Raw genomic sequence first — 112,022 nt, 5'->3', positions numbered from 1 at the left:
GCAGTCCGCCGTCCCGCCCCGTATCCGGCGCCACCGCGACCGAACTGTTTCTGCCCCTGCCCCGCAGCGGGCGGCCCCACGGTTCTCACAGCCGCAGCGTCGCCATCGCCCGGGGACACGCGACACAAAGGAGTCCGCGGTGACACCTGAATTGACGAAGACCGAGACGCGCCCGGCCGAAGCGACCGGAGAGCGGGCCCGCCGGCCCGAAAAGCTCCGGAACATCGAGGTCTGGGCCAGGTCGGCCCCCATCAGGCTGGCCGGCTACGAGGACGACCTCGCCGAGCCGCACATCCTGCCGGGCATCGACTGACGGCCGCGTCCCTCGGCTCCGGCCCCTGTCCACGGACAGGGGCCGGAGCCCTGCTCGGCGCCCGCGGCCCGGCCCCGCGGTCCGTGATCGTGAGCCGGCCCGATGTGCGCGAAGTATTGACATGGCGTCGACAATCGGGCCTCATGTGTGGCGATGGCGCGCGGCCCCGCCGGGGTGGTCAGGCACAGAGATGTGTACCCGGCGTAGGCGAGGGCGCCGTCATCACATGTGTCCTGACAACGTTGTCTTCCGTGAAGTGGCGTTGTCACCGTCTCGAAGGAGAGCGATGCGAAAGCGCTGGACCAGGAAGAGGAGTGGAGTCGTCGCCGTGGCCCTGGCCGCCATGGCGGGACTCCTGCTGTCCCTGACGGCCATGGTGGGGCCCGCTCATGCGGCGACCGGCCTGCACGTCAGCAACGGCCGCCTCGTGGAGGGCAACGGCAGTGACTTCGTGATGCGGGGTGTCAACCACGCCCACGCCTGGTACCCGAGCCGAACCGGTGCCCTCGGGGACATCAAGGCGAAGGGGGCGAACACCGTCCGGGTGGTACTCAGCAGCGGTGACCGCTGGACGAGGACCAGTGCGTCCGAGGTCGCCGACATCGTCGGCCGGTGCAAGCAGAACAGGCTGATCTGCGTCCTGGAGGTGCACGACACCACGGGATACGGCGAGGACGGGGCCGCCACGACCCTTTCGAGGGCCGTCACCTACTGGACCGGCATTCGGAGCGCGCTGGACGGCCAGGAGAACCACGTCGTCATCAACCTCGGCAACGAGCCGTACGGCAACACGGGTTACGAGCGGTGGACCGCCGACACCAAGGCCGCCATCGTGCGGATGCGTGACGCCGGATTCGGCCATGCTCTCATGGTGGACGCGCCCAACTGGGGCCAGGACTGGTCCGGGACGATGAGGAACAACGCCGCCTCGGTGTTCGCCGCCGACCCCCACCGCAACACCGTCTTCTCGATCCACATGTACGGGGTGTACGACACCGCCGCCGAGGTCCGCGACTACCTCGGCGCCTTCGTGAACGCCCGTCTGCCCATCGTCGTGGGCGAGTTCGGGGACAACCACAGTGACGGGAACCCGGACGAGGACGCGATCATGGCCACCGCGCAGTCGCTGCGGCTGGGGTACCTCGGCTGGTCCTGGAGCGGGAACGGCAGCGGTGTCGAGTATCTCGACATGGTCACCGGATTCGACCCGGGCGCCCTGACCGGCTGGGGCCGCCGGCTGTTCGAAGGCAGTAACGGCATCGCGGCGACGGCCCGGGAGGCGACCGTGTACGGAGGCGGGTCGTCCGGCACTGCGCCCAACGGCTATCCCTACTGCACCCAGGGAGGCTCGACCGACCCGGACGGTGACGGCTGGGGCTGGGAGAACGCCCGTTCCTGCGTCGTGCCGGGCGGCCCGGCCTACTGAGTGACGAGCGGCGCCGTGCCGGCAGCCGAGCAGGCCGGCTGACGGGCTGAGGGGCGACGCCGTCCCGCCGCCGGACGGGACGGCGTCCCCGGTCCACGGTCATCGTGCCGCCGACGGACGGCTCCCGCGTGCTCAGCCACGCCCCTCACCCTGCGCCGGACGGGCCACCGCCGCCCTTCGCCGACGGGCGCCCGTCCGGCCGTAGTGGCACCGGGCGGGCCACCGGCCGCATGAAGTCGCGTACGTACGTCCGCTCCCACCAGCGCCCCGTGGCCCGGAGCTCCCGCCAGTCCGTGAACCGGTAATGGAAGACCCTGGCCCGGACATGGGCGGGCGGGCCGTCGGGGAACGGGTTGTGGCGCAGTAGCCGCAGGGTGTCCCGGTCGCCCCGCAGCAGCCGCTCGACGAAGGGCCCGAACCAGGAGCGGGCGTAGGCGGGGGAGAGCGCCGCGAACCACATCAGCCAGTCGAGCCGCAGGTGGTAGGGCGCGAACTGGCGTGGCAGCCTCCGCGGATCGCCCGGCTTGCCCCGGAAGCCGTACTCGAGCCAGCGGGTCCCCTCGTGGATCACAGGCTCGTCGGTGCCCTCGACGACCACCTCCAGCCGCATCCTGCTGATGCTCCCGAAGGCGCCGTACGTGTTGACCAGGTGCAGCGGGTCGAAGGACCGGTTCATCACCTGGCGGCGCGAGAGGAGGTTGCGCGCGGGGCGGTAGCTGAGCACCAGCACGAGCGCGGTGACCGCGATGACCACCACCTCGTACCAGAGCGGAGGTGCCGACTGCGTGGGGGGCCGGCCGGCGATCAGCGACCAGTCGACGACGGAGAGGGCGAGGACGATGGTCAGCCAGTTCAGCCATGCGAAGTTCCCCGACAGCACGAGCCACAGCTGGGTGACCACCATCAGCCCGGCCGCCACGCTCGCCACGGGCTGCGGGGTGAACAGCAGGAACGGCACCACGAGCTGGGTGAAGTGGTTGGCGGCGACCTCCGCCCGGTGGACGGGCTTCGGCAGCCGGTGGAAGAACCAGCTCAGCGGTCCGGGCATCGGCTGGGTCTCGTGGTGGAACTCCAGGCAGGTCAGTCTGCGCCAGCACTCGTCCCCCCGGATCTTGATCAGTCCGGCGCCGAACTCCACCCGGAAGAGCAGCCAGCGCACCAGCCACAGCACCAGGACCGGCGCCGCCGTGCCGGAGTTGCCGAGGAAGACGGCGAGGAACCCCGTCTCCAGCAGGAGCGATTCCCAGCCGAAGCCGTACCAGACCTGGCCGACCTGGACGATCGACAGGTACAGCACCCAGGGCACCGCCCACAGCGCCATCGCCGCACCCAGCGGAAGGTGGGCGTCCAGGCCTGCGAGGAGGGCGAGTGACACGGCGGCGCCCGTCCAGGCGACCAGCGCGAAGAAGCGGTCCGAGTAGTGCAGCCGGAACAGCCCGGGCGCCGCCCGCCACGGTGTGTACCGCAGCAGTTCGGGGACGGGGAGCATCCCCCGGGAGCCGATGAGTGCCCGGAACTGGAGCGCCGCCGAGACGAACGCGGCCAGGTAGACGACGGCGAGCGCCCGTTGGAAGATCAGTCTGCTCAGCCAGTAGCCGTCTGCGGTGAACCACTCCATCTCTCCCAGTATCCGGCGTATCGCCCTGTCAGGCGGCCGACACGACCCGTCGCAGTACGGCCGCGAGCCGCCGGGCGTACCACCGCTGGGCCATGGGGACGAGAGGTCCGGCCAGCCGGGTGTACCAGGAGGCGGGCCGGGAGAACGCAGTGACGCTGAACCACACCGTCCCGTCGTCCGCCAGTTCCACCACGAAACTCTCCTCGCCGCACTCCGGATGCCGCGCCCTCGTGCCGTAGGCGAAACCGATGCGGTCCTTCTCGTACGCGGTCCATACGATCTCGCACCGGGCGGTGAGACGCAGCCGCCCGACGCCGGCCGAGATGTCGACGGTGCCTCCCACGGCTGCCCGCGCGGCGGAGGCCTTCACCCCCGCTCCCGTGGCGCGGTGCATGCGCCACTCGGTGACGGCGGCGCCGGCGGCCTCGAAACCTGCCCGGCCGCTGCCGATCGCCGCACGGTGGCGCAGATGGTTGTAGCCGTCCGGGAGCGGCCCCAGCCGGGTGGCGCCGACCTCGGGGTACGTCAGGTGGCTCATGCGGTCCGTCCTTCTGGAGAGGTGGTGAGCTTCTGGAGCCGGAGCCTGGCGAGCAGCGCGCAGAGCGCGAAGCCCAGGGCGTTGCCGACCCCGTGTGTGGCAGCCATCCAGGTCAGGCTGGGGTGGGGCAGTCCGGTCGCCTCGCCGAGCGCCCAGCTGAGGGCGAGCACCATGGTGGCGACGAGTACGGCGGCCGACGAGGCGAGCAGGACCCGGGTGGCGCGGTCGTGACCGGGGACATGGACGGACCGCCAGGTCAGGAGGGCGACCGTCCACATGCCCGCGGTGAGGACGACCGCTCCGGCGAGCTCGGCCCAGTCCCCGACGAAGTAGCCGACGAGGACGAGAAGGGTGCCGAGCGGAACGCTGAGGGCGGCGAACCGGCCTGCCGGGCTGTCATCGGCCTTGCAGACGAGTCCGGCGACGAGCGCGGCGGCGAATCCGGCGAAGTGGAAGTGCGGCACGGTCAGCGCCAGGATGCCGAGCCCGAATCCGAAGAGCTCCTGGCCCGAGCGCTCCGCCACCAGCGCGAGGGCGGCGACCGAGGGGGTGACCAGAGCCGTGAGCAGGGCGGCCTCCGCAGGGCGCACACTGCGCGTGCGCGCCAGGCGCCGGGGCGCGTGGGCGGCGAGGAGAAGCGCCCCCAGGGCGTAGCAGAGGGCCGCGGCCGTCGCGGCGCCTCCCCGCGGGAGCCACAGGGACAGGGCCCCGGGCACCGCGAACAGGGGCCAGAGGCGGCGTATCCGGTCGAGGGCGGGATCGCCGAAGAGCCCGAGACCCAGCGGGACGATCACCAGCATGCCCAGCATCACGATCAGTCCGACCAGTACGGCCATCGTCCCCACCCCCGTTCCGAGACGCGCGGCAGCGACTCGAATTGAACATGTTCAACTCTTCTGGCGCTGAGCATAGAGTCATTCTTGAACGCGTTCAAGGCTTGCTTTTCAGTCGAGGAATCGGACAAATAATGGCAGAGTGGCGCACATGGATGATCGGGTAGCGGGTGCCCTGTCACTCCCGGACGATTGGCCCGCCCACCCGGACCTCAGCCTCGCCCTGAACCGAATGGGCAGCTTCGACTGGGATCTGGACAGCGGCCTCATGTACATGGACGAGCCCGCGCTCGAAGTGTTCGACCTGCGTCGCGACGAGTACGACGGCAGCCCCGGAGCCCTCGCCCCGCGCGTGCCCGCCGACGAGGCCCTCCGGCTCGACACCATGGTCAAACGGGCGCTCGAGAGCGGGCACGCCAACTACGGCGCGTACTTCCGCAGGAGGCAGCGGGACGGCAGCCTGTGCTGGACCCACACCCAGGGGTTCATCCGACGCGACGACAACGGCCGGCCCCGCCGCATCATCGGGATCGTCCGCGACGCCACCCAGGAGCTGGCCGAATCCACCGCCCGGCGGACCGTCGACGAGGAGCGGCGGCGCCGCACCAGCCTGGTCGAGGGCACCACGGCCGCGCTCGCCCACGCGCGGACGGTGAAGGACGTCACCGACGTACTGAAGAGTTCACGCGGTCTGGCCCACCTCGGCGCCACCAGCCTCGTCATGGGCCTGCTGGAATCGGGACGCATCCATCTGGTGGCCGACGGGCCCGAAGGGGCGTTCGTGCAGGGCACCCGGTACACCCGGATCGACGAGCCCTATCCGATGAGCGAGGTCATCCGCACCCTCGCCCCCCGCTTCATCGAGAGCTCCGAGGACTTCGCGCGTTCGTACCCGATCCTGTGGCCGCACATCAGCCACCTCGGCATCACCGCCGCCGCCTACATGCCCCTCATCGCCCAGGCCCGCCCGATCGGTGCGCTCGGGCTCCTGTACGGCAACAAGGCGGGTTTCACCAGCGACGAACGCAACCTGCTCGTCGCCCTCGGGAGCTCGATCGCGCAGAGTCTCCAGAGGGCCATGCTCTACGAGCAGGAACACGATCTCGCCGAGGGGCTCCAGCAGGCGATGCTGCCCCGCCGGATTCCCGAGGTGCCCGGGGCGCGGGTGGCCGTGCGCTACCGCTCGGCCCGGCTCGGACGTGACATCGGTGGTGACTGGTACGACATCATCGCGCTCCCGGGCGGGAGGGTCGGGGCCGTCATCGGTGACGTGCAGGGCCACGACACGCACGCTGCGGCCGTCATGGGGCAGCTCAGGATCGTGCTGCGCGCCTACGCGGCCGAGGGGCACAGCCCGGCCACGGTCATGGCGCGGGCCTCCGTCTTCCTGCACGAACTCGACACGGACCGCTTCGCGACCTGCACCTACGCCGAGGCCGACCTGACCACCGGAGTGGTCCAGCTGGTCCGGGCGGGCCATGTCGATCCGGCCCTGCGTGACGTCGACGGCAGCTGCCGCAAACTGCCCGTCGACGGCGGCCTGCCCCTGGGTCTCTCGGCGGAGTTCGGGCAGCTCGAATACCCGGTCAGCACCGTCGACCTGGATCCGGGCCAGACGCTGATCCTCTACACCGACGGAATGGTGGAGCTGCCGGGCACCGACCTCGACGACGGTATGCGGCTGCTGGCCGCGACCGTGCGGGAGGGGCCCGAGGACCTCCAGAAGCTCGCCGACCGGCTGTGCGAAGTCGTCGACGAGCGCGGCGGGGAGGACGACATGGCGTTGCTGCTCCTGCGCCGCAACGCCGCCCATGCCCCCCACCCGGGCGGCCGGCTCCAGCAGCACGTCGCGCAGAACGATCCGGAGGCGCTGACCTCCGCCCGGCACATGATCCGGGCGGCCGTACGCGCCTGGGGAGCCAAGGAGCGGGCGGACGAGGTGGAGCTCGCGGCCGGCGAACTGATCACCAACGCGCTGATGCACACCGACGGCGGAGCCATCGTCACGATCCGCGTGCTCACCGGCCCGGAGCGCCGCCTGCGGGTCGACGTCGAGGACCGCTCCAGCGCGCTGCCGCGCCGCAGGGAGGCGGGGGAGTCAGGGGTTTCGGGCCGGGGCCTCATGCTCGTCGACCGGCTGGCCGACGTATGGGGTGTGGAGTCCCGGGGGAACGGCAAGTGCGTGTGGTGCGAGTTCCTCATCCCGGACCACCGGTAGCGACACTTCCGGAACGCCGCGAGACTGTAACAGTACGTAACATGTCCATGCTTGACCGTAACTGACGTCGCGGGATTGACTGCGATCCCCGCCGTTCCGCTGTCGATGACGCGAGGCCCCGTTGAGTACCGAGCTTCTGGCACCTCTTGATCTGGCTTTCTGGCACCTCGAATCCGAGGCCCATCCGATGCACCTGGGCGCGCTCGCCGTCTTCGAACCGGTGGCCGGCGTGACCTCGCGGGACCTGCTCGATCTGCTGGGCGCCCGAGCCGCCGCCATTCCCCGGCTGCGCATGCGGGTGCGCGACGTCCTGCTGCCCGTGGGCGGCGCGGCGTGGTTCACCGACAAGGACTTCGACGTGCACCGGCACGTCAGGAGGGTGGTGCTCGCCGAGGGTGACTTCATGGCGGAGGCGAGCAGGCTCGCCGGTGAACTCATGGAGCGGCCTCTCGGGCGTGGCCTGCCGCCCTGGCAGATGTACCTCCTCGACAGCACGGCGGGCGGCCCGTTCGCCGTACTCGTGAAGCTGCACCACGCTCTCGCGGACGGGATGCGGGCCGTCGCCATCGGCGCCGGCATCTTCGACCAGATCGCCTCCGCCGGTGCCGGCCGGGGCGCGGTGCGCCGGCGCACGCCCGTGCCGCCGCGCTCCTGGCTCCCCGGGCCGTACGAAGCGGCGGGCATGGCACTCGACCGGCTCGGCGACGTCGGCCGGGCGTTGGGGGTCGGCGCTTCCGTCGTACGCGCGAGCCGCCTCGACCTGCGCGCCTCCACCCCCCTGACCGCCCGCTCCAGCGGGACGCGCCGGCTGGCCACCGCCGAACTCGACGCCGAGACGGTGCAGCGCGTCCGGCGGGCGGAGGGCGGCACGTCCAACGACGTCCTGCTCGGGGTGGTCGCCGGTGCGCTGCGCCGCTGGATGCTCGAACGCGGCGAGCGGCTTCCCGGCTCCGACCCGCGCGCCCTGGTGCCCGTCTCGCGGCGCAGGCCCGGCGGTGCGGCCACCGGCAACAAGCTCTCCGCCTACCTCCTCGGGCTGCCCGTCGGCGAACCCGACGCCCGGGAACGACTGCGCCTGGTGCGTACGGGCATGGACCGTAACAAGGCGGCCGGCCCGATGCGCGGCGCCGGAGCCGTCGCCGTGCTCGCGGACCAGCTGCCCGCGCTCGCGCACCGGTTCGGGGCGCCGCTGGCCGGGAACGCGGCGCGGATGCTCTTCGACATCCTGGTCACCAGCGTGCCCCTGCCCCGCTCGGCGCTCTCGCTCGCCGGCTGCCCCCTGCGCGCCGTCTACCCCATGGCGCCGCTGGCCCGTGGGCAGTCCCTGGCCGTGGCCCTCTCCACCTACGGCGGGCGGGTACAGGTCGGACTGGTCGCCGACGGCAAGGCGCTGCCCGATCTCGACCGGCTGGCCTCCGCGATGTGCGAAGAACTCCGCGACCTGCACGCTCTCGTACCCACCGTGCCTGCCCCCGCATGACAGGCAATCCCGCGGTGAGTGTTGACGCATCCGATTGATCCGATGAATAGTCCCTGTACGGACCACAACGGGTCGTCAGGGACCATCGGCGGGGGCGGCAGGGCATGAGGCGCAGCAGGCTCGGACACAGCGCGGTCGAGATAAGTGAGCTCTCCTTCGGGGCCGCGGCCATCGGCAATCTCTTCAGCGAGGTCGATCCCGCACAGGCCGCCGCCGCTGTCGACGCGGCGTGGGACGAGGGCGTCCGCTACTTCGACACCGCACCCCACTACGGCCTGGGCCTCTCCGAGCGCCGCCTCGGCGAGGCGCTGCGCCATCGCCCCAGGGACTCGTACGCGGTGTCCACGAAGGCCGGACGCCTGCTCGACCCGCTGACCGCCGACGAGAGCGCGGGCCTGCACGGACTCTCCGACGGATTCGCCGTGCCGCACACCCACCGCCGACGCTGGGACTTCAGCGCCGACGGCATCCGGCGCAGCATCGAGGAGAGCCTCGTACGCCTCGGCCTCGACCGCGTCGACGTCGTCTACCTCCACGATCCCGACGAGCACGGCGAAGCCGCATTCCGCGAGGGCTACCCCGCGCTGGAGCAACTGCGCGCGGAAGGCATGGTCGGAGCCATCGGCGCGGGCATGAACCAGACCGCCATGCTCACCCGCTTCCTGCGCGAGACCGATGTCGACGCCGTCCTCTGCGCCGGCCGCTACACCCTCCTGGACCACAGCGCCCTGGACACACTGCTGCCGGAGGCCGCTGCCCGGGGCCGCAGCGTGGTGGTCGGGGGAGTCTTCAACTCCGGGCTGCTCGCGGACCCCCGCCCCGGCGCGACCTACGACTACGCGGCGGCTCCCGCGTCCCTCCTCGACCGCGCCCTGCGCATGCGTACCGTCGCCGAAGCGCACGGCGTCCCGCTGCGTGCCGCCGCTCTGCACTACCCGCTGCGCCACCCCGCGGTCGCCGGGGTCCTCGTCGGAACCCGCTCCCCGGACGAGATGCGGGACGCCGCGGCCCGGCTGCGCGCCCCCGTACCCGAGGCGCTCTGGGACGATCTGCGGACCGAAGGGCTCCTGTGACATGCATCCGCAGCCGCTCGTCATCGATGCCCACCACCATGTGTGGGACCTCGACGTACGCGACCAGGAGTGGATCAGCGGCGAGGAACTCGCCCCCATCCGCCGCACCTTCACCCTTGACGACCTCGCACCCGAGGCCCGCGCGGCGGGGGTCGGCGCCACCGTCCTGGTCCAGACCGTCACCGTCGCCGAGGAGACGCCCGAATTCCTCGCACTGGCCCACGGCAGCGACCTCGTCGCCGGAGTCGTCGGCTGGACCGACCTCACGGCACCGGACGTCGCGGACACCCTCGCCGCGCTCCGTTCCCTGCCCGGCGGCGACCGGCTCGTCGGCATCCGTCATCAGGTCCAGGGCGAAACCGATCCGGAGTGGCTCCTGCGTCCGGACGTGCTGCGCGGGCTCCGGGCCGTCGCCGCCGCCGGCCTCGTCTACGACCTGATCGTCCGGCCGCACCAGCTGCCCGCGGCCACTCGTGCCGCCGAACTGCTGCCGGGGCTCACCTTCGTACTCGATCACGCGGGAAAGCCGCCGGTCGCCCTCGGGACCACCCGGCCCTGGGCCGACGGGCTGCGGGCGCTTTCCGCGCTGCCCAACACCGTGTGCAAGCTCTCCGGACTGGTCACGGAGGCCGACCCGCGCTCCTGGACGGTCGAGGACCTGCGCCCGTACGCGGACACCGTGATCGAGGCCTTCGGCCCTGGCCGGCTGATGTTCGGCTCCGACTGGCCGGTGTGCCGGCTCGCGGCCGGGTACGCAGAGGTCCTCGACGTCGCACGCGAGCTGACCGGCCGGCTCGGGGAGGACGAACAGCGGTCCGTCTTCGCCGGCACGGCGCGACGGGTCTACGGACTGAGGCCTCCCTCCCTCCGGCCGGGGTGCGCCCCGCAGGCATGAGCCGAGCCGGTGCGGCAGGCTGGAGTCATGCCCGAACTGCCGGAAGTCGAAGCCCTGCGGGACTTCCTCGACGACCACCTGGTCGGCAAGGAGATCGCCCGGGTCCTCCCGCTCGCCATCAGCGTCCTGAAGACGTACGACCCGCCGCTCACGGATCTGGCGGGAACCACCGTCTCCGCCGTGGGCCGGCACGGGAAGTTCCTCGACATCACGGCCGGGGAACTCCACCTCCTCATCCACCTCGCGAGGGCGGGCTGGTTGCAGTGGAAGGACAGCTTTCCCGCGACCCCGCCACGGCCGGGCAAAGGACCGCTCGCCCTGCGTACGGTCCTCACCGGCGGCGACGGCTTCGACCTGACCGAGATGGGCACCACCAAACGCCTCGCCGTGCACCTGGTGCACGACCCCGCGGACGTGCCCGGGGTGGCCCGCCTCGGGCCCGATCCGCTCGCCGATTCCTTCGACCGGGACGCGTTCGCGACACTGCTCGGCGAGGTACGCCGGCAGGTCAAGGGAGCGCTGCGCGACCAGTCGCTGATCGCGGGCATCGGCAACGCCTACAGCGACGAGATCCTGCACGTCGCGAAGATGTCCCCGTTCAAGCTGACCACCAGCCTCGGCGACGACGACATCACCCGTCTGTACAACGCGATGCGCACCACGCTCAAGGACGCGGTCGAACGTTCCCGGGGCGTCGCCGCCGGCCGGCTCAAGGCCGAGAAGAAGACCAGCATGCGCGTCCACGGCCGCACCGGGCAGCCCTGTCCCGTGTGCGGGGACACCGTCCTGGAGGTGTCGTTCAGCGATTCCTCGCTCCAGTACTGCCCCACCTGCCAGACGGGCGGCAAGCCGCTCGCCGACCGCCGGCTCTCCCGGCTGCTGAAGTAGCGGCGCAGGTCACCTCCGCCGTCGCACGGACGGCGGAGGCGGCCCGGGCCGCAGCTGGCGCGCGTACGCCGCCAGATGACGCACCACCACGCCGAACTCGCCCACCTGGACCACGCACGCGGAGCACTCCACGAGATGCTCCTCGAAACGGCAGGCGTCGGCGACGCAGAGCACTCCGAGCGCGTAGGCTCCGGCGTCGCGGTGCGGTTCGGTGGCGGGCATGTCCTCAGATACGTCACGGAGCCGTGAGGTACTCACCCGGGGCGGCGAGCGCGGACTCGCGGACCAGGACGAAGCCGGGTGTTCTGCGAGCGGCACCCATCGGCCCGACCGGGAGGGCGAGGTTAAACTCCGGCCTCATGCTGCGCGTACTCGCCGTCGACGACGAAGAACCCGCCCTGGAGGAGCTCCTCTACCTGCTGCGCGCCGATCCCCGCATCGGGAGCGCCGAGGGTGCCACGGGAGCCACCGAGGCGCTGCGCCGCATCGGGAGCGCGGTCGACGCCGGGCCCGACGACCCCTCCGCGATCGACGTCGTGTTCCTGGACATCCACATGGCGGGCCTGACCGGACTCGACGTCGCCCAGCTCCTGGCCGGCTTCGCCGCACCCCCGCTCATCGTCTTCGTCACCGCCCACGAGGGCTTCGCCGTCCACGCCTTCGACCTGAAGGCCGTCGACTACGTCCTCAAGCCGGTCCGCCGCGAGCGCCTGGCGGAAGCCGTACGCCGCGTCGCGGAGCAGGTCGGCGAACGCTCCGCCTCCGTGACCGACGCCGCCGCCGACCAGATCGCGGTCGAGCTGGGCGGCGTGATCCGCTTCGTGCCCGTCGAGGACATCGCCTACGCCGAGGCCCAGGGCGACTACGCCCGGCTGCACACGGCGAGCGGCAGCCACCTCGTCCGGATCCCGCTGACCACCCTGGAGGAGCGCTGGCGCTCCCGGGGGTTCGTACGCATCCACCGCCGCCATCTCGTCGCGCTCACCCGGATCGACGAACTCCGGCTCGACGCCGGCAGCATGAGCGTCCGCATCGGAGAGGCCGAGCTGGCCGTCAGCCGTCGCCACACGCGGGCCCTGCGCGATCTCCTGATGAGGCAGACCGGCCGCTGACCTGGCCCTACCGTCGGCCACCCCTTCCCAGCCGCCCCCGAGCCGCCTAAACTCCGGCCCCATGTCCGCAGAGAGCACGCCCCGGCGCGAAGTGGTCATGGGCGAGCCCCGGCGCGTACGTCCGCTGCCCCGCTACCGCGCCCAGTCGGAGATCGACGAGCAGACCGCGCTCGGCGGCGCCTACGTGCGCTCCCTGATGCGCAGCCAGCTCCGTGCCGGGCTCACGACCTTCGCCGTGCTCGCGCTCGTCGCCGGAACCCTGCCTCTCGTCTTCGAGGCCCTGCACAGCGACGCCGTCGTCTGGTCCGTGCTCGGCTTCGCCACCTACCCACCGCTCACGCTCGCCGCATGGTGGTACGTGCGCCGTGCGGAGCGGAACGAACGTGACTTCGCCCGGCTCGTGGAAGGCCGTCCCGCACCGTGAGCCTCTCCGGCCACCCGGCAGCGGTGGCGGCGGTCGCCCTCGTCGTCCTCGCCACCGTGCTCGTCGGAGGGTTCGGCCTGCGGATATCCCGTACCACCTCCGACTTCTACGTCGCCTCCCGGACCGTACGGCCGCGGCTCAACGCCGCGGCGATCAGCGGCGAGTACCTCTCCGCGGCCTCCTTCCTCGGCATCGCGGGGCTCGTCCTGGTGCACGGCCCCGACATGCTCTGGTATCCGGTCGGCTACACCGCCGGCTATCTGGTGCTGCTGGTCTTCGTGGCGGCCCCGCTGCGCCGCTCGGGTGCCTACACCCTTCCGGACTTCGCCGAAGGGCGCCTCGAATCACGTCAGGTGCGCCGTCTGGTCAGCGTGTTCGTCGTCGGGGCCGGCTGGGTGTACCTCGTGCCGCAGCTCCAGGGGGCCGGCCTCACGCTCAAGATCCTCACCGGTGCGCCGGCCTGGCTCGGTGACGTGCTCGTCGCCTCCGTCGTGGTGGTGGCCGTCGCGGCGGGCGGCATGCGCTCGATCACCTTCGTGCAGGTGTTCCAGTACTGGCTGAAACTCACCGCGCTGCTGGTGCCGGCGATCTTCCTGGTGCTGGCCTGGCAGGGTGACGGCAGCCCGCGCGTCAGCTTCGACGAGCAGGTCTCCGTGTTCCGCGCCGACCATCCGCTCTACGCGACGTACGGACTCATCGTGGCGACCTTCCTCGGGACGATGGGCCTGCCGCACGTCGTGGTCCGCTTCTACACCAGCCCCAACGGCCGCGACGCCCGCCGGACCACGGTGGCCGTTCTCGCCCTGATCGGCCTGTTCTACCTCCTGCCCCCTGTGTACGGGGCCCTCGGCCGGCTGTACGCACCCGAGCTCATCCACGGCGGCGATGCCGACGCCGCCGTACTGCTGCTGCCGGCCCGGGTGATCGGCGGCCTCGGCGGCGACCTGCTGGGCGCGCTGCTGGCGGGCGGCGCGTTCGCGGCGTTCCTCTCGACGGCGTCCGGGCTCACCATGGCCGTGGCCGGGGTGATCACCCAGGACGTCCTGCCCTCGCGAGGCGTACGCCATTTCCGGCTGGCCACGCTCCTTGCCATCGCGGTGCCGCTGGCCGGCTCGCTGGTGGTCAGCCGGGTGCCCGTCGCCGACGCGGTGGGGATGGCCTTCGCCGTGTCCGCGTCGTCCTTCTGCCCCCTGCTCGTCCTCGGCATCTGGTGGCGGCGGCTCACACCCCCGGGCGCGATCGCCGGGCTGCTGCTCGGGGGCGGCTCCGCGCTGCTCTCCGTCGCCATCACCGTCAGCGGCGCGGTGCGCCCGCCGGGCTGGCCGCACGCCTTGCTGGCCTGGCCCGCCGTCTGGTCCGTGCCTGTCGGCTTCCTCGCGATGATCCTCGTCTCCCTGGCCACACCGGGACGGATCCCGCAGGGCACCAACGCGGCCATGACCCGCTTCCATCTCCCGGAAGCGCTGACCTCGGGGCGAGGACGATGACCGGGGCCGGTGTCGCCGCCATCGCCGTACTCGCCCTGCTGCTGTTCGGCACGGGCTTCCTCCTGGGGCGCACCGCCCGTCCCGTGCGCACCAGCGATGTCGGCACACCCGTCGAGCACGCCACGTTCGAGACCCTGCACACGGCCTCGCTCGCCGCGCCCCCGCTGCGCGCCGGACTCACCGAGGAGAGCGCGCGCAGAGCGGCACGCGGCCTGCGCTCGCTGCTCGGCACCGACGCCCTGTGCCTCACCGACCGCGACCGGGTGCTGGTCTGGGACGGTGAGGGAGAGCACCACGGCAAGGACGTGATGCACCATGTCCAGGGGCTCCTGGGCAGCGGAAGGGACACCGCCTTCCACAGCGACTGCGGCGACCTCGACTGTCCGCTGCGCTGGGCCGTGGCCGTACCGCTGACGGTCGACCACCGGGTGCTCGGGACGCTCGTCGCCTACGCGCCCCGCGAGTCGGCGGTGCTGGCGAGGGCGGCGGGGGAGGTGGCCCGCTGGGTCTGCGTACAGCTCGAACTCGCCGAGCTCGACCGCTCCCGGACGCAGCTGATCGAGGCCGAGATCAAGGCCCTGCGGGCGCAGATCTCCCCGCACTTCATCTTCAACTCCCTGGCCGCCATCGCGTCGTTCGTCCGGACGGACCCCGAGCGCGCACGGGAACTGCTGCTGGAGTTCGCCGACTTCATCCGCTACTCGTTCCGCCGGCACGGCGAGTTCACCACCCTCGCCGACGAGCTGCACTCCATCGACCAGTACCTGGCGCTGGTGCGGGCCCGTTTCGGGGAGCGGCTCTCCGTGAGACTCCAGGTGGCCCCGGAGGTGCTGCCCGTGGCCCTGCCGTTCCTCTGTCTCCAGCCCCTGGTCGAGAACGCCGTCAAGCACGGTCTGGAGGGTGCCGTCACGCTGCCCAGGCCGCTCGGCGGTGAACGCCCGGGGGACGCCCCGATCCGCATCACGATCAGCGCCCTCGACGCCGGCGCCGAGGCCGAGGTGGTCATCGAGGACGACGGGACGGGGATGGAGCCCGAGCGCCTTCGGCAGGTCCTGCGCGGTGAGGGCGGCGCCTCATCCGGCATCGGCCTGCTCAACGTGGACGAGCGGCTGCGCCAGGTGTACGGCGACGAGTACGGGCTGGTCATCGAGACGGGCGTGGGAGCGGGCATGAAGATCACCCTGAGGCTGCCCAAGTACCGCGCGGGCGTGCACGGTTCATGACCCGCGGCCGGTTCGCGCCGTCCGGAAGGGCAGGCCCTTGGGGGCTTGCCCGCTTGCCTGCCGGCCCTCCCGGCTCGGCGCGGTAGGCCCTGCGCTGCCCGCCGGATCAGTACAGGTGGACCGCCAGATGCCCCAGCGGCAGCCCCAGCTGCCAAGCGGGTGTCCACACCTGCGCCTCGCCCTCCTCCTCGTCGCCCACCGGCTCCCACGGCTGCGGGCCGATCGCGTCGAGATCCGCGGCCAGCAGCTCGGTCTCCTCCAGCCACCGCCAGGCCGCCCGCGCCAGTGCGAGGTCGGGATCGTGCTGCCCCGGCGGGACGGTCGGCCGCTCCAGCGCGGCCAGCCGCGCGCAGACCCACCGTCTCCACGCGGCCCCGTATGCCGTGAGCAGCCGCAACTCGTCCATCCGGGCGGCCGGCAGTTCCTCGGCCACGGCCCCGTCGGACAGGAAGATCGTCAACGCGAGCGCGTCACGCCCCGCGCGGTACTCCAGGGTCGTCGGCTCCATCAGGTCACCGGTCGCCAGCATCTCGTCGGCGATGTACTCGGAGTACATCCAGGCCATCGGGACCAGCAGGCCGCCCCCGCCGGTTCCTTCATGATGTTCGGGACGCATCCCGTCTCGCCTCTTTCGTTCGACTCGGCACCCGGCTCCACGCAGCATTGAACCGGGGGCGCGCGGCCCGCGTGGCCAGAAGAGCAGGATCCGTCGGGAGATTCGAGGTGCGATGAGTGTCGAGCGCGGGGGTGACGTGCATGTACGGCAGCTGCTGGGCGCCTACGTCCTGGACGCCCTGGCCGCCGACGAGAGCGTTCTCGTCGCCGGGCACCTCCAGCGATGCGAGCCCTGCGCCGCGGCCTACGTGGAGGTCGCGGACGCGGTCTCCCTGCTGGCGCTGCTCAGCGTGGAAGACCTGCTGGAATAGCCGGGGAGGCTGCGCGAGAGCAGCCGCAGCGCGTAGTAGGAACGGGACTTGACGGTACCCGGGGGTATGCCGAGCACCTGCGCGGTCTCGCCGACGCTGAGCCCGCGGAAGTAGATCTGCACGAGCACCGCCCGGTGCTCGGGGCTGAGCGTCCTGACGGCCTCGCGCACGTCGAGGGCGTGGACCGCCGAGTCCGCCGTGTCCTCCTGCGCCGGGGAGCTCTCCAGGACCATGTCGCTGACCTCCGCCGGACGCGCCTGGCGGGACCTGCGGGCGTCGATGGCGAGTCGCCGGGCGACGGTGAAGAGCCAGGGCCGCATCGACTCGTACGGCGCGTCGAACGCCTCCGGGTGCAGCCAGGCGCGCACCAGCGTCTCTTGCAGAAGATCCTCCGCGCGCTGCCGGTCGCCGAACGTCAGCCCCAGCAGGAAGTGGAACAGCGCGGGTCCGTGTTCCCGCTGGAGCTCCGCGAGGGCCCGCTCATCGGTCGTCGTGGTGGTCATCGTGAACGTCCTTTCCCGAAGGGGCCCCTGACGCCTCGCTCCGCCTGGCGTATACGAACGCATCTGGGCTCGGGGGAACAGGCGGTGCACCGAGATGTGCGCCGAGCGGTCGCACGGAGCGGCGAGTGGTGCGGTGAACGGTCAGCCGACACCGATACGGCCGTTTCAGGTACTTGATGGCCTTTGTCCTTGACTCACCAGTATGAATATATGTGTATTCGGGTGGCCGGAATCATCCGAACTGGGAGTCGTGCCGATGACGAAGCGCATCCGACAGGGCGCGGCGATCGCCGTCGCCGGTCTGCTCGCCACCGCAACCGCCTGCACCGGGCAGCAGTCCACACCCGGGTTCGCCGGGAGGCATCTCTCCGCCGAGCGGGGAGCGAACGGGGCGGGAGCGGCGGCCCACGACGGGCGCACCTTCACCCTGCTGGCGTCGGGCGACATCCTGCCGCACTCGACGATCATCGACCGCGCTGCGGCGGACGCGGGCGGCAGGGGTTACGACTTCCGCCCGATGCTCAAGGGCGCGGCACCGGCGGTCTCCGGCGCGGATCTGGCCATCTGCCACATGGAGACGGTGTACGGGCAGCGGGGCGGCCCGTACACGGGCTACCCGGCCTTCAAGTCGCCTCCCGAGGTCGCTACAGCCCTGCGCGCCACCGGCTTCGACTCCTGCTCCACGGCCTCCAACCACACCCTGGACGACGGCGCACAGGGCATCGGACGGACGCTCGACGCACTGGACCGGGCAGGCGTCGCGCACGCCGGGTCCGCCCGCTCCGCCGAGGAGGCGGCTCGGCCGACCCTGCTCAGGGCGGGCGAGGGCAAGGACGCGGCCAAGGTCGCCCACCTCGCGTACACCTACGGCACGAACGACCTGCCGCTGCCCGCCGGGCAGCCCTGGGCGGTCAATCTGATCGACAAGGACCGGATCGTCGCGGACGCGAGGGCCGCGCGCAAGGCAGGTGCCGACGTGGTCGTCGTCTCCTTGCACTGGGGCACCGAATGGCAGGACGCCCCCGACGACGTGCAGCTCGGGCTCGGCCGGGAGCTCACCGCGTCCGGCACGGGCGAACGCCCCGACATCGATTTGATCATCGGAACGCACGCCCACGTCCCCCAGGCATACGAGAAGGTCGGCGGCACCTGGATCGTCTACGGCATGGGCAACCAGATCGCCGGATCCATGGTCAACCACGACGGGGTCCACGACCCACGCGCGGGCGAGAGTTCGATGGGCCGCTTCACCTTCGCGCCGCCCGCGAAACCCGGGCAGCGCTGGACGGTGAAGAAGGCCGAGTTCCTCCCGCAGTGGTTCGACGCGGAAGCGGGGCGCATCGTCGGCCTCGGCTCCACGGCCTCCGGCGGCGACGCCCGGCTGAGCGAGATCCGGGACCGCGTCAGCGGGGTCGTGCTCAGCCGCGGCGCCGCCCAGGACGGACTGGTGTCCGGCAGGTGACGGAAGCGGCGCGCCCTGGCCTACAGGACCAGGGTGACGGGCCGTCGCCCTGACCTACGGGACCACGGTGACGGGCCAGCGCCCCGCCTTGACCAGGCGCACCGCCACCGACCCGACGAAGCGGTGCCCGGCCGACTCCGACGCCCCCACCACCACGGCATCCGCCTTCAACTCGTCGGCCGCCGTCACGAGCCCGTTGTACGGATCACCGTGGAAGGTGTGGAACTCCCAGCGGACGTTCCATATGTCCTTGAGCCGCTCGGTCGACTCCCTGATCTCGCTCACGAGCCCCTCGGCGACCTCCCCGGTCGTGTCGGCGACCGGGGCTCCCAGGGCGACGCCGGCCGACATCACGGGCTGGACGTAGACGAGTGCGAGCATTGCCCCCTGCCGGCGGGCGAGTCCCGCCGCGTACGCCGCGGCCCGCATCGAGGACTCCGAGCCGTCGATGCCGGCGACGATCACCTTGGGGCCGTCGGTGCCGCGCTCGAACCGATGGCGTTGCTGGTCAGTCACGGCCCTGAGGTTAGCCGCTCCCGCCGGGCGCGACCCCGGCAGCCTCCCCTGCCACTGGCCTCGGCCCCGCAGGCCACCCCCGGGACTCGTTCCATCGGGTGCAAATCGGTGCATCCCAGGTGTCGGGAGACGACGCGGACGGAAGTTTGTGCGAGCAGTTGGTCATGAAGCATGATCAGATTTCTTCGGACCGCCGTAGCCTGCTGCGTCTCGCCCTGGCCATGGGGGCCGCCACCACGGTGCACATGGTCGCCGCGGACCCGGCCGGCACGCCGGTGCGGCCCGGGGGCGAGCCACCGGCGCCGGCCTCGGGGCCGCCGGCGAGAGCCCAGGCCGGCCCCGGGACCTACCGGCTGCGCCCGATGACGTCGGCCACCCCGCCCCGCTTCCGGCCCGCCACGCCGCCCGTCCGCACCCGACCCTTCGAGGAACTGCCGGAGCTGGGCCGTGACGCGGTGGTGCTCAGCTTCGACGACGGCCCCGACCCGCGGTACACACCCGAGATCCTGGCCACACTGCGGACGTACGACGTCCGCGCGATGTTCTTCGTCTGCGGCGAGATGGCGGCGGACAACGCCGACCTGCTCCGCGAGATGGCGGACGACGGGCACGTGGTCGGCAACCACTCCTGGTCGCATCCGCTGGTCCCCAAGCTCTCCCGGGCCGGGATCCGCGACGAACTGGGCAGCACCAGTGAGGTGATCGAGAAAACGCTGGGCGCTCCGCCGCTCTGGTACAGGGCGCCCTACGGCGCCTGGAACCGCAACTCCTTCGAGATCGGTGCCGCGATGGGGATGGAGCCGCTGGCCTGGACCGTCGACACCCTGGACTGGACCATGCCGGGTACCGACACCATCGTCCGCCGGGTGAAGAAGGGCGCGGCGCCAGGCGTCGTGGTGCTGTCGCACGACGCGGGCGGTGACCGGTCCCAGAGTGTGGCAGCGCTGCGTCGGTATCTGCCCGCGCTCATCGAGAGGGGCTACCGCCCGACCGTCCCGCACCGCAGCTGACGGCGGTGCGGGACCCCGGCACGGTTCAGCGGGTCTCGACCAGCCGGGCGAAGACCACGACGTTCCCGTCGTATCCGCCGGCCTTCGTGTACCCCCCGCCGCAGGTGATGACCCGCAGTTCGGCGTGGCCGGTGTCGCCGTACACGAGGGGGCCGGGGAAGTCGTTCTTGGAGAAGACCTCGACGCCGTAGATCTCGAACACGGCCGTCCGGCCGTCGAACCGGGACACCTCGATCTGCTGGCCCTTCGTCAGGGATCCCAGCCCGTAGAAGACCGCCGGACCCGACAGGTTGTCCACGTGGCCGACGACCACCGCGGTGCCGCGCTGTCCGGGGGCGATGCCGTTCTGGTACCAGCCGGCGAGATTCGGGTCCTGGGCCGGGGGCGCCTCGATCCAGCCGGCCGGATCCAGGTTCACATCGACGATGGGCGCGTCGACCTGGATCGACGGGATCTGCACGCGGGAGGCGGGGGCGTAGGCGAGCGGCTGCACCGGCTCGCTGTCGGCCGGTGCGGACACCGCCGAGTCCCGAGGGCCCGCCACCGAGGCCGCGGCTGCGGGCTGCGGGGGGCCGGGGGACGTCTCCACGCCGTTCCGCATCAGAGCGAGCCCGGTGAGCATCACCAGAGCGATCGCGCCCCACGGTGTGTGCCTTCTCCGCTCCGCGCCCCACTGGTCCCGGCCCATGGTTCTCCCTTCGTCGCGACATCGCACACGCTAGGCGGGCGCCCGCGCGGCGGCGATCAGGGAGGAGCGAACGGGTGGCCGCCGACCGGGCACCGGTCACAGCGACTTCATTTCGGAGTAATGAGCGGATAAAAGTTCTGACGGTCCGTGACCTGCGGCTCCGTCAGATACGTCCGGCGTCGTACGGCGTGTCGGCTCACCGGGGTGGAGCAGTGCCGAAGTGCGACGAATGGCATATCTGGTGAGGGTTTGTCATGGGACGCGTTCTCGTCGAATGATTCCGGAGGACAGGACTCCGGGGCGCTTCCCGCTGGAGGTTCAACGATGCGTGCTTCACGCACTCTCGCGGTGACCGCGACCGCGTTCGCGGCCGTCGGGCTCGCCGCACCGCTGGCCGCCGCAGGCGGCGGCCCGGGCAGCAACCCGACGAACGTACCGACCAATGTCACCGTCAACCCTTCCGCGGTCCACCAGGGCGCCACGATGCAGGTCAGTGCGGAGGGTTGCGGCCGTTCCGGCGGCAAGGTGTGGTCGAACGCCTTCCCGACGGTGAACCTCTCGCCGGGCCGGGTCGGCTACGCGACGGCGCACATCAGGGATGACGCGACGCCCGGTCAGTACAGCCTGTCCGTGCGCTGCAACGACAGCGGCAACAACTTCGGTGGCGGCAACGGAGGTGACGGCGGCCAGGGTGGCAACGGCGGCGACCGCGGCCAGGGTGGCGACCGCGGTCAGGGCAACCAGGGTGGCAACGGCGGCCAGGGCGGCAACGGCGGCAATGGCGGCCAGGGTGGCAACGGCGGTCAGGGTGGCAACGGCGGTCAGGGCGGCAACGGAGGGAACGGGGACCCGGTCGCGACGGCCCGCTTCACCGTGCTTCCCTCCCGGGGCGCCCAGGGTGGCCTCGGTGGCTCGATGGGGCCCAGCTCCGTCGAGATGCAGGTCGGCGGAGGCCTCGTCGCAGCCGCTGCCGTCGGCGGTGCCGTGTTCGTCGTCCGTCGCCGGATGAGCAATGCGGCGATCTGACGCGTCCAACTTCCCGTCCGGCCCGATACGCCCGTCGCCCCGAGTCCTGGATCAGGACCCGGGGCGACTGCCGTGCCGGCAGGGGGTGGCCGGCTCTCAGTGCTGACGGCTGGTACGCCGTTTGCGCAGGAAGTAGACCGAGCCGGCCGCGGCGGCCGCCACGAGCGCGGAGCCGGCCGCGATCTCCGCGGGGTCCATCGTGTCGACGCTGCCGCCGAGACCACCCAGCACCCCGCTCGGGGAGGCCGTGGAACTGGTCGTGGGGGCGGTGGTCGGGGAGGCAGAGGGGGAACTGGTGGCAGCACTCGTGATGGTCAGATTGGCCGACCGGGTGGTGGTGCCGCAGCGGAAGGTCACCTCGTAGACCGCGCCCCGACGGGCGTCCCAGTCGACCGTTGCCGTGGCCGAACGGCCGCTCGGGATGGTGGTGGTGTCGAACACGCCCGAGAACGCGGTCGCGTCACTGGTGCACCCCATGGCGCCGAGGGTCACCTGACCTCCCGGCGCGACCGTCGACGGAGTGATGGTCGGCGTGAACGAGGTGGACGTGCCGCCGGTGGGGGCAAGAGCCGATGCGGTGGGAGCAGTCAGAAGGAAGGCGGCGGCGCCCAGCAGGGCGGCGGGTGCGACACGTATCGCGCGCATGGTGAATCCTCCGGGTCCCGGGGGGCAGCCGCGGAACGGATTTCCGCGAGCGATGAGAAATGCCCCTCGATGCCCGAAACGGTAGAAGTGCTACATACCACCCGCGATCGGGGTCAGGCCAATGGGGCTATCTTGTCCCCCGGCCGGCTCACCGGCCGGGGGACAAGGCAGCGGTTCGCTAACCCTTCGCGGCGTGCGGGAAGAGGTCGACGAACGGGGCCGTGGTCGCCGAGATGCCGCGGCCGAACGGCGCGTCGAAGTCCCAGATCAGGAAGAGCAGGAAGGCGATCAGCACGCTGAAGAGGCCGGCCAGCAGCAGTTCGCGGAAGGTTCTGCGGATCTGAAGCGTGAAGATCAGCCCTACCGTCACCACCGCCCCCGTGATCAGGCCGAACCAGACCACCCCCGGCATGGTCGCGCCCGCGTTCTGTCCCCGCGCCCCCCGTGCGTCGTCGACCGCGGCCACCTGGTCCACCAGCGGCTGGTACGCCTGCCCTTCGTGGTCCGTGCGTGGTACGTACTCCGTGACGTCGGCGCGTACACGGTCCAGGAGCTTCGTGCCCTCCTCGGTGAGGCTCCCGTGGTCCGTCATCCACCTCCACTCGTCGCCCACCACATGAGCCACGTACGCGTCGACGTCGGCGCGGATGCGGTCGCGTACCTCGGCCGGGTAGACGGCCGACCGAGCGCTCACCTCGTGCAGTGCCTGGGCCTCCAGACGTACGGATTCCTGGGCGGCGCCGCGCGCCTCCCAGACGCCTGCGATGGCCAGGCCGAGCACGATCGCGTACACCACGCCGATCATCATCGTCATGTACTCGATGACGTCGGGGGTCTCGGACGGATCGTCGTCCTCGGCGAGGCGGCGGTTGCTGAGGACCGCGATCGTCAGGACGACGGCGCAGGCCGACGCCATCGCGATCGTGAGTACAAGCCATTCGGACATGGGTTCCCTTTGTCGGTCAGCGGGAGGAGCGGGGCCGCAGCACGGCCACGGCGAAGACGGCGGGCGCGGTGATCAGAAGAGTGAGCGAGACCAGTGACGGTCCGCTCCGGGGCGTCTTGCGGGGTGGCTTCCGGTAGGACGGGAGCGCCACGGGCGACGGGGCGGGTGGGGTGGGGCGCGCGGTGGTCCGCGTCGGCGACGGTTCCGGCTCGGGTTCCGGCCGGGGCGGCTCGGGGGCGGGCGGTGGCGGAGGCGGAGGCGGAGCAGGAGCCGGCGCCGGGGGCGGAGGTGGAGGAGGGGGTGGTGGCGGAGGGGGTGGTGGAGGCGGGGGCGGCGAAGGCGGAGGGGGTGGCTCGGGCGGGGGTTCGGGCTCGGCGATGACCGCCCCGCACCGCCCCTCGCCCGCCACGGCGATGGACGAGCTGCCGTCGCCCTGGCCGATGGAGGCGACAGCGCAGTCGTCACCGGCCGCGGCGGGCAAGGGGACGGTGAGCAGCAGGAGCAGGGTGGCGGCCGTCATCCGCCATATGCGTGATCCGTACACGCCGGGGAGCATGTTCCCCTCAGCGGCCGCACACGCGGAGGTATGCGCCGATTCCCCTGATGGTGGGGACATTGGGCGATTCACGTTTGCGCCCGCCGAAACTTCTTGTCACCCGGTTGAACGTCCCGGTACCCGTCGCCCGTACCTAGGGCCGACAGAGACGTGGGCCCGCGTCGCGAACGGCAGCAGGACAACAGGAGTCGACATGAATACCTGGCGGAACGCCTCGCTCGTGGTGACGGCGCTGGCCCTGGTGGCACTGACGACGGCGTGCGGTCAGGAGAAGGGCACCTCCACCGACGGTCAAGCCGTGGGCAACGCCCTGCCCGCGCAGCAGCAGGCGGAGAGCGGATACGGCTCGGACGGAGGGTACGGATCGAATGCCGGTGCGAGTGCCGCCCCGAAGGAGGCCGGACAGCTCGCGGTGTGGGACAGCAAGGAGCTGGGCAAGGTGCTGACCGACGGCGAGGGCTTCACGCTCTACCGCTTCGACAAGGACACCGCGGACCCGCCGGCCTCGAATTGCGAGGGCGACTGTGCGAAGACCTGGCCTGTGGTGCCGGCGCGCAACGCCACGGCCGCGGCGGGGACCGACGCCTCACTGATCGGGAAGGTCGCCCGGGACGACGGCACCGAACAGTTGACGGTCGGCGGCTGGCCGGTCTACCGCTATGCCGCGGACACCGAACCCGGGGACGCCAACGGGCAGGGGGTCGGAGGGACGTGGTTCGCCGCCGCTCCGGACGGAAAGAAAGCGGCACCGAGCGCCGACGCTCCAGCCGGTGGAGGGCGGGCCGACGCCGCCGGACTTTCGGTCCGTAAGGATCCGGAACTCGGGGACATCGTCGTCGACAAGCGCGGCATGACGGTTTACCGCTTCAAGAAGGACTCGGCCTGGCCGATGAAGTCCGCGTGCACGGGCGACTGTCTCAAAAAGTGGCCCGTGGTCAGCCCCGTGGCGAAGAATGATGTCGCGGGTGTCACCACGAAGGGATTCGTCACGTTCAACCGGCCCGACGGTATCGATCAGCAGTCGCTCGACTGCTGGCCCCTCTACACCTTCTCGGGTGACGCCAGGCCGGGGGACACCAACGGCCAAGGTGTCGGGGGGACATGGTACGCAGTCACCCCCGACGCGAAGCTGGCCGGAGTGTCCAAGTAGGAGCAGGAGACCCCGTGGTACCGGTCCGTCGCTGAATGTGTACACGCAGCGACGGATCTGCCGCACTTGCCTCCGGCGTGTGACCAATAACGGATCTCGAATTTCCGTTTCCGCTCGCTCTCCTGGCGGCCGATCAGTAGCCTCTGGTCCACACTGACCATGAACATGGCCGGATCGCCGTGGCGACTTGTTGGAGACATCGATGGAGCGTCCCGCCTGGGCACCGCAGGGCATAGACATCTCGATGCCGAGCGTGTCTCGCATGTATGACTTCTATCTGGGCGGATCGCACAATTTCGAGGTGGACAGGGAAGCGGCCCGCAAGGCCATGGAGTTCATGCCTGGCCTGCCCAAGATCATGCAGGCCAATCGGGCATTCATGCGGCGGGCGGTGCAGTACGCCGTCTCTTCGGGCGTCAATCAGTTCCTGGACATAGGGTCCGGTATACCGACGTTCGGAAATGTCCATGAAGTCGCCCAGGCGGCCGACCCGGAAGCCAGGATCGCCTACGTGGACCATGACCCGGTCGCGGTCGCACACAGCCAGGTGGTTCTCGAGGGCAACGAGCGAGCGGTCATCGCCGCCGCCGATCTGCGCAAGCCGCAGGAGATCCTGGAACACCCGGAGGTCAGGGGCCTCCTCGATCTGGACAAGCCCGTGGCGCTCCTCCTGGTGGCGGTGCTCCACTTCATCGAGGACGCCGACGATCCGTACGCCGCGGTGGCCGAGCTGCGCGAGGCGCTGGCCCCCGGCAGCCTGATCGTCCTGACGCACGCCTCGTACGAGGGGATTCCGCTCACCCAGGAGGTGGCGGGCGGGACGGTCGGCGTCTACCGCACCATCCGCAATCCGCTGATCATGCGTTCGCGCAAGGAGATCAGCCGTTTCTTCGAGGGGTTCGAGATGGTGGAGCCCGGGCTCGTGGCCATGCCCGAGTGGCGTCCGGAGTCCGCGGAGGCGCTCGCGCAGGAAGACCCCTTCACCTACTCGGGCTTCGCCGGGGTTGGGCGCACGGCGTGAGCATTCCCGCCCAGTCGTCCGGCGCGCCGGACGCGGAGCCCGACGGCCCCGAAGGCCGGCTCCGGAGATTCGCCACCATCTGGAGCCGGGCGATCTTCCCCTCCACGGCCACCTCCATGACCCGCCCCGAGTTCGAGGAACACCTGCTGCCGCTCGCCCGCGAGCTCAGCGCGATCCTCCACGCCCGGGTCTTCGACGCGGCGCCCGCGCACCGCGTCGGCGCCGCCCTGGTGGCAGCGCACTGCACCGACCCCGACGCCCTGAGCTCCACCCTCGGCGTCGTCGACTCGTACCTGGTGCTCTACTGCGGCGGCAACGGCCCCGTGGAGCTGTCCACCGAGGACAGCAGAGCGCGGTGCGCGCGGATCCAGCACCTGCTCGCCGGAGGCTTCACCCAGGCACTGCGCGAGCGGACGCTCGCCGAGCAGGAGGCCATCGCCCGCTCTGCCCTCATCGCCCGCTCGAACGCCGAACAGGCCCTGCACGCCACCGAGGCGCGCTTTCGCGCCGTCTTCAAGGACGCCGCCATCGGGATCGGGATCGCCGACCTCGAAGGCAACATCCTGGAGATCAACGACACGCTCACCCGGATGTTCGGCGGTCTGGAGAACCACGTCCGCAGCCACAAGGTGAACGAATGGGTTCATCCCGAGGACTCGCCCCACGTGTGGAAGTACTACGACGAACTGGTGCGCGGGGAGCGCGAGCACTACAGCGTCGAGAAGCCGTACTACCGCAACGACGGCACCGTGCTCTGGACCAACCTCACCGTGTCCCTGCTGCGGGACGCGGAGGGGCGGCCCGAGTACCAGCTCGCCCTGATGGAGGACACCACCGAACGGCGGTTGCTCAACCTGCGACTGCGCTACGAGGCCACCCACGACGCACTCACGGGCCTGCCCAACCGGACGCTGTTCTTCGAGCGCCTGGAGAAGGCCCTCGCGCCCCGGGAAGGCATGCGCTTCGGGCTCTGCTACCTCGACCTGGACGGCTTCAAGGCGATCAACGACAGCCTCGGGCACGCGGCGGGGGACCGGCTCCTGGTGGAGATCGCCGACCGGCTCCAGAGCTGCGCCACGGCCCCCGGCGAGATGGTCGCGCGGCTCGGCGGCGACGAGTTCGTGGCCCTCACGACGGGCCCGGACACCGAGGAGGACGTCCACGAGCTGGCCGGACGCATCCTCTCCGCGCTCGGCACACCGGTGCGTCTGGACGGCCGGGAGCTGACCGTACGCGGATCCGTCGGCATCGTCGAAGGCCCGTCGGGCGAACGCACCGCCGCCGAGGTGCTGCGCAGCGCGGACATCACGATGTACCGGGCCAAGGCGGCCGGTGGCAACCGCTTCGCGCTCGCGGACGCCGAGGCGGACGCCCGGGCCATCACGCGGCACGGACTGACCACGGCGCTGCCCACGGCCCTGGACCGCGGCGAGTTCTTCATCGAGTACCAGCCGCTGGTCCACCTGGGGGACGGCAGTGTGCACGGTGCCGAGGCACTGGTGCGCTGGTGCCACCCGCAGCACGGGGTGCTCGGGCCGGACCGCTTCATACCGCTCGCGGAACACACGGGGCTGATCGTGCCTCTCGGCCGCTGGGTGCTCGAGGAGTCCGTGCGGCAGGCGAACTTCTGGCAGGAACGCCACACCGACGGCGGCCCGCTGCGGATCAACGTCAATCTCTCCCCGGCCCAGCTGCACCACCCGAGCCTGGTCGCCGAGACCGTCGACGTACTGGAGCGTTCCGGACTCGAACCCGGCGCACTCTGTCTGGAGGTCACCGAGTCCGCCCTGATCGGCGCTGACGACGATCTGCTCAAGCCACTGCGCCAACTGGCCGAGATGGGCGTCGACATCGCGCTCGACGACTTCGGCACCGGCTACTCGAATCTGGCGAACCTGCGCCGTCTGCCGGTGAGCGTACTCAAGCTGGATCGTTCCTTCACGCAGGGCATGCAGCACCACCCGGCCGACCCGGTGGACCTGAAGATCGTCGAGGGCATCGTCTCGCTGGCCCACAGTCTCGACCTCGCGGTCACGGTCGAGGGCGTGGAGACCGGCGCCCAGGCCGAACAGCTGAGGCAGCTCGGCTGCGACACCGCGCAGGGGTGGTACTACGCGCGTCCGGGCGCCCCGGACCGCATCCACGCGCTGGTGCTGGCGGACGCGGTCTGACGGAGCCGAGCTCAGCCGCCGGACGGGCCCGGCCCGCCGGCGGCCGGAGGCATCACGTGCGGCCCCGCCCCCAGGAGCATCCGCTGCAGCTCGCGCGCCGCGCGCGGCGGCTCCACGTCGCTGCGGTGCGCGAGCGCGATCGTGCGCCGCAGACCCGGTGAGGCCAGTGCTGTGGTCCGCAGGTCCTGTCACGCCCGGACGGCGACCATGCGGGGCACCACGGCGACGCCCAGGCCCGCCCGTACGAATCCGAGTACGGCGTCCATCTCGCCGCCCTCCACCGTGAACGACGGCTCGAACCCCTCCGCCCGGCACGCGGCCACGGTCAGCTCCCGGAGGTCGTAGCCGTGCCGGAACATCACCAGCGGCTCGTTCTCCAGATCGGCGACGCGCACGGAGCCCTTCCGGCCGGGTGCGGGCCGGGTCGCCGAGGACACCACCACCAGGTCCTCGTGCAGCAGCTCCACCGTGGTCAGCGCCGGTGACGCGGCCGGCAGGGGCAGCACGAGCAGCGCCAGATCCAGGGCGCCCCTGGCCAGCTGCCGTACGAGGTCGTGGGAGCCGCCCTCCTCGATCAGGAGCTGGATCCCCGGATGCGCGCCGTGGAAGGCCCGCAGCACGTCGGGCAGCAGGCCGGTGCAGACGCTCGGGGTGGCGCCGAGCCTGACCCTGCCCCGGCGCAGCTGCACCAGCTCCTGCACCTCGTGGCGAGCCGTGTCCGCGTCCGCCAGGATCCTGCGCGCCAGCGGCAGCAGTGCCTCGCCGGCGTCGGTCAGCGCGATGTTCCCCCGTGCCCTGCTGAAGAGCTCGGCGCCCAGCTCGTTCTCCAGGGCCTTGATCTGCTGGGAGAGGGAGGGCTGCGACACGTGCACCTCCTCGGCGGCGCGGGTGAAGTGCCTGGCCTCGGCCACGGCCACGAAATAGGCGAGCTGCTGGAAGTGCATGCGGCCGACGATAGCGGAGTCCATAGCTGTTGCCTATGGAGATCAGTCGTTTCATGTCTTGGACTGATGATGCCTTCCGCCTCTAGCGTCGTGTCCATGGCATTGGCAACGCGGGCGGACCGACGGCCGTCCATGACGCGTACGCTCTGGGACTCGTCCGTCGGCAAGAAGACGATCATGGCTGTGAGCGGCCTGATCATGCTCGGCTATCTGGTCGTCCACATGCTGGGCAACCTGAAGATCTTCTTCGGATCCGACGAGTTCAACCACTACGCGCACTGGCTCCGGACGTTGGGCGAGCCGTTCCTGCACCACGAGTGGGCGCTGTGGATCGTCCGTGTGGTGCTCGTCGCGGCCGTCGTCCTGCACGCCGTCTCCGCGTACCAGCTGAGCCGCCGCGACCTCAGGGCACGTCCGACGGCGTACGTCCACAAGAAGGCCCGGTCGAGCTATGCCACGCGCACCATGCGCTACGGCGGCATCATCCTCGCGCTGTTCATCGTGTGGCACATCCTGGACCTCACGACGGGCACCGTGCACACCGGCGGCTTCCAGGCGGGGCACCCGTACCAGAACGTGCTCGACACCTTCTCCACCTGGTACGGCAACGTCATCTACATCGTCGCCGTACTCGCCCTCGGCCTCCACGTCCAGCACGGGTTCTGGAGTGCGGCGCAGACCCTCGGAGTGGGCAGCGCCGCCCGGGACCGCGTGCTGAAGACGCTGGCCAATGTCCTCGCAGTCGTACTGACGGCCGGCTTCGTCTCCGTGCCCGTCGCCGTCATGACCGGAGTGGTGAGCTGAACATGAGCGACTACACGAACTACCGGACCGGCGAGCCCGTCGTCGACACCAAGGCGCCCACGGGACCCGTCGCCGACCGCTGGGACACCCGCCGCTTCGAGGCGAAGCTGGTCAACCCCGCCAACCGCCGCAAGCACACCGTCATCGTCGTCGGCACCGGTCTGGCCGGCGGATCCGCGGGCGCGACCCTCGCCGAACAGGGCTACCACGTCGTCCAGTTCTGCTTCCAGGACTCGCCCCGGCGCGCCCACTCCGTCGCCGCGCAGGGTGGCATCAACGCCGCCAAGAACTACCGCAACGACGGGGACTCGGTGCACCGCCTGTTCTACGACACGGTCAAGGGCGGCGACTTCCGCGCCCGTGAGTCCAACGTCCACCGTCTGGCCGAGATCTCCGTGGAGATCATCGACCAGTGCGTCGCCCAGGGCGTGCCCTTCGCCCGTGAGTACGGCGGCCTCCTCGACAACCGTTCCTTCGGTGGCGTCCAGGTCTCCCGCACCTTCTACGCCCGGGGCCAGACGGGGCAGCAACTCCTCCTCGGCGCCTATCAGGCGCTCTCCCGCCAGATCGCCGCGGGCAACGTCGAACTGCACTCGCGCACCGAGATGCTCGACCTGGTCGTCGTCGACGGCAAGGCACGCGGCATCGTGGCCCGTGACCTGGTCACCGGGAAGATCGACACCTACTTCGCGGACGCGGTCGTCCTGGCCAGCGGGGGATACGGCAACGTCTTCTACCTGTCGACGAACGCCATGAACTCCAACGCCACCGCCATCTGGCGCGCCCACCGCCGCGGCGCCTGGTTCGCCAACCCCTGCTTCACACAGATCCACCCCACCTGCATCCCGCGTACCGGCGACCACCAGTCGAAGCTGACGCTGATGAGTGAGTCGCTGCGCAACGACGGACGCATCTGGGTCCCGAAGGCCAAGGGCGACGAACGCCCCGCCAACGAGATCCCGGAGGAGGAGCGGGACTACTACCTGGAGCGCATCTACCCCGCCTTCGGAAACCTCGTACCCCGTGACATCGCCTCCCGCGCCGCCAAGAACGTGTGCGACGAGGGACGCGGCGTGGGGCCGGGCGGCCAGGGCGTCTACCTCGACTTCGCCGAGGCGATCGCGCGCATGGGCAGGAAGAAGGTCGAGGAGAAGTACGGCAACCTCTTCGACATGTACGCCCGCATCACCGCGGAGAACCCCTACGAGACCCCGATGCGGATCTATCCGGCCGTCCACTACACGATGGGCGGGCTGTGGGTCGACTACGACCTCCAGACCACGATCCCCGGCCTCTTCGCCATCGGCGAGGCCAACTTCTCGGACCACGGCGCCAACCGCCTCGGCGCGTCCGCGCTGATGCAGGGCCTCGCCGACGGTTACTTCGTCCTGCCCTCGACCATCAACGACTACCTGGCCCGCAATCCGCACACGGAGGAGATCGACGCCACCCACCCCGTGGTCGCCGAGGCCGTCGCCGAGACGGAGGACCGGCTCAACCTGCTCCTCGCCGTGGACGGGGACCGCACCCCAGACTCCTTCCACCGCGAGATCGGTGAGCTCATGTGGGAGTTCTGCGGGATGGCCCGCACCGAGGAGGGCCTGCGCAAGGCCCTCGACCGGATCCCGCAGATCCGCGAGGAGTTCTGGCGCCGCATCAAGGTGCCCGGCACCGGCGAGCAGTTCAACCAGTCGCTGGAGAAGGCCAACCGGGTCGTCGACTACCTGGAGCTCGCCGAGCTCATGTGCCTCGACGCCCTGCACCGCGCGGAGTCCTGCGGTGGCCACTTCCGCGAGGAATCGCAGACCCCGGACGGCGAAGCCGCCCGCAGGGACGAGGAGTTCTCCTACGCCGCCGCCTGGGAGTTCAGCGCGACCGGCGACGCCCCCGTCCTGCACAAGGAAGACCTCGTCTTCGAGTACGTCCACCCCACCCAGCGGAGCTACGCATGAAGCTCACCCTGCGCGTCTGGCGCCAGCAGAACGCCGAGGCGCCCGGCGCCATGGCCACCTACGAAGTCGACGGTATCTCGAAGGACATGTCGTTCCTGGAGATGCTCGACACCCTGAACGAGGAGCTCATCCTCAGCGGGGAGGAGCCCGTCGCCTTCGACCACGACTGCCGCGAGGGCATCTGCGGCGCGTGCAGCCTCGTCATCAACGGCGACGCCCACGGCCCCGAGCGCACCACCACCTGCCAGCTCCACATGCGCTCCTTCGACGACGGCGACACCATCGACATCGAACCGTGGCGCGCCTCGGCCTTCCCGGTCGTCAAGGACCTCGTCGTCGACCGCTCCTCCTTCGACCGGATCATCCAGTCCGGCGGATACATCTCCGCGCCCACCGGCACGGCACCCGACGCGCACGCCACGCCGATACCCAAGCCGGACGCCGATTCCGCCTTCGAGCACGCCGAGTGCATCGGCTGCGGTGCCTGCGTGGCCGCCTGCCCGAACGGTTCGGCGATGCTGTTCACCTCGGCGAAGATCAACCACCTCAACGTGCTCCCGCAGGGGGCACCCGAGCGCGAGACCCGGGTCCTCGACATGGTCGCCACCATGGACGAGGAGGGCTTCGGCGGATGCACCCTCACCGGCGAGTGCGCCACGGCCTGTCCCAAGGGCATCCCGCTGCCGTCGATCACCGCGATGAACAAGGAGTGGCTCCGGGCCAACCGCAAGGTGCGCCGCTGACCCGCCTCCGAGCGGGGAGTCAGCCGTTCCGCAGTGCCTTCGCCAGGTACGCGGCCGTACGGCTCCCCGCCGCCCGGGCCACCTCCGCCGGGGTGCCGGTGGCCATGATCCGGCCGCCCCGGTCACCGCCGCCCGGCCCCAGATCGATCACCCGGTCCGCACCGGCCACCACGGCCATGTCGTGCTCCACGACGACGACGGTGCCGCCCGCGTCGACCAGGCCGTGCAACTGCCGCATCAGCAGCTCCACATCGGCCGGATGCAGCCCCGTCGTCGGTTCGTCCAGCAGATAGAGGGTGTGGCCGCGCCGTGCGCGCTGGAGCTCCGTGGCGAGCTTGATCCGCTGGGCCTCACCGCCCGACAGCTCCGTCGCCGGCTGGCCCAGGCGCAGATAGCCGAGCCCCACGTCCAGCAGTGCCCGCAGGCTGCGTTCGGCCGCCGGGGTTCCGGAGAGGAACCCGGCAGCGGCCTCCACCGTCAGGTCCAGCACCTCGGCGATGGTGAGCCCGCGCAGGGTCACCTCCAGCGTGCGCGGGTTGTAACGCGCGCCGTGACAGTCCGGGCAGGGGGCGTACGTACTGGGCAGGAAGAGCAGCTCGACCGAGACGAACCCCTCGCCCTGGCAGGTCTCGCACCGCCCGCCCGCCACGTTGAACGAGAACCGGCCCGCCCGGTACCCCCGGGCGCGTGCCGTCTCCGTCCCCGCGAACAGCTTGCGGACGACGTCGAACAGCCCCGTGTACGTGGCCAGGTTGGACCGGGGTGTACGCCCGATGGGCCGCTGGTCGACCTGCACGAGCCGGTCCACGGCCTCCAGCCCCTCCGCGGACGCGCAGCCGGGCGTTGCCGGCGCGGGGAGCTCCTCCGCGCTCTCGGCCGGCCGCCGGTCGGCGAGCACACCGGCCAGCACCTGCCCGACGAGGGTCGACTTCCCCGACCCCGACACACCGGTCACCGCCGTGAGCACGCCGAGCGGGAACGCGGCGTCGACGCCCCGCACGTTGTGCAGGTCCACCCCGCGCAGAGTGATCCACCCCGAGGGGGTGCGCGGTTCCCGTGCCGGCGCAGGGTCCTCGCCGAAGAGGAAGCGCCGTGTCGCGGAGCCGGTGACCGAGGCGAGCTCCGCCGGAGGGCCGCTGTGCAGCACCCTGCCGCCGTGCTCCCCGGCCAGCGGTCCCACGTCCACCAGCCAGTCGGCCCGCCGCACCACGTCCATCTGGTGCTCCACCACGAACACCGAGTTCCCCGCGTCCTTGAGCCGTCCGAGCACACGGAGCAGCGACTGGGTGTCCGCGGGGTGCAGGCCGGCCGAAGGCTCGTCCAGCACATAGACCACCCCGAACAGTCCCGAGCGCAGCTGCGTGGCGAGCCGCAGTCGCTGGAGCTCACCGGACGACAGGGTCGGCGCCGTACGGTCGAGGCTGAGATAGCCGAGGCCCAGCTCGGTCACCGGCTCGATCCTGGTCAGCAGGTCGGCCGTCAGCACCCGTGCCGTGTCACTGCCACCCCCCGACTCCAGCAGCACCTCGGTCAGGGCGGTGAGCGGGATCGCGACGAGGTCGGCGATCGTACGCCCGGCGAAGGTGACCGCCATGGCCTCCGGACGCAGCCTGCTGCCACGGCACACCGGACACGGCGAACTGGTCAGGAAGCGCTCGGCCTTCGCCCTCAGCGTGCGGCTCCTGGAATCCGCGAACGTGTGCATCACATAGCGGCGCGCGCTCATGTACGTGCCCTGGTACGGGCGCTGGATACGGCCCGCGTCACGCACCGGGTGGACCGTCACCACCGGCTGCTCCTCCGTGAACAGGATCCACTCCCGCTCCTCCTGCCCGAGCTCCCGCCACGGCCGCGCGACGTCGTAGCCGAGGGCGTCGAGCACATCGCGCAGGTTCTTGCCCTGCCAGGCACCGGGCCAGGCGGCGATCGCCCCGTCCCGGATCGACAACGACGGGTCGGGCACGAGCAGGTCCTCGGTCGTGCCGTGCACACGGCCCAGCCCGTGGCACTCGGGGCAGGCCCCGGCCGCCGTGTTCGGCGAGAACGCGTCGGAGTCGAGCCGCTCCGCGCCCGGCGGATAGGTGCCCGCGCGTGAGAACAGCATCCGCAGCGAGTTGGACAGCGTGGTGACCGTGCCCACGGAGGAGCGCGAACCGGGTGCCGAGCGGCGCTGTTCCAGGGAGACGGCGGGCGGCAGGCCGGTGATCTCACCGACGACCGGAGCCCCGACCTGATGGATCAGCCGGCGGGCGTACGGCGCGACGGACTCGAAGTACCGGCGCTGGGCCTCCGCGTAGATCGTCCCGAAGGCGAGGGAGGACTTCCCCGAGCCCGAGACGCCCGTGAAGACGACGAGGGTGTCGCGCGGGATGTCGACGTCCACATCGCGGAGGTTGTGCTCGCGCGCGCCGCGCACCCGGACGTACGGATCGTGAGGGGTCGACATCGCTTGTACGGCTCCGTGGGTCGGTGGTCATGGTCCTGCCGGTGATCCTCGCGCACGTGAGCGCGCACGAGGACCACCGGCAGTGCGGGGCCCGCGGTGCTACACCATCGGGTCCATGCCGCGGTCGCGCATGGCGCTCTCCTGCTCGCTCTGCTCCCGCAGACGGCGGGCCTTGTCCTGGAGGCGCTGCCGCTGCTCCGGGTCGGTGGCGCGCTCGGCCGCCTCGTTCAGTTCCTGCGCCTTGGCACGCAGCTGCTGGGCTCGGCCACCGGACTCACCTGCAACGCTCATGATCACTCCTGGATCTGGGGGGAGCGGACAGGATCAGCGAATCAGCGCGCAGGTCCGGCTGCATCTCGAGCGTCACGCCCGGCGGCCGTCCGCGGTGCCCCGTTCGGACCGTCCGCCCGGCAGGCGTAGGTGCGAGGGTGTGGGGTAGTGGGTGCGGCGGTGCAGCACCGCCGTCCGACAGTGAGGAGAGGCGCCATGCCCGCAGGATCCAGCGCCAAGCGAGAACGCCAGTACGAGCACATCAAGGACAGTGCCGAGCAGCGCGGCACCTCCACGAAGCGTGCCAAGGAGATCGCGGCGCGCACGGTCAACAAGGAGCGTGCGCGCTCCGGGGAGTCACGCACCGCGAGCCGGACGTCCCTGAAGGACCCCAAGTCGGCATCCGAGCGCGGTGGGCAGCGTTCCCACAGCGGAGCCCAGGGGCCGACGAGGGACCAGCTCTACGAGGAGGCCAAGAAGAAGAACGTCGAGGGCCGCTCGTCCATGAACAAGGAGGAGCTGCGCAAGGCCCTCGGGCGCTGACGCCCCGAGCCGTGCCGCCGGCTGCTGTCTTCTAGGCTGGCGCCGTGAGCGATGACACCCGGCCGCTGGCCGTATTCGATCTCGACGGCACTCTGGCCGACAGCGGTCACCGGCAGCACTTCCTCGAAGGCCGGCGCCGTGACTGGGCAGGGTTCTTCGCCGCGGCACCCGACGATCCTCCGCTGGAGGAAGGGGTGAGTCTGGCCCTGGCGAGCGCCGAGGAGTGCGAGGTCGTGTATCTGACCGGCAGGCCCGAGCGGTGCCGCCGGGACACCGTGGCCTGGCTGGAGGAGCAGGGGCTGCCCAGGGGCAGCGTTCATATGCGCCGTAACGACGACCGGCGTCCGGCCCGCCGCACCAAGCTGGAGATCCTGGAGCGGCTGGGCCGGACGCGCGAGGTGCGGGTGCTCGTCGACGACGACGAGCTGGTGTGCGACGCGGCGGAACTCGCCGGATTCACCGTCGTACGGGCCCGGTGGGCCGTCACCGCGCAGGCGATGAGGGACGCGCAGGAGCGCGAGGGGCGTACGTGACCGGGAGAGCGCGGGCGTACGGGACCGGGAGCGCCGGCTGTGTACGTGACCGGAGCCGGCCGGTGCGGCTGCTCGGGCGGGCCGTGAGCACGAGGCCCGGCATGTGCCGTGGGGAGGCATTTCGCGGGGACGCCGCCCGGGCCGCCTGCGGCGCTGCGGTCAGGCCTTCTCGTCGAGCCGGAAGCCGACCTTGAGTCCTACCTGGTAGTGCGCGACGCGGCCGTCCTCGATGTGACCGCGGACTTCGGTCATTTCGAACCAGTCGAGATTGTGCAACGTTTCGGCCGCTCTCGCGACGCCGTTGCGGATCGCCGCGTCCAGACCCTCTTCGGAGGTTCCTACGATCTCGGTGACCCTGTAGGTGTGATTCGACATCTAATGTCTCCTTTCGTGATTCCACGGTGCCCTACTCCGTGGAGGAGCGCGAGGTGTCCGGCGGGAACCCGGCCGCGAGAGCGGGCTTGACCTGCCCATTGGTCCATACCAAACTCCGACTCATACACCCGTGCGAGCGCCGCCCGCAGTCCCCCCACCCGGGTCCTGACATGTCGTCGTGCCGTTTCGCAGAAGGTGACCCCGTGAAGATCCGCATACTGGCCGGAGCCGTCGCGCTCGTTTCCTCCGTCACGCTGAGCGGCTGCGGCTATCTCCCCGGCTCGGACGCCGACAGCAGCAAGGTCACGGTGTGGCTCATGAAGGGCAGCGCCTCCGAGAGCTTCCTCGACCGCTTCGAGGAGTCGTACGAGGCCGAGCACCCCTCCGTCGAACTGGAGATCGTCCTCCAGGAATGGGGCGGCATCGGACCCAAGGTGCTGAAGGCACTTGAGGGCTCGGACGCCCCGGACGTCATCGAGGTCGGCAACACCCAGGTCGCCCAGTACGCCGAAAGCGGCGAACTGCGCGACCTCACCCTGGAGTCGATCCGCGACCTGGGCGGCGAGGACTGGCTTCCCGGTCTTGCCGAGCCGGGCAAGGTCAACGGCGCGCAGTACGGGATTCCCTGGTACGCGGCCAACCGCGTCGTCATCTACAACAAGGACCTCTTCGCGCAGGCGGGGATCACCGAACTCCCCGAGACGCGCGAGGAATGGGTGGAGATCACCGAACGGCTGAACACCACCGGCCAGCAGGGCATCTACCTCGCGGGACAGAACTGGTACGTACTCGCCGGCTTCATCTGGGACGAGGGCGGGGAACTGGCCGAGGAGGGCGGCGGCGAGTGGGAGGGCACCCTGGACTCGCCCGCCGCGCTGCGGGGCATGGACTTCTACAAGACGCTCCAGGCCCTGGGCGACGGCCCGAAGGACGCCGACGAGCAGACGCCCCCGGAGACCGACGTCTTCGCCGAGGGAGACGTCGCCCAGATCATCTCGGTCCCCGGCAGCGCCGCGCTCATCGAGCAGCAGAACCCCGAACTCAAGGGGAAGCTCGGTTACTTCCCCATCCCCGGCAAGACCGCGAAGACGCCAGGAGCCGTCTTCACCGGAGGCTCCGACCTGATCGTGCCCGAAGGCGCCGAACAGCGCGGCGAAGGCATCGAGGTCGTCAAGGCGCTCGCGGGCGAGAAGTGGCAGACGGAGCTCGCCCGGGCCATGAGCTACGTGCCCAACAAGCCCGCCCTCGCGAGCGTGGTGGACGGCCAGGAGGGAACCTCCGCGATGGCGGAGGGCGCCACAGAAGGAAGGGCCACCCCCAATTCGCCCTTCTGGCCCGCCGTAGAGGCCGACAACCCGATCAAGGTGTACATGACGGCGGTCCTGGAGGGCGGCGACCCCGCCGAGGAGGCGCGCAAGGCCTCGGACCGGATCACCTCCAAGCTGATCACCGGCTGACGGCGGAGGCGGCGCCGGGAGCCGGGGATTCAGCCGTCGCACATCCCCGCGCTCCACAGCGGTCACGTCGAATCCAGCCGGTCACGGAAGAAGTAGGGGGCCGGGCTTCGCACTCCGCGACAGCCCGGCAGCCGCCCTCGCTGATCCGTCCCCGGAGACTGCCATGACCGCGCTGCCCCTCGCCTCTCCCACGCCCTCAGCCGTCCCGGTGCCCGCCACGCGTAAACCCGCCGCGCCCGCGTCGGGCTACCGGGTCTCGCTGGCCACCTGCCAGGACGACGTACGCGCCGCGCAGCGGCTGCGGCACCTCGTGTTCGCCGGAGAGCTCGGCGCCCGGCTGGAGACCACCGAACCCGGCCTGGACAGCGACGCCTTCGACGCCTTCTGCGACCACCTCCTGGTGCGCGAGGAAGCCACCGGCGACGTGGTCGCGACCTACCGGCTCCTGCCGCCCGAAGGAGCCAGGCTCGCCGGCGGGCTCTACGCGGAGAGCGAGTTCGACCTCGGCCGGCTGGGGCCGATCCGACACGACCTGGTCGAGGTCGGCCGGTCGTGCGTCCACCCCGCCCACCGCGACGGGGCCGTCATCGCCCTCATCTGGGCCGGACTGGCCCGCTACATGGAGCGCACCGGCCACAACTGGCTGGCGGGCTGCTGCTCCGTGCCCCTCGCCGACGGCGGCGCGCTGGCTGCCAGGACCTGGGACACCGTACGCACCCACCATCTGGCGCCCGAGGAGTACTGGGTCACCCCGCACCGGCTCTGGGACACCACGGGTCAGCCCGAACCTGCCCAGCCCGGCGCGGGCGGCCGGGCAGGGCTGCCGCCGCTGCTGCGCGGCTACCTGCGACTCGGCGCCTGGGTGTGCGGGGCGCCCGCCCACGACCCCGGCTTCGGCGTCGCCGACCTCTACGTCCTGCTCTCGATGCGGCGCACCGACCCGCGCTACCTGCGCCATTTCCTCTCCCTGGCCCCGCTGCGATGAGTGCCTGGCTGCCCACCGCACCCTGCACGCCGCGAGACTGCGCGGGACACGAAGGCCCCGGCCGCCTGCCGCCTGTCGCAGTCGTCCTGCTGCTCGCCGGGTGCGCGCTCACCCTTCTCGGGGTGCTGTGCGTGCCCGCCGTGCGACTCCTGGAGCCCGCGCGGCGCGACCAACTGATCCGCGTCTGGGCGTTCGCCGTGGTGCGGGCCTTCGGCGTACGAATACGGGTCACCGGGTGCCCCGTGGAGCCCGGTGCCGCGCCGAGGGGCGAGCTCGTCGTCGCCAACCACGTCTCGTGGCTGGACATCCCTCTCCTGGCGGTCGTCCGTCCGGCCCGGATGGTCGCCAAGAGCGAGATACGCGGCTGGCCGGTGTTCGGACGGATCGCCGCGCTCGGTGGAACGCTGTTCATCGAGCGGGACCGGCTCCGCGCCCTGCCGGGCGCGGTCCGGGCTCTCTCGGGGGCGCTGGCCGCCGGATCGAGCGTGGCGGTCTTCCCGCAGGGCAGCACCTGGTGCGGCCGGAGCAGCGGCGGGCGCTTCCGGCCCGCCGCCTTCCAGGCGGCGATCGACGCCGGCGCAGCCGTGCGTCCGGTCCGCATCGGATACCGGACGGCACGGACGGACGCGGCGGGGGCCGCCGCCTTCGTGGGGGACGACCCGCTCGCCGCCTCGCTGTGGCGCGTGGTGTCCGCAGCCGGGCTCACCGCCGAGATCCGCGTCCTGCCGCTGATCCCCGCCGGCAGTGAGCCCGACCGGCGTGCTCTGGCGAGAGCCGCTCAGTGCGCCGTCGCCAGCGACAGCGCGAACCGGCCCGCCGTGTCCGTCCACCACTGATCCAGGCGCAGGCCCGCCGCGGCCAGTTCCTCGCGCACCTTGTCCTCGCGGAACTTCGCCGAGATCTCCGTACGCAGTTCCTCGCCCTCCTCGAACTGGACCACGAGATCCAGCTCCCGGATCTTCACCGTCAGCGCCCGGCGGGCACGCAGCCGCATCTCGATCCACTCGTTGTGCGGGTCCCACAGGGCCACGTGCTCGAAGTCGTCCGGCGGGAAGTCCGCGCCCAGTTCACGGTTCACCACCGTCAGGACGTTCTTGTCGAACGCGGCCGTCACACCGGCCGCGTCGTCGTACGCCGCGACGAGGGTGGCCTCGTCCTTGACCAGGTCCGTGCCGAGCAACAGCGCGTCCCCGGGGGAGAGCCGGCCCCGTACGGAAGCCAGGAACTCCGCGCGCTCCTCCGGCAGCAGATTCCCCAGCGTGCCGCCGAGGAACGCCACGAGCCGTGGACCCGGACTGTCGGGCAGCTCCAGCGCATGAGTGAAATCGGCGACGAGCGCGTGCACCGAGAGCCCGGGCCGCTCGGCCAGCAAGGCTTCGGCGGCCCCCGCGAGGGCGCTCTCACTCACATCGACCGGGACATAGGTGTGCAGCTCCGGCAGCGCGTCCAGCAGGTGCCTGGTCTTCTCCGAGGAGCCCGACCCCAGCTCGACCAGGGTCTTCGCCCCGGAGGCCGCCGCGATGTCATCTGCGCGGGCGATCAGGATCTCCCGTTCGGCACGCGTCGGGTAGTACTCGGCCAGCCGGGTGATCTCCTCGAACAGCTCGCTGCCGTGCGCGTCGTAGAACCACTTGGGCGGCAGGGTCTTCGGTTGCGCGGTCAGACCGCTCAGTACATCGGCGCGCAGCGCCGCGTCCGTCGCGTCCGCCGGCAGGGTGCGGGTCAGCAGGAAGGGACTCACGCTGTGGGCTCCTTGAGCGGGGTCAGCAGAAGATCGGTGCGCGTCGCGGCCAGCAGGGTGCGGTCCGGGACCTCGCGCCAGTACGGATCGTCGTCGTACGGCTCCGAGGCCACCACCGTGCGGCGGCCCGGTTCGTGCAGATACCAGAGCGAGTCGCCCCAGGTGGTCGCCACCACGGTGGAACCGTCGGTGAGCAGCAGATTGAGGCGTGAACCAGGGGCGGCGGTGCCGACGTCGACCACTGTGTCGGCGACCGCCCGCGCTATCTCGTCGCCCTGGGCCAGCCGATGCAGCACCAGCGCCCAGATCAGCGCGGAATCGCTGCGCGCCGCCAGGGTGAGCATCCGTTCGGACGGCAGGGAGCCGGCCAGTGCCGCCAGGGAGCCGGGCCAGCCCCGCACCGCCCCGTTGTGGCTGAACAACACGGTGCCCTCGGCGAAAGGAGCGGCGGCGGCCTCCCCGTCCGCACCGGCGAAGGTCGCGTCACGGACCGCGGCGAGCAGCGCCGTGCTGCGCACCACGCGGGTGAGATCGGCGAAGGTCTCGTCGCCCCACACGGGCCCGCTGCGGCGGTAGCGGCCCGGCACCGGGTCACCCTCCGCGTACCAGCCGACCCCGAAACCGTCGGCGTTCACCGTGCCGTACCGCTGACGCCGTGGCTCCCAGGACTGGCGGACGAGCCCGTGAGGGGGAGTGACGAGCAGCTCGCCCAGAGGCACCGAGGGCCCCAGGTACGCGATGTGACGGCACATCAGGCATCCCTCGCCGTACGGAACCCGGAGAAGATCTGGCGCCGCACCGGGAGGTCCCAGTTGCGGAACGTACCCCGGCAGGCCACCGGATCCACGGCGAACGAACCACCGCGCAGCACCTTGTGCGCCGGCCCGAAGAACACCTCCGAGTACTCGCGGTACGGGAACGGGGCGAAACCGGGGTAGGGCGCGAAGTCGCTCGACGTCCACTCCCACACGTCACCGATCAGCTGGCCCACGCCGGCCGGGGACCGGCCCGCCGCGTACGCCCCCGCGGGGGCGGGCCGCAGATGGCGCTGGCCGAGGTTGGCGTGCTCGGGCGCCGGGTCCTCGTCGCCCCAGGGGTAGCGCAGCGAACGCCCGGAGGCGGGGTCGTGCCGGGCGGCCTTCTCCCATTCCGGCTCGGTCGGCAGGCGCCGCCCCGACCAGCGGGCGTAGGCGTCCGCCTCGTACCAGCTGACGTGGAGCACCGGCTCGTCCGCCCGCACGGGCTCGGTCACGCCGAAGCGACGCGTGAGCCACTGTCCTGCGTCCCGGTGCCAGAACAGCGGAGCACTCAGGCCGTGTTCGCGGACCATCGCCCAGCCCTCGGGCGCCCACCAGCGTTCGTCGGTGTAGCCGCCGTCCTCGATGAAGCGGGCGTAGGCGCCGCAGGTGACCGGGGCGGTGTCGATGTGGAACGGGTCCACGTCGCGCCGGTGCGCGGGCCGTTCGTTGTCGAGGGCCCACGGCTCGGTGGAGGTCCCCATCGTGAAGGGGCCTCCTGGGACGAGGACTTCGACGGGCATCTGTACGGCGCCGACGGGCTCCGGGGGCTCCGGCGCGCTGAGCACGGCGGGCCCCGAACGCAGCTGATGGGTGATCAGCATCGTCTCGTCGTGCTGCTGCTCGTGCTGGGCGACCATGCCGAAGGCGAAGCCGGCGCGTTCGAGCGGCCGTCCGTCGCCGTGCAGCGGAGCGCCGCCGAGGACGTCCAAGGCTCGGCCGCGCACGTCGGAGGCGTACGCCCGTGCCTCGGCGGGGGCCAGCAGGGGCAGCGAAGGCCGGCTGGCCCGGGAGTGCTCGAAGGCGTCGTACAGCCCGTCGATCTCCGGACGCAGCGCCTCGTGGCCGCCGACCGCCCTGAGCAGCCAGAGCTCCTCCTGGTTGCCGATGTGCGCGAGGTCCCAGACCAGGGGTGACATCAGAGGGGAGTGCTGTGCGGTCAGGTCGCGGTCGTCCACGCTGTCGGTGAGCAGCGCGGTACGTTCGCGAGCGGCGAGGAGGGCGGCGAGGGCGCGTTCGCGCAGCGCCTCGGCGTCGTGTTCCCCGACGGTGTGCGCAGTGGGGTTCTCGGTCATCGGACCAGGCCCTTTCCGTGCAGCGGCGCCGTTTCCGGGCCGGGCAGATCATCGGCGGGACATCGGCCACGGGCCACGTAACGGTCGTGGAAGGCGGCGACCGTGTCGAGGACATGGCCACTCGCCCCGATCCTGGGCAGTGCCTCCAGCGCGAGGGTGAAGCAGACCGCTGCCGCGGCCGCCAGCTCCGGATCCCTCAGCCCGTCCCGGGCGGCGGCCGTCCAGAGCGGGTTGCGGGGCGCGGGCGGCAGGCCGGCGGTCTCGGCCAGCGGTTTGACGGTGCGGTACACGGTCTCTGCCGCCTCCGGGTCGTCGAACAGAGCGGTGGTGACGGCCAGCGGCACCAGCCAGCCGTCTGTGCCGGACTGGGCGTCGATCATGCGCAGCTCCAGATGCCCGCGCGGGCGCACGGGCGGGAACAGGGTGGTGACGTGGTAGTCGAGATCGGCTCGCACCGGCGGCCTCGGCCCGCCCCCGCGGAGCCAGTCCCGGAAGGTCAGCCCCACCGGTGCCGCCCAGGGGGCGTCCCCGTTCCGGATGCACATGACCGAGGTGTCGAGGGCATGCGTGGCCCACGCGTCGCGAGGCGACAGACGGCTCTGCGGAGCGAGCGCCCTGGCCGGATCGAGATTCGCCCACAGGGCCTGCCGGGTCGACCGCCAGCCCGTGCGCCGCCCCTCCCGGTACGGCGAGTTCGCGAACGACGCCACCAGCACCGCTCCCAGCAGGTGCCCGAGCTGCCAGCGCCGCCCGTAGCCCAGCGGGCCCGGCTCCTCCTCGCCTGCGTCCAGGCACACCTGGACGGAGGCGGAGGTGCACATCATGGCGCGGCCCGCCGGGCCCGAGCGGTCCAGCGCGGCTTCCATGGCGGCGTAACGGGGCTCCTGGAGCAGACGGCGCGGGGACTGCCACGGGTCGACACCGAGGCCGACCGGGGCGAGCCCGGCCCTGCCGAGGGTCTCGCGTACGGCGGCGAGATCGGTGGCCATGCTGTCGACACACGCCATCAGGGAGCTCGCGGGCTGGGAGCTGAGCTCCAGCTGGCCTCCTGGCTCGAAGGTCAGGGCAGCGTCCAGCGGGGTGGCGCGCACGGCATCGGCCGCGGCGCGGAGGCGGTCGTGCGAGACGGCGGCCTCGGGATGTTCACGGTCGTGAATGAGCCATTCGAGCTCCACACCGACCGTCCGGGGCGGTCCCGTCTTGAAACATATGCCGCGCAGTAGATCCTCCGCCTCCTCCTCACCGAGGGGCGCCGCCTCTGCGTGCGGGCCGTGCTGGCCGAGAGTGTCCGGGGGCATGCTGGGCCTCCTCTTCGGGTGCTTCCCTACCACCCAAACCCGTACCGCGATTTCGCACAAGGGTGCCTTTGCGCTACGGAAAACCAGTTGCGTCCATGCCGCCTAGGCGTCCAGCATGCCCCGTATGCACCACACGGGGGCGCGCCCATGAGCGCACGACTGCGCGGCATCGCGCGTGAGACGGAGGCCATCGTCCTGGCCGGGCGGTACCGCACGTCCGAGGGGCGGGAGGTGAGTATCGAGCGCGCCCTGACCGCCGCTCTTTCCGGAACCCGGCTGTACGGGCCCGAGCCGGTGCCCGTCGCCGCCCTGGACACCGGCCGCAGCCTGACCGTCGAGGTGACGGACGAGACGAGCCTGCGGGCCGCACACCGGCTGGCGGGCGGCCCTGCGGCCAGGACGGCCGTGCTGAACTACGCCTCGGCCCGCAATCCCGGCGGTGGCTATCTGAACGGCGCGCAGGCCCAGGAGGAGTCGCTCTGCCGCGGTTCGGCGCTCCACGCCACGCTGCTGCGCGCCCCTGAGTACTACGCGCACCACCGTGCCGAGCGCAGCGCCTTCTACAGCGACCGGGTGATCCACTCACCGGGCGTGCCGGTCTTCCGGGACGACCGCGGACGGCTCCTGGACACCCCGTACACCGTCGGATTCCTCACCTCGCCCGCGCCCAATGCCGGGGTCATCCGCAGCCGGGAACCGGAGCTCGTCCCTCGCATACCGGCCGCACTCGCGAGCCGGGCCGAACGGGTGCTCGAAGTCGCCGCTGTCCGCGGATACCGCCGACTGGTGCTCGGGGCGTGGGGCTGCGGCGTCTTCATGAACGACCCGGCCGAGGTGGCGGGGGCCTTCCGCGCCCTGCTCACCGACGGCGGGCGCTTCGCGGGCCACTTCGAGCAGGTCGTGTTCGGCGTCCCGGACCGTGACCCCCGGTCCGCCACCCGCGCGGCGTTCACCGCCGCGTTCGCGGGTCAGCTCCAGTCGTAGCGCTCCCGCAACCGCCCCACGACCAGGTCGAACCTGTCCCGGTCCAGCGCGCATGCCTCACGCCGCATGCCGTCCTCGTGCACCCGCAGCACCCGGTCCAGATCCACCCACGACGGCCGTCCTGAGCTGTCCCACGGGCCCGCGCCCAGGGCGACCCACTCATGGTCCATGTCGTGTTGCTTGCTGGACAACTGCACGGCGAGGAGCGTGCCCGTCTCCTCCCGGGCCACGACGAGGACGGGCCGGTCCTTGCCGCGCCCGTCGTTCTCCTCGAACGGCACCCAGGTCCACACGATCTCGCCGGGGTCGGGATCGCCGTCACGGTCAGGGGCGTACGAGGTGTGCACGCGCCCCACCCGGCGGGGTTCGGCCTGCGCGGTCGCGGTCGGACCGCTGCGGCCGGGGAAGTCGGTCGAACTGTCACTGCTGTGATTGATGTGCTGGAACGTCATCGCATCACCGTAGAACCTGTACGGCCCAGTCCGTGGAGCGGGTCGACAGTACGGCACTCAGGCTCTACCTCAGGATCACCTCACGCGCCGTCACCCGGCTCTCCCGTGCCCCGAGTCCATCGCCGCCACCGGCGACTCCGCCTACGCGGCGGTACGCGACGGGTTCACCGCCCTGGCCACCGACCTCGGCAGGCGCCTGCACACCCTCGGAAAGCAGTGCGTCGCCACGGTCTTCGCGAAAACCGCGACGACGGGGAGGATCGGGGACTACGCGGCGCTCGGGCGTGTCGCCGACCGGATCCGCATCAAGGGCTACACCCTGCGCGGCGCGACCGGCAACCCGGGACCGGGACCCCGTACCTCACCCATGCCGGCGGCACGAAGACCCGCGAGGTCCGGTACCAGGACGCACGAGGGGTCGCCACCCATCTGCCCGTCCCGCGCAAGCACGGTGTGACCCGCACCGTCCTCTGGGCACTCGGATTCGAGGACCCACGGATCCGGCCGGTACTCGCCGATCGCTGACACGGCCCGCAACGGCCCCCCGGACAGCCGCCGTCGCCGAGGGGTCTGGAAGACTGCCGGACGCCATGAGCCAGTTACCCGAGCAGCCCGCGGGCACCTCCGTACCGACCAGCGCCGACGTGGCGCGGCTCGCCGGAGTCTCCCGGGCCACCGTGTCCTACGTACTGAACAACAACACGACCGTACGCATCAGTGAATCCACCCGGCTCCGGGTCAGGGAAGCCGCGGCCGATCTCGGCTACGTCCCGCACGCGGCGGCCCGGAGCCTGCGCGCCGGACACACCCGCATGGTGCTGCTGCCCGCCGCGCACGCCCCGGCCGGCCGGCCGCACCAGCGGTTCTTCGGCGGTCTGGAGGCGGACCTGCGCCGTCTCGACTACACCGTCGTGCAGTACGGCAGCGTCGGCCTCGAAGCCGATGAGGCGGCCAGGGCGTGGGCGGAACTCCGCCCCGTGGCCGTCGTCTCGCCCAGCGGCATCACCCTCACCCCGCACGGCATAGGCGTCCTCACCCGCTCCGGCGCCAAGGCGGTGATCACACTGGGCCCGCAGCCCGTCGACGGCGCGCACGCCCTCGTCATGGACCAGGGGGAGATCGGCGGATGCGCGGTCCGGCACCTGCTCTCCCGCGGACGGCGCCGGATCGGTGTGGTCGTGCCCCAGGAGCCCGGGCTCGCCCCGTACGCCGAGCCACGCCTGGCCGGGGCGGTGCGGGCCGCGGAGGATTCGGGCTCCGGCGCCCGTGTCCAGCCGCTGCCGCTGCGCTTCGACGAGGCATCGGCCCAGGACCTCGCGGGCCGCTGGCGCACGCTCGGCCTGGACGCGGTGTTCGCGTACGACGACGAGTACGCCATGCTCCTGATGAGAGCCCTTCAGGACGCTCATGTCGCGGTCCCGGCCGAGACGGCGGTGATCGGCGCCGGCGACCTGATGCTCGGCAGGCTCCTGCGGCCCAGGCTCAGCAGCGTCAGCACGGAGCTGGCGACGGCCCAGCCACTGGCCGAGATGATCGACCGGATGGTGCAGAACCCCGGCGGGACGCCCGAGCGCCACTACCTGCTGCGGGCGGCAGCCGTGGGGCGCGAATCCACCTGAGCGGTCGAGGCGGACGTCACGACATGCGCCACCGGCGGCGGCTGTCTAGCGTCGTCGGCATGAGCCATCCGCAGAGCTACGAGATCCTGCTGTTCCCGGAGCCCGAGGACCCGGACGCCGGAGCCCCCGAGCCGCGTACCGCCATCCGCTCCGCGGTCGTGGCGGCCACCGGCCGCACCGGAAGGTCGGGCTACCCGCGCTACACCGGGGAGGGCCTGGAGGCGGACATCGATCCCGCTTCGCACACGGTGGAGGCCCTGCTCGTGGACGGGCGCGAGCTGGACTACAGCCTCACGGTCAGGATCGCCGAGCGCATCGGCGGTACGGAGGAGCCGCAGCAGGAGAGCGGAGGCGGGGAGACGGCACAGAGCGGTGACGGCGGTGAGCCGGAAGAGGCACAGGCCGGGGGAACCCGGGAGCCGGAGGCGGCGCGGGGAGAGGGCGCGGCCCCCGACCGGCCCGGCAGTGGTTGACTCCGAGCCCTGCATTGTCAGCCGCGCCGGTTCGCAGCCCGCGAGACCCGCGCGAGGCGGGCACACGCGAAGGACCCGGCCGCACGGCCGGGCCCTTCGCGTGTGCCGCAGGTGCGCAGGGACTACTGCTGCTCCTGCTGCTGTGCTTGCTGCGCCTGCTTCTGCTCCTCGACCGACTTGCGCACCTCGTCCATGTCGAGGTTGCGCGCCTGCCCGATGACGTCCTCGAGTGCGGCCTCGGGGAGCGCTCCGGGCTGCGAGAAGACCGCCACGTTGTCCCGGACGATCATCAGCGTGGGGATCGACCGGATCTCGAAGGCCGCCGCCAGTTCCTGCTGCGCCTCCGTGTCGACCTTGGCGAAGACCAGGTCGGGGTGGCGCTCGGACGCCGAGTCGTAGACAGGGGCGAACTGCCGGCACGGACCACACCAGGAAGCCCAGAAGTCGATCAGGAGGAATTCGTTGTCGCTCACGACCTGATCGAAGTTTTCCTTGGTGAGCTCTACGGTGCTCATACTCTGATACCTCTTCCTGGGACCGTTCGGACCTGTCCGGCACAACGGTGACGTCTCTTGCGCTATTCCGCCTGCCCATGTGGCCGGGGGGCACACTCATGACCACACTGTTCCCATGACTGATGCTGATCGTGCACAGAACGACGAATACGACGTGGTGGTCATCGGGGCGGGCCCGGTGGGCGAGAACGTGGCGGACCGGGCTCGGGCCGCCGGACTGAGTACGGCCGTGATCGAGTCCGAGCTCATCGGCGGTGAATGTTCCTACTGGGCCTGCATGCCCAGCAAGGCGCTGCTGCGTCCGGTCGTGGCACGCGCCGACGCGCGCCGGGTACCGGGGCTGAGCGACGCGGTGCGGGGACCACTGGACGCGGACGCCGTCCTCGCCCACCGCGACGAGCAGACCTCCCACTGGAAGGACGACGGCCAGGTCGGCTGGCTGGACAGCATCGGCGCGGACATCTGTCGCGGCAAGGGCCGGCTGACCGGAGCCCGCCAGGTGTCGGTGACGGCCGAGGACGGGTCGGAGCGCCACCTCACCGCGCGGCACGCCGTGGCCGTCTGCACCGGGAGCCGGGCCGTGGTGCCCACGCTGCCGGGCATCGCGGACGTACGCCCGTGGACCAGCCGCGAGGCGACCAGCGCCAAGGAGGTGCCCGGCCGCCTCGTCGTCGTGGGCGGCGGAGTGGTCGGCGTGGAGATGGCCACCGTGTGGCAAGGGCTCGGCGCCGAGGTGACGATGCTGGTCCGGGGCAAGCGGCTGCTCCCCAAGATGGAGCCCTTCGCGGGCGAACTGGTCGCCGAGGCGCTGACCGAGGCGGGCGCACGGATCCTCACGGGAGTCTCGGCCAGGAGCGTGCGCCGGGCGGGCGGCGACGGCCCGGTCACCGTCGAACTGGACAACGGGGAACGCCTGGAGACCGACGAGATCCTCTTCGCGACCGGCCGGGCCCCGCGCACGGACGACCTCGGCCTCGAGACCGTGGGTCTCACCCCCGGCTCCTGGCTCGCCGTCGACGACAGCTGCCTCGTGGAGGGCAGCGACTGGCTGTACGCGGTCGGCGACGTCAACCACCGCGCGCTCCTGACCCACCAGGGCAAGTACCAGGCCCGCATCGCGGGCGCCGCCATCGCGGCCCGCGCACAGGAGACCCCTCTGCTGGAGACGGACCGCTGGGGCGCGCACGCGGCCACCGCCGACCACGCGGCCGTCCCGCAGGTCGTGTTCACGGACCCGGAGGTCGCTTCCGTCGGTCTGACGCTCGCGGAGGCGGAAGCGGCGGGCCACAGGGTCCGCGCCGTCGACTACGACCTGGCGTCCGTCGCGGGCTCCGGCCTGTACGCGCAGGGATACAAGGGGCGTGCCAGGATGGTCGTCGACCTGGACCGCGAGATCCTGCTGGGCGTCACCTTCGTCGGCCCGGGCATCGGCGAACTGCTGCATTCCGCGACGGTCGCCGTCGCGGGTGAGGTACCGATCGAACGCCTCTGGCATGCCGTGCCCGCCTATCCGACGATCAGCGAGGTGTGGCTCAGGCTGCTGGAGACGTTCAGGGGGTAGCGGCCGTCCTCGAGGACACGTGGGGTAGGGAAAGGGCGATCGAGCCTGCCCGCGCGGGGCGCGGACGCCGTTCCGGTCCGTACGACAAGAACCTGAACGGGAGCGGAGCGAAGCCGCCGAGAACCGGCCCTGTGACAGGAATGATGAAGCGATGACATTGCGTTCGGATGTGGCCGAGTTGCTGGCGGCGGCCGGCATCGTCGACGTGGACGTCGACGATGCCGTCGAGGACGAGCACATCCGATCGTTCGCCTACCGACGCGTCATCTCGGCGACGGCATCCTTGCCGAGGCGCGATCGAGACCGCGCGATCGTGACCACGATCCTGCGGGACCCCAACGAGCTGGGGTCCAAGACGGCTGTCGTCGCACTGGTGGACGGGGTCGCGACGAAGGTGACGGGCCCTGCTGAGTTCCGGCAGTGGTCGGCCGAACTACTCCCGGAGATCGACCGGCTCCAGACGGAAAGGTACCGCGAGTTCATTCGCCGCCGGATCCACGACTGGCTGTTCTACCTGTCCATCAGGGCCGGTCACGAGTCGACGCCGGCCGAGTTGGCGGGAGTCACGGACTGGATGCAGCGCGTCCTCGCCGAGGAGTCGACGTCGCCGGCGGTACTCGCCCTGCTCGCGGGGTCGGGCAGCAGCAGGAAGATACGGAACATCGCGAAGAGCCGAGCCGGAAAGCGCGAGCTGAGAACGGAATAGTCCGTGGGTATGGACCGCGCCGTCCACGGTACATACATCGGGTCTCATGCTCCGCCGTGGAGAGAGTCCTCGTCCAGCGAAGCGAGTCTGCTGAGGATGTCGACGGCTATGGCCCGTTCACCCTCGGGAAGTGACCGCAGTAGTAGTTCGTTGATCCGTTCTGCCGGAGCGATCAGGGAGTCGAGCAGCGCGGCCCCCTCATCGGTGAGACTCAGCAGCGTTCGCCTGCGGTCCTCCTCGTCGCGCACCTGGCTCACGAGGGCCTGGTCGACCAGGCGCCGGATCATCAGGTTGACCGTGGAGCGGTCCAGCGAGGTGAGGCGACCGAGAGTCCGCTGGTCCACGCCGGGATCCCGGCTGAGCGCGTTGAGGATGGCGAACTTCTGGGAGGTGATCTCCCGGGACACGTGCTGGGCCCAGAGAGCCGTGTGCACCTGCTCGGCACGCCGGATCAGATGGCCGATGTAATTGGGCAGCTCCAGCGCGCGCGCCACGGTGCTCCCTCCGTTCGTCGTCCAGGTGGTGCCGGCCGGGACACAGCCGGTCCGGATGAGTCTAGGAGTGCGCGGCACCACCCTGTGCGCGACCTTCCGTCAGTGGTCCCGGCGTCCGGGGCGCTGCTCGTACGGGGTGGCCCGGGAGCCGTCGACACCCACTTCGAGACGGCCGACGCGGTCGATCTCCAGGACGACGCGGTCCCCGTGGCTGAGCGGCCCCACCCCAGCGGGCGTGCCTGTCGCGATCACGTCGCCGGGGTGGAGTGTCATGACGGACGAGGTGTAGGCGATCAGCTCCGCGACTCCGAAGATCAGATCGGCCGTGTTGGTGCGCTGCCGGGTGGCGCCACCGACATCACAGCGCAGGCCGAGGGAGTCGGGGTCGGGAATCTCGTCCGCGGTGACGACCCAGGGCCCGATCGGCGTGAACGTGTCGAACGACTTGCGTGTGGAGCGGTCCTCGCCGGACCGCACGGTGATGTCCAGCACGCAGGTGTAGCCGAAGACGTGGTCCAGTGCGTCGGCCGCGTCGACATGGCTGGCGGTGCGTCCGATGACGACGCCCAGTTCCCCTTCCTGGTCGGTGCGCTTGTCGGTGTAGGGCAGGACGATGTCCTGGCCCGGGCCGATGACCGAGGAGTTGGCCTTGAGGAAGACGCCGAGGTCGGCCACCGAGGTGGTGTACGACATCTCGGCCTTGTGGTCGAGGTAGTTGACCGGCGCGCCGACGACCTTTCCAGGCCGGGGCAGGGGTGCTTCGAGGACCGCCTCGTCGAGCGGAACGCGTGCGCAGCCGGTGAGGTCGACCTGCACCGCTCCGCCACGGGCAGCGGTCTCGATGTGCTGGTGCAGCGCACCGGCCGCACTCGGTCTGCCCGTTCCGGTGAGTTGTTCGGTCACGTCGACGAGGTCGTCGCCGTCGACGATTCCGAGGCGTCCCTTGTTGAACAGGGCCAGACGCATCGTGGCCTCCTTGTTGAGTGTCGGGGTGGGGAATCAGGCGCCGGGGTCGGCGTCTTCGGTGCGGTAGAGGCCGAGGGAGCGCATGACCGGCTCGTCGCTGTACGAAAACAGGACCGCGTCGGCGGAGGCGGAGGCGTTCAGATGACGGTAGGAGGCCCAGCCGGGCACCGCGAAGGTGTCGTGCTCGCCCCACTCCACTCTTACGCCGTCCACGATCGTGGCGCCTTCACCGCGAACGACGTTGAAGATGGTGGAGGCCGTGTGCCGGCGGCCTGCTCCCCGGAATCCGGGGCGCAGACGCTGGACGCGGCAGCCGATGGTGGGCATGACCGGGCCGCCCGTCCACGGGTTCGTGTACTCCAGGACGATTCCGTCGACGTCGCTTCCCTCGGCCGTGTCGGCGATGCCCTCCAGCGACCGCTGGGTCTCTTGCCAGGTGTAACGGGTGACGGGGGAGCTTGGCCCCTCCGGAGAGAGCCAGACGGGATTGAGCCTGCCGTGGAGGAACTGCCTGCTGCCCGCGTCGTCGGCTCGGGTGACGGGCTGGAGGCGCTGGTGGAACTTCTCGTAGAAGCCGGCTTCCAGGGCGTTGACCAGCGGGTAGTCGAGTGCGTCGAGCCAGATCATGGGCGCGTCACCCTCGTGGGTGTGGTCATGCCAGTGCCATCCCGGGGTGAGCAGCAGATCGCCGGGGGACATGAAGACGCGCTCTCCGTCGACCGTCGTCCACGCGCCGCTGCCCTCCAGGATGTAGCGGAAGGCGTTGGAGGTGTGCCGGTGGGCCTGCGCGGTCTCGCCGGGCAGGATGACCTGAAGTCCGGCGTAGAGCGTGTTGACGGTGGCCGGGGGATCGGTCAGACCGGGGTTCACGAGCATGAGGACCCGGCGTTCGGCCTCTTCCAGCGAGAGGGTCCGGGAGAAGTGCAGCAGGAGGGGCCGCAGTTCCTGCCAGCTCCAGCAGTAGGGAACGGCGCGGCTCTTCGGCTGCGCGGGGAACAGGTTCCCGTAGAAGCGCCAGAGCGGGGCCGCACCCAGGCCCGGCAGGGCCTTGTAGGCGAGTTCGTCGGTCGTCATGGTGTCCTCCTGCGGTTGCTGGATCACGGGATGGGGACGGTGGCCGGGGACGGCGTCCACACCCAGGAGACGTCGTCGAAGTCCTCGGGCTCGCGTGACGCGAAGAGCCGGTTGCGCAGGGTGGCCCCCATGCCCTCCAGGTGGCAGATCTCGCCGAAGCGGCGGGCGTTGGTCTGGATCAGGGCCGCGCGTTCGCGGCGCTGATCGGCGTACGCCGCGAAGGCGTCGGCAGGGTCGGTGAACCGGCCGAGAGCCGCCCCGAGGGCGACCGCGTCCTCCAGTGCCTGACAGGCGCCTTGGGCCAGGTACTGCAGCATCGGGTGCGCGGCGTCGCCGAGCAGTGCGATCCGGCCGTGGACCCAGTCGCCGGTGGGGAGACGGTCGAACAGTGGCCAGCGCCGGTCCCGCGCTATCAGGGGCAGGGCGTCACGCACGGCCTGGCAGCTTCCCGCGAAGCGTTCCTCGAGCTCGGCCTCGGTGCCCCAGGCGTCGGAGTCCGGTGTGTAGTGGTCGCTCTCGAACACCGCCACTTGGTTGTAGAGCTCGCCGCGCCGCACCGGGTACTGCACCATGTGCATGCGCGGTCCGGCCCAGACCATCACCGCCTCCGAGGCGGCGTGTTGTGACATCCGGCCGGTCATCCTGTCTGCGGGTAGGGCTCCACGGAACGCCACGTAGCGCGAGCAGACAGGCTCGCCGTCACCGACCAGGGCCTGGCGCAGCCGCGAGTGCAGACCGTCCGCCGCCACGACCGCGTCGGCCGTCAGTGCTGTTGTCGTCTCGGCGAACCGCAGGTGCACCGCGGAGTCGTCCTGTTCGGCGTGCGTGACGGTGTGCCCGGTGCGCAGCGTGACGGCGGGGTGTTCCTGACAGGCGGCGAGGAGCGCTGCGTGCAGGTCCGTGCGGTGCGTCACCAGGTAGGGATGGCGGAAGCGCTCGGTGTACGCAGGGCTGCGGAGATCGAGAGAGGTGACCTGATCTCCGCTGAGGGCGTCCATCATCACGAGCCGGGGCGGGGCGACCGCGGTGCGCTGGACCGCCTTGAGCACCCCCAGTTCTTCGAGGGCCTGAGAAGCGTTCGGGGCGAGCTGAAGGCCGGCTCCGATCTCCCCGAACCGGGCGGCACGTTCGACCAGGGTCACGTGGTGACCGGCGCGGGCGGCGGACAGCGCTGCGGCCAGACCGCCGATACCGCCGCCGACCACGGCGATGCGGAGTGGAACAGACATATGACCTCCTTGGCAGGGAAGTGGAGGACACCGATGGAGGCGACGAGAAGCGCCAATATGATCAGTACATCAATCATTGGTGTACTGATCATATTGGGAGGGTGTGACCCCGGTGTCAACGGTTCCGCTGAGAAAGGTCAGCAGAGGGCGCGGCTCAGGACCGTGGGCTCAGCATGCGGCCGTGCGGCTGTCAGCGTGCACGGGAGCGTCGGTGTACGCGATGATGTCCGCGAAAGTCACGCCCGGGGCCGTTTCGACGAGGGCGAGGCCGTCGGCGGTCACATCCAGCACACCGAGATCGGTGATGATGCGGTGCACGCATTGCCGTCCGGTGAGGGGCAGAGTGCACTCCTGCACGATCTTGGGGCTGCCGTCCTTGGCGGTGTGTTCCATGAGGACGATGACACGGCGGGCGCCGTGGACCAGGTCCATGGCGCCGCCCATGCCCTTGACCGTCTTGCCGGGGATCATCCAGTTGGCGAGGTCGCCGTGGGCCGACACCTGCATGGCGCCGAGCACGGCGGTGTCGATGTGTCCGCCCCGGATCATGCCGAAGGAGAGCGCGGAGTCGAAGAAGGAGGCACCGGGCAGGACGGTGACCGTCTCCTTCCCGGCGTTGATGAGATCAGGGTCGACCTCGTCCTCGGTGGGGTAGGGGCCGGTGCCGAGGATGCCGTTCTCGGAGTGGAGCACGACGTCGACCCAGGGCGGGAGGTAGCCGGGTACGAGGGTGGGGAGGCCGATGCCCAGGTTGACGTAGGAGCCGTCAGCGAGCTCTTCGGCTGCGCGGGAGGCCATCTGTTCACGGGTCCAGGGCATCAGATGCGCACCGTCCTCTTCTCGATGGGTTTGTCAGCGGCTTGTCCGGGGGTGAGCTCCACGAGTCTCTGCACGTAGATCCCGGGCAGGTGGACGTCGTCGGGTGCCAGCTCGCCGGGTTCGACCAGTTCCTCGACCTCTGCGACGGTGACGCGGCCGGCCATGGCGGCGAGCGGGTTGAAGTTCGCGGCGGCCCGGCGGAAGACGAGGTTGCCGTGCCGGTCGCCGCGCCAGGCCCGGACGAGGGCGAAGTCCGTGGTGATGCCGTGCTCCAGGAGGTAAGGCCGCCCTGAGAAGTTCCGGATTTCCTTGGGCGGTGAGGCCACGGCGACCGAGCCTCCCCCAGGCGTGTAGCGCCAGGGCAGGCCTCCCTCGGCCACCTGGGTGCCGACGCCGGCTGCCGTGTAGAAGGCGGGAATGCCCGCGCCGCCGGCCCGCAGGCGCTCGGCGAGCGTGCCCTGCGGGGTCAGCTCCACCTCGAGCTCCCCACTGAGGTACTGCCGGGCGAACTCCTTGTTCTCGCCCACATAGGAGCCGGTGACCCGCGCGATGCGTCCCGCGGCAAGCAGGACGCCCAGGCCGCGGCCGTCCACGCCACAATTGTTGGAGACGACCTCCAGTCCGGCTGCCCCCTGCTCGTGCAACGCGTTGATGAGGACGTCAGGGATTCCGGAGAGTCCGAAACCGCCGACGGCGAGTGAGGCGCCGTCAGGGATGTCGGCGACCGCCTCGGCGGCACTGCCGCTGACTTTGTTCACGTGCGTGATTCCTTTGTGTGAGGGCACCGCGCAGGACCGCGGACGAGTCGCCGACGGCGGCGAGGTCCGCGTCCGTGCGCCGGTCGGTGAGGGAGACGGTCGGCCCGGCCGTCGAGCCGGTGATGCGGACGCAGTCACGGGCTTCGGGCGGTGCCGGAGATCAGCGCCACCGGCCTTGCCTTCGAGTCGTCTCACTCCGCGGCATCGGGGCGCAGGGCGTCGGATACGGACTTGACGCCGCCGTGCGCGGTGAGACCTCCGTCGACGGGTATCTCGGCTCCCGTGATGAACGACGCCTGGTCGGACATCAGGAACACCACGAGCGGAGCCACCTCGTCGACGCTTCCGGTGCGCCCCAGCGGGGTCTCGCGGATGTTGGTCTCGCGGAAGGCCGGGGCGGCGGACGCGGTCATCTCGGTCTCGATGTAGCCGGGATGGATCGTGTTGACACGGATGCCGCGGGGGCCGAGCTCCAGCGCAGCCGTCTTCGACAGGCCCCGCAGCGCCCACTTGCTGGTCGTGTACGCGACCGGGTAATGGGCGGTGAGGGCCGCGGAGGAGCCGACGTTCACGATGGAGGAGCCCGGGGGCATCAGGGGCATCAGGTGCTGGATGCCTAGGAGAGGGCCGGTGACGTTGACCGCGTGGACGCGCGCCATGTCCTCGGGGCGCACGTCGCCGACGCGGGCGCGCCAGGTGATGCCGGCGTTGTTGACCAGGCCGTGCACCTGCCCGTACGTCTCCCGCAGTTCGGCGGCGAGTTCGTCCCAGTCCTGCGCGCTGGTGACGTCCAGCCCGCGGCACCCGCCCACCGGGTCGACATCCGTGGCGATGACGTGGGCGCCCTCGTGTGCGAGGGCGGCGGCTTCGGCGGCGCCCTGGCCGCGCGCCGCGCCGGTGACTACCACCACCTTGCCGCGCAGTCCCGTGGGGCGCGGGCCGGTCACGGCCGGTCCCGGTCGCGGCGCCGGCCGGTCGGCAGGAGAACGGGATCAGCACCGGGCACCACGGTGCTGGTGAGTGTGCCCACGCCCTCGACGGTCAGGCTGACGGTGTCACCGGGCTGCAAGGGCGGAGGTGTCTGCTCACCCCGTCTGCCCCAGAGCTCGGCGAGGCAGCCCCCGTTGCCGCAGGTGCCGGAGCCGAGCACGTCACCGGGGACCACCCGGGTGCCGCGTGAGGCGTAGGCGGTCATCTCCTCGAAGGTCCAGCTCATGTTGGACAGGAGGTCCTCGCCGACGGTCTCTCCGTTGACCGTGGCGGTGAGGGCCAGGCGCAGGAAACCTTCGGGGTCGCGGTAGGGCTCCAGTTCGTCCGCGGTGACCAGGTACGGGCCGAGGGTGGTCGCGGTGTCCTTGCCCTTGCAGGGGCCGAGGCCCACCTTCATCTCGGCCGACTGGAGATCACGGGCGGACCAGTCGTTGAAGACGGTGTAGCCGACGATGTGGTCACGGGCCCGTTCCGGGGTGAGGTCGCGGCCCTCGCGGCCGATGACGGCTCCCACCTCGAGTTCGAAATCCAGGACGCTCGACCCTGGCGGTACGGGCACGCCCTGACCAGGTCCGTAGACCGCGTGCGGGTTGGTGAAGTAGAAGGTCGGTGCCGCATACCACTGCTCAGGCACGCCGGCGACTCCGTCCACGGATCGGCGTACGCCTTCGACGTGTTCCTCGAACGTGACGAAGTCGCGTATGGAGGAGGGCTGGAGAGGGGGAAGCAAGCGCACCTGGGAGACATGGGGCCCCGGCGGCACATCGAGTGCCGCTGCCCCCGCGGTGAGGAGACCCGGCAGTCCGTCGGTCTCCGTCAGAAGCGTGGTGAGCGAGGAGACGCCCGGCAGAGGACAGAGCGTGCCGTCCTCCTCGACGACGGCCACGCGGTGGCGGTGCTGATGCTCGTAAGCGGCGAAACGCATGGTGAGGCTCCTCCTGGGGAGACGGTCGGTCGAGAGGAATGCGCATGAGGTCGTGGCCCACGGGGATGCGGCCCCAGTAGCCCGCCACTGCGGTTCGTGTCGCCCGAAAGGACGATGGAGCCGTACGCGGTGCCGAACCGGAGGGCGCAGGGGGCGGCGTGCTGCCGCGGGGCACTCCGGTCGCCGTAGGGAAGCGGAGCAGCGGGAGTGCGCGGCGCCGGACCGGGGGCGGCAGCGTGGACCGGAAGCGTCCGCACGCTGCCGCACCACCGGGGGACGCGAGCGGATCAGACGGGCGGAGCGACGAAGACGCCGCGGTCCGGGTCGTTGAAGGACTCCTTGGCGACGAGTTCGTTCATCGCGTTGGCGGTGCCCCACTGGTCGGTGACCTCGGGCTTGGAAAAGTCGTAGACGTGGGGGTGCCAGGTGTCCTCGTCGAGGTTTTCCAACTCGGTCGTGTACTCGACGGTGTTGCCGTGCGGGTCGAGGAAGTAGGTGAAGGTGTTGTCGCCCGCCATGTGCCGCCCCGGGCCCCAGATCTTGCGGAAGCCCGCGCGCATGACGCGGCCTGAGCCGCGCATGTACTCGTCGAGGCCGCGCATCTCGAAGGAGACGTGGTGCAGGGCGGTGTGCGGTCCCTGTGCGATGGCCATGGAGTGGTGCTGGTTGCTGATCCGCATGAAGTGCATGACCTCGCCCATGTGCGGGGAGCTGAGCGTGTCGGAGAGGGCGAAGCCGAGGTGGCGCTCGTACCACTCCCTGGTGCGGTTCAGGTCGGGGGAGTTGAGGACGACGTGGGAGAGCTTGACCGGGATGGCCTCCTTCTCCTCGATCTTCCGGTGCTGCCTGACCTCGACATCGGCGGAGACCTCGATGGTGCGGCCGTCGACGTCGAAGAAGCGGAAGCCGTATCCGCCGCCCGGGGTGTCCACGGTGCCGGGCCGTGAGATCAGCTGGACTCCGCCGGCCAGAAGGCGCTCGGCGAGGGTGTCCACGTCGGCCGGGTTCGCGGCACCGTAGGAGACGAGGTCGAGGCGCTTCTCCTCGGCCTTGCGCAGCCGTACGACGTACTGCTCGGGGGAACCCTCGGCGGCCAGGAAGGAGATCCCGGAGTCCTCGGTGACCTTGGTGAGGCCCCAGACACCGGCGTAGAAGTCGAGCTGCTTGTCGTAGTCAGGCACCGCCAGGTCGACGTGGCGCAGGTGGGTGAGCAGGCGTGCGCTCATGGTGGGTTCCTCCTCAGGCAAGGGTGAGATCGAGCAGGGCTGCGGCGTTCCGGCCGCGTACGGCTTCGAGAACGTCCTCGGACAGCCGGGCTGCGCGCAGGGCGGCGACGGGGTCGTCGGTGCCCATGTCGAAGGGGAAATCGGAGCCGAGCAGGACGCGGTCGGGGCCGGCGACCCGGATCAGCTCGCGCAGGACGTGCGGGTCGTGGACGAGTGAATCGAAGTAGAGCCGCTTGAGATAACTGCTCGGCAGGTGGGCGCAGCCGGCACCGGCGTCCGAGCGGGCGGTCCAGGCGTGGTCGGAGCGGCCGATGTGGGTGGGGAGGTAGCCGCCGCCGTGGGCGGCGATCAGCTTCAGGCCGGGGTGGCGGTCGAGTACCCCCGAGAAGATGAGGTGGGAGAGGGCCACGGCGTTCTCGGTGGGCTGCCCGACCGTGTTGGACAGGTACCAGCGGTCCAGGCGCTCGTCGAGCGTGCATCCGAAGGGATGCAGGAAGAGCACCGCGCCGCTTTCCTCCGCCCGGGTCCACAGGGCTTCGTACGCGGGGTCGGACAGCTCACGACCTGGTGCGTGGCTGGAGATCTCCACGCCCAGAAGACCGTGGCCCAGGGCGTCGTCGAGGGCTTCGACAGCCAGATCCGGGTGCTGGAGCGGTACGAGCCCGAGCCCGCGCAGCCGCTTCGGGGCCGTCGCGCAGTGCTCTGCGGTGGCCTCGTTGGCCAGCCGGTACACCTCCTCGGCCGTTTTCTCGCCGGCCCAGTAGTGGTAGTGCGAGGGAGACGGGCTGACCAGCTGTATGTCGACGCCCTGCTGGTCCATCGCCGCAAGGCGCACGGCGACGTCGGTCAGTTTCGGGACGCGCTCGCCCACCATGGGGCCGCTCACCGCGAGAGCCTCGGCGCCGTTGCGCCGGGCGTCCAGAGCCTTTGCCGCATCGTGGCCGGGCAGTCCGGCCACGAGTGCCTCGACCTCGGGAAGCAGGACGTGCGCGTGTACGTCCACGGTGGGGGAGGGGCGCGCGGGAGCGCTCGACGAGGGGCGGTGGCCGGACGACGGGTTGGAGGTCACGGCAGCTCCCGGAGCATCGTCATGGTGCGGCCCATCAGGCCGGGGACATCGGCGTCACGTACGCCGTCGAGCTGCCACCGCCCGATCTGGACGGAGGCTTCCACCACCGGCCGGACCCTTGCGATCCGCCGCTCGTAGTACGCCTGGAACAGATCGTCGTCCCAGGTGTCGGAGCCCGTCAGCATCTGCGTCAGCACCCAGGCGTCCTCAAGGGACAGAGCGGCGCCCTGCGCGAGGGTGGGCGGGCAGCAGTGGGCGGCGTCGCCGACGAGGACCACGCGGCCGCGGTGCCAGGAACCCTCGACCAGCATGCGGTCGAACCAGGTGTAGTTGACCTGCGCGGGGTCGGTGATGTGCTCGGTGATCTCCGGCCAGTTGCCGCCGTAGGCAGAGGCCAGGCGTCGCATCTCGTCGGCGTAGGACTCGGCGGGGATCGTGGCGCGGTCGCGGTTGGCCTCGACGACGTACGCGTAGAGCGTGCTGTCGCTGGTGGGGCAGTAACCGGCGATGAAGGCCGGGCCCCCGTAGGCGAGGTCGGTGCGTTCCACGCCTGTGGGGCGTGGCGCGGCGACGCGCCAGATGGCCATGCCGGTCGGCTCGGGCTTCGCCGTGATGCCGATGGCGGCCCGGGTCGTGGAGCCGAGGCCGTCGGCGGCGATCACCAGGTCGTAGCGTCCCTCGGAGCCGTCGCTGAAGCGGACCGAGACGCCGTCGGCGTCCTGGTCCAGGATCTCCGCGGTGACCCCCAGGCGGACGGTGGCGCCGCTGGCGCGCACGGCCTCGATCAGGATGCGCTGGAGTTGCGGCCGCTGCATGCCGACGGTGGCGGGGAGGTCGTCGCCGCCGCTGCGGATGTCGTCCTGCGCGTGCAGGACGGTCCCGTCGGGGGCGGTGATGCCCACCGACCCGAAGCCGAAACCGGAAGCTTCGACCTGCTCCCACACGCCCAGCTCGCGCAGCACGCGCAGGGCGTTGCCCTGGAGGGTGATGCCGGAGCCGGCTGTGGCGTTCCAGTCGTCCTTGGCCTCGATGAGGTTCACGTCGATACCGGCGCGACGCAGCAGGAGGGTCGCGGCGTTTCCGGCCGCACCGCCGCCGATCACCAGGACCGTACGAGCTTCATTCATGGGGGAACTCCCTTGTTCCTGGGACTACTTGACGGCGATCGGGTTGATGGGGGAGCCGACTGCGCCCGTGATGGGGAGGGGCGCGGCAGTCAGCCAGAACGCGTACGCGCCGTCGGCCGCACAGTCCTCGGCGAGGGCGTCCAGGTCCCACATCTCCCCGATGAGCAGGCCGATGTTGGGGATGGCGACCTGATGCAGCGGCTGGAAGGCGACATCGAACTCGTTGGGCCGCACCTCGAAGCCCCAGGTGTCGGTCGCGATCGCGGCGATCTCACTGCCGTGCAGCCAGCCGGCGGTGGTGAAGGAGAGGCCAGGGGCCGGGCCGCCCGCGTAGTCGCCCCAGCCGTCGCGGCGGGCCCGGGTCAACTGGCCGGTACGCACCAGGACGATGTCGCCGCGGCCGATGCTCACGCCCTGGGCCTCAGCGGTCGCTGTCAGGTGTTCCTCGGTGATCGCGAAACCGTCGGGAAGCTCCCCGTCCTGGCCGATCCTCCGGCCGACGTCCAGGAGCACACCGCGTCCGGCGACGTGCGGGGCCATGTGCTCGATGCCGGTGACCAGGTCACCCTCGGAGGTGACGGTCTTCGCCGCGTCCCGGCCGTTCCACGTCTTGCCGTGGTCGAAGATGTGACCGAGCCCGTCCCACTGGGTCGAGCACTGCAACGGCATCGCGATGACGTCGTCGGCACCGCCGATGCCGTGCGGGAAGCCCTGCAGGCCGAGTGCCGCGTCGGTACCGGTGTCGAGCATGGTGTGCACCGGATTGGTGCGGCGGCGCCAGCCCTTCTGCGGGCCGTTCATGTCGAAGCTCTGGGCGAGCGAGAAACTGGCACCCCGGCGGATGAGGGCGGCGGCCTCCCGCCGCTTCGCCTCGTCCAGGAAGTTGAGAGTGCCGAGCACGTCGTCCTCGCCCCAACGTCCCCAGTTGGAGTACGCCTTCGCGGCCTCGGCGATCGAGCCCTCGGGATCGGTGCGGTCCAGGTTCATGACGTCTCCGCCACGCAGCGGGTGCGCTGAGCGCCGAGTCCGGTGATGGAGCCGTCCATGACGTCGCCGTCGCGCAGCAGCCGCCCCCAGTGCATACCGTTGCCGGCCGGGGAGCCGGTCAGTACCAGGTCGCCGGGCAGAAGCTGGGCCGTCTGCGAGGCATAGGACACCATGCGCGCGACGTCGAAGATCATGTCCTCGGTGGACTCGTCCTGCATGGTCTCGCCGTTCAGCTTCAGCACGAGGCGCAGGTCGTCAGGGTTCGCGATCGACCCGGCCGGCACGATCCAGGGGCCGAGCGGGGTGAAACCGGGCGCGTTCTTGCTGCGCAGCCAGTCCGTACCGATCTGCGGCATGTCCCGCCGGAATACGGTGGCACGGTCGGTCAGGTCGTTGGCGATCGTGTAACCGGCGACGTGGCCGAGAGCCTCCTCCACGGACACCTGGTGGGCCGGACGGCCGATGACGGCCACCAGTTCCAGCTCCCAGTCGGGCTTCTCGGCCCATGTGGGGAGTACGACGTCGTCGTACGGACCGGTGATCGCGCTCGGCAGGCCGATGAAGACGTACGGCAGGTCCTCGGCCGCCCGGCGGTCCATGATCTCTGCGGCCTCGGCCCGGCGCTCCCCCTCGGAGCGGTTGTCGGCCGGGTCCCGGTGGGCAACATGCAGGTCGATGACGTGCTGCCGGTAGTTGGCGCCCGACTGGAACACCTGGCGGGGCTCCACCGGGGCGTGCACCCGGAAGTCCGCCAGCGGCCTCCGCTCCGGAGCACTGTCGCCGGCCAGCGCCGTGAGCCGCTCCGGAGCCGTGTCCCAGCTCTCCAGGAGACCACGGATGGACAAGGACTCGTCACCGAAGGCAACGCGCAGGTCGATCACCTGGGCGTCCGCCGTGACGAGCGCGGGGAAGGCCGGTCCGTCCGGTGCCGAGAGCGTGGCCAGAGCGAAAGGCCCGGCGAACAGCGCGGACGCGGATGCAGATTTCACGAACATGTCCTCCTGATTGCGGTGTGACTAATCTGGACCCAGCACCCGGGATCAGGGAAATCAATTCTGTGGATGGTCGCCATCCATCGTGTTTATTCCTGCCTGGTCGGCGCCTTACCGCAAGGGGAAGTCTCATGAATCTGGCCCGTCTCGACCTCAACCTCGTCGTCGCTCTGCGTGCCCTGCTGGAGGAACGCAACGTCACCCGCGCCGGGGAGCGCGTAGGGCTCAGCCAGCCCGCGATGAGTGCTTCCCTGGCCCGCCTGCGCCGGCACTTCGGCGACGATCTGCTCGCACGGGTCGGCGGCCACTACGAACTCACCGCCCTCGGGCAGGTACTCCTGCACCGCACGTCCACCGCCTACGAAGTGGTGGAACGCCTCTTCGCCAGTCAGGCCGACTTCGACCCGGCCAGCGAGAAGCGCGAGTTCAAACTCGTGGCCTCCGACTACGCGGTCGCCGTGTTCGGGGCCGAGCTCGCCCGCGTCGTCCACGCGGAGGCACCCGGCATCCGCCTGCGCTTCGTCCAGACCCCGCCCACCGTGGTCGACGACACGGCCACCCTGCTGAGCACCACCGACGGCCTGCTCATGCCGCACGGCGTCATCAGCGACTTCCCTGCCACCGACCTCTACGAGGACAGATGGGTCTTCCTCGTCGCGGACGACCACCCGAGCATCGGAGACCGGCTCACCCGAAACGATCTGGGGCGGTTGCCATGGGTCACCTACCAGCGGACCTACGACGCGCCCGCCGTGCGCCAGCTCGGCATGCTCGGCATCGAGCCGCGCGTCGAAGTGTCCGTAGACAGCTTCCAGCTGCTGCCGCTGCTGGTGGCGGGCACCCGGCGCATCGCCCTGATCCAGGCCCGCCTCGCCCGGCTCCTCGCACCGCTCGCCGCCGTGCACGTGGTGGAGCCGCCCTACGAAGCCGTCCCGCTGAGGGAGGCGATGTGGTGGCACCCGGTGCACACCCACGACGCGGCACACATCTGGCTGCGTGAAACGACTGCCCTCGTAGGCAGGCGCATGGCCGACGTGGCCGAGGTGCCGACCGCAGACCGATGAGTGGGCGCACCCCCGGCCACCGGTGAAACCGGCCGGGAGCCATCGCGCCATCCACGGCGTGGATCGACACCATCCGAAACTCGGATCGCGTGGGGGGTGGGCAGTGCGGCGTCCGGACCGCATAGTCATGGCACATCACGCGCCCATGCGCGGCGATCTCCGACAAGTCGGACTCGCCCGCCTTTCGGTGCGACCTCCCCCTCTCGCATCCTGGAGTGCCGCCATGCCGGTTTCTGCTGACCCGCCTGCCCGTGAGCGCGATGGCCACCCGGCCGTCGCGGGCAGGCTGCCGGCCGCTCTGCTGATGGCAGGCAGTTGTCTGCCCATCCTCGGCGCAGTGCTGCTCGCTCCGGTTCTGCCTCGTATGCAGGACCACTTCGAGGGCGTTCCGGGTAACGCCGCATTGGTCCCCCTGGTGCTGACGGTCCCGGCGCTGTCACTGGCTCTCCTCGCCCCGTTCGCCGGTGTCATCGTCGATCGGCTCGGCCGTAAACGCTTGTTGGTCGTGGCGACGGTCTTGTACACGTTGTTCGGCACCGTGCCGCTGTGGCTGGACTCCCTGCACGGCATCGTGGCCAGCCGCGTGCTGCTGGGCATCGCGGAGGCCGCCGTCATGACCTGCTGCACCACCCTGATCGGTGACTACTACACCGGTAGGATCCGCGACCGCTATCTCGCCCTGCAGACGATGTGCGCGTCGGCATCCGCCACCGTCTTCTTCGTGTTCGGAGGTGTTCTCGGGGCGGTCAGCTGGCGTGCGCCCTTCTGGCTGTACGCGGTGGGTCTGCTGCTTGCCCCCGTCATGGCCCGGGCGCTGCCGGCGCCGGCGCCTGGCGCCGAGCGCGCGGCAGAGGAGGAACGGGCCGAGGCCGAGCGCCGGCCCTTTCCCGTACGCCGCATGGCCGGCCTGTGCCTGCTGACCGTGTTCGGCGCGGTCGTCTTCTACGCCGTCCCTGTGGAAATGTCCTATCTCCTCGACGACTTGGGGGTGGACTCCACCGGCGTCATCGGAGCGGTCACGGCGATCGCCAGCGCCGCCACCGTTGTCGGCTCGATCGTCTTCACCCGGCTCCCCGACCGGCCTCGACGCCGACTGCCGGCGCTCTTCCTGTTGTGTGCCGCCGGCTTCCTCGTCATGGGGACCGCCGACAGCCTCCCCTTGTTGATCGCGGGCGCCGTGGTGAACTGCGTCGGGACGGGACTGCTTCTTCCCTCCCTGCTGACGCTGGCGATGTCCCGGCTCGACTTCGCCGACCGAGGGCGCGGTACAGGCCTGTGGACGGCGGCGTTCTTCCTCGGTGAGTTCCTCTGCCCACTGGTCCTCCTGGGGGGCAAGGAAATTCTGGGCGATCTGGCATCGGCCGTCGGACTACTCGGGCTGGCCGCCCTGCTGGTCTCGGCGGTCCTGGTGCCCTTCACGCGCCGTACGCCGCAGCGGGAGCCGCATCACCATGCTCCTGGACAGCCCTGACCGATCCGGGTCACCGCGCCGGCACGGCCAGGGTCGACCGGCGCACGACCAGTTCCGGCTGCAGTACGACGTGGGCGTGGTCGTGGCCGGTGCCACGGGTCGTCTCCTCGACGAGCAGACGGCCGGCCTGCCGGCCCATCGCTACGGCAGGCCGTCGCACCGAGGTGAGCGGGACGACGGCGGACGCGGCGAACTCGATGTCGTCGTAGCCGACCACCGCAAGGTCCTCCGGCACCTTCAGCCCGGCTTCGTACAGCGCCTGGAGTACGCCCAGGGCAAGCAGGTCGTCGGCGCAGAAGACGGCGCTGGGGCGGTGGGGGAGCCCGAGGAGGCGGTGCCCGGCGTCCTTGCCCGCGCCCACGGTGAGGTCAGCACAGGCGAGTTCCCTCAGGGCTGTGAGCTGGAGCCCGGCCTGGGCGACGGCGCTGACGGCTCCCCTGCGGCGGTCCCGTACCTGCTGGAGGTCCGGACCGCTGACATAGGCGATGGAGCGGTGTCCCTGGTCGATCAGGTGGCGTACCGCGGCGTGCCCACCCGCCACGTCGTCGATGCCGACGGAGCAGGCGCCGGGCTGGGGGGCGTACCGGTCGGCGACGACGAAGGGAACAGCATTCCGCCGGAACGCAGCCGCTGTGCGCCCGACGGCCTCTCCGGAGGTCAGCACGGCACCTCGGATCCGGTGCGAGGTGATCAGGGAGAGGTGGCGCGCCTCCTCCGCGAGGTCGCGGGTGCCGGTGCAGACCATCACGCCGAGGTCGGCCTCGCGGGCGGCCTGTGCCACGCCCATGGCCAGGGCGGTGAAGAACGGATGAGCCAGATCCGGCACGAGAACCGCGAGGACACGGGCCGACCGTCCGTGCGGTTGCCGGGCTCCTTCTGTTCTCACGTAGCCCAACGAGTCGATTGCCGCCAGCACGCGGGTTCGCGTGGGCCCGGCCACGAGTTCCGGGCGGTTGAGCACGTTGGAAACGGTGCCGAGAGAGACGCCGGCCTCCCGCGCCACGTCCTTCATGCCCACTGCGGGGCGTGCGGAATCCTCATGGTTCATCAGAATCCTCTGTACGAGCCTTCGTTCAGGACACGTCGGACAGGGCGCGGCAGGTCCGCTCTCGTCCGCGGGCTAGCCGCCACTCAGGGCGGCCGTGCTGCCGCGAACCACCAGACGCGGTGTCATGGAGGCCTGTATCGCCCTGTCGCGTCGGCCCTCCACGCGCTCGATCAGCATGCGGGCGGCGGAGGAACCCATGGTGTGTCCGGCCTGGTCGACGCTGGTGAGCTGGACGGGGGCCAGAGCGGCGAGGGCCGTGTTGTTGTAACCGGCGAGCGAGAGGTCGTCCGGGATGCGCAGGCCGAGTTCGTGGGCCGCCCGATAGATGCCCAGAGCCGCGACGTCGGCGCCGGTCATGATGGCGGTCGGCCGCGGGTCGGCCGTCAGCAGAGTCATGCCGGCCTTGAAGCCGCCTTCGTCGGAGTACGCGGCGTGGTGGACGCGCACATGCTCGGCGAGGCCGTGCCGTTCCATGGCCGCACGGTAGCCGTCGGCCAGGACGACCTCCGGTGTGCGCTTCCACTGGTTCGCCTTGGTGCCGGGGGCGGAGACCAGGGCGATGTCCCGGTGCCCGAGCGCCACGAGATGGTCCACCACCAGCTCGGCGCCCGTGTCGTCCGCGTCGACCACCGAGTCGTGTGTGTCGGTGCTGTCGTGATGGCCGATGACCACGGTCGGTGTCGCCGTCGCCGTCGCCAGCACCTCGGCGCGCGAGGTCCCCGGCGCGATGAGGATCAAGCCGTCCATCTGGCGGTCGACCATCGAACGGATCGTCTTCGCCTGCTCGTCGGGGTCGAAGCCGGCCGCCCCGATCAGCACCGTGTACTCGCTGGTGCGGAGCTCCTCCTGGATGCCGTCGAGGATGTCCGCGAAGAAGGCGTTGCGGACGTTGTCCAGCAGCACGCCGATCGTGTACGTCCGCCCCCGCATCCCGCGGGCCGCCGCCTGCGGGCGGTAGTCCAGCTCGGCGATGCTCGCCCGCACCTTCTGCTGCATGGCCGGGCTCACGCCGTAGGCGTTCCGCAACACCTTGGACACCGCGGCGACGGACACGCCCGCGTGCCGCGCGACATCGGTGATGGTCACACGCTTGTTCTGCTTCGGTGCGGCGGGCCCGCCCATGGTCAGCACTCCGGATTTCCTAGGCGTCGGTGTAACGGTCTACATGATGACGCCTGGATGACGACATGGCTACCGTCTAGTGCCTCGGCGTTACGGCTCTGTGTCTTGACGGATTCATCGGTGCGGTGCAGGGTGTTGCTCACTTCGTGGTGGAGAACGTTACACGCAGCCTTCTGCGCGGTCGGACCGTCTGCCTTCCTCAGCGCCGCTCGCCGTTCCTCGCCCCTCTCGCACAGACCTCTGGGAGTCCTCCGTGTCCCTTCGCATGCCCCGCGTCCGTCGTGCGCGTCTGAGCCTGTTCACGGCCGGCACCGCCTCACTGGCACTGCTCACCACCGCCTGCGGCGGTGGCGGCGCCGGATCCTCTGCCGCGCCCAAGGAGTTCAGCTACCTGAGCGTCACCGAGAACACCACCGTCAAGACCGCCCTGACCACCCTGTCCAAGGGGGCGTGCAAGTCGGCGAACGACGCGCTGCCGCTGAAGGTCGAGACCGTCCCGCAGGCGAGCCTGGACCAGAAGCTGCAGCTGCTGGCCGGCCAGGACGCCCTGCCGGTGCAGTTCGCTGCGGGCAACGCTCCCGCGCTGACACAGCAGTTGGCGAAGTCGGGCAAGGTCGCCGACCTGGAGAAGGAGCTCAAGTCTCTCGGCGTCCTCGACCAGTTGGAGCCTGCCGCCGTCTCCACGATCAAGGCGCTGTACGGCGGCAAGGTCGAGGTGCTGCCCTACGAGTACAACATCGAGGGCATCTTCTACAACAAGAAGCTCTTCCAGGAGAACGGCATAGCCGTGCCGGGCACCTGGGACGAGCTGGTGGCGGGCGCCGCGAAGCTGGACGGCGAGAACATCCAGCCCTTCTCCGCATCCGGTCAGCAGGGGTGGCCCATCACCCGCCTGGTGAGCACCTACCTCTACCGCAGCCTGGGTCCCGACGCCCTCCAGAAGGTCGCCGACGGCAAGGCGAAGCTCACCGACCCGGAGTACGTGAAGGCCGCAGAGGAGATCGCAGCTCTGGGCGAGAAGGGGTACTTCGGCAAGGGCGTCGGCTCGATCGACTACGACACCGCGATGAACCAGTTCCTCAACGGCAAGGCCGCCATGTTCTACATGGGCAGCTGGGCGCTGGCCAACGTCTCCGACGCGAAGCAGAACAAGGTGGGTGCCGAGAACGTCGGCTTCATGCCCTTCCCCGCTGTCGCCGGTGGCAAGGGTTCCATCGACCAGTACCCCTCCAACGTCGGTCTCGGCATCACCCTCGGCGCGAAGTCCTTCGACAAGAAGACCGGCGCCTGGGCCTCCTGCATCGCAGAGAACTACGGCAGCACCGCGCTCGAGGACCACGGCTCCATCTCCGGCTTCAAGGTGAACACCGAGGTGAAGGACGCCAACGAGGTCACCACTCAGGTCCGCGACACCATCAGCACGTCCAAGCAGAACGTCCTGTGGTTCGAGGCCCTGTTCAGCACCAAGGCCACCACCGTGAGCCAGACCAACGCCGCCGGCCTGGTGGCCGGGAGCATGAAGCCCGCGCAGTTCATGCAGACCGTCCAGGACGCGCTGGCCGCCCAGTGATCAACCGGGGGCGGTCCGCCGGCCTCCTCGCGCCGTACGCGCGGGCCGCCCCCGGTTCCGTTCCGGCAGGTTTTCTCAACGGAAGCGAAGTGGACACCATCCATGCACCGCGTACTCGGTGACCGCAGGGCCATCGCGATCCTCCTCGGTCCCGCCCTTCTGGTCTATTCATTGATCATGCTGGTCCCGATCGTGTGGTCGCTCGGGTATTCCTTCACCAAGGGCAACACCATCGACGGCTTCACCGGAAACGGGGTCGCCAATTTCTCCCGCCTTCTCGGCGACCCGGCCGTCCATGAGGCCCTCTGGTTCACTCTCAAATACGCCGCCGTCGTCACGGTGGGACAGGTCGTCGCCGGCTATCTGCTGGCCCTGCTGTACGTCTTCTTCCTGAAGAAGTCCTCCGCGCTGATCAGGACACTGGCATTCTTCCCGGTCGTGCTGCCCACGGTCGCAGTGGGCCTGCTCTTCCAGAAGTTCTTCCAGGTCGCTCCGCAGACAGGACCGGTCAATTCACTGCTCAATGCGGTCGGACTCGAATCCATCGATTTCTTCGGCATTGCGGGAAGCGCGTTCTGGGTCCTCATCGTCATGGACATCTGGCGCTCCATGGGCTTCTACGCCGTCCTGCTCTTCGCGGGCCTGGTGGACATCCCGGACGAGGTCCTGGAGTCGGCCCGCCTGGACGGCGCTTCGGGGCTGAGGCTGATCCGGCACATCGTGCTGCCGCTGTCCCTGCCGGTGCTGATGTCGTCACTGATCTTCAGCATCAACGGCACCCTGAAGGTGTTCGACTCCGTCGTCGCCTTGACCAACGGCGGTCCCGGCAACGGGACCACGCCCCTGACCTTGTACATGTTCCAGACGTCGTTCACCTACAGCGACTACGGCTACGGCAGCACCATCGCCCTGCTGCTGACCGTGGTGTGCCTGCTGGTGAGCCTGGTCGTCTACCGCGTCTCGCGGCGCGACATCACGGAGGGCTGAACGCCATGGCCATCGACACACCTGTGAAGACCTCCGCGGACCGCCGGGGCCGGGGACCGTCCGGCAGCACCGGGTCGGTCCGCAGAGCCCGGGCGCCGCGCCGGCTGTGGGTGAAGATCGTCGTCACCCTGCTGCTGGTCGTCGAGATCTATCCGCTGATCTGGATGTTCCTGACGTCCCTGAAGTCCAACGACGACTACCTCAACAACTCCACCTGGAGCCTGCCGACGACGTGGGAGTGGGGCAACTACTCCGAGGCCTGGACCACCGGCCACCTGGGTCTGTACGTCCAGAACAGTCTGCTCGCCGTCCTGCCCGCCCTGGCGCTCATGCTGCTCCTGGGAACGGCCGCGGGATTCGCCCTGCAGATCATGGTGTGGAAGGGCCGCAGCCTCACCCTTCTCGTCTTCCTGGCGGGCATGATGGTGCCCCCGCAGATGATCCTCCTGCCGCTGTTCACCGTGTACTTCCAGGCCGGTCTGTCCGGCACCCTGTGGCCGCTGATCCTCACCTACACCGGCACCGGCCTGCCGCTGACCGTCTTCATGATGGCCACGTACTACCGCACCGTCCCCCGCGAACTCTTCGAGGCCGCCACCATCGACGGCGCCGGCATCCTGCGCGCCTTCTGGACCATCAGCGTGCCCCTGGTCCGCAACGCCCTGCTCACGGTCGGCCTGGTGCAGTTCTTCTTCATCTGGAACGACCTGCTCATCGCACTGACCTTCACCAACAACCAGGACCTGCGCACCATCCAGGTCGGCCTGCTGAACTTCACCGGTGACTTCGGCGCCACCCAGTACGGGCCCTTGTTCGCCGCCATCTGCATCAACGTCTTCGGCACCCTCCTGATCTATCTCTTCCTCAACCAGAAGGTCATGAAGGGCCTCACCTCGGGAGCGGTCAAGGGCTGAGCACGCCCGAATCCCCGCTCGCCCTGCTCCCGTGCACGTGACGAAAGGCTTTCCTTGCTCCCCCCTCAGCCCTCACCGGTGTCCTTCGAGCATCTCCGGGATGGTCTCGGCATCGGCGTTCCCTCCCCCCGACTGACCTGGAGGCTGCCGCAAGGCGGCCGTGCCCAGGAGGCGTACGAGCTCGAACTCACCCGCGGCGGACGCGTCGAGCGCACCGGCCGTGTCGCCGGCCGGGACCAGGTGCTCGTTGCCTGGCCCGGCGCACCGCTCACCTCCCGCGAACGCGTAACCGTCCGTGTCCGTGTCTGGACGAATGACGCCGCTGCCCCCTCGGACTGGAGTGGGCCGCGTGTGGTCGAAGCGGGCCTGCTCGACGCGGCCGACTGGCACGCGGTCCCGGTCGGAGCGGCCTGGGACGAGGACCCGGAAGCAGACCGCCGCCCGGCGCGTGTCCGCAAGGACTTCCATCTCGACCGGCCCGTCACGCGCGCCCGCCTCTACATCACGGCGCACGGACTGTACGAGGCCGAGATCAACGGACGACGGGTCGGCGACGAGACCCTCGCTCCTGGCTGGACGGTCTACCCGCACCGTCTGCGCTACCGCACCCACGACGTCACCGGCCACCTCACCGAAGGCGCCAACACCATCGGCGCCTGGCTCGGCGACGGCTGGTACCGCGGCAAGTACGGCTTCGACGGCGGAACCCGCAACATCTACGGCACCGACCAGTCCCTCATCGCCCAGCTCGAGGTGACGTACGAGGACGGCACCACGGCCTCGTTCGCCACGGACGCCACCTGGAGTGCCGCCCCCGGGCCGATCCTGACCAGCGGTCTCTACGAGGGCGAGACGTTCGACGCCCGGCTGCACGACCCCGGCTGGGCGACTCCGCCAGGCGCGGGTGCGGGGGACTGGGCCCCTGTGCGCGCCGGCAGCCGTGACCTCGACACCCTCGTCGCCCCTACGAGCCCACCGGTGCGCTGCACCGAGGAGATCGCACCCGTCGAGGTGACCCGCACCGGCGACGACCGCCACCTGCTCGACTTCGGCCAGAACCTCGTCGGCCGCCTCCGCGTCACCCTCGACGGCCCGGCCGGCGCCGCTGTCACGCTCCGGCACGCCGAGGTCCTGGAGGAGGGCGAACTCGCCACGAGGCCACTGCGCGAGGCGTACGCCACCGACACCCTGATCCTCTCCGGCCGGGGCCCGCTCACCTGGGAACCGCGCTTCACCCTCCACGGCTTCCGCTACGCCGAAGTCAGCGGCTGGCCGGCGGCCCTGACCGCCGACATGGTGACCGCCCGGGTGTACCACACGGACATGCGGCGAACCGGCTGGTTCGAGTGCAGCGACCCGCTGGTCAACCGTCTGCACGAGAACGTCGTATGGAGCATGCGCGGCAATTTCGTCGACATCCCCACCGACTGCCCCCAGCGCGACGAACGCCTGGGCTGGACCGGGGACATCCAGGTCTTCGCCCCCACCGCCGGCTTCCTCTACGACTGTGCGGGCATGCTCGACTCCTGGCTCACCGACGTCGGTCTCGAGCAGCTGCCCGACGGCACGATCCCCTGGTACGTACCCGTCATACCGGGCGAGCCCATGTGGACGCCGATCCACCCTGGCGCCGCGTGGGGAGACGTCGCCACGCTCACCCCCTGGACTCTCCACCAGCGCTTCGGAGACCTCGACCTGCTCCGCCGCCACTACCCGATGGCCAAGAAGTGGGTCGACCTCGTCGAGGGCCTTGCCGGGCCGACCCGACTGTGGGACACCGGCTTCCAGCTGGGGGACTGGCTCGACCCGGCCGCACCGCCCGACGACCCGGCCGCGGGCCGCACCGACCGCCACCTCGTCGCCACCGCCTACTTCGCGCACTCCGCCCGCCACCTCGCCCTGACGGCAGCCGCGCTGGGGAACGACGCGGACGCCGAGCGATACGGCGCACTCGCCGACGAGGTGGCCGAAGCCTTCCGCCACCGGTACGTCCTTCCCTCGGGCCGCATGACGAGCGACAGCCCCACCGCCTACGCCGTCGCACTCGCCTTCGGCCTGCTGACCCCGTTGCAGAGACAGCCGGCCGGAGACCGACTGGCCGAGCTGGTCGTCGAGGACGACGCCCACATCGCCACCGGCTTCGTCGGCACCCCGCTGATCTGTGACGCGCTCACCGACACCGGGCACCTCGACATCGCCTACCGCCTGCTCCTGCAGACCGGATGCCCGTCCTGGCTGTACACCGTGACCATGGGCGCCACAACGATCTGGGAACGCTGGGACAGCCTCCGGCCCGACGGCTCCCTCAACCCCGGGGGCATGACGTCGTTCAACCACTACGCCCTCGGGGCCGTCGCCGACTGGCTCCACCGCGTGGTGGGCGGTATCACCGCCACGGCCCCCGGATACCGGAAGATCACTTTCCGACCGCGCCCCGGCGGCGGCATCACATCGGCCCGCACCCGGCACGAGACTCCCTACGGAACGGTGTCCATCTCGTGGGAGCAGACCGCCACGGGGCTGACAGCCGACGTCGTCGTACCGGAGGGCTGTGAAGCAACCGCAGAACTGCCCGGCTGCCCGCCGGTCGCCCTGGGACCGGGCGAACACGTCCTCGACACGGCGAAACTCGCCACAAAGGCTGCCTGAACAACGCCTCGCGCATCAGCTGCAGCAAGCCCGGCGCATTCCTGTATGCGCCGGGCTTCGCCATTCCAAGGTTCGCCGGACTCTCCGGTATTCGTCCTGTGGATGGTCTCCATCCATTGCGCTGATAAAGGGCGGTCCCGTGAAGCCTTTCAATTGAAATTTCAAATCGCTTTTTCAGGTGAAAGGGGCTGCCTCGGTGGTCGCGGGAATTCATCGAGATCCGCGCTCCCCGAGGGTTGACCTGAAGCCCCGGGAGGCCATAGTTTCCCCATTGCCGGCTTGAAACGCTTCACGAGTGCCCCAGTCGCCGGACACCGCAATTGTTTGCCTGGGGTGCGGCGGCGATTGTCTCGAAATAACTGCAAAATGCGTTTCTCCGACAAGAGACGTTCGTGCAATTCCCCCTCAAGCTGGGGCCGGCCGTGCACCTGACCGCCCGGCCGGCCCCGCCCCCCCCCACGGCGGCCCGTCGAGCGGCTGCCGATTCGTCCGGGAGAGCCGATGTGAACACCGTCACCGGAATCCGGCCCGCGTCCCCGTGAGCTGTGCACGCTTCGAGCAGAGCTTCGGGGACATCGTCAGCCCTCAGCAGACGGCTGCATCCGGAGCGCGCTGACTACCGGTCGCACCACGGCACCGCACACAGTCCTCTCCCCTTCTCCCGCACGGAGCCCGCCATGAGAACCGCCCCCCGCGTCCTTGTCTCCGTCATGGTCACGAGCCTCGCCATGAGCCTGAGCGCTTGCGGTGGGTCCGGCTCAGCAGCCACCGACGTACTGAAGATCACCGCCAACATCACCGACCGCTCAGCCATGGAGACAGTCGTGGCGGCCTTCGAGCGGGAGAACCCGCAGGTGAAGGTCGACGTGACCTACGCCGACACCGACCGGCTCCAGAGCACCCTCCCCGCCCAACTGGCCTCAGGAACGGCGCCTGACGTCTTCACCGTCTGGCCCGGCTACGGCAATCCCGCCGCTCTGCGGACGCTGGAGCCCGCAGGCCGACTCGCTGATCTGTCCGGTCTGAAGTTCGCGCGCAGAGTCCCGGAGGACACCAAGTGGGTGACCCGGGTCGGGGACGCCACCTATGCCGTCCCGGCCAACTACAGCGGTATCGGCGCGATCTACGGCAAGAAGGCCATGCGTGACATAGGCGGGACCACCCCGGAGACGTGGGACGAGTTGCTGCAGCTGTGCGACAAGGCCAAGGCCGGCGGCAAGGTGCTCTTCGCGCTCGGCATCGCGACACCGTGGGTGACCCAGCTCGCCGACTACGCGCTGGCCGCCACCACGGTCTACGCCGGCCATCCCGAGTTCGCGACGGAGATGGGTAGCGGCCGGGCCACCTTCGCCGACTCCGGCTGGAGAAGAGCATTGGAGAAGTACGTCGAGCTCGACGAGCGGGACTGCTTCAGCAGCGATCCCTTGGGGACGAGCTACGAGAGGTCCATCCAGGACGTTGCCAAGGGCAGGGCGGTGGGCGTCATACAGGTCGCCAGCAGCATCTCGGCCATCACCGCGGCAGCTCCGGAACTGCAACTGGCCATGTTCGCCCTGCCCGCGAGCAACGACGCGGCACAGACCCACATGCCCGGCGCCGTGTCAGCCGCCTATGGGGTCAACGCCGACAGTGACAACAAGGAGCCGGCCATGAAGTTCGCGGAGTTCCTCGGGTCCGACACCGGCCAGAACCTCTACAACCAGGACAGCGGCACCCTGCCTGCCATCCCCAATGACCACTTCACCGCCGACCCCGTCCTCCAGGAACTGGTCGCGCACCAGAAAGCCGGCACCACCGTGCCCTTCATGGATCAGCTGTGGCCCGACCCGCAGGTCCAGCAGGAGCACTTCACCCAGATCCAGAACCTGTTCTCCGGGCGCACTGATGTCGATGGCGTCCTTGCCGCCCTCGATGACGCCTACCAGGAGGGATGAGCCGCAGGTGCCGTGCCCACGCGGCGCGCGCCGGTGAGCAACCCCTCATTTCTGCAAAGTGCGGCGACCCGCCGCTCGCGCCGGCCAGGGCGCTGTTTCGTCCTGCCCCCCGATTCCTCATGGAAGAGCCGCCATGAATCGTCGTACGTTCCTCTCAGCCGCCGTCCTCACCGCTCTGGCCTCCGGCATCGCACCAGCCGCCGCAGCGCCCCGCCGCGCCGTGGGTGCCGCCCCGGACAGCAGGGCCGTCGCCCTCCTGGCCAGGATGACCGCCGCACAGAAGGAGGCCCTCGTCCGCTGCGACTTCGCCGCTCTGAGCTCCCTCGGCATTCCCGCCCTGACCATGGTGGACGCCTCAGCCGGCCTGCGCGGGGAAACCGGCGTCACAGCCTTCCCCGTCCCCCTCGCGCAGGCCGCGACATTCGATGCCGACCTCGCCGGCCGGCTCGGCCAGGCGCTGGGCGCCGAAGGCCGCGGCAAGGGTTACAACAACCTTCTTGGCCCCACCGTCGACACCGCCCGCACCTGGCACTTCGGCCGGCAGGCCGAGAGCATGGGCGAGGACCCGTTCCTCGCAGGCACCCTCGGCGCGGCGCTCACCCGGCGCATCCAGGAACAACACGTCGTCGCCACCCTCAAGCACTTCAGCGCCTACACCCAGGAAGTCAACCGCTTCTTCGTCGACGCGCAGATCTCCGACCGGGCGCTGCACGAGATCTACCACGCGGCCTTCGAGCGCATCATCGCCGCTGTACCCGTCACCTCGGTGATGATGGCCTACCCCAAGATCAACGGAACGTTCGCCACCCAGAGCCCCGCGCTGTTCAACGACCTCAAGAAGACCATCGGTCTGGAGGGCTACACCGTCCCCGACTTCTGGGCCGGAGACGACCCCGTGGGAGCCGTCAGGGCAGGCATGGACCTCGGCGGGCTCGGCCCCGGTGGCGTGAAGATACCTGTCGGCGGCCTCACCGACGGCAGCGTCCCCGCGGTCCGCCTGGACGACGCCGCTCTGCGCATCCTCAACACGATGTATGTCAACGGTCTGTTCGACCACCCCGTACCGGCGCCTGCCGCGAACGTCAGTACCCAGGCACACAGGGACCTCGCCCACGAACTCGCCGTCAACTCCACGGTCCTGCTCACCAACCGCGGCCAAGCCCTTCCGCTGAACTCCACCGTCAAGTCGCTCGCCGTGATCGGCCCGGCCGAGAACAGCGCCCTTACAGGAGTCTCCGGCTCCACCTACGTCGACCCCGGCCCCTGGACCGCCCCTCTGGCGGCCATCAAGGACCGGGCCGGTACCGGGGTGACCGTCACCTACCGCCAGGGAACCGTCGGAGACATCCCCCTCACCCCCGTCCCGGAGACGGTGCTGCGCACGGCCTCCGGAGCGGCGGGGATGACCGGCAGCTTCTATGCCGCGGCCCAGCCGTCCGGTACTCCCGTCGCCACACAGGTCAGTGCCGGTATCGACTTCACCAGCGCGCCCGTGGCCGGCCTGCCCGCCGTGTGGTCGGCCCGCTGGAGCGGCACCCTCACGCCGACCACCACGGGCCCGCACCGCTTCTCGCTGCTGCCCTCAGGCACCACCAAGCTCGTCATCGACGGCAGGACGGTCATCTCCGGCACCCGTCACAGCCGCCGGTTCTTCCTCGGGCCGTACGACTACCCGCTCCAGGGCACCATCGACCTCACGGCCGGGAAGCCGGTCAGCATCAGCGTCGAGTACAGCAACACCACCGCCGACACCGGTACCTGCGGCCTCACCCTCGGCTGGCAGCCCAAGTCCCTCATACCCGACGCGGTCGCCGCAGCACGGACCAGCGACGCCGCCGTCGTCATCGTCAACCGGGTCGCGGGCGAGGACATGGACCACGGCTCCCTCGGCCTGCCGGGCGACCAGGACAAACTCATCGCCGACGTCGCAGCGGCCAACTCCCGCACCATCGTCGTCCTGAACACCGACGGCCCCGTCGCCATGCCGTGGATCAACGATGTCGAAGCGGTCGTCCAGCTCTGGTACGCCGGACGCGCCACCGGCACCGCGCTGGCAGCCGTCCTCTTCGGCGACGCAGACCCTTCGGGCCGTCTTCCGGTCACCTTCCCCGCCACGGCGTCCCAGGGGCCGGGGACCACACAGGCCACCTACCCGGGCAACGGCCCCACGGTCTCCCACAGCGAGGGTCACCTGGTCGGCTACCGCTACTACGACGCCAGGAACCAGAGCCCGCTGTTCCCCTTCGGGCACGGCTTGTCCTACACCACCTTCAACCTCGGCTCCTTGGAAGCGTCCTACGACACGGCGACCAAGACACTGACCGCCACCGTCAACCTGACCAACTCCGGATCCCGGGAAGGCACTGAAGTCGTGCAGCTGTACGCGGCCCTGCCTGCCGGCGCCCAGGCCGAGCCACGGCGACTGATCGGCTTCCGCAAGGTCGAGCTCGCCCCCGGTGCAAGCACCCGGATCACCTTCCGCGTTTCTGCCCGCGACCTGTCCGTATGGACCGGCGGCGCCTGGAAACTCACCCCCGGCTCGTACACCGTCCATGCCGGCCGGTCCTCACGCAGCCTGTCCGTACAGCGCCTCGTCAGCGTCAGCTGAGCCCCAGGGCAGAGCGCCACGTCGGCCTTCACGTCCATTCTCGTCGTGAGGGCCGGCGTCGTGCCGGAGGAGTCACGCGGTGACCACGGCCGTTGTTGTGCACGGGCGGACGGAAGGCCGTCCAGACGCGGGAGTTACGGAGCGAGGAGGTGCTCCGTGGTCACCGCGTAGATCATCGCGATGCTCGCTGTGCGAAGCTGAGAGCCATGACACTTTCGACTGTCCGTGGACTCGCGCTGCCCACCCGGCTGATGTCTCTCATCGAACGTGGCCTGTGGCGTCACCCGGGCGATGCCGAGATGATGGAGATCATTCCCTGGTTCGAGGACGAGCTCGACTTCATATCGGGGCCGGAACGGATGGAACGCGAGTCCCGCTCGATGGACATGTTCGCCGACGACCCGCACAGCGACTTCTTCCGTGAGGCACGCGGGACCCGAGCCGCCGCTCCGCTGGAACTGCCGTGGCTGGACGTCGAACAGGCGGTGCTCATCGCCGTCAACCGCATCCCTGGTCATGATTGCGGCCTGGCGCTCGACTACCGCACCGATCCGTCGGATCCTCGCGTGGTCGGCAGTGACTTCTGGTCGGACCCCGTGCTGTGCGAATGGCGGGTCGTGGCGCCGACGTTCTCGGCCTTCGCCACGAGCCTGGGCCTCTGACCCCGGGACCCGAGCGCCGGTGACGAGGCGGGTCGCCGTGATCGCGCGCCCTGCCGAGGTGCGGCGCATCGTCGGGGTGGAGCGCTGCCGGCCGGGCGGGCCCGTCCCTGCCCATGACCCGACCGCCGGTTGTCGAGCAGATATCCGTGATCCGTACCGCTCTCCGGCATGGCTCCTCGCTCCTCTCCGCCGTACACCGGACTCGAACTTCACCACGTTTGTACGAGGAGGCCCTGAACGGTCCGCGTGCGAGGCGATGTGGGCGAACACCGACGTCAGTTCGTCGCGGCCCCTGCGCTGCTCGGCCGGGTCGTCGGTAGGGAGCATCACCGGGGCGGCGGCGATGAGTTCGTCGAAGAGGCCCGCGCGCAGGCCTCGGCCGCCAGCGTGGGCAGGTCGTCGTAGTGCTCGTAGAAGGTCGACCGGTTGATGTCGGCCTGCTTGCTGACGTCGGAGACCGTGATCCTGCTCAGCGGTCGCTCGGCGATCAGCGCCAGGAGCGCGGCTTCAAGGGCCGCGTGGGGCTGACACGTCCTCCCCAGGGTGTCGGGCTCGCGCCCGCCGACGTCTTTATCGGCGCCCCGTGCGCGGGCCGGCACCCCCGTCTACGGCCCGGTGCCCGGCGCAGGGGTCGGTGGTGACCCTGCCAGGGTTCGGCCGCCCGGTCCCCGGTGCATCGACCGGCCGGGCGACCAAGGCCTGCGGCTCGTCCGTTTTCTCCTGCGGCGCGCGTAGGCTGCCGACGCCGATCATCCGTCATGAAAGGGGAATAGCATGTCATCTCGCCTCAACCCGTACCTCAGCTTCGCCGGCGACGCACGGCAGGCCATGGAGTTCTACAAGAGCGTTCTGGGTGGTGACCTGACGCTCCACACCTTCGGCGACATGGGCGGAGGCGCCGGGCAGAGCGACAAGATCATGCACGGCACGCTCGAGACCCCCGCCGGGTTCACGGTGATGGGTGCGGACAACCCGCCGGGCACGGAGCACCAGGCCGGGAACAACTTCGCGGTCAGTCTGAGCGGCGACGACGCCGACGAGTTGCGCGGCTACTGGGAGAAGCTGAGCGACGGTGGCACCGTCTCCGTGCCCCTGGAGAAGCAGATGTGGGGCGATGTGTTCGGGATGTGCACGGACAAGTTCGGCATCGCGTGGATGGTCAACATCAGCGGTCAGCAGGCCTGATGCGGTGTGCGGGTGTGCGGGTGGGAGCGTCGGTGGGCCGCCCCCGCGCACCCGCGGAGCGGGTGGCCACCTCCGTGAGGTGCGGCCGACCGCGCCGCCGGGCGGGACGCGAGCCCGTGGCGCGTCTGCGTGGCCCACGCGGGGAAATCGGTCGCGCCCTCGCGACGTGAACGGTTGACTTGCGTCCGGGCGCGACGAGAAGGAGCGCCACGGCGGGAGGGCGCACATGGAGACCGAGGGACCGCGGACCGACCGGCTGGGGCTGCTGCTCGACCAGTTCGACCAGGCCAGGGAGATGGCCCACGTGCGTCTGAAGGGACTCGGTGACGAGGAGTACCTCTGGGAGCCGGCGCCCGGTTCGTGGTCCGTCCGGCGCCGTGACGAGGCGCTCACGCCCCGGGCGTACGGGCCGGGGGAGTGGGTGCTCGACAAGGGAGCCCCCGACATCCCGGCGAACGAGTACGCCGAGATCGCCCGGCAGGCCGCCGGTGGCATGACGGTCGCCAAGATCGCCGAGGACTGGAGCGTGAGCGTCGAGCGGGTCGAGCAGGTCCTTGCCCACATCGGGGAGCCGGCGCCCGACGAAGTGCCGCTCACCACCATCGCGTGGAGGCTGGGGCACCTTCACTCCTGCTTCGCAGGCCAATGGGAGTGGACCTTCGGCCGGCGACGGCACGATCCGCACCTTCTCGTCGACTTCACCCCCTCCGCCGCCCTGGAACTCGAGCGGTTCTGGGCGCTCATCGATCGCTGGCGCGAGAGCGTGGGCACCGTCACCGAGGAACAGCTCGACACGGTCGGCTTCTCGCAGTACCCCTACGGCTCCGATCCCGACGACCCCTTCGTCACGGTGCTTGCGGGGGCCAATCTCGAATTCATCCATCACATGGCCGAGATCGCGCTCCTGCGCGACCTGTGGCGGGCCCGGAGGTAGCCGCAGCGGGCGCCTGCGGGCTGCCGTCTCTCGGTCGAGGTGAGCCGGAGGCGTGTGGGGCCACGGAGCCGCTGTCCCCTTCGCCGTGCGACGCGCGCCTCTGACGCCTGGCCGCCGGGCCCGCCCCGGCTCGCCCTGCGGTGCGAGGCAGCCGGGGCCCCCGGCCGCCGGTGTGTTCGAGGGGTCTCCTGCTTCAGCTACGGATGAGGAGGACGAGCCCCGCGGACACCGCTCCGAGGGCCACGGCGGCCACCCCGTATCCGAGACGGTGAGCGCGCAGCCCCGGCAGGAAACGGTCCACTGCGAGCCGGCCGGGCCCGGTGAGTGCCAGCGCGGCCGCGCCCGCCGCGAGCAGGATCTCGTACTCGACGCCTTCAGGGGCGAAGAAGCCCCCGCCCCACTTCACGGCGAGCGCGTTGATCATCGTGCCGAAGACGACGGCGCCTGCGAGCGGAGTGAGCAGCCCGAGGGTGAGGGCGAGCCCGCCGAGGGTCTCGCTCAGCCCCGCGATCAGCGCCATCGTCTCGCCGGCCGGATAGCCGCTCATCTCGAAGAACTGTCCGGTGCCCTCGAGCCCACCGCCACCGAACCAGCCGAAGAGCTTCTGCGCGCCGTGTGCGGCGACGGTCAGGCCGAGGGCCAGGCGCAGCAGAAGCAGACCGCCGTCGTAGGCGTGGGGGGATGTGCTGTCGAGCTGTGCGGTGCCGGAGGACGGGTCGGCCGTTCGCAGGGTGGCAGTCATGCGCGCAGGTCTCTCTGTAGCGGACAGGAGGAAGCTTGAAGGTTCAAGCTATTTGCCGAACGTACCAGACTGCATGAAAGTTCAACAAAGCCTTCCGTGACCCGCCGTGCGTGACGCGCGTCCTCATCCCGTCCGGGGAGCCCCTGCCCCCGAGCCGTCCGGAGCGCGTGACAGTCGCCGTCAGACCGTGGCGGCGGGTGGAACCCACCGGCGCGTGCGGGGCACCGTGGCGGAGACGTCGTAGTCCTTTCTGAGCTGCTCGGGGACGGCGTAGTGCATGACACGCCCACGGGTGAGCGACGACAGCTCGAAGAGAGTGGTCAGATGGCCGATCCGGTCCAGCGCCCAGGCGCCCAGGGGCGAGCGGTCCTCGACGGACTCCATCACGCCGAGGAGATGCGGCACGGCGCGGACGACGGTGTCCCAGGTGGTCCTCGGAACCTGGAGCCAGTCGGCGCAGGTGTCTCCGACGAGATGGCGGATCAGCGCGGAGACGACCGGGTCGAAGAAGGTCCCGGGAACGACCTCCTCGTAGAGGTCGATGAGCTGGCGGGTCAGGTGTGCGCCCTCCGGCGAGGGGCCCATGTGCCGGACCATGTACAGGTCGAGGAACTGCCTGGCCTCGTCGAGGGTCTTCGGTACCGCGTCCTGGTCGACCCCGAGCATCGCGCCGACCACGCGCCAGGCGTAGTAGTAGGCCTCGGCGCCCTCCGCCGACATGTGGACGCCGAGGCGATGCAGACTGTCCAGCACGAGGAGCGAGAAGAACATCTGGCCGCCGATCATGTCCTCCTGGCAGATCGGCGTGCCGAGTGCTTCGGTGTCCCAGTGACCGTCGCGCTCCAGGTGGTGACGGATGGAGGCGTGCAGGAGGCGTACCTTCTGCGCTGCCGGGATGAAGCGGCTTCCGGCCTCGAAGGCGTCCGGCTGCATCAAGTAGACAGTGAACTGGCCTGTCTCCGCCATCCGCTTCGAGGGGTACGCGAGCCCGTGGGAGGCCGAGAGCAGCTTCGCCACGTGGGGAACGACGTAGCAGGCGGGCATGGAGGCGAAGGACAGAGCGGTGGCGATGTGCACGTTGTTGTCGGTGAAGAAGAGCCGGGCCCTCTCCATCTCGTCCCAGTCCACCCAGTCCGGCGGTGCGGCCGTCGTCTCCAGGTACTCCCGCGCGACGTCGGGCAGCCCGTCCGGCAGCGGGGAGCCGGCCGTGGAGACGTAGCGCATCAGGGTGTTGAGCTTTCCCGCCTCCCCTCGCTCGAAGAGCGCGGCGACGGTGGCGTCCGCGAGCTCGTCGCCGCTTCGGCGCAGGGCGTTCGCCGAGGCCTCGGTGTAGGTCATGTCAGGCTCCTTCTGCAGCTGGATGATCGGATGAGGCCCGGCAGGGCGATGGGTGGTGCGCGGCATGCACGGACGGGGACAGGCCGACGGGTCGTACGCGTCCGCGCACGGTTCGGGACCCGCACCCTGCGCGGGCCAGGGCAGGCCGACGAGTGCGCACATCCGCGCGCCGGTCAGCACGTACGGGTGGTCACCGAATGTGCCAGCGTGGCCAGGGCATCGGTGGCGGGCGCGGGAACGTTCAGCCCGTGCAGAGCACCGAGGGCCTCCTCCGTGCGCGCGGCGATCATGTCCTCCACGCGGCCGGGCGCGCCGAGGCGGAGCATCACCTCACGCACCGCGTGCAGGCCGTCCTCGTCCAGGCCGCGCCGGCCCAGCAGTGCGCGCAACTGCCGTCGCTCGTCCGCGCCGGCCGCCCGCCAGGTCTCGGCGAGCAGCGCCGTCGGCCGGGCGCCGCGCAGATCGTCGGCGCTGGCCTTACCGGTGCGTTCGGGGCTTCCGAACAGGCCGAGGAGATCGTCCCGCAGCTGGAACGCCTCGCCCAGCGGAACCCCGTACGCCGAGAAGCCGTCGCGCAGCCGATTCCCGGCTCCGGCCAGCGCACCGCCGATCAGCAAGGGCTGCTCGACGGTGTACTTGGCGGTCTTGTACCGGATCACCTTCAGCGAGTCCGCGGTGTCGGGCTTCGTGCCGGTGTGCAGGATCTCCAGGCACTCACCCGCGATCAACTCCCGTGTCAGCACCGACCAGAGCGGCCGGGCTCGCGCGAGATACGCCGCGGGCAGACCGCTGGTGGCGAACAGTTCTCCGGCCAAACCCATCAACAGGTCCCCGACCAGCATGGCCAGCGACCCGGCGGCAGCCGCGGCTCGCGGCCGCCGACGGACGGCATCGCGCAGCGCGACGTGCGCGGTGGGCCGGCCGTGGCGCAACGCACTGTCGTCGATGAGATCGTCGTGCACCACCGCGGCGGCGTGCACCAGTTCCATGGAGGCCGCCGCCCGCACCAGCGCGTGACTGTCCGGTTGCCCCACCGCGCGCCAGCCCCAGTAGCAGAAGGCCGCCCGCAGCCGTTTCCCCTGCGCCACCGTCGCCTCCAGCTGCTCGGCGACCGGTCCCAGGGCCGGATCGATGGCTGTGAACCGCTCGGCCTCCTCGGAGACGAACAGGCGCAGTACGTCGTCGACGCGCTCCTTGAACGCGGCCGGCTCCCATCGGTCAGACGCCATCGGCTGCCCGACGGCCCATGGCTTCGCGGGCGAGGATCTCCAGATGGGCCGGGGGAGGGGTGGCGTACCGCTCCAGCACCAGGCGCCCACGCGCCATCAGGTCCTGCTCCGCCTCGGCTGCCAGCTCGGCGGCGTCCGACCTGCGAAGCAATCCCCGTAACGCGCCCAGGGCCGAACCCGCCGTACTCACCGCGAGATCCGCCACCCCGGCCACCAGCAGCACCGCCTGCCCGTCCGGACCCCCGAGCTTCCGTGATTCCTGCGTCATGCCGTCTCCCCGCACCCCACGCACATCCGGACGGCGTCGGTCGAGCGCCGTCCTCATCAGGATCGCCTCGCTCGGAGCACCGGAACGGAGGAAGTCACCATCGAGTGAGTGCCTCGTCCGGCCGTACGGATCGCGGCGGAACCGCATCCCGGGCGGTCAAACGCCGAGGCAGCAGCATCCGGGCCGGCGGGGTCAGGTGGCGGAGGGGCCCGGTGGGAGATGGACGGTCATGATCAGGTGGCAGGTGCCGGTGCCCGCCCCACGGTAGGTGTGCGAGGCGTCCCCGTCGAAGGTGGCGGTCTGGCCGGCTTCGACGGGGTGCTCCGAGCCGTCGACGATCAGGGTCATCCGGCCCGAGGTCACGCTGACGGTCTCGACGACGCCCGCCTGATGGGGGTGGCTCGGGTACTCCTCGCCCGGCTCGAGGCGCCAGCGCCAGACCTCGGTGGGTGCCGCGCCCGAGGTCGTGAGCATGAGCCGGGCCTCGCTGCCCTGCTCACCTGTCCACAGCGGCATGACCGTGTCGGCGGACACGACGCGGACGCGGCCCTCGGTCCGCCCTTCCATGAGGGCGGACACGGAGACCCCGAGGGTGTCGGCCAGCCGGACCAGGGTCGCGAAGTTGGGGTTCCCCTGTGCCTTCTCCAGAGCGACGAGGGCGCCCTTGCTGACCTTGGCACGCCTGCCGAGTTCGTCCAGGGAGAGGCCGGCGCGGGTGCGGGCTCCCCTCACGTTGTGTGCGAGTGCCCGCAGCGCTGCGTCGGTCTCGGCCATCCCCTCACCCTTCCTCGCCTGGGAGCACTTCAATGAACCACTCGGTCGTTCGGTTGACAACCGTCGGTCGGTTCGCTGTACGGTTCAGTCGTTCCATTGCCATAGTAAGGGATGTACCGTGATCGCTCTGCTGCTGGCCCTGGGCAGCTCTCTCGCCTACGGATGCGCCGACTTCCTCGGTGGCCTCGGCGCCCGCAAGGCCCACGTCCTGCGCACCGTGATGATCGCCGCCCCGGCCTCCCTGGCGGTCGAGCTGCTGCTGTGGCCGTTCCTCGGCGCCTCCTTCGATGCGCGGACGCTGGCCTGGGGCGCCGCGTCGGGTGTCGCGTCGGCCGCGGCGTTCGCCCTGCTCTACAGGACCCTGGCCATCGGCCCGATGAACGTGCTCTCCCCGGTGACCGCGCTGGTCTCAGCCGTGCTGCCCGTGGGCGTGGGCCTGCTCCAGGGCGAACACCTGGGAACAGCCGGGCTGATCGGCCTGCCCCTCGCCCTGGTGGCTGTGGTGCTGGTCAGCGCCGGACACGGCACCGGTGCGCGGCGGCCCTCCCGTACGGCGCTGCTGCTCGCCTTCGGTGCGGGAGCGGCAATCGCACTGCAGCTGATCTTCCTGCACCAGGCCCCGTCCGGTAGCGGTGTCGGCCCGTTGATCGTGGGCAGGGCGGTCTCCTCGCTGGTCACCCTGACCGCGGCCGGGCTGATGTACCGCCGCCTCGGCTCGGAGAGGCCCGCGTACGCGATGTCGGCGACCGCCGGCGTGCTGGACTCGGTGGCGAACCTGCTGTTCCTGCTCGCCGTCCGCAGTGGGGACCTCGCCGTCGTGGCCGTCGTCACGGCCCTCTATCCGGCAGGCACCGTTCTGCTCGCGCGTAGCGTGCTCGCCGAACGCATCCACCGAGGGCAGCTCATCGGGCTCGGCACCGCGGCCGCCGCTGTCAGCCTCCTCGCCCTCACCTGACAACCCCTCGGCCAAGGCCGCGGGGAGCAGCATGCGCATCCAGCCCTGGCACACCGCTCTTGACGCGTCCCGATGGCAGACCTGGATCGCCGAGTACCACGATTTCGGGCGCTGGCTGAGCGTCAACAGCCGGCGGGGACCTCGCCCCGGTCGCCGCCGCCACACCGCCCAACGGCCAGATGCTGTCCGGCATCCGCGGCCTGCGCCTGGACCGCATCGACTCCGGAAGCCCTGACACCTCCCTTCGTACACAACACCGAGGAGCCAAGCCCTACATGACCACCTTCCGTATCGCCCCCGACGTCGCCGACGCCTTTCCCGGCACGCTCGTCGCCGTGGTCACCGCCACCGGCCTGCGCGGCCACGAGCCCTGGCCCGAGACCGTCTCCGCCCTGGAGGACATGGAGAAGCAGCTCGCGGACGGCAGCTGGCAGCCCGCCGACGAGTCCGACCCCAGGATCGAGGCGTGGCACGACGCCTACCGGTCCTTCGGTACGAATCCCCGCCGCATCCGCCCCAGCGTCGACGCTCTCGGCCGCCGGTTCGCGAAGAGGGGGACCATGCCGAGGATCAGCCCGGCCGTGGACTCCTACAACGCGGTCTCCGTACGGCACGGGCTGCCTGCCGGCGCGTTCGACCTGGACCACGTCAGCGGCGACGTCGACATCCGGTACGCCGACGGCACCGAGGAGTTCACCCCGCTGGGCGAACCCGACAGCATCGAGAACCCCAAGCCCGGCGAGATCATCTACACGGACACCGCCGGCGTCCTGACCCGTCACTGGAACCACCGGGACGCCCACCGCATCCGCGTCACCGAGGACTCCACCCACGTCGCCTTCCTCCTCGAAACCGTCCACGCCACCCGCGACGGCCACCTCGTCGAGACCGCCGCCCAGGAACTGCGGGGCCTCCTCGAACCGCACGCCGACGGAGTCACCGTGCACCACCTGAGCCGGGACCGTTCTGTAACCATGTGATCCCTGCGCGGCGGCCTCCCGGCATGGGCCCGTGGACAGGCGGCCGGCCGCCCGGCGCACGCGCGTGCCGCGAACACCGAGGGACCTCTTGCGCCCGCAGGGTCATGAAGGCTCCTGCTCCAGCAGGAGCCACGCGGTCGTGCCGTGCCGCGTCGAGAACCTTCGTGTTCACGGGCGTCCCGGTCTGCCCCCAGGGCGAGCCCTCGTCCGGGTGCTCAGGGTGTGTACAGCGACTCCAGCCTGGTCACCCGTCCCTCTCCGTCGAAGCTCAGGTCGAATCCGAAGAGTGCGGGCGCCGAGGGCGACCGGGTCGCCAGGCGGGTGACGAAGTCGGCCTGGGAGTAGGACGCGGGGTGCTTCGCGTCGCCGAGGGGGACGGAGAGCAGCACCTTGGCGTCCTTGGCCATGGGCACCTCGGTGTAAGGTCCCTCACCCGGGACGATCACCCATGCCTCGAATTGCGGATGTGCCTTCTTCTGCGCGGGCCGCACCGACAGGTACGTCACGCCGCCGATGGTCCGGGCGTCGTCGATCTGCACGAACTGCTTGGTTCCGGCCCAGGGGGCGGCGTCGGCCGACGGCGTCGCCTTCGACGCCGCACCGGCCGAGGACTGCGTGGCGCCGGGGGCCGCCCCGGTCGGAGCCGACGTCACTCCCTCCGGGGTCGCGCCGTCGCTGCGCGCGGTGACCGGGGATGCTTCGGCGGCCGGCGCGGAGGTCGTCGCCGATGTCACGGACGCGGCGGTGTCCGCCTGTCCGTCACCCTCACCGCCGCACCCGGTCAGGGTCGCGAGGCTGAAAGCGAGAGCGGTGAGGCAGCGTACGGTGGTGCGGCGATGTGAGACGTGCATGGTCAAGGTCCCCCACGGATCAGTGTGTTGTGGATACATGACCTCTACGCGCTGCCCCGACCTTCAGGTTGCACCTGAATCCGATCCGTTTTCCGCCGCCCGCGACGAGTTCGCGGAGCGCCCGGTGGACTCACCCCTCGAGCCAGTACGCCTCCCGCAGTGAGTGCACCCGGCCCTCGCCGTCGTAGTCGATCGCGAACACCCACCGTGGCCCGCCGGACAGCCGGTCCGCCAGCCCTCCCAACTCCACGTCCGCGGGCTCCCCGTCGCCGAGCCGGCGGGTCTCCACCAGCATCCCCCCCGGCAGCGTCAGCGTGTGCACCACACCGGTGGGTGCCGTGGTTCCCCCCACGGTACGGAGTTGCTCGACGGTGACCCGTACCGTGTCCCCCTCGGCCACCGCGCCGTACACATGGCCCAGCTCGGTGGCGTACTCCTCACCCGGAGCGGGTGCCGGCGGAACGAACGGCGAAGCGGTCGGCGTGGGGGCGACGGCCGGCGGTTCCGGCCCACGGGGAGCGCCGGCCAGTGCCAGGCCACCCACGGCCACAGCGACGGCCAGCAGTACCCCGCCGGACGCCAGAGCGGCCCGCCTGCGGCGCATACGCTGCTCGCCGCGCGCCCGGATGCGGTCCGCGGCGAGCGGCGCCGCCTGCCGCCGGCCGGACGCGGCGAGGTCGGCCAGGCAGGTCTCCAGCACGGTTTCGTCAGCCATGACGCACCTCCGGCAGGCGGGTCGTTCGCGGCAGCCGGGCCGTCCGCGGATCCAGGTCGGTGTCGGCGAGGAGCCGCGCCAGCGCGGTCCTTCCCCGGCTCAGATGTGCCTTGACCGTACCGATGGGACAGTCCGCCTCGGCAGCCACCTGTTCGACCGTCAGGTCGCACAGGTGATGGAGCACCACGGCCCGGCGCTGGGCCTCGGGGATCTGCCGCAGCGCCTCGACCAGCAGCACATGGTGCGGTTCCGGTGGTGGTACCGGGGGCGGTGGGCCCTGTCTTCGGTCGAAGGCGAGCGCGGTGCGCACCCGCCGCCACCGGCTGACCGCGAGCCGCCAGGCCACCGTGCGCACCCACGCCTCGGGGGCGCCGTTCAGGTCCAGCTCCGCCCGGCGTTCCCAGGCTCGGACGAATGCCTCCTGGACCACGTCCTGCGCCTCGGCGAGGTCGCCCGTCATCGCGTACAGCTGGCCGATGAGCCGGCCGACGCTCGCTGCGTAGAAGGCGTCGAACTCGTGCTCGTGCGCCTCCTGGGCGCGGCGCGATTCATCTGATGGTCGCATGATTCTCGTGTCACGCTCTGCGATGCCGTCCGGTTCCCGCGCCGCGCGAGAAGCCGCAGATCTGGCGTCGGCGCCGACGTGGGCCGCCCGGTCTTCGAAGGCAGGCCGCCGTGAGGTTCGGTCGGTGGCGCAAGGGCAGTCGTCCCAGCAACGCATCCGCATGGCGAGACGGATCGACAAGCGGAGCAGGCCCGTCCGTATATTCGTACGCATGTCTGTATCCGTTCTGTCGTTGTGCCACGCGCTCTTCGCGCAGTCGACGTGGTGTGTCGACGACGGTCTCTGTCGCAGCTGAGCCCTCCGGCGCGTGTCCGCGCCGTCGACAGCCAGTGCCACCGTCCGCCGTGCATCACCTCGGAGACCTTCGTGACCACCGCGCCCCCTGCCGGGCCCGCCGCGCCGCCGCGCGCGTTGCCCGCTCTGTTCGTTCCCTCTCCCACCTCCGTGCCGAGGCCCGAGGCGCCGCCGCTGCCTCCCGTACGCCGAGCCCCTCTCGTCGTGTCCGGTCTGCTCGCCGTGGTGCTGACCGCCTATGTCTGGAGCGCGCACGGCGCCAAGCCGGGCGTGCTTCTCCTGGTGGGGCTCGGTCTGGGGGTGGCCTTGTTCCACTCCCGGTTCGGCTTCACCTCCGCCTGGCGGCAGCTCATGGCGGTCGGCAACGGCAGCGGGCTGCGGGCGCACACCCTGCTGCTCGGCACCACGGCGACCTTGTTCGCCCTGATCATCGGCACGGGCACCGGGCTCTTCGGCTCGCAGCCCGCACCCTCGGCCGGGCCGCTGGGTGCCGGCCTGGTGCTCGGCTCGCTGCTCTTCGCCATCGGTATGCAGCTCGGCGGGGCGTGCGCCTCGGGCACGCTGTTCGCCGTCGGTTCGGGGCAGAGCTCGGTCCTGCTCACCCTCGGTGGGTTCATCGCGGGTGCCACGCTGGCCGCCTGGCAGTTCGACCTGTGGAAGGACCTTCCCGCCTGGGAGCCCGTCGTCCTCTCCGATCACATCGGGTGGTTCGGCTCGTGGGCCGTGACGATCGCCGCGCTGCTCGTGGTGGTCGCGGTCACGCGGCGCGTCCAGGCTCGTCGTAATCCGCCCCCTCTCGGGGCGGTCCCCTCGGCTCGCACCGCCGCCGTCCGTGCCCTCCGGGGCTCCTGGCCGCTGGCCGCCGGTGCCCTGGTGCTGGCCGTTCTCGGCGCGGCCGTGCTGCTGGTCTCCGGCGGCGCCTGGGGCATCACGAGCGCGTTCAGCCTGTGGGGTTCCGAGCTCGTGGGCGCCCTCGGCGGCACCCCGGAGAACTGGACCTGGTGGAAGCAGCCCGGCAACGCCGAGATGCTGGCGGGACCGGTGCTGGCCGACAAGAACAGCCTGACCGACATTGGCATCATGATCGGTGCGGCCGTGGCCGCCGCGCTCGGCGGCACCTGGGCCCTGCACCGGGGCATCCCCTGGCGCACCGCCGCCGCGTCGGTGCTCGGCGGCGTGCTCATGGGCATCGGAGCCCGGCTGGCCGGCGGCTGCAACATCGGCGCCTACCTGGCGGGCATCGCCTCCGGCAGCCTGAGCGGCTGGGTGTGGGGCGCCTTCGCGCTGGCCGGCACCTGGGTGGGGCTCAAGCTGCGCCCGATGTTCGGCCTGGGCAACCCCAAGCCGGGGGACGGCGTCTGCTGAACGCCTCCGGCCTTACGCCGGACCGCCGAGCCCGCCCGGCCTCCGCGCGCTACATCCGATCCGCGCGGACCGACGGGACCGCCTACGGCAAGACCTGCCTGACCACCGACGGCATCCGTGGCACCCGTGAGCTCTCGTTCGAGATCGGCACGGAGCGCTCGGAGTGGGGCACGTCGGCGGACGCGGCGCCCCCCACCCTGAAGTGACCAGCTGATCCGGCTCGGAAGGCGAGGACCCGTCCCCCGGGGCGGGTCCTCGCGCTACGCGGCGGGAGCGAGCGGGGCCGCCGGCGAGGGCTCCTCTACGATCACCCCTGTGTGCGCCCATGTCATCGTCGCGGAAGACGACGCGAAGCAGGCCGAGTTGGTACGCCGTTATCTCGAACGGGAAGGACACGCCGTCACCGTGGTGCCGGACGGTCTCTCCGCGCTGGAGCAGGCCCGTCAGGGGGAGCCCGACCTGCTCGTCCTCGACGTGATGATGCCGCGCGCCGACGGACTGGACGTCGTTCGCATCCTGCGCGCCGAGGGCAGGCAGACGGCGGTGCTCATGCTGACCGCTCGGGCCACGGAGGACGATCTGCTCCTCGGGCTCGACCTGGGCGCGGACGACTACATGACCAAGCCGTACAGCCCCCGCGAACTGATGGCACGTGTGCGCACGCTCCTGCGGCGCACGCGGCGGGACCCCAGCCGCGAAGAAGGCCCCGTGCTGCGGGTGGGCACGCTCGTCGTCGATCCCCTGCGGCACGAGGTGGCCGTCGACGGTGCGGGGGTCGAGTGCACGCCCGGGGAGTTCCGGCTCCTGGCGGCGATGGCGGCCGAGCCCGAACGCGTATTCACCCGCGAGCAGCTGCTCGCGGAACTGCACGGCTTCGACCGCTACATCAGCAGCCGTACGGTCGATGTGCACATCATGAACCTCCGCAAGAAGATCGAACGGGCACCCCGGCGCCCGGTCCGGCTGCTCACCGTCTTCGGCATCGGCTACAAGCTCATGGACCCGCTGAAGGGAGCCGGGCGTGCCGCGGCGCGCTGAGCGGTCACGGCGGCGACTGCCACTGCGCAAGAGCCTGCTCGGCCGGATGCTCGCCGTGTCGGCTCTCGTCGCGGCGTGTTCGGTCGCGGCGACCGCGTGGCTCGCCGTACAGACCACGTCCGGTGCGATCGAGCAGGAGCAGGGCCAGAACCTCGCCGCCGACACCCGGGTCCTCGACACCCTGCTCGCCCATGCCGCCGGACACCCCACCTGGGACGCGGTGGGGGACACCGTGGACGAGCTGGCCGAGACGTCCGGCCGGCGCATCACACTGACCACCCCGGGCCGCCGGATCATCGCCGACTCGGCGCAGGCCTCCGAGACCTCCCCGCCGCCCGGTCTGCCGCCCCAGGCGTCCGCCGTCGTCGACCCGCTCTCGGTCACCGCGGTGCAGGCCGGGACCGGAACCGGGGCGGAGTCGGCGTCGGTGACCGTCGCGGCACCCGGCGCCGAGGGCACGAAGAGCTCGGGCGACGACCGGATCGACGCGCGGGCCGTCGGCCCGTTCCGGCTGCCCGATGCCGAACGTACGTCGTTGCGGCGTGCGGCCGAGGAAGCGGTGGACTGCCTCGGCCGGTCCGGGATCGCCTCGGACGTCGTCGAGGCCCCCAGCGGGCGGGCCCGCGTCCAGGTCGTGGGCAACGATCCGGACCGGCTGCGGGGCAGCCGGTGCTCCACGGACGCGCTGGACACCCCCACCCCGACCGAGGAGAAGGCGCTGACGGCGCTCAACGAGCTCGTCAACGCCTGCCTCGACCGCCAAGGGCGTGAAGCGGTGCGGCTCGCTCTCGACCTCTCGTGGAGCACGTCCGGGGGCCCCACCGCCACCGCCGTCCCCGAGCCGGTGGCCGCACCCGAGCCCAGCATCAGCGTCCCCCAGGAGACCCGGCCGACGCCCTTCGCCACTCCCTCGCCCCTGGACAGCGAGAACGACCGCGACATCGCGTCCTGCGTCGGCATCGCCCGCCAGGAACAGCTCAGTTCGTACGTGGCCTCACCGGCGCTGCTGTTCATCAGCGACCCGGGCGGCGGAGCGGTCCCCGGCTTCGAACTGTCCTCGGCGAACACGGCGAAGATCATCGGTGTCGCGGCCCTCGTGCTCGCGCTCACCGTCGGCGCCTCGGTCCTGGCCGGAGTGCGCCTCGTACGCCCGCTGCACGCGCTCACCGGGGCGGCCCAGCGCATGCGGGACGGTGCGGACCCCCCGCAGGTGGTGGTCACCGCCGACAACGAGATCGGCAGGCTCGCCGCGGCCTTCAACGACATGTCGGCACACCGTGCCCGGCTGGAGGAACAGCGCAAGGTGATGGTCAGTGACGTCGCGCACGAACTGCGTACACCGCTGAGCAACATCCGGGGATGGCTGGAGGGGGCGCAGGACGGTGTCGCCGAGGCAGACGCCACGTTCGTCTCCTCGCTCCTGGAGGAGGCGGTGCAGCTGCAGCACATCATCGACGACCTCCAGGACCTGTCGGCGGCCGACGCCGGCGCCTTGCGGCTGCACCCCGAGCCCGTACGGATCGGGGAGCTGCTCGCCCATGTCGCGGCGGCCCACCAGGCGCAGGCCGACTCGGCGGAGGTCCGCCTCACCGTCGCCGCCCCCGCCGGGAAGGAGCCCGCCCCCGCCCTCGACGCCGACCCGGTCAGGCTGCGTCAGGCGATCGGCAACCTGGTGGCCAACGCCGTCCGGCACACCCCGGCGGGAGGCCGGGTGACGCTGCGCGCGTACGCGGCCCGGACCGGGGACGGGCGCGGCGAAGTGGTGGTGGAGGTCGAGGACACCGGCAGCGGAATCACGCCGGAGGACCTGCCATACGTGTTCGACCGCTTCTGGCGCGCGGAGAAGTCGCGCAACCGCCGCACGGGGGGCAGTGGCCTGGGGCTCGCGATCGTCCGCAAGCTCGTGGAGGCGCACGGCGGGACGACCGCCGTCGCCAGCACGGTGGGCCGGGGCTCGGTCTTCACCCTGCGGCTCCCAGCGGCCGGCCCTGATCCGATGGACACGACGGTCTGACAGCTTCCTCACAACTTCACTCCAGGCTGAGGACATGCCCGGCGCCCGACGCGCATCCGTGCGCGGGCACCATCAACGCCGAGCTGGAATCGGAGTCAGCCATGTCCCTTCGTCCCACCCTGCGCACCGCGGTGCTCACCGCCGTCGCCATGGGCGCCGTCCTTCTCCCCACCGCCGCGGCCGTCGCCGACGGCACACCCACACCGGCGCCGGCAGTGCGCACCGCCACCCCCGTCCCCACGCCGTCGGAGACCACCCGGGTCGCCACTCCGGTACCGGCCGAGTCCGTTCCCGCGGGCACGATGCCGCGCGGCGGAGTCGACGCCGGGGAGCGTACGGCACGAGGCACCGGCGACACCGCTCTGTACGGCACGGCGGCGGGGGCGGTGGCGCTCGCAGGCGCCGGCGCCTACGTGCTCCGCCGCAGGTCGGCCGCCCAGCGCTGATCCCGTGACGTGGCGCCGCTCCCCGCTCGGGGGCGGCGCCACCAGCCGTTCCCGGGCTGGGGAGGGCACCAGCAGTCGTTCCCCGCTCGGCGGGGGCGCCACCAGCCGTTCCCCGCTCGGGGGCGGCGCCACCAGCCGTTCCGCTCTCCGCCTCTCGCTCTCGTTCACCACCGCACCGGAGTACTCATGCCTCTCACCCCGAACCCGTTCCGGCGGGCCGCCGTGGCCTTCACGGCGGCCGGACTGCTGCTCGCCCCCGTCGCGGGATGCGGCGCGACCGACGCCCCGGCACCTTCGGTCACCGCAGTCTCGGAATCCTCCCGGTCCGCCGATGCGCCCAAGGCACCGGCCCCGGCCCGGCTGACGGTCCCGTCACTCGGCATAGACAGCTCGCTGCTGCGGCTGGGACTCAACGAAGACGGCACGGTCGAAGTCCCGCCGGCCGAAGACGGCATGACGGCGGGCTGGTACGCGGGCGGTGCCGTCCCGGGCGAGCAGGGCGCGGCGGTGCTCATAGGTCACAACGACACCCGCTTCGGCAAGGCCGTCTTCCACGACCTGCACGCGATCGAGAAAGGGGCGGACATCGTGGTGGCCGACGGGAACGGCGAGGAATCGCACTTCACGGTCACCGGCACGGAGACCGTCAGCAAGAACGCCTTCCCCACCGAGAAGGTGTACGGGGTGACCGGCGAGCGAGTGCTCCGCCTGATCACCTGCGACGGAGCGTTCGACGCGGACGGCCACCCCGTGGACAACCTCATCGTCTACGCGGCGCTTCGCTGACCCCGCCCGCGCGGAGGTCTCGCACCCGAGGCCGGCCAACCCTCACGGCACGACACGGTTGCCCTACCAGCCATCCGCCCCCCACGGCCGCAGCTTCTCCGGGTTGCGGACCACCCAGATCCGGGTGACGCTGCCGTCGGTCACTTCGAACGCGGCCACGGTCGTGACGGCGCCGGCCTGCCTGGCCACCAGGCCCGGCAGGCCGTTGACCGACCGTTCCAGGAGTTCGAGCCCTGGAGCCCTGTCCGCGATCGCGGCCATGTACTGGGCGATGCGCGCACCGCCTTCGACCGGGCGCAGGACGGCACCGGCCACGCCACCGCCGTCGGCGGTCATGACGGCGGCCGGGTCGAGGAGGTCGACGAGGGCCGGGATGTCCTTGGTCTCCCACGCCTCTTTGACACGCCGCACCGCGTCGGCCTGTGCGGCCGCAGCCACCGGAGCCGGAGCCGCGCGCACCCGCCGCCGGGCGGACGCGGCGAGCTGCTTGCACGCGCCAGGGGTCCGGCCCAGGACGCCGCCGATCTCGGCGAACGGGTACCGGAAGACGTCGTGCAGGACGAAGGCCACCCGCTCGGCGGGTGTCATCGACTCGAGAACGACGAGGAACGCCATCGTCACCGACTCGTCCAGGACCATCTGGTCCGCAGGGTCGGTGCCATGGCCGTGGCCCCACTCGGTGCGGTCCGGCAGCGGATCGGGCAGCCACGCGCCGACGTAGCGTTCACGCCGGGCCCGCGCCGAGCCGAGCACGTCCAGGCAGATGCGGCCGGTCACCGTCGTCAGCCAGGCGCCGGGGGACCCGACCTCGTCCTGACGGCTCCTCGGCAGCGCGTACCAGCGTGCGTACGCCTCCTGCACGGCGTCCTCGGCCTCGGCCAGTGAACCGAGCAACCGGTATGCGACATTGATCAGTTGACGCCGCTCGCCCACTGTCTCCCTGGTGTTCGCCCCCGCTGTCCCCACGGTCCCGCCCGCCTCCTCGCCTTACCTTTCGCCGGCCCGTTTCGTCGGGCTGTCGAGACCTTATCGAGCTACCGCCCCAGGGGCGGGACAAGGGGATGTGGCATGACGACCCAGGCGACGGCACAGCAGCGCTTCACGTTTCTGCAGATCGCGATCACGCTGCAGACCCTGACCATCTTTCTTCAGGCGGTCTCCGCCGGGCTGCTGTTGACCTCCTCCTACGGAGAGATGCTCCACAGCGTCGGAGCCCGGGTGATGTACGGGGCATCGATGCTGTACGTCCTCGCGGCGGTCCTGGCGTGGAAGCCGGGCGGTGGCTCGCCCCGGCCCATCTGGTACGCCTCCGGCTTCCTCGTCCTCGCCTCCGTACAGGTGGCAGTCGGCATCGCGCACGTCCCGTCGGTCCATCTGCCTCTGGGGGTGCTGATGTTCGGACTGAGCGCGCTGGCGCTCGCGCGGCGCTGACGTGTGGACGCGGGACCGGGGCGGCCGGGGCGGCCGGGGCCGGTCCGGTCCCGGCTCAGGCTCCGGCGGAGCAGCAGGTGGCACAGGAGTTGGCGATCTCCCGTTGAAGCGCTTCGATTCGCCTCCGCCCTCCCGGCCCTGCTGCTCCCGGCCGCTGTCCCTCCCGCAAGACTGTTGACAGCCCGATGCGCGGGTGCGATCTTCGAAGCGCTTCAATGAACTGGCCGTGGGGCCGCGTACGCCCGAAGGCCCGTCCAGCGTGGAGGCCCGCCAGTCCCGCGCGACCTCGACCCACCTGAGGACGGACATGGCGTTCTTCGACAATCCCGTGATACCCGGATTCAGTCCGGATCCGAGCATCTGCCGCGTGGGCGACGACTACTACGTGGCGACGTCCAGCTTCGAGTACGTCCCCGGCGTACCGCTCTGGCACAGCCGGGACCTCGTGCACTGGCGGCTGATCGGGCACGCCCTGGACCGTCCCTCGCAGCTCGAACTGCCGGACACGGCCCCCGCCTCGTGCGGGGTGTACGCGCCCACGCTGCGGTTCCACGACGGGCGGTTCTGGATGATCACGACCGCGGTGGCCGGGGCGGGCAACTTCCTGGTGACCGCGCAGGACCCGGCCGGTCCATGGTCGGAGCCCGTGCCGGTCGCGATTCCGGGGATCGACCCCGACCTGGCCTGGGACGACGACGGCACCTGCTGGTGCGTGTACTCGAACGACGGCATCCGGGCGGTGCGCCTGGCACCGGACACGGGCGAGCTGCTGAGCGAGCCGGTGGCGATGTGGTCGGGCAGCGGGCTCAAGTACCCCGAGGGCCCCCACCTCTACCGGATCGGTGACTGGTGGTACCTGCTGCTCTCGGAGGGCGGTACGGAGAGCGGCCACGCCATGTCGGTGGCCCGTGCCCGCACCCTGCCGGGCCCGTTCGAGCCGCATCCGGACAACCCCGTGCTGTCGCACCGCAGTACGAAGCACCCGGTGCAGAACACCGGACACGGCGATCTCGTGGAGGCCCAGGACGGCACGTGGTGGATGGTGCTGCTGGGCACGAGGCCCCGCGGCGACACCCCGGGCTTCCACGGCATGGGGCGTGAGACGTTCCTGGTGCCGGTCCGCTGGGAGGACGGGTGGCCCCTGCCCGGGCCGCTGGAACTCCGGGCGGAGGCCCCGGCGCTGCCCGCGCACCCCTGGCCTGACGAGCCGTACCGCGACGATTTCGACTCGCCCGCCCTGGCCCCCTGCTGGGTGTCGACCAGGCGCCGTGACCCGGGCGACGTACGTCTCGACGAACAGCCGGGACGCCTGGTACTGCACGCCCGTGCGGAGAGCCTGGACCAGCCGGGCGCCCTGTTCGTGGGCCGGCGCCAGCGCGACCCCGACTGCAGCGCGCGGACACGGGTCGAGGTGGCTGCGGGCGACCGGGGCGGTATCGCGGTACGTCTGGACGAGGCGCACCACTACCAGGTGGAGGCGGTCGACGGGGTGGTGCGCGCCGTGGCGAGGATCGGCCCGTTGCGTCAGACCGTGGCCGAACGGGCCCTGCCGAGCGGACCGTTGACGCTGCGCATCGACATCACGACCACCGGCGTGCTGCCGCCCACCGTCACGAAGCGGCCGGAGGACGCCGAGGCCGGGCTCCTTTCCGGACTCCGCGTCGGCGGACCCGACACGCTCCGTCTCGGGTACGAGACCGAGGACGGGCACTTCGAGATCCTCGCGGAGCTCGACGGCCGCTACCTCACCACCGAGGTCGCCGGCGGCTTCACGGGGCGGGTCATCGGGATGTACGCGACTCAGGGCGCCCCCGCCTTCGACTGGTTCGAGCTGCGGCCCGCCTGATGGCCTCCGCCGCGACCCGGTCGCCCGCGCGGGATACCGGGCCGCGGTGGTGCACTCAACGGCGCCGCGCGGCCTCCAGCCACTCCAGGACCTCCGGGGTGACCGGGTCCGTGATGTCGGCGAACTCCTCGTGCTTCTTGAGGAACTTCGCCACGTAGGGGCAGACCGGCACGATCCGCTTCCCCGACGCCCGCACGTGGTCCAGGGCCTCGCGTACGAGCACGGACGCGAGGCCCTGGCCCGCGAAGGCGTCGTCGATCTCGGTGTGGAAGAAGACGCGCTGCTGGTCACGGTCCCGGTAGGCGGTGAGTCCGGCCCTCACCTCGCCGACGCGGATCTCGTAGCGGTGCCTCGCGTCCACGTTCTCGACGGTCGGGGTGGCGGCGGGCGGAGTCATCGGGTGCCTTTCGGGTGCGTCGGATTGCCACGCGGTGCGATGGTGGCGTTCGGGAGGGAAGGGGCGGGGATCCGTTCGCCGGGGTAGCCGTCGACATGGCCGAACCGCTCGGACGCGGCCTCCCAGTCCTGGCGCGCCCGGACGATGTCCTCGTGGCTGCGGCCGACGAAGTTCCACCACATGACGATCTGTTCCTCGAACGGCGTTCCGCCCACGAGCACGGCTCGGGCGGGGGCGTCCGACTCGTTGGTCAGCGTCACCGTGGCGTTCCCCGGGGCGAGGTAGCCCAGCTCGGCGGGGCGCAGCAGTGTTCCGCTCGTACGGATGTCGCCCTGGTCGACCAGGAGGCCGTGCTCGAAGGAGACGTCCGTGTCGAGCGTCGTGCTCGCGTGCGGCCCGAGCACGATCTCGGCTCCGAGCAGCGGGGTGAAGGAGGGGACGGGGGAGGTGTCGCCGGCCAGCGACCCCAGGAAGACCCTGATGACCGCTCCGTCCCGGTGGACGGGGCCAGGTACGTGGTGACGGAAGTCGCGGCCGGTGTTCCGGTGCTCCTCCGGGAGCGCCACCCACAGCTGCACGCCGTGCAGGACCGTGGTGCGGGGGGTGGAGACCTCCGTGTGGCTGATCCCGTGACCGCCGGTCATGAGGTTCAGCTCGCCGGGGCGTACGAGGGCGTGACTCCCCAGGCTGTCGCGGTGCTCGATCTCCCCACTGAACAGCCAGCTGACCGTCTGGAGTCCGGTGTGCGGATGGGGAGCCACATCCATTCCGCCCGTCGTCGCCACGTCGTCGGGACCGTAGTGGTCGATGAAGCACCAGGCCCCGATGAACGTCCGCGCTCGCTGTGGCAGCGTGCGCCGCACCGTCATGGCCCTCGGACCGCCCAGAGGCACCTCTCGTGCCGAAAGCACCTCGACACCGCTCATCGCGCGCACCCCGGCCCGCAAAGAGTGATTTCATGTTCAACAATCATGCTTGATGATAAGCCGTCCGCCATCCAGGCGCACGGACCGGCTCGGGGTGGCACGCCCCGGTGAGGAGAGCTCAGGGTGAACGGTACAGACACGGTCGACGTGGACAAGCGGGTCTATGTCGACAAGCAGAGCCCGAAGGCCTATCACGCGCTGGCGCAGACCGCCGAAGCCGCGCGCACGGTCGCCGCGGAGGCGGGCCTGAACCGCACGCTGGTGGAACTCGTCAACCTCCGGGTGTCACAGATCAACGGCTGCGCGTACTGCCTGGACGTGCACACCAGGGCCGCGCTCCGCGAGGGTGAGACCACCCGGCGCCTCGGGGTCCTGGCCGCCTGGCGCGACACCGAGCTGTTCACGGCCCAGGAGCGCGCGGCCCTCGCCCTCGCGGAGGCGACGACGAGCCCCGCCGACGCCGCCCTCCAGGAGGACGCCTACGCGCTGGCGCGCCGGACCCTCTCCGACGAGGAGATCTCTGCCGTGATCTGGGTGGCCGTCACCATCAACGCCTTCAACCGCGTGTCGATCATGAGCAAGCACCCTGTGCGCGGGGGTGTGCCCAAGCAGTGACCCCTGGGGGAGTCCTCGTACGCACCCTTCCCCGGCCGGTCCCGAACCACCATCCTGAGCCGGTGACCCGGCGGCCACGCCCCCTCCCGCTCCCTTCCGTCCGCCGTACGGGTGAACTCCGCCTCCACCCTGCCGTGCGCCCGGCAGGGGTGCGGCATCCGTGTCGCCCTCGCGTCTGGAATACCGGTGGGCGCGCTCACGGGAACCGCGCCCGCCCGGAACGGGAGGACGTATGAGAACCGTGTCCGGTCCTACGGACCACGTGGTGGTGGTCGGCGCCGGTCTGTCCGGTCTCGCCGCCGCCCTCCACCTGCTCGGCGCGGGCCGCAGCGTGACCGTCGTCGAACGGGACACAGGCCCCGGCGGCCGGGCGGGGCGGCTGGAGATGGGCGGCTACCGGGTGGACACCGGGCCCACCGTGCTGACCATGCCCCACCTGGCCGACGAGGCCTTCGCCGCGGTAGGGGACAGCCTCCACCGACGGGTCGAGCTGGTACCGCTCCACCCCGCCTACCGGGCACGCTTCGCGGACGGCAGCCATCTGGACGTCCACACCGAAGGCGATGTGATGGAGGCCGAGGTCAGACGCTTCGCGGGGGCCGCGGAGGCCGACGGATACCGCAGGCTGCGGAGCTGGCTGGAGCGGCTCTACCGGGCGCAGATGCGCCGTTTCATCGACACCAACTTCGACTCGCCCCTCCAGCTCCTGCACCCGGACCTGGCACGGCTGGCCGCCCTCGGCGGCTTCGGGCGGCTCGATCCGCAGATCGCCCGCTTCGTCTCGGATCCGCGGCTGCGCCGGGTCTTCTCCTTCCAGGCGCTGTACGCCGGAGTCACGCCCGCCCGTGCCCTGGCCGCCTACGCGGTCATCGCCTACATGGACACCGTGGCGGGCGTCTGGTTCCCCAAGGGCGGCATGCACGCCCTGCCCAGGGCGATGGCGGACGCGGCGGCCGGTGCGGGAGGCCGGTTCCGGTGGTCCGCCGAGGTGAGCGGCCTGGAGCGGTCCTCCGGACGGGTACGGGCCGTGAGGCTGGCCTCGGGCGAGCGGATCGCCTGCGACGCGGTCGTCCTTACCCCGGACCTGCCCGTCGTGCACCGGCTCCTGGGCCGGGCGCCGGGGCGCCCGGTACGGCTGCGGCACTCACCGTCGGCCGTGATCCTGCACGCCGGCACGGACCGGACCTGGCCGGAACTGGCGCACCACACGATCTCCTTCGGCGGGGCCTGGGAGCGGACCTTCGACGAACTCACCCGCACCGGGCAGGTGATGAGCGACCCTTCGCTGCTCATCACCAGGCCCACGACTCACGACCCGTCGCTCGCCCCGGAGGGACGACACCTGCACTACGTCCTCGCCCCGTGCCCCAACACCACGACGGGACCGCCGGCAGCCACCTGGCGCGACCTCGGACCCCGCTACCGAGACAGCCTCCTCGCCGAGCTGGAGCGCAGAGGGCTGGACGGCTTCGCGGCGTCCGTCGACAGCGAACTGCTGGTGACGCCCGTGGACTGGGCTGCGCAGGGACACGCGGCCGGCACCCCGTTCTCCCTCTCGCACACCTTCGCCCAGACCGGGCCCTTCCGTCCGCGCAACCTCGTACGCGGCCTCGACAACGTCGTGCTCGCCGGGTGCGGGACGACCCCCGGGGTCGGTGTGCCGACCGTGCTCGTCAGCGGCAAGCTCGCCGCTGCCCGGATCACGGGCTCCCGGCGTGTCACGGGTGCGTCCCGCCGCCCTGCCACGGGAGGGCACACCCGATGAACCGCCGTGAACTCGACGCCGCCGGGATCACCTGCCCGGCCCTGCGCGACGCCTACGCCCGCTGCCGCACCCTCAACTCCCGGCACGGCCGGACGTACTTCCTGGCGACCCGCCTCCTGCCACTCGAACGCCGCTGTGCCGTCCACGCGCTGTACGGATTCGCCCGATGGGCCGACGACATCGTGGACGACCTGGACCGCAGGCAGCCACCCGCCGAGCGCGACCGTCTGCTGCGTCTGCTGGAGAGCGACCTCGTGCACGGGCTGCGCACCGGAGGCGGCGACGAGCCCGTCGTCCGGGCCGTCGCCGACACCGCCGAGCGGTACGCCATCGACCACACGCTGTTCGCCGACTTCCTGGCGTCCATGCGCAGCGACCTGAGCGTCACCGACTATCCGACGTACCGGGATCTGCGTGCCTACATGCACGGTTCGGCCGCGGTGATCGGGCTCCAGATGCTGCCGGTGCTCGGGACGGTCGTGGATCGTGAGGAGGCCGCACCGCACGCGGCCGGACTCGGCATCGCCTTCCAGCTGACCAACTTCCTGCGCGACGTGGGTGAGGACCTGGACCGGGGACGCGTCTACCTGCCGGCGGACCTCCTCGCGGCCCACGGGGTGGAGCGCCCCTTGCTGGAGTGGAGCCGGCGCAGCGGACGGCACGACCCGCGCATCCGCGCCGCCTTCGTCGAGGCCGAGGCCATGACCCGCGCCGTGTACCGGGAGGCCGAACCGGGAATCGCCATACTGGAACCGAGGGTGCGCCCCTGTATCCGCACGGCTTTCACGCTGTACCGAGGCATCCTCGACGCGATCGCCGACGGCGGCTACGCGGTGCTGCACCGGCGTGCCGTCGTGCCGCGCGGACGGCGTGCCACCGCCGCCGCCGAGGGCCTGGCACGCGTCCTGGCCGCGCGGATGCGCCCACGACGGGACCCGCCGTCGTCGCGTCCGGTCGCCGGAACGGAAGGTCCCCGCCGATGAAGGAACCGCGCGACAGGTGGACTCCACCGCTGAGGATGCGCCGCGCACCACGCTGGGAGCGGCAGGCGGCGACCTGGCGCGACGCCAAGCCGGCGTCGATCGCCGAAGCGCTGAAACGTGCCGGGGCGCGGCCCTCGGGCAACTGGTACGTCGTCGGGGCCTCTCGCGAGATCGGTGCCCGGGAGCGGCCCTGCGGCCGCACGGTCGCAGGCGTGGAGATCGTCCTGTGGCGGGCCGAGGACGGCACGCTGCGCGCGGGACCGGGGGAGTGCCCCCACCTCGGCGCACCGCTGCGCGACAGCCGGGTGGTGTGCGGGACGCTGCTGTGCCACTGGCACGGACTGGCCCTGGACGGCGGGCCGTTCGCCGGATGGGAGCCGTACCCGGTGCACGACGACGGAGTGCTGGTGTGGGTCCGGCTCGACGCGGTGGGGGGCGAGCCGCCGCTCGGCAACCCGGTCGTGCCAGGGCGGCCGGCACCGGGCCGCGCGGTCGACGCGGTGTACACGGCGGTGGGCAGGTGCGAACCGGAGGACGTGGTCGCCAACCGCCTGGACCCCTGGCACGGATCCTGGTTCCACCCCTACGCGTTCGTGGGCCTGAAGGTGGCCGGTACCCCGGAGGACGGCGGTGAGGACGCGTTCGCCGTCGACGTCTCGTTCAAGGTCGCGGGCCGCCTGGTGGTGCCCGTGCGGGCGGTGTTCACCGCGCCCGAGCCTCGTACGGTCGTCATGCACATCACGGACGGGGAGGGCGCCGGCTCTGTCGTGGAGACCCACGCCACGCCCCTCACCGCTCCGGGCGCCACCCGGCCCCGGACGGCTGTCGTCGAAGCGGTCGTAGCGGCCTCGGACCGGCGTGGCTTCACCCTGGCCCGAGCCGCCGCGCCGGTCCTGCGGCCCCTGATGCGCCGGACGGCGGGACGGCTCTGGCGCGACGACCTCGCCTACGCCGAACGCCGCTGGTCGCTCCGGAGCACAGGACGCTTTCCGGGGTGAGGCCGACCAGGGACCTCAGCGCAGTGCGGCCCGCGCCGCGAGGGCGCCCAGGAGCCGGGAGCGGCCGGAGCGGGGGACGGTCCAGAGCGCCTGCCCCCGGACACCCCAGCCGGCGAGCAGCTGGTTGGCGGCCAGGAAGCCCGAGGTCGCCGCGCGTTCCATCAGCGCGACGGGCAGGCCGGTGCGGACCATGTCGCCGGCGAGGGTGACGCGCGGGTGAGGCGTGCGCACGGCCGGTCGGCGGCGGTAGCCGCCGACCGAGAAGACGGGACAGTCCGCACGCCACTCGTGGACGGCGTCCACGACCCGGGCGTCGGCGGTCTCCGGATACACCTCGTGCAGCCGGTCGAGGATCCGCCGCTGGACCTCCTTCCGCTCGGCGCCCTCGTCGACGGCGTACGCGTGGAGCTCGACGACGCTGCCGCCCGTCCTCGCCGCCCATCGGGCCGCTTCGCCCTCCCAGCGGTCGAGCACGCTGACGTTGTCGAGACCGTCGTACCCACTCGTGCCCAGGAACCCCGCACGGTCGTCGCGCACCGGGCGGTCGAGCCACAGCCTGGAGACGAGGAACGGGGGAGCGGTGCGCAGTGCGGCGACATCCTCACGCCAGGCCGCGTCGCCCAACTGCTCGGAGGCGCCTACGACATGGCGCAGCCCCGGTGTGTCGAGCGCGAGGACCACGGCCTGGTGCCGGTCGGCCGCCGCCTCGCACTCCACGACCAGGTCCCCGTCCGGCAGCGTCCGGACACGGCGGACCTGTGTGCCGGTCCGCACCTCGGCGCCGTGCCCCCGCAGGTATCCCGCCAGCGGTTCCCAGAGAGCCTGGGGGAACGGCTCCCGCGGTACGTCGAAGAGAAGGCCTTCCGACGACCCCAGGAAGTAGATGTGGAACATCACCATGAGTTCGGCGGCGGACAGTTCGCGCGGGTCGGCGAAGAAGCTCCGGGAGAACACCTCGAAGGCCAGATGGCGTGCGGCGTGCGGGAAGTTGATCCGGTGCAGGAAGTCGGCCGCGCTGATGTCGTCGAACCGCTCGTACACGTCGGGCACGCGTACGTCCAGCAGCGGCAGGGCGGCCCGGGGCTCCATCGCGGCGAGGTCCCGCCACCCGAACGCGGGGCTCAGGGCGACGAATCCGAGGGCGCTCCACGGCGGGGTCCGGGGCACGTGCGCGAAACTGTCCGCCAGGCCGTCGCGGTGCCGCAGCGGGTAGTCCGGCAGCGGGGTGAGCGAGCTGAGGCCGGGGTCCGTGCGGCGCAACAGGCCCCGCAGGTTGTAGTACTGACGGAAGAAGGCGTGGAAACCACGGCTCATGGTCGCCCGCGATCCGTCCGCCAGACGGACCGGCCACCCGGCCAGGCGTCCACCGAGACTCTCCTCGCGTTCGTACAAGGTCACGCGTACTCCGCGCTCGGCGAGCGCGGTCGCCGCCGCGAGCCCGGCGATGCCCCCGCCGATGACCGCCGTGGACGGAGCATCGCCGGTGAGGCGCGCGCGTCCCGGCGCCGGCAGCAGGACCTGGGCCCGCCGGTCGCGTCCGTGACGGGCGGCGCCGGAGCGGGTGCGAGCGTTCATGGGGCCTCCGTCCGGGCGATGAAGGTGTGGACGACGCCGGTCTGCCAGCCGGCGACCGGCAGGGTGCGCACGTACGGGAACCCGGCGCGGGAGATCCGCCGCACGAACTCGGGAGCGGTGTCGAACGCCCGCACGCTGCGCCACAGATGGAGGTACAGCTCACGGTCACCCGTCAGTGTGCCCGCCGGGACGATGACGCCCCGGCACACGGAGTTCCACACCGCACGGTGTACCGCGGAGCCACTGAGGCTGTACTCATGGGCCAGCAGCCGGCCGCCAGGCCGCAGCAGGGCGCGCACCGAGCCGAGCACCGCGTCCGGGTCGGTGACGTTGCGGAAGAGATAGGCGGCGAAGACGGCGTTGTACGGTCCGTCGTCGGCTACGGCGGAGAGTTCCTCCGCGGACCGGTGGAGGAAACGGACATGGGCCGGCCAGCGCTTGGCCCGGGCCCGTTCCAGCATTCCGGCGGAGACGTCGACAGCCGTGATCCGGGCGTACGGAAAGGCCCGCGCCAGCGCCCGTGTCGACGCGCCCGTTCCGCAACCGAGGTCGAGCACCCGCAGGCCCCGTCCGCCGCGCGGCAGCCGCAGGCGCGACGCCGACCGGCGGAGGCCGGTGTGATAGCCGGGATTCATGGCGGTGAGCCGGTCGTAGGTGTGCGACGCGTGATCGAAGGCGTGGGCCAGGTCATGGTCCCGCAGCAGGGTCATGGAGGGCTCTCTCCGGATCGGCCGGCGGACCGGCGGGCGAGGAACGGCAGTTCGGCCGCGGTGCGGAGCATCGGTCCCACGGGCGTACGCAGCCCGATCCCGAACTCCTCCCACGGTGTGCTCCCGCCGTCGAGGAAGCGCAGCAGCCGCTCCATCGGGACGCGGCGGAACAGCTCGGTGAAGAAGCGCGGGCCGTCGACGCGCCCGGTGTCCAGCGCCCGGAGCAGGACCGCGTCCATGGCGAGGGCCCGGCGGCCGTGCGGCGGCGGGACGGCTGGGCGGCCCGCGCGCACAGCGGCGGCGATGGCGCGGCTCTGGCGCTGCACGGCGGCGAAGGTGTAGCCGGTCGCCGGCCGCGTGGCGCCTCCGGCCGTGCCGATACGGAAGGTGGCGGGCCCGGTCCGGCGCGCGAAGCGGGCATCGGTCATCGGGATGACGCCCTGCTCGGCGGAGTCCACGGCCAGCGGGCCCAGCCCCAAGACCCGGGTGGTGTAGTGCCGCAGCGCCGAGTCGTAGGCCGCCGTCGTCAGCGGCTGCCGGGAGAACTCCGTGTACTCCACCAGCGCCCGGTCCGGCGCGAGCGGCAGGACGTATCCGAAAGCGAGGCCGTGGCGCGGCTGCGGGACCCGGAAGTCCATGAGGTCCGCCACGCCGGGATCGAAGCGCTGGGAGGCGGTGCGTACGAACCAGCCGCGGAAGTGCTGGAGCAGCAGTGTGCGATGCGGCGGGATGCCGTACACGGGCCGGGAGTCGAAGACGTACCTGCCGCGCAGAGTGAGCGGACGCCCGTCGGCCGTCGTGCAGCGCACCTCGCCGCCGTACGGCGTGTCGCGCACCCCGTGGGCGGTGGCCCGCAGGACCCGGGCTTCGGGGAAGGCCGCGAGCCGGGAGTGAATCAGTTGTTCGAACGGCTGGGACCGCACCATGCGGTAGCGCAGGGGCGCGGGCTCCGACTCGACGACGCTCCCGTCCGCCCCCCACACCCGCAGACGCCGCCAGGACGCCACGACGGCCTCCTCGAACTCACCGGTGCCCTCCTCCCAATAGCACCAGGTGCGCTCCGGGGGCCGCAGCGGGCCATCGGGGGCCTCGACCAGCGTGACGCCGGTCGTCCCGGTCCTCGTCAGCCAGTGGGCCAGACAGAGTCCGGCCGCGCCGCCGCCCACCACGACGGCGTCGTCCACCGGCTGCCCCCGGTCGTACGTCCCCTCGGCGCCGCCGGTCACGTCCGGGCGGCTCCTGCCGCGCGGTCGGCCAGCACCTCGCGTGCGGCCCGGCTCCCCGAGGCCAGCGCGCCCTGTACGGAGCCGGTGGCCCGGTGGTCCCCGCAGACATAGCGGCCAGGGGTCCCGGCACGCGTCGTACGGCTCAGTGGCCAGGGCGGGCGCATGGCGGGCAGGGCGCCCTCCACGGTGCGGGAGGCCACCGACTCCCAGCCGCTCGTGTCGGTGTCGTACAGCTCCGCCAGCCGCGCGCGCACCGTCGCCTCCCCGCCCGGAGGGCCGGCGCCCAGCACGGAGGTGGAGATCAAGGACGTGCCCGGAGGGGCGTATCCGGGCGCGACCTCGGTCAGTACACAGCTGTTGAGCACGGCGAGGCCGCTGTCGACGACCAGCGTCGGCTCGGTCAGGGGGGAGCGGTCCGACGCGTGGTAATACGTCGTGACCGTGCGGCTGTCCGGTACCTGCAGCCCAGGCAGCAGCCCCGCCGCCGTCACGGCGTCCGTGGCCACGACCACGGAGGCCGCCGACCGCTCCCGGCCGTCCGCCAGGAGCACACCGGCGTCCGTGACTTCGGCCACGGGCGAACCGAGCCGCAGAACCCCGTCGGGCAGACGCTCCGCGAGCTGGGCCGGCACGGCTCCGATGCCCCGGCCCGGCAGACACAGCGTGCCGCGTGCCATGCTGCGCCAGACCAGGTGGAGGAAGCGGGAGGAGGTCTCCAGTCCCTCCTCCAGGAAGACCCCGGACAGGAAGGGCCGCATGAAGTCCTCGATCGCGCGAGGTGAGAGCCCGGCGCGGACGAGTGCCTCCGACGCCGTGCGGTCGGGCATCCGGCCCAGCCGCCTCGCGGGCAGCAGCACGTCCCGGGCGGTGAGCGCGGCGAGTGCGGCGAGGTCCCGGGCGGGGAGCACGCGTCCCGGCAGCAGCTGCGCCGCGTCCTTTGGCCGGCGGGTGGGGTCGGTGAGGCGCACCCGTCCCGAGGGAGTCCGGGCGATGAGGCCGGGAGTGAACGGCCGCAGGCGCAGTGCGCGCAGGTCGAGGCGCCTCTTCACCTGTGGGTAGGAGGTGTTGAAGACCTGGAAGCCGCGGTCCAGCAGGAATCCGTCCTTGCGGTCCGTGCGCATGCGCCCGCCCACCCCGTCGGAAGCCTCCAGCAGTTCGACGCGCAGTCCCGCCGCACAGAGGTCGAGCGCGCAGGCCAGCCCGGCGAGGCCGGCGCCGACGACGACGGCGTCGGGCGGCGCTGGGTGCTGTCGGTTCGTCATCCGTACCCCTCGGTTCCGTCCCCGCCTGCGACGGCACGTCCGGCGGGTGGTCAAGCCGATCACGAACGGGCCGGCGAAGCCAGGAGCCGCCACGGGCATCCCCTCAACGGGTGACCCGTCTGTACGAAGCGCGCCGCTGTACGAAGCCGGGCGTTGTACGAAGCCGGGCCGCCGGTCGCGCCCTCTCACTCGGGACCGGACGGTCTGCGCGTCACGCAGCGGCCTGATGCTTCGCTCTCCGCCGGCTACCGCCCGGCGTCGTGCGGATCGGCCTGTCCTGCGCCCGCAGCCTGTGAGCCGTGCGTCAGGTGATGCAGCACGGTGCTCAGGGCACGGCGAACGGCCTCGCGGGACTCCTCGGTCGGATCGACGCCCTCGAAACTGTGGTGGCCGTTCGGTACGTCGACCACCTCCAGGTTCGCGCCCGCACGGTCCGCCGCGTCCATGAACTCCTCCACGGTGGCGGCGATCGCCGCCGTCTCCAGTCCGGCCCGCACCAGCACGACGGGCAGCGAACCGGCGCGGGCGACCGCGTCCACCGGGCGGAAGCGGCCGTCCACCTGCCCCCAGTTCGGCAGCGGTGCCATGACGGGGTAGTTGGCCGCCAGGCACCGCAGCCAGGGCGGCGGAGCTTCCAGCCATGCGGCGCTGATCGGTCCGCTGCCCGAGAAGAACCACAGGGCGATCCGGTCCGCGTCCACCCGCGGATCCGCCCGCACCCGCTCCACCGCCGCGGCCACGTCGGCGGCGGCCCGCACGTAGTCGGACACGGCGTGCAGCCGGTGCTCGACGACCACGCCCACCACCCCCCGCCCGGCGGCCGACCGCGCGTATCCCGTCAGGGCCGGCCAGTCCCGGGGGGCCGGGTGCGCCTGCGGGGGCACCGGACCGCCGTGGACGAACAGCACAGCCGGGAGGGGGCCCTGCGCGGCGGGCGGCACGTACAGATCGAAGCCGGCGTGCCGCTCCCGGTCGATCTCCGGCACGTCCAGCAGGAACGGCCGCAGATGGGTGGGCGGGCGAGCGTCGTCGGGAGCCGTGAGCCGGTGCCCTTCGCCGGCCGCGGCGCTGAGCAGCACCTTGGTCAGGGCGGCGGGGGAGGACAGCATCGGCCAGTGCCCGGTGGGCAGTTCGAAGAAGGTGATCCCGGGGGCGGTCAGTGCCCGCATGGCGGGAGCACCGAAGTCCACCTGCGTCTGGACCATGGAGATGGTCGTTCCGCTGCCGGTGCACAGCACCCCGGTGACCGGCACCGACGCCACGGCGCCGGTCAGCCGCAGGGGCTGCACCAGCGAGCCCAGTGGGTGTGGCGCGGCGAGAGCGGTGAGCCGGTCCAGCGCCGCGTCCGGGACCCCGGCCGTGCTGCCCCACAGCGGCCATTCGCCACGCGCGGGTGGCGGCAGGTCCGTACCCGCCCCGTGCGCCCCGCTCCCCGCGCCGTCCGCCCCCGCCAGGCGCGCACGCAACCGGGGGTCGGGCAGGGCGGCCGAGGCGGGGACGCCGTCCTGGGGCATCGCCGAATCGAGGTAGACGATCCGGGCCACCTGCATGGGCCGCCGGTCGGCCGCGCCCACCACCGGATGGATGCCGTAGTCGTGGCCGACGAGCACGATCTCCCCGCCGCCAGGCCGCTCCACGGAGTCGATCACCGTGAGGACGTCCGCGATGTGCGTCTCCAGATCGACGTCCGCACTTGCGGACGCACGGGCTCCGCCGAGGGCCGAGAGCGCCACCGCCCGGGCATCGGCGCCCTCGGCGGTCAGCCTGGCAACGGCGTCGTCCCACACGTGCGGGCCGGTGAACAGGCCGGACACCAGAATGAACACGGTCATGGTCTCTCCTCGTCGAGCTGTCGTACGAGGACCGGTCCCGTCGCCGGCCCCTCTCGCGGGTACCGTAGGAACTCCCCCTGAGGGAGGTTCAAGTGTTCTCGTCGTACGACGGTCTGTGCGGCATCGGCGAGCTCGCCGAGCGTGCGGGGGTCAGCGTCAAGACGGTCCGCTTCTACTCGGACAGCGGTCTGCTGCCCGAGGTGTCCCGCAGCGCCGGGGGGCACCGCCGGTACGGCCCGGACTCCCTCGAGAGGCTCCGGCTGATCCGCTCCCTCCGCGCCATGGACCTGCCTGTCCCGTCGGTACGCCGCATCCTCGACGAGGAGGACACCGCCGGCCGGGCGGGCGGTGCCCTGGAGGACGCCGTGGCCGGGCAGTTGCGCGCGCTCGGCACCCAGTTGAGGGCCCTGCGCTGGCGGGAGGCGGCCCTGCGGCTGGTGCAGGAGTGCCCGCCGGACGAACGCGCGGACCGCCTGCGGCTGGTCGGCGCGGTGACGGCGCCGCCGAACACCGCTCCGCTGGCCAGGTTCTGGCGCGCCTGGCTGCCGCCACGCATGCCGGCGCGGTCCGTCACCGCGTTCCTGGACATCGCGGTTCCGCAGCCGCCCGAGGACCCCGCCACGGCCCAGGTGCTGGCCTTCGCCCGCTTGT

Annotated in this window: 108 protein-coding genes and 1 pseudogene (1 of these 109 only partly in view); 56 read left to right on the top strand and 53 right to left on the bottom strand. The window is 71.1% G+C overall.

The features are described 5' to 3' along the window. The first annotated feature begins 139 nt into the window (after positions 1-139). A complete protein-coding gene (locus tag ABZY45_RS23825; protein ID WP_356742760.1) occupies positions 140-313 on the top strand; it encodes a hypothetical protein in 174 nt (57 codons plus the stop codon). Between the two features lie 286 nt (positions 314-599). Continuing rightward, a complete protein-coding gene (locus ABZY45_RS23820) occupies positions 600-1,739 on the top strand; it encodes a cellulase family glycosylhydrolase (protein WP_356742758.1) in 1,140 nt (379 codons plus the stop codon). A gap of 145 nt (positions 1,740-1,884) precedes the next feature. Here ABZY45_RS23820 and ABZY45_RS23815 read toward each other — a convergent pair whose 3' ends face one another. The 3 genes from ABZY45_RS23815 to ABZY45_RS23805 are packed head-to-tail and all read right to left on the bottom strand — an operon-like array spanning position 1,885 to position 4,731. Next, a complete protein-coding gene (locus ABZY45_RS23815) occupies positions 1,885-3,357 on the bottom strand; it encodes a lipase maturation factor family protein (RefSeq protein ID WP_356742756.1) in 1,473 nt (490 codons plus the stop codon). 28 nt (positions 3,358-3,385) lie between these two features. Continuing rightward, on the bottom strand, positions 3,386-3,895 hold the full coding sequence (locus ABZY45_RS23810) for a DUF1990 domain-containing protein (RefSeq protein ID WP_356742754.1): 510 nt from the start codon (positions 3,893-3,895) through the stop codon (positions 3,386-3,388). Next, positions 3,892-4,731 (bottom strand): YndJ family protein, encoded by an 840-nt coding sequence (locus ABZY45_RS23805; RefSeq protein ID WP_356742753.1) that lies wholly within the window; start codon positions 4,729-4,731, stop codon positions 3,892-3,894. Before ABZY45_RS23805 ends, ABZY45_RS23810 begins: the two co-directional genes overlap by 4 nt. A gap of 148 nt (positions 4,732-4,879) precedes the next feature. Here ABZY45_RS23805 and ABZY45_RS23800 point away from each other — a divergent pair, with 148 nt between their 5' ends. From ABZY45_RS23800 to ABZY45_RS23780, 5 genes are all read left to right on the top strand, one after another. After that, complete coding sequence (locus tag ABZY45_RS23800; RefSeq protein WP_356742752.1) at positions 4,880-6,946, top strand: SpoIIE family protein phosphatase; 2,067 nt, start codon at positions 4,880-4,882, stop codon at positions 6,944-6,946. Positions 6,947-7,067: 121 nt separating this feature from the next. Beyond that, the gene (locus tag ABZY45_RS23795) at positions 7,068-8,426 is read left to right on the top strand and encodes a wax ester/triacylglycerol synthase family O-acyltransferase (protein WP_356742750.1); all 1,359 of its coding nucleotides are present in this window, start codon (positions 7,068-7,070) and stop codon (positions 8,424-8,426) included. Positions 8,427-8,530: 104 nt separating this feature from the next. Continuing rightward, a complete protein-coding gene (locus ABZY45_RS23790; protein ID WP_356742748.1) occupies positions 8,531-9,499 on the top strand; it encodes an aldo/keto reductase in 969 nt (322 codons plus the stop codon). A 1-nt stretch (position 9,500) separates the two neighbouring features. Then, positions 9,501-10,394: an amidohydrolase family protein gene (locus ABZY45_RS23785; protein ID WP_356742746.1), complete on the top strand. Its 894-nt coding sequence runs from the start codon at positions 9,501-9,503 to the stop codon at positions 10,392-10,394. A 27-nt stretch (positions 10,395-10,421) separates the two neighbouring features. Continuing rightward, positions 10,422-11,282, top strand: a complete 861-nt coding sequence (locus ABZY45_RS23780) for a DNA-formamidopyrimidine glycosylase family protein (RefSeq protein ID WP_356742745.1) — start codon at positions 10,422-10,424, stop codon at positions 11,280-11,282. Between the two features lie 9 nt (positions 11,283-11,291). Here the strand turns inward: ABZY45_RS23780 and ABZY45_RS23775 are convergent, their stop codons facing one another. Both ABZY45_RS23775 and ABZY45_RS23770 read right to left on the bottom strand, forming a co-directional pair. Beyond that, on the bottom strand, positions 11,292-11,504 hold the full coding sequence (locus ABZY45_RS23775; protein WP_356742970.1) for a hypothetical protein: 213 nt from the start codon (positions 11,502-11,504) through the stop codon (positions 11,292-11,294). A gap of 13 nt (positions 11,505-11,517) precedes the next feature. Continuing rightward, positions 11,518-11,643: a hypothetical protein gene (locus ABZY45_RS23770; protein WP_356742743.1), complete on the bottom strand. Its 126-nt coding sequence runs from the start codon at positions 11,641-11,643 to the stop codon at positions 11,518-11,520. Here ABZY45_RS23770 and ABZY45_RS23765 point away from each other — a divergent pair. The 4 genes from ABZY45_RS23765 to ABZY45_RS23750 all read left to right on the top strand — a co-directional run bounded on the left by ABZY45_RS23765 (position 11,642) and on the right by ABZY45_RS23750 (position 15,528). Then, positions 11,642-12,394 carry a LytTR family DNA-binding domain-containing protein gene (locus ABZY45_RS23765; protein ID WP_356742741.1) on the top strand — a complete coding sequence of 251 codons (753 nt, stop codon included), beginning with the start codon at positions 11,642-11,644 and terminating at the stop codon, positions 12,392-12,394. The two genes, ABZY45_RS23770 and ABZY45_RS23765, sit on opposite strands and share 2 nt — an antisense overlap. 61 nt (positions 12,395-12,455) lie before the next feature. After that, the gene (locus ABZY45_RS23760; protein ID WP_356742739.1) at positions 12,456-12,818 is read left to right on the top strand and encodes a hypothetical protein; all 363 of its coding nucleotides are present in this window, start codon (positions 12,456-12,458) and stop codon (positions 12,816-12,818) included. Next, the gene (locus ABZY45_RS23755; RefSeq protein ID WP_356742737.1) at positions 12,815-14,305 is read left to right on the top strand and encodes a cation acetate symporter; all 1,491 of its coding nucleotides are present in this window, start codon (positions 12,815-12,817) and stop codon (positions 14,303-14,305) included. Before ABZY45_RS23760 ends, ABZY45_RS23755 begins: the two co-directional genes overlap by 4 nt. After that, positions 14,302-15,528: a histidine kinase gene (locus ABZY45_RS23750; protein ID WP_356742736.1), complete on the top strand. Its 1,227-nt coding sequence runs from the start codon at positions 14,302-14,304 to the stop codon at positions 15,526-15,528. Before ABZY45_RS23755 ends, ABZY45_RS23750 begins: the two co-directional genes overlap by 4 nt. Before the next feature lie 106 nt (positions 15,529-15,634). Here the strand turns inward: ABZY45_RS23750 and ABZY45_RS23745 are convergent, their stop codons facing one another. Then, positions 15,635-16,144 (bottom strand): hypothetical protein, encoded by a 510-nt coding sequence (locus tag ABZY45_RS23745; protein ID WP_356742734.1) that lies wholly within the window; start codon positions 16,142-16,144, stop codon positions 15,635-15,637. A gap of 112 nt (positions 16,145-16,256) precedes the next feature. On the opposite strand from ABZY45_RS23745, the gene ABZY45_RS23740 reads away from it, so the two are divergent. Further along, on the top strand, positions 16,257-16,454 hold the full coding sequence (locus tag ABZY45_RS23740; protein ID WP_356742732.1) for a zf-HC2 domain-containing protein: 198 nt from the start codon (positions 16,257-16,259) through the stop codon (positions 16,452-16,454). On the opposite strand, the gene ABZY45_RS23735 is transcribed toward ABZY45_RS23740, so the two are convergent. After that, the gene (locus tag ABZY45_RS23735) at positions 16,388-16,957 is read right to left on the bottom strand and encodes a sigma-70 family RNA polymerase sigma factor (RefSeq protein WP_356742730.1); all 570 of its coding nucleotides are present in this window, start codon (positions 16,955-16,957) and stop codon (positions 16,388-16,390) included. The two genes, ABZY45_RS23740 and ABZY45_RS23735, sit on opposite strands and share 67 nt — an antisense overlap. Before the next feature lie 256 nt (positions 16,958-17,213). On the opposite strand from ABZY45_RS23735, the gene ABZY45_RS23730 reads away from it, so the two are divergent. Further along, on the top strand, positions 17,214-18,419 hold the full coding sequence (locus ABZY45_RS23730) for a CapA family protein (protein ID WP_356742728.1): 1,206 nt from the start codon (positions 17,214-17,216) through the stop codon (positions 18,417-18,419). A 54-nt stretch (positions 18,420-18,473) separates the two neighbouring features. On the opposite strand, the gene ABZY45_RS23725 is transcribed toward ABZY45_RS23730, so the two are convergent. Continuing rightward, complete coding sequence (locus ABZY45_RS23725; RefSeq protein ID WP_356742727.1) at positions 18,474-18,935, bottom strand: universal stress protein; 462 nt, start codon at positions 18,933-18,935, stop codon at positions 18,474-18,476. A gap of 164 nt (positions 18,936-19,099) precedes the next feature. Between ABZY45_RS23725 and ABZY45_RS23720 the strand changes: the two genes are divergently transcribed. Further along, a complete protein-coding gene (locus tag ABZY45_RS23720) occupies positions 19,100-19,945 on the top strand; it encodes a polysaccharide deacetylase family protein (protein WP_356742725.1) in 846 nt (281 codons plus the stop codon). A gap of 25 nt (positions 19,946-19,970) precedes the next feature. Here ABZY45_RS23720 and ABZY45_RS23715 read toward each other — a convergent pair whose 3' ends face one another. Next, complete coding sequence (locus tag ABZY45_RS23715; RefSeq protein ID WP_356742723.1) at positions 19,971-20,633, bottom strand: class F sortase; 663 nt, start codon at positions 20,631-20,633, stop codon at positions 19,971-19,973. 324 nt (positions 20,634-20,957) lie between these two features. Between ABZY45_RS23715 and ABZY45_RS23710 the strand changes: the two genes are divergently transcribed. Continuing rightward, on the top strand, positions 20,958-21,659 hold the full coding sequence (locus ABZY45_RS23710; protein WP_356742721.1) for a hypothetical protein: 702 nt from the start codon (positions 20,958-20,960) through the stop codon (positions 21,657-21,659). Positions 21,660-21,755: 96 nt separating this feature from the next. On the opposite strand, the gene ABZY45_RS23705 is transcribed toward ABZY45_RS23710, so the two are convergent. Together ABZY45_RS23705 and ABZY45_RS23700 are read right to left on the bottom strand one after the other, a co-directional pair. Further along, positions 21,756-22,304, bottom strand: a complete 549-nt coding sequence (locus ABZY45_RS23705) for a hypothetical protein (protein ID WP_356742720.1) — start codon at positions 22,302-22,304, stop codon at positions 21,756-21,758. 178 nt (positions 22,305-22,482) lie between these two features. Next, positions 22,483-23,250 carry a hypothetical protein gene (locus ABZY45_RS23700; RefSeq protein WP_356742719.1) on the bottom strand — a complete coding sequence of 256 codons (768 nt, stop codon included), beginning with the start codon at positions 23,248-23,250 and terminating at the stop codon, positions 22,483-22,485. Between the two features lie 749 nt (positions 23,251-23,999). Here ABZY45_RS23700 and ABZY45_RS23695 point away from each other — a divergent pair. The 3 genes from ABZY45_RS23695 to ABZY45_RS23685 all read left to right on the top strand — a co-directional run bounded on the left by ABZY45_RS23695 (position 24,000) and on the right by ABZY45_RS23685 (position 28,148). Beyond that, positions 24,000-24,956, top strand: a complete 957-nt coding sequence (locus tag ABZY45_RS23695) for an SCO0930 family lipoprotein (protein WP_356742718.1) — start codon at positions 24,000-24,002, stop codon at positions 24,954-24,956. A 202-nt stretch (positions 24,957-25,158) separates the two neighbouring features. Beyond that, positions 25,159-25,977 carry an SAM-dependent methyltransferase gene (locus ABZY45_RS23690; protein WP_356742716.1) on the top strand — a complete coding sequence of 273 codons (819 nt, stop codon included), beginning with the start codon at positions 25,159-25,161 and terminating at the stop codon, positions 25,975-25,977. Beyond that, positions 25,974-28,148 (top strand): EAL domain-containing protein, encoded by a 2,175-nt coding sequence (locus tag ABZY45_RS23685; RefSeq protein ID WP_356742715.1) that lies wholly within the window; start codon positions 25,974-25,976, stop codon positions 28,146-28,148. The genes ABZY45_RS23690 and ABZY45_RS23685 overlap by 4 nt, the downstream gene beginning before the upstream one ends. 11 nt (positions 28,149-28,159) lie before the next feature. Here the strand turns inward: ABZY45_RS23685 and ABZY45_RS23680 are convergent. After that, a pseudogene (locus tag ABZY45_RS23680) lies at positions 28,160-29,092 on the bottom strand (LysR substrate-binding domain-containing protein). A gap of 96 nt (positions 29,093-29,188) precedes the next feature. On the opposite strand from ABZY45_RS23680, the gene ABZY45_RS23675 reads away from it, so the two are divergent. From ABZY45_RS23675 to ABZY45_RS23665, 3 genes are read left to right on the top strand one after another with little or no spacing between them, the layout of a single operon-like run. Further along, complete coding sequence (locus ABZY45_RS23675) at positions 29,189-29,896, top strand: succinate dehydrogenase (protein ID WP_356742713.1); 708 nt, start codon at positions 29,189-29,191, stop codon at positions 29,894-29,896. A gap of 2 nt (positions 29,897-29,898) precedes the next feature. Next, positions 29,899-31,848 carry a fumarate reductase/succinate dehydrogenase flavoprotein subunit gene (locus tag ABZY45_RS23670; RefSeq protein WP_356742712.1) on the top strand — a complete coding sequence of 650 codons (1,950 nt, stop codon included), beginning with the start codon at positions 29,899-29,901 and terminating at the stop codon, positions 31,846-31,848. Continuing rightward, positions 31,845-32,591 carry a succinate dehydrogenase/fumarate reductase iron-sulfur subunit gene (locus tag ABZY45_RS23665; protein ID WP_356742711.1) on the top strand — a complete coding sequence of 249 codons (747 nt, stop codon included), beginning with the start codon at positions 31,845-31,847 and terminating at the stop codon, positions 32,589-32,591. The genes ABZY45_RS23670 and ABZY45_RS23665 overlap by 4 nt, the downstream gene beginning before the upstream one ends. 19 nt (positions 32,592-32,610) lie before the next feature. Here the strand turns inward: ABZY45_RS23665 and ABZY45_RS23660 are convergent, their stop codons facing one another. Further along, a complete protein-coding gene (locus tag ABZY45_RS23660) occupies positions 32,611-35,037 on the bottom strand; it encodes an excinuclease ABC subunit UvrA (protein ID WP_356742709.1) in 2,427 nt (808 codons plus the stop codon). A 99-nt stretch (positions 35,038-35,136) separates the two neighbouring features. Further along, a complete protein-coding gene (locus tag ABZY45_RS23655) occupies positions 35,137-35,328 on the bottom strand; it encodes a DUF6381 family protein (protein WP_145805255.1) in 192 nt (63 codons plus the stop codon). A 195-nt stretch (positions 35,329-35,523) separates the two neighbouring features. On the opposite strand from ABZY45_RS23655, the gene ABZY45_RS23650 reads away from it, so the two are divergent. Together ABZY45_RS23650 and ABZY45_RS23645 are read left to right on the top strand one after the other, a co-directional pair. Continuing rightward, a complete protein-coding gene (locus tag ABZY45_RS23650) occupies positions 35,524-35,850 on the top strand; it encodes a plasmid stabilization protein (RefSeq protein WP_356742707.1) in 327 nt (108 codons plus the stop codon). Positions 35,851-35,894: 44 nt separating this feature from the next. Continuing rightward, positions 35,895-36,383, top strand: a complete 489-nt coding sequence (locus ABZY45_RS23645) for a hypothetical protein (protein ID WP_356742706.1) — start codon at positions 35,895-35,897, stop codon at positions 36,381-36,383. A 159-nt stretch (positions 36,384-36,542) separates the two neighbouring features. Here the strand turns inward: ABZY45_RS23645 and ABZY45_RS23640 are convergent, their stop codons facing one another. After that, the gene (locus tag ABZY45_RS23640; protein WP_145805249.1) at positions 36,543-36,758 is read right to left on the bottom strand and encodes a dodecin; all 216 of its coding nucleotides are present in this window, start codon (positions 36,756-36,758) and stop codon (positions 36,543-36,545) included. Between the two features lie 203 nt (positions 36,759-36,961). Here ABZY45_RS23640 and ABZY45_RS23635 point away from each other — a divergent pair, with 203 nt between their 5' ends. The 3 genes from ABZY45_RS23635 (at position 36,962) to ABZY45_RS23625 (ending at position 40,036) form a co-directional block, all read left to right on the top strand. After that, complete coding sequence (locus tag ABZY45_RS23635) at positions 36,962-38,215, top strand: extracellular solute-binding protein (protein WP_356742704.1); 1,254 nt, start codon at positions 36,962-36,964, stop codon at positions 38,213-38,215. Positions 38,216-38,378: 163 nt separating this feature from the next. Beyond that, positions 38,379-39,200: a GNAT family N-acyltransferase gene (locus ABZY45_RS23630; protein ID WP_356742702.1), complete on the top strand. Its 822-nt coding sequence runs from the start codon at positions 38,379-38,381 to the stop codon at positions 39,198-39,200. Next, complete coding sequence (locus ABZY45_RS23625) at positions 39,197-40,036, top strand: lysophospholipid acyltransferase family protein (protein ID WP_356742700.1); 840 nt, start codon at positions 39,197-39,199, stop codon at positions 40,034-40,036. The genes ABZY45_RS23630 and ABZY45_RS23625 overlap by 4 nt, the downstream gene beginning before the upstream one ends. On the opposite strand, the gene egtD is transcribed toward ABZY45_RS23625, so the two are convergent. Genes egtD through egtA form a run of 4 tightly spaced genes read right to left on the bottom strand, consistent with a single transcriptional unit; the run spans position 39,979 to position 44,331 of the window. Then, positions 39,979-40,941: an L-histidine N(alpha)-methyltransferase gene (egtD, locus tag ABZY45_RS23620; RefSeq protein ID WP_356742699.1), complete on the bottom strand. Its 963-nt coding sequence runs from the start codon at positions 40,939-40,941 to the stop codon at positions 39,979-39,981. The genes ABZY45_RS23625 and egtD overlap by 58 nt on opposite strands. Then, positions 40,938-41,693 carry an ergothioneine biosynthesis protein EgtC gene (gene egtC, locus ABZY45_RS23615; protein ID WP_356742697.1) on the bottom strand — a complete coding sequence of 252 codons (756 nt, stop codon included), beginning with the start codon at positions 41,691-41,693 and terminating at the stop codon, positions 40,938-40,940. Before egtC ends, egtD begins: the two co-directional genes overlap by 4 nt. Continuing rightward, a complete protein-coding gene (egtB, locus tag ABZY45_RS23610) occupies positions 41,693-43,033 on the bottom strand; it encodes an ergothioneine biosynthesis protein EgtB (protein ID WP_356742695.1) in 1,341 nt (446 codons plus the stop codon). Before egtB ends, egtC begins: the two co-directional genes overlap by 1 nt. Beyond that, complete coding sequence (gene egtA, locus ABZY45_RS23605; RefSeq protein ID WP_356742693.1) at positions 43,030-44,331, bottom strand: ergothioneine biosynthesis glutamate--cysteine ligase EgtA; 1,302 nt, start codon at positions 44,329-44,331, stop codon at positions 43,030-43,032. Before egtA ends, egtB begins: the two co-directional genes overlap by 4 nt. 147 nt (positions 44,332-44,478) lie before the next feature. Between egtA and ABZY45_RS23600 the strand changes: the two genes are divergently transcribed. Further along, positions 44,479-45,315: a TIGR02452 family protein gene (locus tag ABZY45_RS23600; RefSeq protein WP_356742691.1), complete on the top strand. Its 837-nt coding sequence runs from the start codon at positions 44,479-44,481 to the stop codon at positions 45,313-45,315. On the opposite strand, the gene ABZY45_RS23595 is transcribed toward ABZY45_RS23600, so the two are convergent. Continuing rightward, a complete protein-coding gene (locus ABZY45_RS23595; protein WP_356742690.1) occupies positions 45,300-45,767 on the bottom strand; it encodes a type II toxin-antitoxin system PemK/MazF family toxin in 468 nt (155 codons plus the stop codon). The genes ABZY45_RS23600 and ABZY45_RS23595 overlap by 16 nt on opposite strands. Positions 45,768-46,357: 590 nt before the next feature. Here ABZY45_RS23595 and ABZY45_RS23590 point away from each other — a divergent pair. Continuing rightward, entirely contained in the window at positions 46,358-47,386 is a 1,029-nt protein-coding gene (locus ABZY45_RS23590; RefSeq protein WP_356742688.1) for a LacI family DNA-binding transcriptional regulator, read from the top strand. Between the two features lie 59 nt (positions 47,387-47,445). Further along, on the top strand, positions 47,446-47,859 hold the full coding sequence (locus ABZY45_RS23585; protein WP_356742687.1) for a hypothetical protein: 414 nt from the start codon (positions 47,446-47,448) through the stop codon (positions 47,857-47,859). 122 nt (positions 47,860-47,981) lie between these two features. On the opposite strand, the gene trxA is transcribed toward ABZY45_RS23585, so the two are convergent. Beyond that, positions 47,982-48,374, bottom strand: coding sequence for a thioredoxin (gene trxA / locus ABZY45_RS23580; RefSeq protein ID WP_356742685.1), 393 nt, complete (start codon positions 48,372-48,374; stop codon positions 47,982-47,984). Between the two features lie 115 nt (positions 48,375-48,489). Between trxA and ABZY45_RS23575 the strand changes: the two genes are divergently transcribed. Next, a complete protein-coding gene (locus ABZY45_RS23575; protein WP_356742683.1) occupies positions 48,490-49,935 on the top strand; it encodes an NAD(P)/FAD-dependent oxidoreductase in 1,446 nt (481 codons plus the stop codon). Positions 49,936-50,086: 151 nt separating this feature from the next. Then, positions 50,087-50,641 (top strand): hypothetical protein, encoded by a 555-nt coding sequence (locus ABZY45_RS23570; protein WP_356742682.1) that lies wholly within the window; start codon positions 50,087-50,089, stop codon positions 50,639-50,641. A 44-nt stretch (positions 50,642-50,685) separates the two neighbouring features. On the opposite strand, the gene ABZY45_RS23565 is transcribed toward ABZY45_RS23570, so the two are convergent. The 13 genes from ABZY45_RS23565 to ABZY45_RS23505 form a co-directional block, all read right to left on the bottom strand. Beyond that, positions 50,686-51,135 carry a MarR family transcriptional regulator gene (locus tag ABZY45_RS23565; RefSeq protein WP_356742680.1) on the bottom strand — a complete coding sequence of 150 codons (450 nt, stop codon included), beginning with the start codon at positions 51,133-51,135 and terminating at the stop codon, positions 50,686-50,688. Positions 51,136-51,234: 99 nt separating this feature from the next. Next, entirely contained in the window at positions 51,235-52,101 is an 867-nt protein-coding gene (locus tag ABZY45_RS23560) for a fumarylacetoacetate hydrolase family protein (protein ID WP_356742679.1), read from the bottom strand. A 33-nt stretch (positions 52,102-52,134) separates the two neighbouring features. Next, positions 52,135-53,175 (bottom strand): cupin domain-containing protein, encoded by a 1,041-nt coding sequence (locus ABZY45_RS23555; protein ID WP_356742678.1) that lies wholly within the window; start codon positions 53,173-53,175, stop codon positions 52,135-52,137. A gap of 23 nt (positions 53,176-53,198) precedes the next feature. Continuing rightward, positions 53,199-54,404, bottom strand: a complete 1,206-nt coding sequence (locus ABZY45_RS23550; RefSeq protein WP_356742676.1) for an FAD-dependent monooxygenase — start codon at positions 54,402-54,404, stop codon at positions 53,199-53,201. 168 nt (positions 54,405-54,572) lie between these two features. Beyond that, positions 54,573-55,223, bottom strand: a complete 651-nt coding sequence (locus tag ABZY45_RS23545; RefSeq protein WP_356742674.1) for a CoA transferase subunit B — start codon at positions 55,221-55,223, stop codon at positions 54,573-54,575. Next, positions 55,223-55,981 carry a CoA transferase subunit A gene (locus ABZY45_RS23540; RefSeq protein ID WP_356742672.1) on the bottom strand — a complete coding sequence of 253 codons (759 nt, stop codon included), beginning with the start codon at positions 55,979-55,981 and terminating at the stop codon, positions 55,223-55,225. Before ABZY45_RS23540 ends, ABZY45_RS23545 begins: the two co-directional genes overlap by 1 nt. Before the next feature lie 191 nt (positions 55,982-56,172). Beyond that, positions 56,173-56,928 (bottom strand): SDR family oxidoreductase, encoded by a 756-nt coding sequence (locus tag ABZY45_RS23535; RefSeq protein WP_356742671.1) that lies wholly within the window; start codon positions 56,926-56,928, stop codon positions 56,173-56,175. Then, positions 56,925-57,896: a fumarylacetoacetate hydrolase family protein gene (locus tag ABZY45_RS23530; RefSeq protein WP_356742670.1), complete on the bottom strand. Its 972-nt coding sequence runs from the start codon at positions 57,894-57,896 to the stop codon at positions 56,925-56,927. Before ABZY45_RS23530 ends, ABZY45_RS23535 begins: the two co-directional genes overlap by 4 nt. A 287-nt stretch (positions 57,897-58,183) precedes the next feature. Further along, on the bottom strand, positions 58,184-59,122 hold the full coding sequence (locus tag ABZY45_RS23525) for a VOC family protein (RefSeq protein WP_356742669.1): 939 nt from the start codon (positions 59,120-59,122) through the stop codon (positions 58,184-58,186). A gap of 13 nt (positions 59,123-59,135) precedes the next feature. Next, positions 59,136-60,191, bottom strand: a complete 1,056-nt coding sequence (locus ABZY45_RS23520) for an amidohydrolase family protein (RefSeq protein WP_356742667.1) — start codon at positions 60,189-60,191, stop codon at positions 59,136-59,138. Beyond that, positions 60,188-61,318, bottom strand: a complete 1,131-nt coding sequence (locus ABZY45_RS23515) for an FAD-dependent oxidoreductase (RefSeq protein ID WP_356742665.1) — start codon at positions 61,316-61,318, stop codon at positions 60,188-60,190. The genes ABZY45_RS23520 and ABZY45_RS23515 overlap by 4 nt, the downstream gene beginning before the upstream one ends. A 24-nt stretch (positions 61,319-61,342) precedes the next feature. After that, positions 61,343-62,305 carry a cyclase family protein gene (locus tag ABZY45_RS23510; RefSeq protein ID WP_356742663.1) on the bottom strand — a complete coding sequence of 321 codons (963 nt, stop codon included), beginning with the start codon at positions 62,303-62,305 and terminating at the stop codon, positions 61,343-61,345. Next, a complete protein-coding gene (locus ABZY45_RS23505; protein ID WP_356742661.1) occupies positions 62,302-63,300 on the bottom strand; it encodes a fumarylacetoacetate hydrolase family protein in 999 nt (332 codons plus the stop codon). The genes ABZY45_RS23510 and ABZY45_RS23505 overlap by 4 nt, the downstream gene beginning before the upstream one ends. Positions 63,301-63,428: 128 nt before the next feature. Between ABZY45_RS23505 and ABZY45_RS23500 the strand changes: the two genes are divergently transcribed. Both ABZY45_RS23500 and ABZY45_RS23495 read left to right on the top strand, forming a co-directional pair. Then, positions 63,429-64,361, top strand: coding sequence for a LysR family transcriptional regulator (locus ABZY45_RS23500; protein WP_356742659.1), 933 nt, complete (start codon positions 63,429-63,431; stop codon positions 64,359-64,361). Positions 64,362-64,665: 304 nt separating this feature from the next. Further along, positions 64,666-65,832 carry an MFS transporter gene (locus ABZY45_RS23495; protein WP_356742958.1) on the top strand — a complete coding sequence of 389 codons (1,167 nt, stop codon included), beginning with the start codon at positions 64,666-64,668 and terminating at the stop codon, positions 65,830-65,832. 10 nt (positions 65,833-65,842) lie between these two features. On the opposite strand, the gene ABZY45_RS23490 is transcribed toward ABZY45_RS23495, so the two are convergent. Both ABZY45_RS23490 and ABZY45_RS23485 read right to left on the bottom strand, forming a co-directional pair. Continuing rightward, positions 65,843-66,880, bottom strand: coding sequence for a LacI family DNA-binding transcriptional regulator (locus ABZY45_RS23490; protein WP_356742658.1), 1,038 nt, complete (start codon positions 66,878-66,880; stop codon positions 65,843-65,845). Positions 66,881-66,952: 72 nt separating this feature from the next. After that, the gene (locus ABZY45_RS23485; protein WP_356742957.1) at positions 66,953-68,002 is read right to left on the bottom strand and encodes a LacI family DNA-binding transcriptional regulator; all 1,050 of its coding nucleotides are present in this window, start codon (positions 68,000-68,002) and stop codon (positions 66,953-66,955) included. Positions 68,003-68,255: 253 nt separating this feature from the next. On the opposite strand from ABZY45_RS23485, the gene ABZY45_RS23480 reads away from it, so the two are divergent. From ABZY45_RS23480 to ABZY45_RS23450, 7 genes are all read left to right on the top strand, one after another. Continuing rightward, a complete protein-coding gene (locus ABZY45_RS23480; protein WP_356742657.1) occupies positions 68,256-69,572 on the top strand; it encodes an extracellular solute-binding protein in 1,317 nt (438 codons plus the stop codon). A gap of 102 nt (positions 69,573-69,674) precedes the next feature. Next, positions 69,675-70,559, top strand: a complete 885-nt coding sequence (locus ABZY45_RS23475) for a sugar ABC transporter permease (protein WP_356742656.1) — start codon at positions 69,675-69,677, stop codon at positions 70,557-70,559. A gap of 5 nt (positions 70,560-70,564) precedes the next feature. Further along, positions 70,565-71,473: a carbohydrate ABC transporter permease gene (locus ABZY45_RS23470; protein WP_356742655.1), complete on the top strand. Its 909-nt coding sequence runs from the start codon at positions 70,565-70,567 to the stop codon at positions 71,471-71,473. Positions 71,474-71,551: 78 nt separating this feature from the next. Beyond that, positions 71,552-74,122, top strand: a complete 2,571-nt coding sequence (locus tag ABZY45_RS23465) for a family 78 glycoside hydrolase catalytic domain (RefSeq protein ID WP_356742653.1) — start codon at positions 71,552-71,554, stop codon at positions 74,120-74,122. Positions 74,123-74,799: 677 nt separating this feature from the next. Then, positions 74,800-76,056: an extracellular solute-binding protein gene (locus tag ABZY45_RS23460; protein WP_356742651.1), complete on the top strand. Its 1,257-nt coding sequence runs from the start codon at positions 74,800-74,802 to the stop codon at positions 76,054-76,056. A gap of 133 nt (positions 76,057-76,189) precedes the next feature. After that, complete coding sequence (locus ABZY45_RS23455; protein WP_356742649.1) at positions 76,190-78,664, top strand: glycoside hydrolase family 3 C-terminal domain-containing protein; 2,475 nt, start codon at positions 76,190-76,192, stop codon at positions 78,662-78,664. 206 nt (positions 78,665-78,870) lie between these two features. Beyond that, a complete protein-coding gene (locus ABZY45_RS23450; protein ID WP_356742647.1) occupies positions 78,871-79,326 on the top strand; it encodes a hypothetical protein in 456 nt (151 codons plus the stop codon). A gap of 326 nt (positions 79,327-79,652) precedes the next feature. Here the strand turns inward: ABZY45_RS23450 and ABZY45_RS23445 are convergent, their stop codons facing one another. Continuing rightward, positions 79,653-79,925, bottom strand: coding sequence for a TetR family transcriptional regulator (locus ABZY45_RS23445; protein ID WP_356742645.1), 273 nt, complete (start codon positions 79,923-79,925; stop codon positions 79,653-79,655). Between the two features lie 175 nt (positions 79,926-80,100). On the opposite strand from ABZY45_RS23445, the gene ABZY45_RS23440 reads away from it, so the two are divergent. After that, a complete protein-coding gene (locus ABZY45_RS23440; protein ID WP_356742643.1) occupies positions 80,101-80,511 on the top strand; it encodes a VOC family protein in 411 nt (136 codons plus the stop codon). Between the two features lie 226 nt (positions 80,512-80,737). Continuing rightward, a complete protein-coding gene (locus ABZY45_RS23435) occupies positions 80,738-81,445 on the top strand; it encodes a DinB family protein (protein ID WP_356742641.1) in 708 nt (235 codons plus the stop codon). 193 nt (positions 81,446-81,638) lie between these two features. On the opposite strand, the gene ABZY45_RS23430 is transcribed toward ABZY45_RS23435, so the two are convergent. The 5 genes from ABZY45_RS23430 to ABZY45_RS23410 form a co-directional block, all read right to left on the bottom strand. Further along, positions 81,639-82,187: a DoxX family membrane protein gene (locus tag ABZY45_RS23430; RefSeq protein ID WP_356742639.1), complete on the bottom strand. Its 549-nt coding sequence runs from the start codon at positions 82,185-82,187 to the stop codon at positions 81,639-81,641. Between the two features lie 180 nt (positions 82,188-82,367). Next, positions 82,368-83,525, bottom strand: coding sequence for an oxygenase MpaB family protein (locus ABZY45_RS23425; protein ID WP_356742637.1), 1,158 nt, complete (start codon positions 83,523-83,525; stop codon positions 82,368-82,370). 173 nt (positions 83,526-83,698) lie between these two features. After that, positions 83,699-84,754 carry a polyprenyl synthetase family protein gene (locus tag ABZY45_RS23420; protein WP_356742635.1) on the bottom strand — a complete coding sequence of 352 codons (1,056 nt, stop codon included), beginning with the start codon at positions 84,752-84,754 and terminating at the stop codon, positions 83,699-83,701. Continuing rightward, positions 84,744-85,022, bottom strand: coding sequence for a polyprenyl synthetase (locus tag ABZY45_RS23415; protein WP_356742633.1), 279 nt, complete (start codon positions 85,020-85,022; stop codon positions 84,744-84,746). Before ABZY45_RS23415 ends, ABZY45_RS23420 begins: the two co-directional genes overlap by 11 nt. 192 nt (positions 85,023-85,214) lie before the next feature. Beyond that, positions 85,215-85,796: an XRE family transcriptional regulator gene (locus ABZY45_RS23410; protein ID WP_356742631.1), complete on the bottom strand. Its 582-nt coding sequence runs from the start codon at positions 85,794-85,796 to the stop codon at positions 85,215-85,217. 118 nt (positions 85,797-85,914) lie between these two features. Between ABZY45_RS23410 and ABZY45_RS23405 the strand changes: the two genes are divergently transcribed. Both ABZY45_RS23405 and ABZY45_RS23400 read left to right on the top strand, forming a co-directional pair. After that, positions 85,915-86,751, top strand: coding sequence for an EamA family transporter (locus tag ABZY45_RS23405; RefSeq protein ID WP_356742630.1), 837 nt, complete (start codon positions 85,915-85,917; stop codon positions 86,749-86,751). 275 nt (positions 86,752-87,026) lie between these two features. Then, a complete protein-coding gene (locus ABZY45_RS23400) occupies positions 87,027-87,731 on the top strand; it encodes a phenylalanine--tRNA ligase beta subunit-related protein (RefSeq protein ID WP_356742629.1) in 705 nt (234 codons plus the stop codon). Positions 87,732-87,946: 215 nt separating this feature from the next. On the opposite strand, the gene ABZY45_RS23395 is transcribed toward ABZY45_RS23400, so the two are convergent. The 3 genes from ABZY45_RS23395 to ABZY45_RS23385 form a co-directional block, all read right to left on the bottom strand. Further along, positions 87,947-88,582, bottom strand: a complete 636-nt coding sequence (locus ABZY45_RS23395) for a hypothetical protein (RefSeq protein ID WP_356742628.1) — start codon at positions 88,580-88,582, stop codon at positions 87,947-87,949. Between the two features lie 130 nt (positions 88,583-88,712). Continuing rightward, complete coding sequence (locus tag ABZY45_RS23390; RefSeq protein ID WP_356742626.1) at positions 88,713-89,297, bottom strand: hypothetical protein; 585 nt, start codon at positions 89,295-89,297, stop codon at positions 88,713-88,715. After that, complete coding sequence (locus tag ABZY45_RS23385) at positions 89,290-89,862, bottom strand: SigE family RNA polymerase sigma factor (RefSeq protein WP_356742625.1); 573 nt, start codon at positions 89,860-89,862, stop codon at positions 89,290-89,292. Before ABZY45_RS23385 ends, ABZY45_RS23390 begins: the two co-directional genes overlap by 8 nt. Positions 89,863-90,228: 366 nt before the next feature. Here ABZY45_RS23385 and ABZY45_RS23380 point away from each other — a divergent pair, with 366 nt between their 5' ends. The 5 genes from ABZY45_RS23380 (at position 90,229) to ABZY45_RS23360 (ending at position 95,805) form a co-directional block, all read left to right on the top strand. Continuing rightward, positions 90,229-91,521, top strand: coding sequence for a YeeE/YedE family protein (locus ABZY45_RS23380; RefSeq protein ID WP_356742624.1), 1,293 nt, complete (start codon positions 90,229-90,231; stop codon positions 91,519-91,521). Positions 91,522-91,836: 315 nt separating this feature from the next. Then, complete coding sequence (locus ABZY45_RS23375) at positions 91,837-92,559, top strand: response regulator transcription factor (protein WP_356742622.1); 723 nt, start codon at positions 91,837-91,839, stop codon at positions 92,557-92,559. After that, on the top strand, positions 92,543-94,573 hold the full coding sequence (locus tag ABZY45_RS23370; RefSeq protein ID WP_356742621.1) for a HAMP domain-containing sensor histidine kinase: 2,031 nt from the start codon (positions 92,543-92,545) through the stop codon (positions 94,571-94,573). The genes ABZY45_RS23375 and ABZY45_RS23370 overlap by 17 nt, the downstream gene beginning before the upstream one ends. A gap of 101 nt (positions 94,574-94,674) precedes the next feature. After that, positions 94,675-95,019 (top strand): hypothetical protein, encoded by a 345-nt coding sequence (locus ABZY45_RS23365; RefSeq protein ID WP_356742619.1) that lies wholly within the window; start codon positions 94,675-94,677, stop codon positions 95,017-95,019. A 186-nt stretch (positions 95,020-95,205) separates the two neighbouring features. Beyond that, a complete protein-coding gene (locus tag ABZY45_RS23360; protein WP_356742617.1) occupies positions 95,206-95,805 on the top strand; it encodes a class F sortase in 600 nt (199 codons plus the stop codon). A gap of 63 nt (positions 95,806-95,868) precedes the next feature. Here the strand turns inward: ABZY45_RS23360 and sigJ are convergent, their stop codons facing one another. Next, positions 95,869-96,771, bottom strand: coding sequence for an RNA polymerase sigma factor SigJ (gene sigJ, locus ABZY45_RS23355; RefSeq protein WP_356742616.1), 903 nt, complete (start codon positions 96,769-96,771; stop codon positions 95,869-95,871). 102 nt (positions 96,772-96,873) lie between these two features. On the opposite strand from sigJ, the gene ABZY45_RS23350 reads away from it, so the two are divergent. Together ABZY45_RS23350 and ABZY45_RS23345 are read left to right on the top strand one after the other, a co-directional pair. Further along, positions 96,874-97,236, top strand: a complete 363-nt coding sequence (locus ABZY45_RS23350; RefSeq protein ID WP_356742614.1) for a hypothetical protein — start codon at positions 96,874-96,876, stop codon at positions 97,234-97,236. Between the two features lie 307 nt (positions 97,237-97,543). Then, positions 97,544-99,082, top strand: coding sequence for a glycoside hydrolase family 43 protein (locus tag ABZY45_RS23345; protein ID WP_356742955.1), 1,539 nt, complete (start codon positions 97,544-97,546; stop codon positions 99,080-99,082). 55 nt (positions 99,083-99,137) lie between these two features. On the opposite strand, the gene ABZY45_RS23340 is transcribed toward ABZY45_RS23345, so the two are convergent. Both ABZY45_RS23340 and ABZY45_RS23335 read right to left on the bottom strand, forming a co-directional pair. Then, complete coding sequence (locus ABZY45_RS23340; RefSeq protein WP_356742612.1) at positions 99,138-99,479, bottom strand: GNAT family N-acetyltransferase; 342 nt, start codon at positions 99,477-99,479, stop codon at positions 99,138-99,140. Next, positions 99,476-100,405 carry a pirin family protein gene (locus ABZY45_RS23335; RefSeq protein WP_356742611.1) on the bottom strand — a complete coding sequence of 310 codons (930 nt, stop codon included), beginning with the start codon at positions 100,403-100,405 and terminating at the stop codon, positions 99,476-99,478. Before ABZY45_RS23335 ends, ABZY45_RS23340 begins: the two co-directional genes overlap by 4 nt. Before the next feature lie 123 nt (positions 100,406-100,528). On the opposite strand from ABZY45_RS23335, the gene ABZY45_RS23330 reads away from it, so the two are divergent. From ABZY45_RS23330 to ABZY45_RS23315, 4 genes are all read left to right on the top strand, one after another. Continuing rightward, positions 100,529-101,020, top strand: coding sequence for a carboxymuconolactone decarboxylase family protein (locus ABZY45_RS23330; RefSeq protein WP_356742609.1), 492 nt, complete (start codon positions 100,529-100,531; stop codon positions 101,018-101,020). Between the two features lie 232 nt (positions 101,021-101,252). Continuing rightward, positions 101,253-102,785, top strand: coding sequence for a phytoene desaturase family protein (gene crtI / locus ABZY45_RS23325; RefSeq protein ID WP_356742608.1), 1,533 nt, complete (start codon positions 101,253-101,255; stop codon positions 102,783-102,785). After that, complete coding sequence (locus ABZY45_RS23320; protein WP_356742607.1) at positions 102,782-103,768, top strand: phytoene/squalene synthase family protein; 987 nt, start codon at positions 102,782-102,784, stop codon at positions 103,766-103,768. The genes crtI and ABZY45_RS23320 overlap by 4 nt, the downstream gene beginning before the upstream one ends. Then, positions 103,765-104,766, top strand: a complete 1,002-nt coding sequence (locus ABZY45_RS23315) for a DUF5914 domain-containing protein (protein WP_356742605.1) — start codon at positions 103,765-103,767, stop codon at positions 104,764-104,766. The genes ABZY45_RS23320 and ABZY45_RS23315 overlap by 4 nt, the downstream gene beginning before the upstream one ends. A gap of 15 nt (positions 104,767-104,781) precedes the next feature. Here ABZY45_RS23315 and ABZY45_RS23310 read toward each other — a convergent pair whose 3' ends face one another. The 5 genes from ABZY45_RS23310 to ABZY45_RS23290 all read right to left on the bottom strand — a co-directional run bounded on the left by ABZY45_RS23310 (position 104,782) and on the right by ABZY45_RS23290 (position 111,371). Further along, on the bottom strand, positions 104,782-106,341 hold the full coding sequence (locus tag ABZY45_RS23310; RefSeq protein WP_356742604.1) for an FAD-dependent oxidoreductase: 1,560 nt from the start codon (positions 106,339-106,341) through the stop codon (positions 104,782-104,784). Further along, positions 106,338-107,051: a class I SAM-dependent methyltransferase gene (locus ABZY45_RS23305; RefSeq protein ID WP_356742602.1), complete on the bottom strand. Its 714-nt coding sequence runs from the start codon at positions 107,049-107,051 to the stop codon at positions 106,338-106,340. The genes ABZY45_RS23310 and ABZY45_RS23305 overlap by 4 nt, the downstream gene beginning before the upstream one ends. Beyond that, positions 107,048-108,277, bottom strand: a complete 1,230-nt coding sequence (locus ABZY45_RS23300; protein ID WP_356742601.1) for a lycopene cyclase family protein — start codon at positions 108,275-108,277, stop codon at positions 107,048-107,050. The genes ABZY45_RS23305 and ABZY45_RS23300 overlap by 4 nt, the downstream gene beginning before the upstream one ends. Continuing rightward, a complete protein-coding gene (locus ABZY45_RS23295) occupies positions 108,274-109,539 on the bottom strand; it encodes an NAD(P)/FAD-dependent oxidoreductase (protein ID WP_356742599.1) in 1,266 nt (421 codons plus the stop codon). The genes ABZY45_RS23300 and ABZY45_RS23295 overlap by 4 nt, the downstream gene beginning before the upstream one ends. Before the next feature lie 245 nt (positions 109,540-109,784). Next, entirely contained in the window at positions 109,785-111,371 is a 1,587-nt protein-coding gene (locus ABZY45_RS23290; protein ID WP_356742598.1) for an alpha/beta hydrolase, read from the bottom strand. A gap of 92 nt (positions 111,372-111,463) precedes the next feature. Between ABZY45_RS23290 and ABZY45_RS23285 the strand changes: the two genes are divergently transcribed. Continuing rightward, positions 111,464-112,022 carry the 5' portion of a MerR family transcriptional regulator gene (locus ABZY45_RS23285; protein WP_356742597.1) on the top strand. 425 nt of this gene lie beyond the right edge of the window, so 559 of the gene's 984 nt are visible here — the first part of the coding sequence; the start codon lies at positions 111,464-111,466; its stop codon lies beyond the right edge, outside the window.

Source organism: Streptomyces sp. NPDC006516 (genome assembly GCF_040611875.1).
Taxonomy (GTDB): Bacteria; Actinomycetota; Actinomycetes; order Streptomycetales; family Streptomycetaceae; genus Streptomyces.
The sequence above is the reverse complement of the archived record's forward strand: the minus strand, read 5'-3'. Positions and strand labels throughout refer to the sequence as shown.

Coding starts and splice junctions, on each gene's coding strand:
- ABZY45_RS23820 (WP_356742758.1), top strand. CDS start 600: ATGCGAAAGCGCTGGACCAGGAAGAGGAGTGGAGTCGTCGCCGTGGCC.
- ABZY45_RS23815 (WP_356742756.1), bottom strand. CDS start 3,357: ATGGAGTGGTTCACCGCAGACGGCTACTGGCTGAGCAGACTGATCTTC.
- ABZY45_RS23810 (WP_356742754.1), bottom strand. CDS start 3,895: ATGAGCCACCTGACGTACCCCGAGGTCGGCGCCACCCGGCTGGGGCCG.
- ABZY45_RS23805 (WP_356742753.1), bottom strand. CDS start 4,731: ATGGCCGTACTGGTCGGACTGATCGTGATGCTGGGCATGCTGGTGATC.
- ABZY45_RS23800 (WP_356742752.1), top strand. CDS start 4,880: ATGGATGATCGGGTAGCGGGTGCCCTGTCACTCCCGGACGATTGGCCC.
- ABZY45_RS23790 (WP_356742748.1), top strand. CDS start 8,531: ATGAGGCGCAGCAGGCTCGGACACAGCGCGGTCGAGATAAGTGAGCTC.
- ABZY45_RS23785 (WP_356742746.1), top strand. CDS start 9,501: ATGCATCCGCAGCCGCTCGTCATCGATGCCCACCACCATGTGTGGGAC.
- ABZY45_RS23780 (WP_356742745.1), top strand. CDS start 10,422: ATGCCCGAACTGCCGGAAGTCGAAGCCCTGCGGGACTTCCTCGACGAC.
- ABZY45_RS23775 (WP_356742970.1), bottom strand. CDS start 11,504: ATGCCCGCCACCGAACCGCACCGCGACGCCGGAGCCTACGCGCTCGGA.
- ABZY45_RS23765 (WP_356742741.1), top strand. CDS start 11,642: ATGCTGCGCGTACTCGCCGTCGACGACGAAGAACCCGCCCTGGAGGAG.
- ABZY45_RS23770 (WP_356742743.1), bottom strand. CDS start 11,643: ATGAGGCCGGAGTTTAACCTCGCCCTCCCGGTCGGGCCGATGGGTGCC.
- ABZY45_RS23760 (WP_356742739.1), top strand. CDS start 12,456: ATGTCCGCAGAGAGCACGCCCCGGCGCGAAGTGGTCATGGGCGAGCCC.
- ABZY45_RS23750 (WP_356742736.1), top strand. CDS start 14,302: ATGACCGGGGCCGGTGTCGCCGCCATCGCCGTACTCGCCCTGCTGCTG.
- ABZY45_RS23745 (WP_356742734.1), bottom strand. CDS start 16,144: ATGCGTCCCGAACATCATGAAGGAACCGGCGGGGGCGGCCTGCTGGTC.
- ABZY45_RS23740 (WP_356742732.1), top strand. CDS start 16,257: ATGAGTGTCGAGCGCGGGGGTGACGTGCATGTACGGCAGCTGCTGGGC.
- ABZY45_RS23735 (WP_356742730.1), bottom strand. CDS start 16,957: ATGACCACCACGACGACCGATGAGCGGGCCCTCGCGGAGCTCCAGCGG.
- ABZY45_RS23730 (WP_356742728.1), top strand. CDS start 17,214: ATGACGAAGCGCATCCGACAGGGCGCGGCGATCGCCGTCGCCGGTCTG.
- ABZY45_RS23720 (WP_356742725.1), top strand. CDS start 19,100: ATGAAGCATGATCAGATTTCTTCGGACCGCCGTAGCCTGCTGCGTCTC.
- ABZY45_RS23715 (WP_356742723.1), bottom strand. CDS start 20,633: ATGGGCCGGGACCAGTGGGGCGCGGAGCGGAGAAGGCACACACCGTGG.
- ABZY45_RS23710 (WP_356742721.1), top strand. CDS start 20,958: ATGCGTGCTTCACGCACTCTCGCGGTGACCGCGACCGCGTTCGCGGCC.
- ABZY45_RS23705 (WP_356742720.1), bottom strand. CDS start 22,304: ATGCGCGCGATACGTGTCGCACCCGCCGCCCTGCTGGGCGCCGCCGCC.
- ABZY45_RS23700 (WP_356742719.1), bottom strand. CDS start 23,250: ATGTCCGAATGGCTTGTACTCACGATCGCGATGGCGTCGGCCTGCGCC.
- ABZY45_RS23695 (WP_356742718.1), top strand. CDS start 24,000: ATGAATACCTGGCGGAACGCCTCGCTCGTGGTGACGGCGCTGGCCCTG.
- ABZY45_RS23690 (WP_356742716.1), top strand. CDS start 25,159: ATGGAGCGTCCCGCCTGGGCACCGCAGGGCATAGACATCTCGATGCCG.
- ABZY45_RS23675 (WP_356742713.1), top strand. CDS start 29,189: ATGGCATTGGCAACGCGGGCGGACCGACGGCCGTCCATGACGCGTACG.
- ABZY45_RS23670 (WP_356742712.1), top strand. CDS start 29,899: ATGAGCGACTACACGAACTACCGGACCGGCGAGCCCGTCGTCGACACC.
- ABZY45_RS23665 (WP_356742711.1), top strand. CDS start 31,845: ATGAAGCTCACCCTGCGCGTCTGGCGCCAGCAGAACGCCGAGGCGCCC.
- ABZY45_RS23660 (WP_356742709.1), bottom strand. CDS start 35,037: ATGTCGACCCCTCACGATCCGTACGTCCGGGTGCGCGGCGCGCGCGAG.
- ABZY45_RS23655 (WP_145805255.1), bottom strand. CDS start 35,328: ATGAGCGTTGCAGGTGAGTCCGGTGGCCGAGCCCAGCAGCTGCGTGCC.
- ABZY45_RS23650 (WP_356742707.1), top strand. CDS start 35,524: ATGCCCGCAGGATCCAGCGCCAAGCGAGAACGCCAGTACGAGCACATC.
- ABZY45_RS23640 (WP_145805249.1), bottom strand. CDS start 36,758: ATGTCGAATCACACCTACAGGGTCACCGAGATCGTAGGAACCTCCGAA.
- ABZY45_RS23630 (WP_356742702.1), top strand. CDS start 38,379: ATGACCGCGCTGCCCCTCGCCTCTCCCACGCCCTCAGCCGTCCCGGTG.
- ABZY45_RS23625 (WP_356742700.1), top strand. CDS start 39,197: ATGAGTGCCTGGCTGCCCACCGCACCCTGCACGCCGCGAGACTGCGCG.
- egtC (WP_356742697.1), bottom strand. CDS start 41,693: ATGTGCCGTCACATCGCGTACCTGGGGCCCTCGGTGCCTCTGGGCGAG.
- egtB (WP_356742695.1), bottom strand. CDS start 43,033: ATGACCGAGAACCCCACTGCGCACACCGTCGGGGAACACGACGCCGAG.
- egtA (WP_356742693.1), bottom strand. CDS start 44,331: ATGCCCCCGGACACTCTCGGCCAGCACGGCCCGCACGCAGAGGCGGCG.
- ABZY45_RS23600 (WP_356742691.1), top strand. CDS start 44,479: ATGAGCGCACGACTGCGCGGCATCGCGCGTGAGACGGAGGCCATCGTC.
- ABZY45_RS23595 (WP_356742690.1), bottom strand. CDS start 45,767: ATGACGTTCCAGCACATCAATCACAGCAGTGACAGTTCGACCGACTTC.
- ABZY45_RS23590 (WP_356742688.1), top strand. CDS start 46,358: ATGAGCCAGTTACCCGAGCAGCCCGCGGGCACCTCCGTACCGACCAGC.
- ABZY45_RS23585 (WP_356742687.1), top strand. CDS start 47,446: ATGAGCCATCCGCAGAGCTACGAGATCCTGCTGTTCCCGGAGCCCGAG.
- trxA (WP_356742685.1), bottom strand. CDS start 48,374: ATGAGCACCGTAGAGCTCACCAAGGAAAACTTCGATCAGGTCGTGAGC.
- ABZY45_RS23575 (WP_356742683.1), top strand. CDS start 48,490: ATGACTGATGCTGATCGTGCACAGAACGACGAATACGACGTGGTGGTC.
- ABZY45_RS23570 (WP_356742682.1), top strand. CDS start 50,087: ATGACATTGCGTTCGGATGTGGCCGAGTTGCTGGCGGCGGCCGGCATC.
- ABZY45_RS23560 (WP_356742679.1), bottom strand. CDS start 52,101: ATGCGTCTGGCCCTGTTCAACAAGGGACGCCTCGGAATCGTCGACGGC.
- ABZY45_RS23555 (WP_356742678.1), bottom strand. CDS start 53,175: ATGACGACCGACGAACTCGCCTACAAGGCCCTGCCGGGCCTGGGTGCG.
- ABZY45_RS23550 (WP_356742676.1), bottom strand. CDS start 54,404: ATGTCTGTTCCACTCCGCATCGCCGTGGTCGGCGGCGGTATCGGCGGT.
- ABZY45_RS23545 (WP_356742674.1), bottom strand. CDS start 55,223: ATGCCCTGGACCCGTGAACAGATGGCCTCCCGCGCAGCCGAAGAGCTC.
- ABZY45_RS23530 (WP_356742670.1), bottom strand. CDS start 57,896: ATGCGTTTCGCCGCTTACGAGCATCAGCACCGCCACCGCGTGGCCGTC.
- ABZY45_RS23525 (WP_356742669.1), bottom strand. CDS start 59,122: ATGAGCGCACGCCTGCTCACCCACCTGCGCCACGTCGACCTGGCGGTG.
- ABZY45_RS23515 (WP_356742665.1), bottom strand. CDS start 61,318: ATGAATGAAGCTCGTACGGTCCTGGTGATCGGCGGCGGTGCGGCCGGA.
- ABZY45_RS23510 (WP_356742663.1), bottom strand. CDS start 62,305: ATGAACCTGGACCGCACCGATCCCGAGGGCTCGATCGCCGAGGCCGCG.
- ABZY45_RS23505 (WP_356742661.1), bottom strand. CDS start 63,300: ATGTTCGTGAAATCTGCATCCGCGTCCGCGCTGTTCGCCGGGCCTTTC.
- ABZY45_RS23500 (WP_356742659.1), top strand. CDS start 63,429: ATGAATCTGGCCCGTCTCGACCTCAACCTCGTCGTCGCTCTGCGTGCC.
- ABZY45_RS23495 (WP_356742958.1), top strand. CDS start 64,666: ATGGCAGGCAGTTGTCTGCCCATCCTCGGCGCAGTGCTGCTCGCTCCG.
- ABZY45_RS23490 (WP_356742658.1), bottom strand. CDS start 66,880: ATGAACCATGAGGATTCCGCACGCCCCGCAGTGGGCATGAAGGACGTG.
- ABZY45_RS23485 (WP_356742957.1), bottom strand. CDS start 68,002: ATGGGCGGGCCCGCCGCACCGAAGCAGAACAAGCGTGTGACCATCACC.
- ABZY45_RS23475 (WP_356742656.1), top strand. CDS start 69,675: ATGCACCGCGTACTCGGTGACCGCAGGGCCATCGCGATCCTCCTCGGT.
- ABZY45_RS23470 (WP_356742655.1), top strand. CDS start 70,565: ATGGCCATCGACACACCTGTGAAGACCTCCGCGGACCGCCGGGGCCGG.
- ABZY45_RS23460 (WP_356742651.1), top strand. CDS start 74,800: ATGAGAACCGCCCCCCGCGTCCTTGTCTCCGTCATGGTCACGAGCCTC.
- ABZY45_RS23455 (WP_356742649.1), top strand. CDS start 76,190: ATGAATCGTCGTACGTTCCTCTCAGCCGCCGTCCTCACCGCTCTGGCC.
- ABZY45_RS23450 (WP_356742647.1), top strand. CDS start 78,871: ATGACACTTTCGACTGTCCGTGGACTCGCGCTGCCCACCCGGCTGATG.
- ABZY45_RS23440 (WP_356742643.1), top strand. CDS start 80,101: ATGTCATCTCGCCTCAACCCGTACCTCAGCTTCGCCGGCGACGCACGG.
- ABZY45_RS23435 (WP_356742641.1), top strand. CDS start 80,738: ATGGAGACCGAGGGACCGCGGACCGACCGGCTGGGGCTGCTGCTCGAC.
- ABZY45_RS23430 (WP_356742639.1), bottom strand. CDS start 82,187: ATGACTGCCACCCTGCGAACGGCCGACCCGTCCTCCGGCACCGCACAG.
- ABZY45_RS23425 (WP_356742637.1), bottom strand. CDS start 83,525: ATGACCTACACCGAGGCCTCGGCGAACGCCCTGCGCCGAAGCGGCGAC.
- ABZY45_RS23420 (WP_356742635.1), bottom strand. CDS start 84,754: ATGGCGTCTGACCGATGGGAGCCGGCCGCGTTCAAGGAGCGCGTCGAC.
- ABZY45_RS23415 (WP_356742633.1), bottom strand. CDS start 85,022: ATGACGCAGGAATCACGGAAGCTCGGGGGTCCGGACGGGCAGGCGGTG.
- ABZY45_RS23410 (WP_356742631.1), bottom strand. CDS start 85,796: ATGGCCGAGACCGACGCAGCGCTGCGGGCACTCGCACACAACGTGAGG.
- ABZY45_RS23400 (WP_356742629.1), top strand. CDS start 87,027: ATGACCACCTTCCGTATCGCCCCCGACGTCGCCGACGCCTTTCCCGGC.
- ABZY45_RS23395 (WP_356742628.1), bottom strand. CDS start 88,582: ATGCACGTCTCACATCGCCGCACCACCGTACGCTGCCTCACCGCTCTC.
- ABZY45_RS23390 (WP_356742626.1), bottom strand. CDS start 89,297: ATGGCTGACGAAACCGTGCTGGAGACCTGCCTGGCCGACCTCGCCGCG.
- ABZY45_RS23385 (WP_356742625.1), bottom strand. CDS start 89,862: ATGCGACCATCAGATGAATCGCGCCGCGCCCAGGAGGCGCACGAGCAC.
- ABZY45_RS23365 (WP_356742619.1), top strand. CDS start 94,675: ATGTCCCTTCGTCCCACCCTGCGCACCGCGGTGCTCACCGCCGTCGCC.
- ABZY45_RS23360 (WP_356742617.1), top strand. CDS start 95,206: ATGCCTCTCACCCCGAACCCGTTCCGGCGGGCCGCCGTGGCCTTCACG.
- ABZY45_RS23350 (WP_356742614.1), top strand. CDS start 96,874: ATGACGACCCAGGCGACGGCACAGCAGCGCTTCACGTTTCTGCAGATC.
- ABZY45_RS23345 (WP_356742955.1), top strand. CDS start 97,544: ATGGCGTTCTTCGACAATCCCGTGATACCCGGATTCAGTCCGGATCCG.
- ABZY45_RS23340 (WP_356742612.1), bottom strand. CDS start 99,479: ATGACTCCGCCCGCCGCCACCCCGACCGTCGAGAACGTGGACGCGAGG.
- ABZY45_RS23335 (WP_356742611.1), bottom strand. CDS start 100,405: ATGAGCGGTGTCGAGGTGCTTTCGGCACGAGAGGTGCCTCTGGGCGGT.
- crtI (WP_356742608.1), top strand. CDS start 101,253: ATGAGAACCGTGTCCGGTCCTACGGACCACGTGGTGGTGGTCGGCGCC.
- ABZY45_RS23320 (WP_356742607.1), top strand. CDS start 102,782: ATGAACCGCCGTGAACTCGACGCCGCCGGGATCACCTGCCCGGCCCTG.
- ABZY45_RS23315 (WP_356742605.1), top strand. CDS start 103,765: ATGAAGGAACCGCGCGACAGGTGGACTCCACCGCTGAGGATGCGCCGC.
- ABZY45_RS23310 (WP_356742604.1), bottom strand. CDS start 106,341: ATGAACGCTCGCACCCGCTCCGGCGCCGCCCGTCACGGACGCGACCGG.
- ABZY45_RS23305 (WP_356742602.1), bottom strand. CDS start 107,051: ATGACCCTGCTGCGGGACCATGACCTGGCCCACGCCTTCGATCACGCG.
- ABZY45_RS23295 (WP_356742599.1), bottom strand. CDS start 109,539: ATGACGAACCGACAGCACCCAGCGCCGCCCGACGCCGTCGTCGTCGGC.
- ABZY45_RS23290 (WP_356742598.1), bottom strand. CDS start 111,371: ATGACCGTGTTCATTCTGGTGTCCGGCCTGTTCACCGGCCCGCACGTG.